This window comes from Microbacterium sp. Root1433D1 (genome assembly GCF_001426835.1).
Lineage (GTDB): Bacteria > Actinomycetota > Actinomycetes > Actinomycetales > Microbacteriaceae > Microbacterium > Microbacterium maritypicum.
The window spans coordinates 58478-173239 of sequence record NZ_LMFN01000002.1 but is presented as its reverse complement, the minus strand read 5'-3'; the positions used below and the strand labels follow the sequence as shown (position 1 = coordinate 173239).

104 protein-coding genes, 1 tRNA gene, 3 rRNA genes and 5 pseudogenes (1 of these 113 running past the window's edge) are annotated in these 114762 nt (G+C 67.4%); 37 read left to right on the top strand and 76 right to left on the bottom strand.

Annotated elements, in window-relative coordinates; translation table 11 throughout:
- The 17 genes from ASD13_RS06705 to ASD13_RS06625 all read right to left on the bottom strand — a co-directional run.
- On the bottom strand, positions 1-436 hold the 5' portion of the coding sequence (locus ASD13_RS06705) for a DivIVA domain-containing protein (protein WP_055867351.1). Its footprint begins 161 nt before the window's first position; the window shows 436 of its 597 coding nt (coding positions 1-436); the start codon lies at positions 434-436; its stop codon lies off the left edge, out of view.
- A gap of 181 nt (positions 437-617) precedes the next feature.
- A complete protein-coding gene (locus ASD13_RS06700) occupies positions 618-917 on the bottom strand; it encodes a YggT family protein (RefSeq protein WP_017830234.1) in 300 nt (99 codons plus the stop codon).
- 3 nt (positions 918-920) lie between these two features.
- Entirely contained in the window at positions 921-1394 is a 474-nt protein-coding gene (locus ASD13_RS06695; RefSeq protein WP_055867349.1) for a cell division protein SepF, read from the bottom strand.
- A 43-nt stretch (positions 1395-1437) separates the two neighbouring features.
- Positions 1438-2145 carry a YggS family pyridoxal phosphate-dependent enzyme gene (locus ASD13_RS06690; protein WP_055867344.1) on the bottom strand — a complete coding sequence of 236 codons (708 nt, stop codon included), beginning with the start codon at positions 2143-2145 and terminating at the stop codon, positions 1438-1440.
- A complete protein-coding gene (gene ftsZ / locus ASD13_RS06685) occupies positions 2142-3284 on the bottom strand; it encodes a cell division protein FtsZ (RefSeq protein WP_017830231.1) in 1143 nt (380 codons plus the stop codon). The genes ASD13_RS06690 and ftsZ overlap by 4 nt, the downstream gene beginning before the upstream one ends.
- A gap of 165 nt (positions 3285-3449) precedes the next feature.
- Positions 3450-4382, bottom strand: coding sequence for an FtsQ-type POTRA domain-containing protein (locus tag ASD13_RS06680; RefSeq protein WP_055867341.1), 933 nt, complete (start codon positions 4380-4382; stop codon positions 3450-3452).
- A gap of 3 nt (positions 4383-4385) precedes the next feature.
- Positions 4386-5786 carry a UDP-N-acetylmuramate--L-alanine ligase gene (gene murC, locus ASD13_RS06675; protein ID WP_055867338.1) on the bottom strand — a complete coding sequence of 467 codons (1401 nt, stop codon included), beginning with the start codon at positions 5784-5786 and terminating at the stop codon, positions 4386-4388.
- Between the two features lie 40 nt (positions 5787-5826).
- Complete coding sequence (locus tag ASD13_RS06670) at positions 5827-6903, bottom strand: UDP-N-acetylglucosamine--N-acetylmuramyl-(pentapeptide) pyrophosphoryl-undecaprenol N-acetylglucosamine transferase (protein WP_017830228.1); 1077 nt, start codon at positions 6901-6903, stop codon at positions 5827-5829.
- The gene (gene ftsW / locus ASD13_RS06665) at positions 6900-8105 is read right to left on the bottom strand and encodes a putative lipid II flippase FtsW (RefSeq protein WP_055867335.1); all 1206 of its coding nucleotides are present in this window, start codon (positions 8103-8105) and stop codon (positions 6900-6902) included. The genes ASD13_RS06670 and ftsW overlap by 4 nt, the downstream gene beginning before the upstream one ends.
- The gene (murD, locus tag ASD13_RS06660; protein WP_055867332.1) at positions 8074-9609 is read right to left on the bottom strand and encodes a UDP-N-acetylmuramoyl-L-alanine--D-glutamate ligase; all 1536 of its coding nucleotides are present in this window, start codon (positions 9607-9609) and stop codon (positions 8074-8076) included. Before murD ends, ftsW begins: the two co-directional genes overlap by 32 nt.
- Positions 9599-10705 (bottom strand): phospho-N-acetylmuramoyl-pentapeptide-transferase, encoded by a 1107-nt coding sequence (gene mraY / locus ASD13_RS06655; protein ID WP_017830225.1) that lies wholly within the window; start codon positions 10703-10705, stop codon positions 9599-9601. The genes murD and mraY overlap by 11 nt, the downstream gene beginning before the upstream one ends.
- Positions 10702-12114: a UDP-N-acetylmuramoyl-tripeptide--D-alanyl-D-alanine ligase gene (locus ASD13_RS06650; RefSeq protein WP_055867329.1), complete on the bottom strand. Its 1413-nt coding sequence runs from the start codon at positions 12112-12114 to the stop codon at positions 10702-10704. The genes mraY and ASD13_RS06650 overlap by 4 nt, the downstream gene beginning before the upstream one ends.
- A 27-nt stretch (positions 12115-12141) precedes the next feature.
- A complete protein-coding gene (locus ASD13_RS06645; protein WP_055867326.1) occupies positions 12142-13911 on the bottom strand; it encodes a peptidoglycan D,D-transpeptidase FtsI family protein in 1770 nt (589 codons plus the stop codon).
- A gap of 25 nt (positions 13912-13936) precedes the next feature.
- The gene (locus tag ASD13_RS06640; RefSeq protein ID WP_055867324.1) at positions 13937-14506 is read right to left on the bottom strand and encodes a hypothetical protein; all 570 of its coding nucleotides are present in this window, start codon (positions 14504-14506) and stop codon (positions 13937-13939) included.
- Positions 14503-15441, bottom strand: a complete 939-nt coding sequence (rsmH, locus tag ASD13_RS06635; RefSeq protein ID WP_017830221.1) for a 16S rRNA (cytosine(1402)-N(4))-methyltransferase RsmH — start codon at positions 15439-15441, stop codon at positions 14503-14505. Before rsmH ends, ASD13_RS06640 begins: the two co-directional genes overlap by 4 nt.
- A gap of 102 nt (positions 15442-15543) precedes the next feature.
- Entirely contained in the window at positions 15544-15975 is a 432-nt protein-coding gene (mraZ, locus tag ASD13_RS06630) for a division/cell wall cluster transcriptional repressor MraZ (RefSeq protein ID WP_017830220.1), read from the bottom strand.
- Positions 15976-16241: 266 nt separating this feature from the next.
- A complete protein-coding gene (locus ASD13_RS06625; protein ID WP_017830219.1) occupies positions 16242-16616 on the bottom strand; it encodes a DUF3040 domain-containing protein in 375 nt (124 codons plus the stop codon).
- 97 nt (positions 16617-16713) lie between these two features.
- Here ASD13_RS06625 and ASD13_RS06620 point away from each other — a divergent pair, with 97 nt between their 5' ends.
- A complete protein-coding gene (locus tag ASD13_RS06620; RefSeq protein ID WP_200942464.1) occupies positions 16714-17802 on the top strand; it encodes a polyprenyl synthetase family protein in 1089 nt (362 codons plus the stop codon).
- Between the two features lie 12 nt (positions 17803-17814).
- Here the strand turns inward: ASD13_RS06620 and ASD13_RS06615 are convergent, their stop codons facing one another.
- Complete coding sequence (locus ASD13_RS06615) at positions 17815-18183, bottom strand: Rv2175c family DNA-binding protein (RefSeq protein WP_327037748.1); 369 nt, start codon at positions 18181-18183, stop codon at positions 17815-17817.
- Between the two features lie 121 nt (positions 18184-18304).
- Here ASD13_RS06615 and ASD13_RS06610 point away from each other — a divergent pair, with 121 nt between their 5' ends.
- Both ASD13_RS06610 and pknB read left to right on the top strand, forming a co-directional pair.
- On the top strand, positions 18305-19486 hold the full coding sequence (locus ASD13_RS06610; protein WP_055867315.1) for a muramidase family protein: 1182 nt from the start codon (positions 18305-18307) through the stop codon (positions 19484-19486).
- Positions 19487-19564: 78 nt separating this feature from the next.
- Positions 19565-21511 carry a Stk1 family PASTA domain-containing Ser/Thr kinase gene (gene pknB / locus ASD13_RS06605; RefSeq protein WP_055867312.1) on the top strand — a complete coding sequence of 649 codons (1947 nt, stop codon included), beginning with the start codon at positions 19565-19567 and terminating at the stop codon, positions 21509-21511.
- Positions 21512-21617: 106 nt separating this feature from the next.
- Here pknB and ASD13_RS06600 read toward each other — a convergent pair whose 3' ends face one another.
- Positions 21618-22958 carry a class II 3-deoxy-7-phosphoheptulonate synthase gene (locus ASD13_RS06600; RefSeq protein ID WP_055867309.1) on the bottom strand — a complete coding sequence of 447 codons (1341 nt, stop codon included), beginning with the start codon at positions 22956-22958 and terminating at the stop codon, positions 21618-21620.
- Positions 22959-23005: 47 nt separating this feature from the next.
- The gene (locus ASD13_RS06595) at positions 23006-23695 is read right to left on the bottom strand and encodes a lysophospholipid acyltransferase family protein (protein WP_017830213.1); all 690 of its coding nucleotides are present in this window, start codon (positions 23693-23695) and stop codon (positions 23006-23008) included.
- A 152-nt stretch (positions 23696-23847) separates the two neighbouring features.
- Here ASD13_RS06595 and ASD13_RS06590 point away from each other — a divergent pair, with 152 nt between their 5' ends.
- Positions 23848-25680, top strand: a complete 1833-nt coding sequence (locus tag ASD13_RS06590; protein WP_055867306.1) for an AMP-dependent synthetase/ligase — start codon at positions 23848-23850, stop codon at positions 25678-25680.
- 58 nt (positions 25681-25738) lie between these two features.
- Here ASD13_RS06590 and def read toward each other — a convergent pair whose 3' ends face one another.
- The 3 genes from def to ASD13_RS06575 all read right to left on the bottom strand — a co-directional run bounded on the left by def (position 25739) and on the right by ASD13_RS06575 (position 31400).
- Positions 25739-26230 carry a peptide deformylase gene (gene def / locus ASD13_RS06585; RefSeq protein ID WP_017830211.1) on the bottom strand — a complete coding sequence of 164 codons (492 nt, stop codon included), beginning with the start codon at positions 26228-26230 and terminating at the stop codon, positions 25739-25741.
- Complete coding sequence (locus ASD13_RS06580) at positions 26230-27927, bottom strand: MinD/ParA family ATP-binding protein (RefSeq protein ID WP_055867304.1); 1698 nt, start codon at positions 27925-27927, stop codon at positions 26230-26232. The genes def and ASD13_RS06580 overlap by 1 nt, the downstream gene beginning before the upstream one ends.
- A 65-nt stretch (positions 27928-27992) precedes the next feature.
- The gene (locus tag ASD13_RS06575) at positions 27993-31400 is read right to left on the bottom strand and encodes a pyruvate carboxylase (RefSeq protein WP_055867301.1); all 3408 of its coding nucleotides are present in this window, start codon (positions 31398-31400) and stop codon (positions 27993-27995) included.
- A 93-nt stretch (positions 31401-31493) separates the two neighbouring features.
- Here ASD13_RS06575 and ASD13_RS06570 point away from each other — a divergent pair, with 93 nt between their 5' ends.
- Positions 31494-32306, top strand: a complete 813-nt coding sequence (locus ASD13_RS06570; protein WP_028501500.1) for a ParA family protein — start codon at positions 31494-31496, stop codon at positions 32304-32306.
- Between the two features lie 70 nt (positions 32307-32376).
- Here the strand turns inward: ASD13_RS06570 and ASD13_RS06565 are convergent, their stop codons facing one another.
- From ASD13_RS06565 to ASD13_RS06555, 3 genes are all read right to left on the bottom strand, one after another.
- Positions 32377-32922 carry a MerR family transcriptional regulator gene (locus ASD13_RS06565; protein ID WP_055867298.1) on the bottom strand — a complete coding sequence of 182 codons (546 nt, stop codon included), beginning with the start codon at positions 32920-32922 and terminating at the stop codon, positions 32377-32379.
- A gap of 100 nt (positions 32923-33022) precedes the next feature.
- Positions 33023-33709, bottom strand: coding sequence for a transcriptional regulator FtsR (gene ftsR / locus ASD13_RS06560; RefSeq protein ID WP_055867295.1), 687 nt, complete (start codon positions 33707-33709; stop codon positions 33023-33025).
- Positions 33709-34194, bottom strand: a complete 486-nt coding sequence (locus ASD13_RS06555; protein ID WP_017830205.1) for an FHA domain-containing protein — start codon at positions 34192-34194, stop codon at positions 33709-33711. The genes ftsR and ASD13_RS06555 overlap by 1 nt, the downstream gene beginning before the upstream one ends.
- 100 nt (positions 34195-34294) lie before the next feature.
- Here ASD13_RS06555 and ASD13_RS06550 point away from each other — a divergent pair, with 100 nt between their 5' ends.
- Positions 34295-34942 (top strand): copper resistance CopC family protein, encoded by a 648-nt coding sequence (locus ASD13_RS06550; RefSeq protein WP_055867292.1) that lies wholly within the window; start codon positions 34295-34297, stop codon positions 34940-34942.
- Between the two features lie 9 nt (positions 34943-34951).
- The gene (lpdA, locus tag ASD13_RS06545) at positions 34952-36349 is read left to right on the top strand and encodes a dihydrolipoyl dehydrogenase (protein ID WP_017830203.1); all 1398 of its coding nucleotides are present in this window, start codon (positions 34952-34954) and stop codon (positions 36347-36349) included.
- A gap of 66 nt (positions 36350-36415) precedes the next feature.
- On the opposite strand, the gene ASD13_RS06540 is transcribed toward lpdA, so the two are convergent.
- From ASD13_RS06540 to ASD13_RS06515, 6 genes are all read right to left on the bottom strand, one after another.
- On the bottom strand, positions 36416-37537 hold the full coding sequence (locus tag ASD13_RS06540) for an FAD-dependent oxidoreductase (RefSeq protein WP_055867288.1): 1122 nt from the start codon (positions 37535-37537) through the stop codon (positions 36416-36418).
- Complete coding sequence (locus ASD13_RS06535) at positions 37524-38249, bottom strand: methyltransferase domain-containing protein (RefSeq protein ID WP_055867285.1); 726 nt, start codon at positions 38247-38249, stop codon at positions 37524-37526. Before ASD13_RS06535 ends, ASD13_RS06540 begins: the two co-directional genes overlap by 14 nt.
- Entirely contained in the window at positions 38246-39406 is a 1161-nt protein-coding gene (locus ASD13_RS06530) for a type III polyketide synthase (protein WP_235562484.1), read from the bottom strand. The genes ASD13_RS06535 and ASD13_RS06530 overlap by 4 nt, the downstream gene beginning before the upstream one ends.
- 62 nt (positions 39407-39468) lie before the next feature.
- Complete coding sequence (locus ASD13_RS06525; protein ID WP_055867277.1) at positions 39469-40083, bottom strand: CYTH domain-containing protein; 615 nt, start codon at positions 40081-40083, stop codon at positions 39469-39471.
- Entirely contained in the window at positions 40076-40288 is a 213-nt protein-coding gene (locus ASD13_RS06520) for a hypothetical protein (RefSeq protein ID WP_017830198.1), read from the bottom strand. The genes ASD13_RS06525 and ASD13_RS06520 overlap by 8 nt, the downstream gene beginning before the upstream one ends.
- Before the next feature lie 49 nt (positions 40289-40337).
- Complete coding sequence (locus ASD13_RS06515; protein ID WP_055867274.1) at positions 40338-40808, bottom strand: prepilin peptidase; 471 nt, start codon at positions 40806-40808, stop codon at positions 40338-40340.
- A 126-nt stretch (positions 40809-40934) separates the two neighbouring features.
- Here ASD13_RS06515 and ASD13_RS06510 point away from each other — a divergent pair, with 126 nt between their 5' ends.
- From ASD13_RS06510 to ASD13_RS06500, 3 genes are read left to right on the top strand one after another with little or no spacing between them, the layout of a single operon-like run.
- Positions 40935-41723 (top strand): hypothetical protein, encoded by a 789-nt coding sequence (locus ASD13_RS06510; RefSeq protein WP_055867270.1) that lies wholly within the window; start codon positions 40935-40937, stop codon positions 41721-41723.
- Positions 41720-43258, top strand: a complete 1539-nt coding sequence (locus ASD13_RS06505; RefSeq protein WP_055867266.1) for a DNA polymerase Y family protein — start codon at positions 41720-41722, stop codon at positions 43256-43258. Before ASD13_RS06510 ends, ASD13_RS06505 begins: the two co-directional genes overlap by 4 nt.
- Complete coding sequence (locus tag ASD13_RS06500) at positions 43258-46725, top strand: error-prone DNA polymerase (protein WP_055867263.1); 3468 nt, start codon at positions 43258-43260, stop codon at positions 46723-46725. Before ASD13_RS06505 ends, ASD13_RS06500 begins: the two co-directional genes overlap by 1 nt.
- 14 nt (positions 46726-46739) lie before the next feature.
- Here the strand turns inward: ASD13_RS06500 and ASD13_RS06495 are convergent, their stop codons facing one another.
- From ASD13_RS06495 to ASD13_RS17485, 3 genes are all read right to left on the bottom strand, one after another.
- Positions 46740-47123 carry a hypothetical protein gene (locus ASD13_RS06495; protein ID WP_055867259.1) on the bottom strand — a complete coding sequence of 128 codons (384 nt, stop codon included), beginning with the start codon at positions 47121-47123 and terminating at the stop codon, positions 46740-46742.
- 318 nt (positions 47124-47441) lie between these two features.
- The gene (locus ASD13_RS06490) at positions 47442-47816 is read right to left on the bottom strand and encodes a DUF2255 family protein (RefSeq protein WP_055867256.1); all 375 of its coding nucleotides are present in this window, start codon (positions 47814-47816) and stop codon (positions 47442-47444) included.
- A 33-nt stretch (positions 47817-47849) separates the two neighbouring features.
- Positions 47850-48494: a TetR/AcrR family transcriptional regulator C-terminal domain-containing protein gene (locus ASD13_RS17485; protein WP_055867253.1), complete on the bottom strand. Its 645-nt coding sequence runs from the start codon at positions 48492-48494 to the stop codon at positions 47850-47852.
- Between the two features lie 186 nt (positions 48495-48680).
- Between ASD13_RS17485 and ASD13_RS06480 the strand changes: the two genes are divergently transcribed.
- Positions 48681-49916 carry a hypothetical protein gene (locus tag ASD13_RS06480; RefSeq protein ID WP_055867250.1) on the top strand — a complete coding sequence of 412 codons (1236 nt, stop codon included), beginning with the start codon at positions 48681-48683 and terminating at the stop codon, positions 49914-49916.
- A complete protein-coding gene (locus ASD13_RS06475) occupies positions 49913-51502 on the top strand; it encodes an amidohydrolase (RefSeq protein WP_055867247.1) in 1590 nt (529 codons plus the stop codon). The genes ASD13_RS06480 and ASD13_RS06475 overlap by 4 nt, the downstream gene beginning before the upstream one ends.
- Before the next feature lie 32 nt (positions 51503-51534).
- Here ASD13_RS06475 and ASD13_RS06470 read toward each other — a convergent pair whose 3' ends face one another.
- Positions 51535-52203 (bottom strand): FadR/GntR family transcriptional regulator, encoded by a 669-nt coding sequence (locus ASD13_RS06470; protein ID WP_055867242.1) that lies wholly within the window; start codon positions 52201-52203, stop codon positions 51535-51537.
- A gap of 200 nt (positions 52204-52403) precedes the next feature.
- Between ASD13_RS06470 and ASD13_RS06465 the strand changes: the two genes are divergently transcribed.
- A complete protein-coding gene (locus ASD13_RS06465; protein WP_055867239.1) occupies positions 52404-54188 on the top strand; it encodes a 2-isopropylmalate synthase in 1785 nt (594 codons plus the stop codon).
- Positions 54189-54203: 15 nt separating this feature from the next.
- Here the strand turns inward: ASD13_RS06465 and ASD13_RS06460 are convergent, their stop codons facing one another.
- Both ASD13_RS06460 and ASD13_RS06455 read right to left on the bottom strand, forming a co-directional pair.
- Positions 54204-54749 (bottom strand): hypothetical protein, encoded by a 546-nt coding sequence (locus ASD13_RS06460; protein WP_127482181.1) that lies wholly within the window; start codon positions 54747-54749, stop codon positions 54204-54206.
- 46 nt (positions 54750-54795) lie between these two features.
- Positions 54796-55887 (bottom strand): ATP-binding protein, encoded by a 1092-nt coding sequence (locus ASD13_RS06455; protein WP_055867232.1) that lies wholly within the window; start codon positions 55885-55887, stop codon positions 54796-54798.
- 182 nt (positions 55888-56069) lie between these two features.
- On the opposite strand from ASD13_RS06455, the gene ASD13_RS06450 reads away from it, so the two are divergent.
- The 9 genes and pseudogenes from ASD13_RS06450 (at position 56070) to ASD13_RS17800 (ending at position 63782) form a co-directional block, all read left to right on the top strand.
- Entirely contained in the window at positions 56070-56747 is a 678-nt protein-coding gene (locus ASD13_RS06450) for a response regulator (RefSeq protein ID WP_200935120.1), read from the top strand.
- A complete protein-coding gene (locus ASD13_RS06445; protein WP_055867229.1) occupies positions 56744-58486 on the top strand; it encodes a hypothetical protein in 1743 nt (580 codons plus the stop codon). Before ASD13_RS06450 ends, ASD13_RS06445 begins: the two co-directional genes overlap by 4 nt.
- 50 nt (positions 58487-58536) lie before the next feature.
- Positions 58537-59211: a GAP family protein gene (locus ASD13_RS06440; RefSeq protein WP_055867226.1), complete on the top strand. Its 675-nt coding sequence runs from the start codon at positions 58537-58539 to the stop codon at positions 59209-59211.
- A 27-nt stretch (positions 59212-59238) separates the two neighbouring features.
- Complete coding sequence (locus ASD13_RS06435; protein WP_055867223.1) at positions 59239-60828, top strand: carboxylesterase/lipase family protein; 1590 nt, start codon at positions 59239-59241, stop codon at positions 60826-60828.
- Between the two features lie 385 nt (positions 60829-61213).
- A pseudogene (locus ASD13_RS17820) lies at positions 61214-62632 on the top strand (DUF7507 domain-containing protein); the annotation flags it as partial.
- 1 nt (position 62633) lies between these two features.
- Positions 62634-62709 (top strand): annotated as a pseudogene (locus tag ASD13_RS17815) (hypothetical protein); the annotation flags it as partial.
- Positions 62710-62712: 3 nt separating this feature from the next.
- A pseudogene (locus tag ASD13_RS17810) lies at positions 62713-62976 on the top strand (DUF7507 domain-containing protein); the annotation flags it as partial.
- A 46-nt stretch (positions 62977-63022) separates the two neighbouring features.
- A pseudogene (locus ASD13_RS17805) lies at positions 63023-63186 on the top strand (DUF7507 domain-containing protein); the annotation flags it as partial.
- A 17-nt stretch (positions 63187-63203) separates the two neighbouring features.
- Positions 63204-63782 carry a DUF7507 domain-containing protein gene (locus ASD13_RS17800; protein ID WP_157535601.1) on the top strand — a complete coding sequence of 193 codons (579 nt, stop codon included), beginning with the start codon at positions 63204-63206 and terminating at the stop codon, positions 63780-63782.
- Positions 63783-64004: 222 nt separating this feature from the next.
- Here ASD13_RS17800 and ASD13_RS06420 read toward each other — a convergent pair whose 3' ends face one another.
- From ASD13_RS06420 to ASD13_RS06400, 5 genes are all read right to left on the bottom strand, one after another.
- On the bottom strand, positions 64005-64778 hold the full coding sequence (locus tag ASD13_RS06420) for an anti-sigma factor (RefSeq protein WP_055867211.1): 774 nt from the start codon (positions 64776-64778) through the stop codon (positions 64005-64007).
- Complete coding sequence (locus tag ASD13_RS06415) at positions 64765-65322, bottom strand: RNA polymerase sigma factor (protein ID WP_017830174.1); 558 nt, start codon at positions 65320-65322, stop codon at positions 64765-64767. The genes ASD13_RS06420 and ASD13_RS06415 overlap by 14 nt, the downstream gene beginning before the upstream one ends.
- Before the next feature lie 33 nt (positions 65323-65355).
- A complete protein-coding gene (locus ASD13_RS06410; RefSeq protein WP_235562483.1) occupies positions 65356-65835 on the bottom strand; it encodes a class F sortase in 480 nt (159 codons plus the stop codon).
- Between the two features lie 185 nt (positions 65836-66020).
- Positions 66021-66848, bottom strand: a complete 828-nt coding sequence (locus ASD13_RS06405; protein ID WP_055867203.1) for a DUF4397 domain-containing protein — start codon at positions 66846-66848, stop codon at positions 66021-66023.
- 598 nt (positions 66849-67446) lie between these two features.
- Complete coding sequence (locus tag ASD13_RS06400; RefSeq protein ID WP_055867192.1) at positions 67447-68529, bottom strand: ATP-binding protein; 1083 nt, start codon at positions 68527-68529, stop codon at positions 67447-67449.
- Between the two features lie 161 nt (positions 68530-68690).
- On the opposite strand from ASD13_RS06400, the gene ASD13_RS06395 reads away from it, so the two are divergent.
- The 6 genes from ASD13_RS06395 to ASD13_RS06370 are packed head-to-tail and all read left to right on the top strand — an operon-like array spanning position 68691 to position 72979.
- Positions 68691-69647 (top strand): DUF1214 domain-containing protein, encoded by a 957-nt coding sequence (locus ASD13_RS06395; protein ID WP_235562482.1) that lies wholly within the window; start codon positions 68691-68693, stop codon positions 69645-69647.
- On the top strand, positions 69644-70102 hold the full coding sequence (locus tag ASD13_RS06390; protein ID WP_055867189.1) for a DUF6325 family protein: 459 nt from the start codon (positions 69644-69646) through the stop codon (positions 70100-70102). Before ASD13_RS06395 ends, ASD13_RS06390 begins: the two co-directional genes overlap by 4 nt.
- A 2-nt stretch (positions 70103-70104) precedes the next feature.
- On the top strand, positions 70105-70425 hold the full coding sequence (locus ASD13_RS06385) for an SHOCT domain-containing protein (RefSeq protein WP_082531431.1): 321 nt from the start codon (positions 70105-70107) through the stop codon (positions 70423-70425).
- On the top strand, positions 70418-71794 hold the full coding sequence (locus tag ASD13_RS06380; protein WP_157535600.1) for a hypothetical protein: 1377 nt from the start codon (positions 70418-70420) through the stop codon (positions 71792-71794). Before ASD13_RS06385 ends, ASD13_RS06380 begins: the two co-directional genes overlap by 8 nt.
- On the top strand, positions 71787-72461 hold the full coding sequence (locus ASD13_RS06375) for a GAP family protein (protein WP_055867183.1): 675 nt from the start codon (positions 71787-71789) through the stop codon (positions 72459-72461). Before ASD13_RS06380 ends, ASD13_RS06375 begins: the two co-directional genes overlap by 8 nt.
- Positions 72458-72979 (top strand): hypothetical protein, encoded by a 522-nt coding sequence (locus ASD13_RS06370; protein WP_235562481.1) that lies wholly within the window; start codon positions 72458-72460, stop codon positions 72977-72979. Before ASD13_RS06375 ends, ASD13_RS06370 begins: the two co-directional genes overlap by 4 nt.
- Positions 72980-73054: 75 nt before the next feature.
- Here ASD13_RS06370 and ASD13_RS06365 read toward each other — a convergent pair whose 3' ends face one another.
- On the bottom strand, positions 73055-73486 hold the full coding sequence (locus ASD13_RS06365) for a hypothetical protein (RefSeq protein ID WP_157535599.1): 432 nt from the start codon (positions 73484-73486) through the stop codon (positions 73055-73057).
- A gap of 94 nt (positions 73487-73580) precedes the next feature.
- Between ASD13_RS06365 and ASD13_RS17795 the strand changes: the two genes are divergently transcribed.
- A complete protein-coding gene (locus ASD13_RS17795) occupies positions 73581-73796 on the top strand; it encodes a GAP family protein (RefSeq protein ID WP_082531430.1) in 216 nt (71 codons plus the stop codon).
- Between the two features lie 112 nt (positions 73797-73908).
- Positions 73909-76140 carry a helix-turn-helix transcriptional regulator gene (locus ASD13_RS06360; RefSeq protein WP_157535598.1) on the top strand — a complete coding sequence of 744 codons (2232 nt, stop codon included), beginning with the start codon at positions 73909-73911 and terminating at the stop codon, positions 76138-76140.
- 81 nt (positions 76141-76221) lie between these two features.
- Here ASD13_RS06360 and ASD13_RS06355 read toward each other — a convergent pair whose 3' ends face one another.
- The 5 genes and pseudogenes from ASD13_RS06355 to ASD13_RS17635 form a co-directional block, all read right to left on the bottom strand.
- Positions 76222-76632: an SHOCT domain-containing protein gene (locus tag ASD13_RS06355; RefSeq protein WP_442922321.1), complete on the bottom strand. Its 411-nt coding sequence runs from the start codon at positions 76630-76632 to the stop codon at positions 76222-76224.
- A 115-nt stretch (positions 76633-76747) separates the two neighbouring features.
- A complete protein-coding gene (locus ASD13_RS06350) occupies positions 76748-78466 on the bottom strand; it encodes a SulP family inorganic anion transporter (RefSeq protein ID WP_082531429.1) in 1719 nt (572 codons plus the stop codon).
- Positions 78457-78729, bottom strand: coding sequence for a hypothetical protein (locus ASD13_RS06345; protein ID WP_055867175.1), 273 nt, complete (start codon positions 78727-78729; stop codon positions 78457-78459). The genes ASD13_RS06350 and ASD13_RS06345 overlap by 10 nt, the downstream gene beginning before the upstream one ends.
- The gene (locus ASD13_RS06340; RefSeq protein ID WP_055867172.1) at positions 78726-80396 is read right to left on the bottom strand and encodes a SulP family inorganic anion transporter; all 1671 of its coding nucleotides are present in this window, start codon (positions 80394-80396) and stop codon (positions 78726-78728) included. The genes ASD13_RS06345 and ASD13_RS06340 overlap by 4 nt, the downstream gene beginning before the upstream one ends.
- 197 nt (positions 80397-80593) lie before the next feature.
- Positions 80594-81038 (bottom strand): annotated as a pseudogene (locus ASD13_RS17635) (IS3 family transposase); the annotation flags it as partial.
- Positions 81039-81280: 242 nt separating this feature from the next.
- Between ASD13_RS17635 and ASD13_RS06330 the strand changes: the two are divergent.
- Positions 81281-82186, top strand: a complete 906-nt coding sequence (locus ASD13_RS06330; RefSeq protein WP_055867169.1) for a tyrosine-type recombinase/integrase — start codon at positions 81281-81283, stop codon at positions 82184-82186.
- Here ASD13_RS06330 and ASD13_RS06325 read toward each other — a convergent pair.
- The 3 genes from ASD13_RS06325 to ASD13_RS06315 form a co-directional block, all read right to left on the bottom strand.
- Positions 82183-82842 (bottom strand): hypothetical protein, encoded by a 660-nt coding sequence (locus tag ASD13_RS06325; RefSeq protein WP_055867165.1) that lies wholly within the window; start codon positions 82840-82842, stop codon positions 82183-82185. The genes ASD13_RS06330 and ASD13_RS06325 overlap by 4 nt on opposite strands.
- A gap of 40 nt (positions 82843-82882) precedes the next feature.
- Entirely contained in the window at positions 82883-83428 is a 546-nt protein-coding gene (locus ASD13_RS17355) for a hypothetical protein (RefSeq protein ID WP_157535597.1), read from the bottom strand.
- Between the two features lie 130 nt (positions 83429-83558).
- Positions 83559-83632: transfer RNA gene (locus ASD13_RS06315), tRNA-Pro, on the bottom strand.
- Between the two features lie 106 nt (positions 83633-83738).
- Between ASD13_RS06315 and ASD13_RS17350 the strand changes: the two genes are divergently transcribed.
- From ASD13_RS17350 to ASD13_RS06295, 5 genes are all read left to right on the top strand, one after another.
- The gene (locus ASD13_RS17350; RefSeq protein WP_157535596.1) at positions 83739-83909 is read left to right on the top strand and encodes a hypothetical protein; all 171 of its coding nucleotides are present in this window, start codon (positions 83739-83741) and stop codon (positions 83907-83909) included.
- Between the two features lie 33 nt (positions 83910-83942).
- Complete coding sequence (locus ASD13_RS06310; protein ID WP_055867160.1) at positions 83943-84398, top strand: hypothetical protein; 456 nt, start codon at positions 83943-83945, stop codon at positions 84396-84398.
- Between the two features lie 50 nt (positions 84399-84448).
- Positions 84449-85117: a lysoplasmalogenase family protein gene (locus ASD13_RS06305; protein ID WP_055867157.1), complete on the top strand. Its 669-nt coding sequence runs from the start codon at positions 84449-84451 to the stop codon at positions 85115-85117.
- Entirely contained in the window at positions 85117-85488 is a 372-nt protein-coding gene (locus tag ASD13_RS06300) for an RNA-binding S4 domain-containing protein (protein ID WP_200935119.1), read from the top strand. Before ASD13_RS06305 ends, ASD13_RS06300 begins: the two co-directional genes overlap by 1 nt.
- A 63-nt stretch (positions 85489-85551) precedes the next feature.
- The gene (locus ASD13_RS06295; RefSeq protein WP_055867155.1) at positions 85552-86970 is read left to right on the top strand and encodes an HNH endonuclease signature motif containing protein; all 1419 of its coding nucleotides are present in this window, start codon (positions 85552-85554) and stop codon (positions 86968-86970) included.
- Positions 86971-87000: 30 nt separating this feature from the next.
- On the opposite strand, the gene ASD13_RS06290 is transcribed toward ASD13_RS06295, so the two are convergent.
- The 21 genes from ASD13_RS06290 to ASD13_RS06195 form a co-directional block, all read right to left on the bottom strand.
- The gene (locus ASD13_RS06290) at positions 87001-87906 is read right to left on the bottom strand and encodes an NUDIX domain-containing protein (RefSeq protein WP_055867152.1); all 906 of its coding nucleotides are present in this window, start codon (positions 87904-87906) and stop codon (positions 87001-87003) included.
- A gap of 61 nt (positions 87907-87967) precedes the next feature.
- Positions 87968-89440: a ribosome biogenesis GTPase Der gene (gene der / locus ASD13_RS06285; RefSeq protein WP_235562539.1), complete on the bottom strand. Its 1473-nt coding sequence runs from the start codon at positions 89438-89440 to the stop codon at positions 87968-87970.
- Positions 89441-89480: 40 nt separating this feature from the next.
- Positions 89481-90200, bottom strand: a complete 720-nt coding sequence (gene cmk / locus ASD13_RS06280) for a (d)CMP kinase (protein WP_157535595.1) — start codon at positions 90198-90200, stop codon at positions 89481-89483.
- Positions 90193-91329 (bottom strand): prephenate dehydrogenase, encoded by a 1137-nt coding sequence (locus ASD13_RS06275; RefSeq protein ID WP_055867150.1) that lies wholly within the window; start codon positions 91327-91329, stop codon positions 90193-90195. Before ASD13_RS06275 ends, cmk begins: the two co-directional genes overlap by 8 nt.
- Positions 91326-92132, bottom strand: a complete 807-nt coding sequence (locus tag ASD13_RS06270; RefSeq protein ID WP_055867147.1) for a pseudouridine synthase — start codon at positions 92130-92132, stop codon at positions 91326-91328. The genes ASD13_RS06275 and ASD13_RS06270 overlap by 4 nt, the downstream gene beginning before the upstream one ends.
- On the bottom strand, positions 92129-92743 hold the full coding sequence (gene scpB / locus ASD13_RS06265; protein WP_055867144.1) for an SMC-Scp complex subunit ScpB: 615 nt from the start codon (positions 92741-92743) through the stop codon (positions 92129-92131). Before scpB ends, ASD13_RS06270 begins: the two co-directional genes overlap by 4 nt.
- Entirely contained in the window at positions 92733-93590 is an 858-nt protein-coding gene (locus ASD13_RS06260) for a segregation and condensation protein A (RefSeq protein WP_017830142.1), read from the bottom strand. Before ASD13_RS06260 ends, scpB begins: the two co-directional genes overlap by 11 nt.
- Entirely contained in the window at positions 93574-94407 is an 834-nt protein-coding gene (locus tag ASD13_RS06255) for a ParA family protein (RefSeq protein ID WP_174799605.1), read from the bottom strand. Before ASD13_RS06255 ends, ASD13_RS06260 begins: the two co-directional genes overlap by 17 nt.
- A 108-nt stretch (positions 94408-94515) precedes the next feature.
- Positions 94516-95853: an ABC transporter permease gene (locus ASD13_RS06250; protein ID WP_082531428.1), complete on the bottom strand. Its 1338-nt coding sequence runs from the start codon at positions 95851-95853 to the stop codon at positions 94516-94518.
- Positions 95850-96530, bottom strand: a complete 681-nt coding sequence (locus ASD13_RS06245) for an ABC transporter ATP-binding protein (protein WP_017830139.1) — start codon at positions 96528-96530, stop codon at positions 95850-95852. Before ASD13_RS06245 ends, ASD13_RS06250 begins: the two co-directional genes overlap by 4 nt.
- Positions 96527-98170 carry a hypothetical protein gene (locus ASD13_RS06240; protein ID WP_055867141.1) on the bottom strand — a complete coding sequence of 548 codons (1644 nt, stop codon included), beginning with the start codon at positions 98168-98170 and terminating at the stop codon, positions 96527-96529. Before ASD13_RS06240 ends, ASD13_RS06245 begins: the two co-directional genes overlap by 4 nt.
- Positions 98170-99186: a hypothetical protein gene (locus tag ASD13_RS06235; protein WP_055867139.1), complete on the bottom strand. Its 1017-nt coding sequence runs from the start codon at positions 99184-99186 to the stop codon at positions 98170-98172. The genes ASD13_RS06240 and ASD13_RS06235 overlap by 1 nt, the downstream gene beginning before the upstream one ends.
- Before the next feature lie 152 nt (positions 99187-99338).
- Positions 99339-100241 (bottom strand): site-specific tyrosine recombinase XerD, encoded by a 903-nt coding sequence (xerD, locus tag ASD13_RS06230; RefSeq protein WP_055867136.1) that lies wholly within the window; start codon positions 100239-100241, stop codon positions 99339-99341.
- A gap of 2 nt (positions 100242-100243) precedes the next feature.
- Complete coding sequence (locus ASD13_RS06225; protein WP_055867133.1) at positions 100244-100825, bottom strand: NUDIX domain-containing protein; 582 nt, start codon at positions 100823-100825, stop codon at positions 100244-100246.
- Positions 100818-102512 (bottom strand): CTP synthase, encoded by a 1695-nt coding sequence (locus tag ASD13_RS06220; RefSeq protein WP_017830134.1) that lies wholly within the window; start codon positions 102510-102512, stop codon positions 100818-100820. Before ASD13_RS06220 ends, ASD13_RS06225 begins: the two co-directional genes overlap by 8 nt.
- Before the next feature lie 17 nt (positions 102513-102529).
- Positions 102530-104221, bottom strand: coding sequence for a DNA repair protein RecN (gene recN / locus ASD13_RS06215; protein WP_055867130.1), 1692 nt, complete (start codon positions 104219-104221; stop codon positions 102530-102532).
- Positions 104222-104234: 13 nt separating this feature from the next.
- The gene (locus ASD13_RS06210; RefSeq protein ID WP_055867128.1) at positions 104235-105155 is read right to left on the bottom strand and encodes an NAD kinase; all 921 of its coding nucleotides are present in this window, start codon (positions 105153-105155) and stop codon (positions 104235-104237) included.
- The gene (locus ASD13_RS06205; protein WP_055867122.1) at positions 105152-105949 is read right to left on the bottom strand and encodes a TlyA family RNA methyltransferase; all 798 of its coding nucleotides are present in this window, start codon (positions 105947-105949) and stop codon (positions 105152-105154) included. Before ASD13_RS06205 ends, ASD13_RS06210 begins: the two co-directional genes overlap by 4 nt.
- Positions 105946-106122, bottom strand: coding sequence for a hypothetical protein (locus ASD13_RS17555; RefSeq protein ID WP_200942461.1), 177 nt, complete (start codon positions 106120-106122; stop codon positions 105946-105948). The genes ASD13_RS06205 and ASD13_RS17555 overlap by 4 nt, the downstream gene beginning before the upstream one ends.
- Before the next feature lie 52 nt (positions 106123-106174).
- Positions 106175-107212 carry an HAD-IIA family hydrolase gene (locus ASD13_RS06200; protein ID WP_055867119.1) on the bottom strand — a complete coding sequence of 346 codons (1038 nt, stop codon included), beginning with the start codon at positions 107210-107212 and terminating at the stop codon, positions 106175-106177.
- On the bottom strand, positions 107212-107991 hold the full coding sequence (locus ASD13_RS06195; RefSeq protein WP_055867116.1) for a hypothetical protein: 780 nt from the start codon (positions 107989-107991) through the stop codon (positions 107212-107214). The genes ASD13_RS06200 and ASD13_RS06195 overlap by 1 nt, the downstream gene beginning before the upstream one ends.
- A gap of 6 nt (positions 107992-107997) precedes the next feature.
- Between ASD13_RS06195 and ASD13_RS17345 the strand changes: the two genes are divergently transcribed.
- The gene (locus ASD13_RS17345) at positions 107998-109242 is read left to right on the top strand and encodes a hypothetical protein (RefSeq protein WP_157535594.1); all 1245 of its coding nucleotides are present in this window, start codon (positions 107998-108000) and stop codon (positions 109240-109242) included.
- 161 nt (positions 109243-109403) lie between these two features.
- On the opposite strand, the gene rrf is transcribed toward ASD13_RS17345, so the two are convergent.
- From rrf to ASD13_RS06175, 3 genes are all read right to left on the bottom strand, one after another.
- Positions 109404-109520, bottom strand: a 5S ribosomal RNA gene (rrf, locus tag ASD13_RS06185).
- 108 nt (positions 109521-109628) lie between these two features.
- Positions 109629-112733 (bottom strand): 23S ribosomal RNA (locus ASD13_RS06180).
- A gap of 422 nt (positions 112734-113155) precedes the next feature.
- Positions 113156-114679, bottom strand: a 16S ribosomal RNA gene (locus ASD13_RS06175).
- The 16S, 23S and 5S rRNA genes sit together here, the layout of an rRNA operon.
- Positions 114680-114762 lie beyond the last annotated feature (83 nt).

Here is a 114762-nt window from a genome sequence, read left to right as displayed (position 1 = left end):
CGAGTCGGGCCGACTCCTCGCGCTGCTTGGCCTCGGCCTCGGTGCGGATGCGGGCGACCTCGGTCTCGGCCTCGGCGATGAGCGCGTTGCGCTTCGCCTCACCCTCGGCGACGTGCTCGTCGTGCAGACGCTGTGCGAGTTCGATGATGCCGGCGGTCGCGGTGGCGGAGCCGGTCGGAGCGGGCTCCGCAGGAACCTCGGCGACAGGGGCGGCGGCGGCCGGAGCCTCGGCGGCAGCGGGAGCGGCGGCTTCAGGAGCAGCACCGGACTCGTATGCGGCCAGCTTGGCCTTCAGCTCGACGTTCTCCTCGAGGGCCTTGCGCCACTCGATGACGATCTCGTCGAGGAAGTCGTCGACCTCGTCCGGGTCGAAGCCGTCCTTGAAGCGGACGTGCTGGAACTGCTTGGTGACGACGTCATCCGGGGTAAGTGCCATGGGTGGCTCCTCTTTCGATGAGTTCGATTGCCAGTATCGATGTATGGCGTGGTCGTGATGTGGCGCGAACCCGGGGCGCGCACCTGGGTGCCAGCATAGCCCCCGCGCATTGGCGCCGCGATGTCACGACACCCAGAGTGGGCGAAGTGGTCGAGGTCCGATCGGGAGACACGCCTGGATTTCAGCGGATGAACAGCCCGACGACGTTCATCAGAATCAGAACGATGAGAAGGGTGAGCGTGAACCCGAAATCAAGAGAGAGCGAACCGATCCGCAGCGGCGGGATGATCCGCCGGAAGAACCGGATGGGCGGATCGGTGAGCGTGTAGACCGCCTCGGCAGCCACCAATCCGAAACCCTTGGGACGCCACTCCCGATTGAACATCGGGATGTAGTCCAGGATCAGGCGCGCGAAAAGCACGAAGACGTACAGGAGGAGCACCAGATGGACGATGCTCGCGAGAACGGAGACCAGCTGCACGGGCTACGACTGGTCGAAGCCCGCAGACTCGGCGTCTGCGTGTGCGATGCCCCCGTGACCCGAGACGGCGATGTTCTCCGGCGACAGCAGGAACACCTTCGAGGTCACGCGCTCGATACGGCCGTAGAGACCGAGAGAGAGCCCGCTCGCGAAATCGATGAGGCGACGCGCGTCGGCGTCGCTCATCTGGGAGAGGTTGATGATGACCGGGACGCCCTCGCGGAAGCTCTCCGCGATCAGCTGGGCGTCGCGGTACTGCTTCGGGTGGACGGTGAGAATCTCGTTCACGGCTCCTGCAGACGGCTGGCGGACGGCGACGGGGCGACGAAGCGCCGTGACGGGGGCCGGTGCCGGCTCCTCGCGGTCACGGTCACGTTCGCGGTGAGCGCGGGCGGGTGCCTGCGTCTCCTCCTCGTAGACCTCTTCTTCATCGGCGAGGCCGAGATACACCATGGTCTTCTTCAGCGGGTTACCCATCGTGTCCTCCGGTTCGAACGTGTCGGGCTGGTCTTTTCACAGGTTAACCCCGGTCTGGTCGGGGGCCGGTGATTGCGGAGCCGATCCGCAGGTGTGTCGCGCCGGCGGCGATCGCCTCGACGAAGTCTCCGGTCATCCCGGCAGAGATCCAGGAAGCGGAAGGTTCCACTGCGCGGACGCCGTCGGCGACATCGCGCAGACGGGCGAAGGCCGATGCGGGCTCCTCGTCGAGGGGCGCCACGGCCATGACGCCGCGCAGACGCAACGACGGCAACGCCAGGACGTGCTCGGCGAGTGCGACCGCCTGAGCGGGCGTGGCTCCCCCGCGACCGGGATCATCGGTGAGGTTGATCTGCACGAGCACGTCGAGCCGATCGTCGCCGTCCGCCGCCCGGTGGAGGGCATCGGCGAATCGATCGCGATCGACCGAATGCACGACGCCCGCACTCCTGCGGATCGCGGCAGCCTTGTTCGTCTGCCCCTGCCCGATGAAATGCCAGCGCAGATCCAGAGCCGCGAGTTCGCCCTGCTTGGCCGACAGCTCCTGCTGGCGGTTCTCGCCGACGTCGTGCACACCGAGCTCGTACAGGTCGCGCACCAGGGATGCCGGGTGGAACTTCGTCACCACGATGCGGGTGATCTCCTCGGCGCTGCGCCCTGCAGCGTGCGCGGCCACGGCGATCTTCTCGTCGATCGCCGACAGCCGCGCCGCCAGGAGGGACGACCCCGAGGCGTCGACCGGCGGGGTCACTTCAGGAATTCGGGGATGTCGATGTCGTCATCCGCGAAGGCCGGCTCGATGCTGGTCGCCGGCACACGCTGCTGCACGGGCTCGGGCTTGACCGTCTCGGTCTTGCTCTCGGTCTCTTCGGTGAGCGCGACCTCGGGAAGCGTCGTCGCGGCCGGCCGAGACACGACCATCGGGTCCAGACGCAGAGAGGGCTCGCCGCCGTCGAAGCCTGCCGCGATGACCGTCACCCGCACCTCGTCGCCGAGCGTGTCGTCGATAACCGTACCGAAGATGATGTTCGCCTCCGGGTGAGCGGCTTCCTTGACGAGGTCGGCCGCATCGTGGATCTCGAAGATGCCGAGGTTCGAGCCACCCTGGATCGAGAGGAGCACGCCGTGCGCGCCCTCGATGCTCGCTTCCAGGAGCGGAGACTCCACGGCCAGCTCGGCGGCCTTGATCGCACGGTCGGCGCCGCGTGCGGATCCGATGCCCATGAGCGCGGATCCCGCGCCCTGCATGACCGACTTCACGTCGGCGAAGTCGAGGTTGATGAGACCCGGGGTCGTGATGAGGTCGGTGATTCCCTGCACACCGGCGAGGAGAACCTGGTCAGCGGTGGCGAAGGCCTCGATCATCGAGATGCCGCGGTCGCTGATCTCGAGGAGACGATCGTTCGGCACCACGATGAGGGTGTCGACCTCTTCCTTGAGCTTGGACACGCCGGCCTCGGCCTGGCTCTGGCGACGACGACCCTCGAACGAGAACGGCTTGGTCACGACACCGATGGTGAGGGCACCGATGGACTTCGCGATGCGAGCCACGACGGGCGCGCCACCGGTTCCGGTGCCACCGCCCTCGCCGGCCGTGACGAAGACCATGTCGGCACCGGTCAGCGCCTGCTCGATCTCCTCGGCGTGGTCCTCGGCGGCACGACGACCCACCTCGGGGTCGGCACCGGCACCGAGGCCGCGGGTGAGTTCGCGCCCCACGTCGAGCTTGACGTCGGCGTCGCTCATCAGCAGCGCCTGGGCGTCGGTGTTCACGGCGATGAACTCGACTCCGCGGAGGCCGAGATCGATCATGCGGTTGACGGCGTTGACGCCGCCACCGCCGACGCCGACGACCTTGATCACGGCGAGGTAGTTCTGGTTCTGGCTCATGGCCGGCCTCCGATTATTCGAGCCTGGAAGTGGGTGAACCTTAAACCTCAAGTAGAGGTGTAAAGTATTTCCCGGTATTGCGTTCTCTTTGATCGAAGGTAAGCGCCGCCCGGCCGCGTGCGCGCGAAGACACGGGCGTGTCGCGCCATTGCCCCGCGAAAGCGATCAGCCCGCGACCGCGACCTCGGGAGAAGTGACATCGATCGAGGCGGCATCCGGCTTCGCCGCCATGGTCTTCGAGAGGACGATGGCCTTCAGCGCGGACTTCTCGGCGCTCCCCCAGACGACCGTCAGCCCGCTGCTGAGGGTCAGGGTCACGTCATCGGCCGTCGTGGCCCTGATGCCGGTCAAGGCGGCGCGCACGTCGGAAGGCAGAGAGCGGACGACGAGACCGGCGCTGCGGAACGCCGCGGAATCCACACCACCCGCCACATCGATCACCGGCTGCCCCGCCGGCTGATCCGACGTGGTGGAGAGGGCGACACCGGCGGCATCCACCAGCGTGTAGCCGGCCTCCGAACGGATGACGCCCACCGGGGTGCGTTCCACGATGCGCACCGTGAGGTCGTGCGGCGGGCGCGCTTCGAGGGCATACGTCTCGATGAGCGGGAAGGCGAGCAGCGCCGCTTTCACCTTGCTCGAATCGACGAGCGCGAGGGGGGTTCCGAGCTGGTCGCCGAGGGCGGCCTCGATCGCTGCGGGGTCGAGGCTGGTGGCACCGTCGACGGTGATCTTCTGCACGGCGAAGAGCGGACTGTAGGCCGCCGCGACGCTGCCTCCGACGAGCAGGAGCGCGGCGCCGATGCTGCTCAACCAGATGATCCTGCGCCGTCGGGATCGCTGGGTGAAGCGTCGGATCTCGGCGCGAAGGGCCTTGCGTCGCGCACGCGCCGCACGCCAGACATCTCGCGTCGACGTCGGCTGCGGGTCATCGCCCGAGTCGTCGTCCGCGCTGTCGTCGGGAGTCACCGCGTCGATCGAGGCGAGCTCTTCCTCCACTCCGGCGTCGCGACGTCGTCGGCGAGGCGTCGCCGGCGGCGCGGCGGCCTCCTCCCCCGGGCGCCCCGGGGTGGTCGGAAGCGGTGCGGGCCGACGCATCGACTACGCCTCGTCGGTCCGACGCAGCGAATCCAGGACCTGCGGGATGATCTGGTAGACGTTTCCGCAGCCGAGCGTGACGACGAAGTCGCCGTCTCGTGCGACCGTCGCCGTGTAGTCGGCCGCCTGCTGCCAGTCCGCGACGTAGTGCACGTGCGACGGGTCGCGGAAGGCTCCGCTCACCAGCTCACCGGTTACTCCGGGCACAGGGTCTTCCCTGGCTCCGTACACGTCGAGCATCACCGTGTGATCGGCGAACTCCTCGAGCACGTCGGCGAACTCCTGGTACATGTGCTGCGTGCGGGAGTACGTGTGGGGCTGCTGGATCGCGATGATCCGCCCCTGCCCGGCGATGCTGCGCATCGCCTCGAGAGCCGCGCGGACCTCGGTGGGGTGGTGCGAGTAGTCGTCGTACACCGTGACGCCGCGCTCGACGCCGTGCTGCTCCAGACGACGCACGGTGCCCGCGAACCCCTCGACGGCGCGAACGGCGTCGGCGAGCGGGTAACCGAGCGCGCGCAGAACCGTGACCGCTCCCGCCGCGTTGATGGCGTTGTGCACACCGGGAACGGCGAGCTGCATGCGCGCCTGCTCCTCGCCATGCGTCAGCGTCGCAGCGACGGGGCCTGCGGCGACGATGTCGGTGACCCGCACATTCGCGCCCTCGGCCTGACCGAAGGTGAGGATGTTCGGATGCGAGAGCCCGGCGCCGACCCGCAGCGCCCCGGCGTCGTCGCTGGAGATCACGACAGCCTCGGTGGCGGCGTCAGCGAACTGCACGAACGCCTGGTGGAACGCCTCGTCCGAGCCGTAGTGATCCAGGTGGTCGGGATCCACGTTGGTGATCAGCGCGACCGCGGTGTCGTACAGCAGGAACGTGCCATCGGATTCGTCGGCCTCGATGACGAAGAGGTCGCCGGAACCCGTCGCGCTCGACGCACCGAGCTGCTCGATCACACCGCCGTTGACGAAGTGCGGGTCGGCGCCGAGCTCACGCAGCGCCGTGACGATCATGCCCGTCGACGTCGTCTTTCCGTGCGCACCTGCGACCGAGACGAGGCGACGGGAGCCGATCAGCCAGTGCAGTGCCTGCGAACGATGGATCACGTGGAGTCCGCGGGCCTTCGCCGTCACGAACTCGGGATTCTCGGGCCAGATCGCGCCCGTGTGCACGACCGTGTCGGCGTCGCCGAGATGGGCGGCGTCGTGACCGACGTGAACAGTCGCTCCCGCGGCGGCCAGTGCCCGCAGGTTGTCGCTGTCGGCACGGTCGCTGCCGGAGACCCGGATACCAGCGTCGAGGAACATCTTCGCGAGACCGCTCATGCCGGAACCGCCGATGCCGATGAAGTGCGCGGCGGTGATCGTGTCGGGAATGGGGAGGGAGAGGTCGGGTCTGATCATGTCCGCTTCAGTCTACTTTTCTTCGGTCTCACCGACCGCGTCAGGCGGCGACGAGTGCGCGATCGATGAGAGTGATGACGTTCTCGGTGCCCGTGCGGGTGCCGGCCGACTCCGCGGCCGCCGCCATCCGCGCGATCCGCGCCGAGTCTCCGAGCAGCGGGACCACGATGCGCCGAACCGCGTCACCGTCGAACGTGGCATCGTCGAGGAGTTCGGCGGCCCCGGCCGCGACAGCGGAGGCGGCGTTCAGACGCTGCTCGCCGTTGCCCACGGAATAGGGCACGTAGAGTGCGGGGATACCCAGGGCGCTGATCTCGCTCACGGTCGCCGCGCCGGACCGGGAGACGATCAGATCGGCCAGCGCGAAGGCGAGATCCATGCGGTCGACGTAACGGCGCAGGGCGTAGCCGGTGACGCCGGGGTCGGGGAGGTCGCTGCGCTCTCCCGTGACGTGCAGCAGCTGCCACCCGGTGTCCAGGATGTCGCGCCACGAGTCCTCGAGCGCCTCGTTGAGACGCTGGGCACCCAGCGACCCCCCGAAGACGAGGAGCACGGGCCGCTCGACGTCGAGGCCGAAGTACTCCGCGGCCTCCGCGCGGGAAGCCGCGCGGTCGAGGGCGATCACTTCCTGGCGTAGCGGCATGCCGACGACCTCGCCGCCGCGCAGCGGGGTGCCTTCGAAGGCGACGCCCACTGCGGCCGCGCGGCGGGCACCGAGCACGTTCGCCAGCCCCGGCTTGGCATTGGCCTCGTGCACCACGAAGGGCACACCCTCCCGACGGGCGGCGACGTACGCCGGGGCTGAGGCGTACCCGCCGAAGCCGACCACTACGTCGATGCCGTGCCGACGGATGTGGGCGCGCACCTGGGCGATGGCCCGGCGGAAGCGCCCGGGGAAGGACAGGGCCTGCCGGTTGGGGCGCCGGGGGAACGGGACCTTGTCGACGATCAGGAGCTCGTAGCCGCGGGCGGGGACGAGACGGGACTCCAGCCCCTCGGCCGTGCCGAGCACGAGGACGGACGCGTCGGCATCGCGCGCGCGAAGACCATCCGCGACCGCGAGCAGGGGATTGACATGACCGGCGGTGCCACCGCCGGCGAGGAGATACGAAGTCACCTGGTGACCCTACCCCGCTCGGCTGACTGCTTCTCGGTCACGGGGATCGTGCGTGCGAACGCGAGCAGCACACCGCACGCGATCAGCACCGCGAGCAGGGCCGTGCCGCCCTGGGACATGAACGGAAGTGGGACGCCCATCACCGGGAAGACGCCGATGACGACACCGACGTTCATGACGGCCTGGCCGACGATCCACACCGTGATGCCGCCGGCCGCCACCCGGATGAACGGGTCCGGGGTCTTGCGGATGATGTGGAAGGCGCCGATCGTGAAGAACGTGAACAGGGCGAGCACGACGATGCAGCCGATCAGGCCGAGCTCCTCACCGACGATAGCGAAGATGAAGTCGTTGCCCGCGGCCGGGAGCCACCCGTACTTCTCCTGCGAGTTCCCGAGTCCGAGACCGAAGATGCCGCCGGTGGCCATCCCCCAGATCCCATGGATCGACTGGTAGCAGTCCGTGTAGTAGAGCGCCATGTTGTCGCAGGTCGCCGTGATGCGCCGCATGCGGTCTTCGCTCGACAGCGCGTAGGCGAGCACGGCGATGATGCCGAGGATCAGCGGAATGATGAACAGCCGGAGCTTGACCCCGGAGAAGAAGAGGCACCCGAGCAGGATGAGCACCAGCACCATGGCGGTACCGAGGTCCTTACCCGCGAGCACCGTGCCGATCGCGAGTGCACCGACCGGGATCACCGGGATGAACACGTGATGCCAGGTGCCGAGCATCGTGCGTTTACGCAGGAGGACGGCCGCGATCCACAGGACCAGGGCGAGTTTGAGGAACTCGGAGGGCTGCAGCGTGAAGCCCGCGATCTTCACCCAGTTCCGGTTTCCACCGTCTTCGATGCCCAGCGGCGTGAACACGAGCATCTGAAGCGCCACGGCGCCGAACAGCGCCGGCCATGCCATCCTCTTGAGGAAGTCGACGGGCAGGCGACTGATCAGGAACATCAGCGGAATGCCGAGGAGCGCGAACACTCCCTGGCGCAGCACGCCGTCCATGGGGTTGACACCCTTGGAGACGGCGGTCGCACTCGTCGCCGAGAGCACCATGACGAGACCGAAGAGCGTGAGGAGAAGTGCGGTCGAAGCGATGAGCAGGAACTCGGTGGACACCGGGGTGAACCGGCGTCCGAGCGACACCCGGGCTGCGAGTCCGCCCGACTCAGAGCGCGGAGGGCGAGATACCTGTGTCATCGGCGCTCCCCCGGTCGATCCAGTCCCGCACCGCCTCGGCGAAGCGATGGCCTCGTTCCGCGTAGCCGGAGAACTGATCGAAGGATGCCGCCGCCGGGGCCAGCAGGACTGTTCCCTCGTCGTCGACGATTCCCGCGGCGATCTCCACGACACGGTTCATGACCTGTCCAGTCTCGCCAGCATCCACCTCGAACACCGGCACCCCGGGCGCGTGTCGCCGGAATGCCGTGACCACGGCGGAGCGCTCGACCCCGATCACGACGGCAGCACGTGCCGTCGCTCCGACCTCGGAGACGAGGTCGGAGATGTCGACGCCCTTCAGATCTCCGCCGAGCACCCACACAGATCCGGGGTACGCGCGCAGCGACGACGCCGCGGCGTGCGGGTTCGTCGCCTTGGAGTCATCGATCCAGGTGATGCCACGGTGCCGGGCGATCACCTGGATGCGGTGCGCATCGAGCCGGAAGGACTGAAGCGCGGTGTGGATGGCCTCCGGCTCGACGCCGAGTGAACGCGCCAGGGCGCTCGCGGCGAGGATGTTCTGCACGACGTGGGGGGCGGCGAGACCCGCGGCGTCGAGATCGGCGACGGTCGTCAGCTCGAGGGCGCTGCGCGAGCGATCGTCCAGGAACGCTCTGTCGACGAGCAGTCCCTCCACCACGCCGAGATCGCTCGGTCCGGGGATGCCCAGATCGAAACCGATCGCCCGAGCGCCTTCCACGACCTCCGCCTCCTCGACCATCCGCCGGGTGGCCTCGTCGGCCTTGTTGTAGACGCACGCGATCCTGGTGTTGCGATACACCACAGCTTTCGCGTCGCGGTAGGCCTCTGCGCTCCCGTGCCAGACGAGGTGGTCGTCTGCGAGGTTGAGGCACACCGATGCGTAGGGGAACAGCTCTCCCTCGGGACTCGACTGCCCCAGATACCAGAGCTGGTGGCTGGAGAGCTCGACCACGAGCACGTCGAAGCCGGCAGGGTCGCGCACGGCGTCGAGCACCGGTACGCCGATGTTGCCGCACGGAGCCGCTCGCAGCCCGCCCGCGACGAGCAGCGTGGCCGTCAGCTGGGTCGTCGTCGTCTTGCCGTTGGTCCCGGTGATGAGCACCCAGTCCGCCGGTGTGCCGTCGGGTCGGACGACCTTGTCCCGCACGCGCCAGGCGAGTTCGACGTCACCCCAGATCGCGATGCCGGATTCCTGCGCCCAACGGATGAGCGGGTGAGCGGGAGAGAAGCCGGGCGACGCGATGATCACCTCGGGGGCGAAGTCGATGAGGACGCTGGGAACCTCATCGAGCGGACCCAGCTCGAGCCTCGCGCCGATGACCGGGAGCAGACGCTCGTACTCCTCCTCGGCGGACTCGCTCAGCACGAGCACGTCGGCGCCGAGCTCGGCCAGCGTGTCCGCCACCGAGAAGCCCGTCATCGAGAGACCGAGCACGGCGACGCGCAGACCGCGCCAGTCGGCGTTCCAGCTCGTCAGCCCTGCCAGACGGTCAGTCGACACGCGTCAGCCATTCGACATAGAAGAGTCCGACGGCCGAGACGGCGAGCAGCCCGGCGATGATCCACATCCGCACCACGATCGTGACCTCGGACCACCCGCGCATCTCGAGGTGGTGATGGAACGGACTCATCAGGAAGAGGCGCTTGCCGCGCGTGAGCTTGAAGTACGTGCGCTGCAGGATCACGGACCCGGAGGACAGGACGAAGACGCCGGCGATCACGAGCAGGAGGAGCTCGGTGCGGGTCAGGATCGCCATCGCGGTGATGACGCCGCCGATCGCCATCGAGCCGACGTCGCCCATGAAGACCTTCGCCTTGGGCGCGTTCCACCAGAGGAATCCGATGAGGCTCGCGGCGAACGAGGCGGCGATGATCGCCAGGTTGAACGGGTCGCGCACCTCGTAGCACCCGCCGAGGGCATCGGGATCGCCGCCGATGCAGGGCTGCTTGAACTGCCAGAAGGCGATGACGCTGTAGGCGCCGACGACGATGACGCCGGCGCCTGCGGCGAGCCCGTCGAGACCGTCCGTCAGGTTCACGCTGTTCGAGGTCGCGACGCCGATGATCGAGATCCACACGAGGTAGAGGATCCAGCCGAGCACCACGCCGAACGCGAAGAGGTTGAGCCAGGTGATGTCGCGGAACAGCGAGATGGCAGAGCTCGCCGGTGTCTGACCCCACTTGTTCGGGAAGTTCAGCGCGACGATGCCGAAGGGGATGATGACCAGCAGCTGGCCGATCACCTTGCGCCAGCCCGAGAGCCCGAGACTGCGCTGGCTGCGCACCTTCATGTAGTCGTCGATGAATCCGACGGCACCGAATCCGACCATCAGCCAGATCACCAGCAGCGCGGAGAGGGCGGGGACTTCACCGCTCACCAGCACGCCGGTGAAGTAGCCGACCATCGAGCCGACGATGAAGATGACACCGCCCATCGTGGGGGTGCCGCGCTTGGCCTCATGGCTGGGGTTGTGGACGGACTCCGGGGTACGGATGACCTGCCCCCAGCCCCACTTCCGGAAGAGCCGGAGGAAGACGGGAGTCAAGAACAGGGTGAAGGCGAGCGAGATCGCCGCCGACATGATGAGAGACCTCACGAGAACAATTCTCCCAGACGATCGCCGAGATGCCGGAGGCCCACGGAGTTGGATGACTTCACGAGCACGCGGTCGCCGTCGCGGAGCTCGGTGCGGAGGTATTCGAACGCCGCGTCCTGGTCGGGCAGATGCACGGCCTCGCTGTCCCAGGAACCCTCACCGACCGCGGCGAGGTACAGCCGCCGCGCCTCGGGTCCGACGACCACGATCCGGCGGATGTTGAGGCGCACCGCGAGCAGCCCGATGCGGTCGTGCTCCTCCCCTGCGCTCTCGCCGAGCTCGCTCATGGCACCGAGCACCGCGACCGTGCGCTCCTCGGGGCCGGTGATCTGCGCGAGTGTGCGCAGGGCGGCCGCCATGGAGTCGGGGCTGGCGTTGTAGGCATCGTTGATGATCCGCACCCGGTCGCTGCCCAGGGGCTGCATGCGCCACCGCTCGGCGATCTCGACCGTCTCGAGGCGGGCGACCGCGTCGGCGGGGGCGACACCGAGCACGTGCGCGGCGGCGATCGCGGCCAGGGCGTTGGAGACGTGATGCGCACCGAGCACGCGGAGCCGCAGGGGCAGTCGGTCGCCGTCGACCTCGACGACGCATGCGGTCCCGGCGGCAGACACCTGGATGTCGTGCGCGCGCACGTCGGCTGCGGGCCCCTGGCCGAAGCCGACCGTGCGCAGCCCGCGGGAGTCCGCGAGGTCGCGCATGGCGGCGACCCTGGCGTCGTCGACGTTGAGCACTGCGGTTCCGGGCACGCGGGCGGCGGCGACCAGTTCGGCCTTCGCCTTCGCCGTCGCCTCGATCCCGCCGAATCCCCCGGCATGCGCCATACCGACCATCAGCACGACGGCGACATCGGGCTCCACGAGGCCTGCGAGGTGAGCGATGCTCCCGGGTGCCGCCGCTCCGAACTCGCTCACGAGGAAGCGGGTGCTCTCGGTGACCCGGAGCATGGTGACGGGAGCGCCGACCTCATTGTTGAACGACTTCACGGGGGCGACGGTCTCGCCCTCGGCTTCGAGGATGCGCGCGAGGAAGTTCTTGGTGGTGGTCTTGCCGTTCGATCCGGTGATGCCGACGATGCGAAGGTCTCCGCCGGCACGGACGCGCGCGACGACCTCCTTCGCGAGCGCACCGAGAGCTGCGACCGCATCCGGTACGACGATCTGACTGACGGCGACGTCGACGGGGTGCTCGACGATCGCCAGCACGGCGCCTGCCTCGGCGGCGGCACCGACGAAGCGGTGGCCGTCGGTCTCGGCTCCGGGCTTGGCCACGAAGATCGACCCGGGGCCCATCGTGCGTGAATCGGTGTCGACGAGTCCGTCGACCACGGTCTCGGTCGTGTCTTCTCCGGCCACGCGCAGATCACCGCCGACAGCGGCGGTGATCTCAGCGAGCGTCAGGGCGATCATGTCATCTCCATGCGCGGCTCTCGCCGACTATCCGAACTTGGGAAGGAGCTCGTCCATCGGGACAGAGGACGGCATCACGCGATAGGTCTTCATCACCTGCGTCATCGCCTTCTGGAAGGCGGATGCGGTGGCCGCGGACGATACAACCTTAGTCGGCTCGTCCAGGGTGACCACGACGACGTACTGCGGATCGTCGACCGGCGCGAAGCCCACCATGCTGGTGTAGTAGACCCCGGCCTTGTAGCCGCCGTTCCCGTCGGAGACCTGCGCGGTACCGGTCTTGCTGGTCACACGGTAGCCGGGAACCTGGATGCGCTCGGCGTTGCCGCCCTGCACCGCGACGTTCTCGAGCATCCGGGTGAGCTCGGCGGCCGTCTGCTCCTGGATGATCTGCTCGTGCTTCGGATCCGCCGCCTCGGTGACGGTGCCGTCGGCTCCAGTGCACGACTCGACGAGCGAGAGATCGATCTTCTCGCCGCCGTTCGCGATCGCCTGGTAGGCGCCGGCGAGCTGGGCGGCCGTCACGGTGAAGTACTGCCCGAATGTCGTCGTGTAGAGCGACTGGTTGTCCCAGTCGCTGACCGGGTGCAGGATCCCCCCGACCTCGGACGGGAAGTCGAGCGTCTTCTCGCCCACGCCGAACCGCTCGAGGTAGTCGTACCGCACCTCGGGGCTCACCATGGTGCCGAACTTCGACAGCGCGACGTTCGACGAGTCGATGAGTCCACCGGCGAGGGTGTAGTTGTAGGCGGGGTGGCTGAACGCGTCGTTGACGACGGCGCCGTTCGGGAACTTCTCGCGAGAGGAAGCGCTCACCGTGCTGAGGGGCGTCAGTCCAGCGCCCTCGATGGCTGCAGCCGCGGTGACGGCCTTGAAGGTCGATCCGGGCTCGAAGTCGCGGTGGAAGATCTGACTCGCCCTGGTCGCCGGTGTCGAGGCGTCGAGGTCGTTCGGGTCCAGCGCCGGCCACTCGGCCGCAGCGCGGATCTTGCCCGTCTTCACCTCGACGACCGTCACCGTGCCGCCCTTGGCGCCCTGGGTCTGGGCCTCTTCGGCGATCATCTGCTGCAGGTACCAGTTGAGGTCGCTGTTGATGGTCAGTTGCACGGAACCGCCGTTCACGGCGTCGATGGTGCGCTCGCTCCCGGGGATCACGACGCCGTCCTTGCCCTTGCGGTACGTCTCCTCCCCGTCGATGGGAGCCAGGCACGAGTCGTCCAGCTTCTCGACGCCGGCCTGCGCTTCGCCCGAGTTGTCGAGGAAGCCGAGGAGGTTGCCGGCGACCGCGCCGTTCGGGTAAACCCGCGTCTCGCGTGACGGCATGCTCAAGTAGGAGGAGATGCCCAGCGCCTTGAGTTTCATGAACTGGTCGGTGTTGAGTCCGCGCTTGAGGGCCACGTACTGGCTGTTGGGGTTCTCGGCGAGAGCGTTCGACACCAACGCGCGAACCTCCTCGCCGGTCTGTCCGGTGATGGCCGCGATCTTGTCCGAGGCCTCGGCCCAGGGCAGCTTCGGGTCCTTCTCCTCCACCAGCATGATGACCTGCGGGCTGAGCTGCGCGTCGTAGACCATCACGCTCGACGCCAGGACCGTGCCGTCGGCGTCGAGGATCGAACCGCGCTGCCCGGGGATGGCCGAGCTCGCGCCCAGATGCTCGAGCGACTCGGAGACGTGCTCGTCGGCGCTGACCACCTGGATATCGACCAGCCGCACCACGAAGGCGACCAGCACCGAGAGGATCACGGCGAGGGCGACGACGGTGCGTCGCCGCGGTCCGCGGGTGGCTCGTGTCGTCATGGGATCTCTCCGTCGATCGTGGGTGTCAGTGCGTCGTGGGGCTGGGGAGGCCGTCGGTGATCGACGGCGGGAGTTCCTGCGCCGGCTGCTCGGTCGTGGCCGTCCCGTCCTCAGCCTCCGCAGGAGGAGGAGGAGGCGGCTCCACGATGAGCGAGTTGCTCACGGCTCCGACGCCGGCGGGGTTGACCGTGGATGTCCAGTCGGCGCCGACCCCGGTGCCGAAGACGGCTCCGTCGCTGAGGCGCAGGTAGGACGGCGAGCCCGCCACGACCATGCCGAGTCCGGCGGCATTGCCCGCCAGTACCTGCGGCGAGCTGACGCCGGTGAGCTCCTCCTGGAGCGCCTGGGTCTTGAGGTTCAATTCGCGCTGCTGCGACGAGAGGCTGGCAAGGGTGAACGAGTCCTGGGTGATGGCGAGCGACAGTGCGATCTGCGCGGCACCGATCGCGAGCGCTCCACCGAGTGCGACGAGGGCGTAGGCGAGCTTCGGCTTGCGACGGACGGCCGGCCGGGTGACCGGCTGCAGCTTCCGCTGCGGGGTCCGCTCCGGTGCGACCGGCTGCACCGGTTTGCGGACGACGGCATTCAGGCTCATACGCTCTCCCGCAGCTTCTCGGCGGCGCGCAGGCGCACCGGGATCGCCCGCGGGTTGCGCGCGCGCTCGTCATCGTCTGCGAGTTCTGCGCCCTTGGTCAGGATGCGGAAGCGCGGAGCATGTTCGGGGAGCTCGACCGGGAGCCCGGCGGGTGCGGTCGAGGAGGAAGCGGCGGCGAACGCCTGCTTCACGAGGCGATCTTCGAGCGACTGGTACGACATCACGACGATGCGTCCTCCGACGCCGAGCGCGTCCATGGCCGACGGAATCGCGTCTGCGAGCACGTTGAGCTCCGCATTCACCTCGATGCGCAGCGCCTGGAACACGCGCTTGGCCGGGTGACCGGCGCGTTGCGCCGCTGCGGGTGTCGCCGCGATCAGGATCTCCACGAGCTCGCCGGAGCGCGTGATCGGCTGCTTCTGACGCGCGTCGATGATGAAGCGGGCGTAGCGGCCGGCGAGCTTCTCCTCGCCGTAGCGTTCGAAGATGCGGCGGAGGTTGCCCTCGCTGTAGGTGGCGATCACGTCAGCGGCGGTGACACCCTTCGTCTGATCCATCCGCATGTCGAGCGGGGCGTCCTTCGAATACGCGAACCCGCGCTCGGCCTCGTCGAGTTGCAGGGACGAGACGCCGAGATCGAACAGGATCCCCGAAGCTCCCTGCGCGTGGAGCCCGATCTCGTCGTACACCGTGTGCACGAGAGTGACGCGATCACGGAAGCGAGCGAGCCTCTCCCCCGCGATGCGCAGCGCGTCGGTGTCGCGGTCGAGTCCGACCAGACGGATGTTCGGGAAGCGTTCGAGCAGTGCCTCGGAGTGGCCTCCCATGCCGAGCGTGGCATCGACGAGCACCGCTCCGTCCGCCTGGAGGGCGGGAGCGAGCAGCTCGACACAGCGGTCGAGCAGGACGGGGGTGTGTATGTCTCGGAGGTTCATGATCTTTCTCGGGGTGACCTTCGGCTCTGATCCCCCTCCGCTTCTCGACCCGGCACCGGGGAAGTGTGTCGGGGCGGGAGCGGCGGGGCATCACAGCCGTGGTCAGAAGAGTCCCGGAATCACCTCCTGCTCGAGGTCGGAGTAGGTCTCCTCGCCGGCGGCGAGGTAGGCGTTCCAGCTCTCGGCATCCCAGATCTCGGCGTGGGCGCCGACTCCGGTGACGATGAGTTCCTTCTGCAGGCCTGCGTACTGACGCAGGTGCGCCGGGATGGTGATGCGGTTCTGGCTGTCTGGCATCTCCGCGCTGGCTCCGGAGAGGAACAGTCGCATGAAGTCACGCGCCTGCTTGTTGGCGAGCGGGGCCTGACGGATCCGCTCGTGCATCGCCTCGAACTCGGCCGTGCTGAACACGTAGAGGCACCGCTCCTGGCCTCGGGTGACGACGATGCCGCCGCCGAGGTCTTCGCGGAACTTCGCAGGAAGGATGACCCGTCCTTTGTCGTCCAGCTTCGGTGAGTGCGTACCCAGCAACATCGGCCATCACCCCCTCTGCGTCCGGCCAACTCGAGGTGCGCCCCACTTTACTCCACTTTCCTCCACATACCTACGACCAATCCGCAGGCAAAGCATGCCGACGACGATCGGCGCGCCGAAGAGCCGCGGAATTACGCGGTGGAGGAAGGTGGAGGGCTAGTGGAGGGATTTCCCACCCATCGAGATGGCCCGTTCCCCGCGGGGAGTTAACGGCAGAAGCCCGGATGCTCAGCATCCGGGCTTCTGTCGTGAAGTATCGAGGTCGGTCAGTGACCGTCCTGGCGGCGATCCCACCGGTCATTCATTCGATCCATGAACGAGGCGGATTCCTGCCGCTTGGGAGCGGAACGCTCTCGGGGTTCAGCCGCGCTCGTTCGCCTCACGGGAGTGACGGCGACCATGACGCCGGCGAGCATCGCGGCGAAACCGACGACGCCGACGACGATGCCCCAGACGCCGCTGAGGATGACTCCGGCGACCAGACCGCCGACGCCGGCGAGCAGGAGGAGTGCACCGTAGACGAGATTTCGGTAGCTCAATGCTCGATCGCCGGACGGCGCGGTCACCACGTCGGCATCGTTGTGAAGGAGATGGCGTTCCATCTCGTCGAGCAGACGCTGCTCCTGTTCGGAGAGTGGCATTTCGTCCCCCTCGGGTATCGTGCCTTCTATTCTACGCGCGACGAGGCGTCCGGGGCTAGCAGTTCGGCGTCCCCTTGCTTTACGTATGCTGGGAGTCGTGTCGTACTCCTCCCCTGTACCCGACGCCGTCGCCGCACATCTCGATCGCTTCCTCGCGCGGATGCGCGACGAATCGATGGAGTACGGCCCCGATGCGTCATCCTTCCTCTCCGCCGCCGCCGCCACGCTGGACGGAGGCAAGCGGCTTCGTGCGCGGTTCTGCCATGCAGGTTGGCGCGCCGTGGCCAGGTTCCACGACCGTGATGCGACGGAGTCCGATGCTCTGTGGGACATCTGCACAGCACTGGAGATCTTCCAGTCGGCCGCGCTCGTGCACGACGACCTGATCGACAACTCCGACACCCGCCGTGGTCGCCCCGCAGCGCACCGTGCGCTCGAGGCATCGCACCGCGCCGCCGGATGGTCGGGAGATGCGGAGGCGTTCGGTCGGGCATCCGCCATCCTCCTGGGAGATCTCTTGGTCGCGTGGAGCGATGACCTGCTGGAGTCGGCGCTGGAGGGGCAGCCTCAGGCACTCACCGTGCGTTCCGAGTACGCCAGGATGCGAAGAGACGTCACCACCGGTCAGTTCCTCGACATCGCCGAGGAATCGGCGTGGAGCGTCAACGACGGCGGCCTCCATGCGGAACGGGCTCTGCGTGTGGCATCACTCAAGTCCGCCAGGTACAGCATCGAGCAGCCGCTGGTCCTCGGAGGAGCCTTCGGCGGAGCCGACGCGGATCAGATGGCGGCGCTACGCCGCTTCGGTCACCCGGTCGGCATGGCCTTCCAGCTCCGGGACGACGTGCTCGGCGTGTTCGGCGACGCATCCGTCACGGGGAAACCGGCCGGAGACGATCTGCGCGAGGGCAAGCGCACAGTGCTGATCGCCCTCACTCGGCAAACCCTCGACGCTTCCGCGCGCAATCTGCTGGACGAGATGCTCGGAGACACGGAACTGACGCCGCAGCAGGTGTCGTTCCTGCAGGCGACCATCACCGATTCCGGCGCGCTGGAACAGGTCGAGGCGATGATCGCCGACTATGCGCGCGAGGCTGATCGCGCACTATCGGGCGCCCGGCTCGACAACGCGGCCGTCGGCGAACTGCGCGAGCTCGCGCGGGCGGCGACGGTGCGTTCCTCCTGAGCGATCCTGCGGTCAGGCGAGGGTACGAGCGAGGCGTCGGACCGCGCTCTTGTGCCCGGCCAGCAGGGCGTCGATCGGCGAGCGACCGAGGCTCTCCTCGTCGGCGAGGAGCCAGTCGATCAGCTCGTCGTCCGTGAAGCCGGCATCCTGCAGGACGATCACCGTTCCGCGCAGAGAACTCAGCGGGTGTCCATCGACGATGAACACCGACGGCACCGCGAAGACTCCGCTGCGAGTGGATCCGACCAGGTAGTGCTCGTCGATCAGACGGCGCACACGGCCGAGGGGCTCGTCGAGCACCTCGACGAGGTCGGGCATCGTCAACCACTCGATGGCGGCAGCGGCAGGGGTTCCAGCAACGTTCTCAGACACGTTGCCCACTATCTCACCTCTGCGTGACCGTCGCATGTCGACCCTCCAGTCACATCCTTCACTTGCGTCACTTCAGTTGACTTCTGTTTACATCCGTGTCAGCGTGAAAAACTCGAAAAGGGGGCAAGCCTTGACATTCAAGACCGCCACGCGTCGAACGCGACATCTGCAGATCGGAGTGCCTGCGGCCGTGCTCGGCGCCCTCGCGACCACGCTCACCGCCGCACCGGCCAGCGCGGCTTCCCCCGTGGGCACCGCCACCGTCGAACGCGAGCGCCTCCTCCCCGTACGGGTGGCTCCCACCGAAGCGGCACCACCGAGCTACGTCGTCCAGCCAGGTGACACGGTCTCGGCGATCGCGACGCGCTTCGGGCTGCGCACCGTCGACGTCCTGACCTGGAACGGCCTCTCCTGGCGCTCCGTGATCCACCCCGGCCAGAGTCTGACACTCCACCCCGGAGCGGTCGCAGCCCCCGCCGCCGCTCCAGCACCCGCCGCCGCGGCCACGCACCAGGTCGTCGCCGGCGACACCGTGTACGCCATCGCTCAGAGATACGGCACGACCGTCGACGCCGTGCTCTCGGCGAACGGCCTCGACCGCGCGTCGATCATCTTCCCCGGTCAGAGCCTCGTCGTCTCCGGGAGCAGTGCGGCGGCCGCACCGGCAGTTGCTCCGGCTCAGATCCCCGCTCCGGCATCCGCCGCCACGCACACCGTCGCCGCAGGAGACACCCTGTTCGGCATCGCGCAGAGATACGGCACGACGACCCAGACGCTGTATGCCGCCAACGGGCTCGGCCCCTCGTCGATCATCTATCCCGGCCAGACCCTGTCCCTGCAGGGGGCGCCGACCCCCGCCCCCGCGACGACTGCTCCCGCCTCCACGGGCGGACAGCAGGCGACGACGCTCTCCGCGGAGCAAGCGGCCAACGCGGCGCTCATCATCCGCATCGGTCGCGAGATCGGCGTCAACGACCGGGCCATCGCCATCGCCCTCGCGACCGGGATGGTCGAGTCGGGGCTGCGCAACCTCGACTGGGGCGACCGCGATTCGCTCGGCATCTTCCAGCAGCGTCCGAGCACAGGGTGGGGAACCCCGGCGCAGATCATGGACGCGGACCGGAGCACACGCGTGTTCTACGGCGGTCAGAGCGACCCGAACGGACAGGCGACCCGCGGGCTCCTGGACATCCCCGGCTGGGACAGCATGCCCTTCACAGCGGCGGCGCAGGCGGTGCAGATCTCGGCGTATCCGGACAGGTACGGCCAGTGGGAGGCCCAAGCATATGCCTGGCTCGCTCTCTACAGCTGACGACATCCGGGAAAACCCGCAGGCCCGAGGGGTGAGGCGCTCCCCTGTCTTTCAGGCAGTTCTCCATAGAATTCTGACGTGACGACCAATCAGCAAGCCGACCCCCTCATCGGGCGGCTTGTCGACGGCCGCTATCGTGTGCGCGCCCGCATCGCCCGCGGAGGCATGGCGACGGTCTATGTCGCGACCGACCTCCGTCTCGAACGGCGCATCGCCCTCAAGGTGATGCACGCGCACCTCAGCGACGACTCGGCCTTCCAGAGCCGCTTCATCCAGGAGGCGAGGGCCGCGGCCCGCCTGGCGGATCCGCACGTCGTCAACGTGTTCGACCAGGGGCAGGACGGCGAGCTGGCGTACCTCGTCATGGAGTACCTGCCCGGAATCACGCTGCGCGAGCTCCTCCGAGAGCAGAAGCGCCTCACGCTCCCGCAGACCATCACGATCATGGACGCGATCCTGGCCGGTCTCTCGGCCGCACACCGCGCCGGAATCGTGCATCGCGACGTGAAGCCGGAGAACGTCCTCCTCGCGGAGGACGGCCGCATCAAGATCGGCGACTTCGGACTCGCACGAGCGACGACCGCGAACACCGCGACCGGACAGCAGCTGCTGGGGACGATCGCCTACCTCGCCCCCGAACTCGTCACCCGAGGCACCGCCGACGCCCGCAGCGACATCTACGCGCTCGGCATCATGCTGTACGAGATGCTGGTCGGCGAGCAGCCCTACAAGGGCGAGCAGCCGATGCAGATCGCCTTCCAGCACGCCACGGAGTCTGTCCCGCGCCCGAGCGTTCGCAACCCCGCCGTGCCGGAGCAGCTCGACGAGCTCGTGCTCTGGGCCACGGAGAAGTCCCCGGACGACCGACCGGACGACGCTCAGCAGATGCTCGAGCGCCTGCGGGAGATCGAACGCGACCTCGGCGTCACCCCGACGGCGGCCAGAGCCACGGCTGCGCAGCACAGCCACGGCGACTCCGGCGACCTCACCAAGGTGATGCCGGGAACCATGGTGATCGCCGACCCCACGGCTCCCGTCCCCGCCGCGCTCGACAATGCGACCCTCCTGCGGCGACGCGCGTCCAAGCGCCGCGCGCGCGGAGCGTTCCTCCTCACTCTCGTGCTCCTGCTGGCGGTGCTCGCCGGTGGTGTGGGCTGGTGGTTCGGTTCCGGCCCCGGCTCGCTGATCGCGGTGCCTGCCGTTGCAGGAGGCACCTACGACGCGGCCGCCTCCACGCTGACCGAGGCCGGCTTCGTCCCCGCGCGGAAGGACGAGTTCTCCATCGACATCCCCGCCGGGACCGTGATCGAGACCGACCCTGCCGAGGGTTCGCGACTCGACAAGGGCGCCTCGGTCACGGTGATCGTCTCTGCAGGACCCGCCGCGCACACTCTCGACCCCCTGAACGGACGCGCCGAGCAAGACGCCCGCGACTACCTCGACGGCCTCAACGTCAACGTCACGGACACGTCGCTGATGCTGTTCTCCGACGCCGACGCCGGCATCGTCATCAACGCCTATGTCACCCCGAGAGCCGGCGGAGAGGCATACATCTGCGGCGACGGCTGCGAGGTCTTCGAAGACGACACGGTGGAGCTGTACGTCTCGTCCGGCGAGTTCCCCGATGTCGCGGGCATGTCGATCGGCGAGGCGACCTCCACCCTCTCGGACAAGGGCCTCAGCGTCACCGCCGAGCCGCAGTACACGTTCAGCGACAGCGTCGCCAAGGATGTCGTCATCGGTGTGGCCGACCGCGCGGAGGAGGGCAACTGGCGGCCCGGCGACAACGTGCAGCTCATCGTCTCGAAGGGGCCGGAGCTGTTCCCCGTGCCCGACGTCTCGGGGAAGACCCTGAACGAGGCCAAGAAGATCCTCGCCGACAAGGGGTTCAAATCGACCTACGCCGCCTGGGGCGATCTGCCGGGCTTCGCCGAGATGGCGAGAGTCACCGGCCAGGATCCTGGTACGGACAAGTCCCTCCCCCGCGGCGGCACCGTGAACCTCTCGATCCAGCTGAGCGGCTGAGCGCTCCCGCGTCGGTTGCTGCAAGAGCACGAACCCACCGACGAAGGAAGCCGCCCTCCCCGATGATTCCGGGAGGGCGGCTTCTTTCGTCTTCGCGACGGGAGCGTCAGCGCTTCTCGAGCTCCTCAGCGACGAGGAAGGCGAGCTCCAGAGACTGCATGTGGTTCAGTCGCGGGTCGCACAGGCTCTCGTAGCGCGTGGCCAGGGCCGCTTCGTCGATCCGCTCCGACCCACCGAGGCACTCGGTGACATCGTCACCGGTGAGCTCGACGTGGATGCCGCCGGGGAACGTACCCACGGCACGGTGCGCTTCGAAGAAGCCTCGCACCTCGTCGACCACGTCGTCGAAGCGACGAGTCTTGTAGCCGGTCGGCGTGGTGATGCCGTTGCCGTGCATCGGGTCGGTGACCCACAGGGGCTGCGCGCCGGAGTCGCGAACTGCTTCGAGCAGGGGCGGAAGAGCATCGCGGATCTTGCCCGCTCCCATGCGGGTGATGAACGTCAGTCGGCCGGGCTCGCGCTCGGGATCCAGCTTGTCGATCAGAGCGAGGGCGGTGTCCGGCGACGTGGTCGGTCCGAGCTTCACGCCGATGGGATTGCGGATCTTGGAGAAGTAGTCGACGTGCGCGCCGTCGAGCTCGCGCGTGCGCTCTCCGATCCAGAGGAAGTGCGCAGACGTGTTGTACGGGGTGTCCGTACGCGAGTCGATACGCGTCATCGGGCGCTCGTAGTCCATGAGCAGGCCCTCGTGCCCGGTGAAGAACTCGACGCGCTTCAGCTCGTCGAAGTCCGCGCCCGCGGCCTCCATGAACTTGATCGCGCGGTCGATCTCGGCGGCCATGCGCTCGTAGCGCTGATTGGCCGGGTTCTGCGCGAAGCCCTTGTTCCACGAGTGCACCTCGCGGAGGTCGGCGAAACCACCCTGCGTGAACGCGCGGATCAGGTTCAGCGTGGACGCCGCCGTGTGGTAGCCCTGGAGCAGGCGACCGGGGTCGGCCGTGCGGGACCCCTCGGTGAAGTCGTAGCCGTTCACGATGTCGCCGCGGTAAGCCGGCAGCGTGACATCGCCACGGGTCTCGGAGTCGCTCGAACGCGGCTTCGCGAACTGTCCCGCCATGCGGCCCATCTTGACGATGGGCATCGAGGCGCCGTAGGTCAGCACGACGGCCATCTGCAGCACCGTCTTGATGCGGTTGCGGATCTGTTCGGCGGTCGCCCCTGCGAAGGTCTCGGCACAGTCGCCACCCTGGAGCAGGAATGCCTGACCGGATGCGGCGCGCGCGAGCCGGTCGCGAAGGTTGTCGACCTCGCCGGCGAAGACCAGAGGCGGAAGGGTCGCGATCTGCTGGGAGACGTCGGCGACGCGGTCCGCGTCGGGCCACTGCGGCTGCTGCTTGATGGGAAGCGAGCGCCATGCATCAAGGGCTTCGATGTGGTGCGGGAGCATGCGTTCCAGCCTAGTGGTCGCTGGTGCCGCCCAGATCCGCGCGAGGCCTATGTGACGCGACTCGGGAGCCGCTCCTTGACCGTCGAGGCGTAGACGTCTTCGTACTTCTGCTCACCGAGCCTCTGCAGGGCCACCATGATCTCATCGGTGACCGATCGCAGGATGTAGCGATCGTTCTCCATCCCCGCGTAACGGGAGAAGTCGAGAGGCTCCCCGATCACGATGCCGACGCGCACGATGCGCGGCAGCCGCCGACCGATGGGCATCGCCGTGTCGGTGTCGACCATGATCACCGGCACGACAGGGACCTTCGCCTCGAGCGCCATCCTGGCGATGCCGGTGCGCCCTCGGTAGAGCTTGCCGTCCGGGCTGCGCGTGCCCTCGGGGTAGATCCCGAGCAGGTCGCCTCCGCCGAGAACCTGGAGCCCCGTGTTCAGCGAGGCCTCGGAGGCCTTGCCACCCGATCTGTCGATGGGGATCTGCCCTGTGGCCTTCATGAAGAACTTCGTCGCCCAGCCTTTGATGCCGCGGCCGGTGAAGTAGTCGCTCTTCGCGAGGAAGGACATCGACCGGTCGATCACCAGGGGAAGGAAGATCGAATCGGCGAAGGAGAGGTGATTGCTCGCGAGGATCGCCGCGCCGTTCGCGGGCACGTTGTTCCGCCCCACGATCCAGGGGCGGAATACCGCCTTGACCACGGGGCCGATCACCACGTACTTCATCAGCCAGTAGAACATCGTGGTGAAGTCTAGCGCCGCGCCCGGCGTCTGTCGGAAGCCTCTTCCGGCGTCGAGCCCGCGAGCGACCCAGTTTCACCCAAGGCGCGACTCGGTTCCATGCCCTAGACTCGTAGCCAAGTCCGTGCCCGACCGGTACCGAAGGAGCTGCCGTGGTCCAGTTTGAAGTCCCTGCGATCGTCCCCGCCGATCCCGACGCGAACGTCGCCGACCTTCTGGTGAAGCGTGTCGAAGCCACCCCTGATCGTGCGCTGTTCTCGGTCCCCGAGGGAGACGGCTGGCGCGACATCTCCGCCGCGGACTTCCAGACGGCCGTGATCGCGCTCGCGAAGGGCTTCGCCGCTGCGGGCATCCGGCCGGGCGAGAAGGTCGGCTTCCTCGCACGCACCACGTACGAATGGACGCTCGTCGACTTCGCGCTCTTCTACGCCGGTGCCGTGATGGTGCCGATCTACGAGACCAGTTCGCCCTCGCAGATCCAGTGGATCCTCGAGGATTCCGGAGCGATCGCGCTCATGGTGGAGTCGCCGGAGCATTTCGCCCGTGTCGACGAGGTCCGCGGCGACCTTCCCCTGATCCGTGAGGTGTGGCAGCTGCACCTCGGAGCCATCGACACCCTGACCGCACAGGGCGCCTCGGTGACCGACGCCGAGATCGAGCGCCGGCGCAGTCTGGCGGTCGGATCCGACATCGCGACCCTCATCTACACGTCGGGCTCCACCGGGCGCCCGAAGGGATGCGTGCTCACGCACAGCAACTTCGTCGAGTTGTCCCGCAACTCGGCCAAGGCCCTTGATGAGGTCGTCCAGACACCCGGAGCATCCACTCTCCTCTTCATCACGACCGCGCACGTGTTCGCCCGGTTCATCTCGATCCTCGACGTCCACGCGGGAGTGCGCACGGGCCACCAGCCCGACACCCGCCAGCTCCTGCCGGCACTCGGATCGTTCAAGCCCACCTTCCTCCTCGCGGTCCCCCGCGTGTTCGAGAAGGTCTACAACTCCGCGGAGCAGAAGGCCGAGGCCGGCGGCAAGGGCAAGATCTTCCGCGCCGCGGCCGATGTCGCCATCGAGCATTCCAAGCTGCTCGAGGCGGGCAAGCCGATCCCCTTCGGGATGAAGCTCAAGTTCGCCCTGTTCAACAAGCTCGTCTACAGCAAGCTCCGCGAGGCCATGGGCGGCAACGTCGTCTACGCCGTCTCGGGCTCCGCTCCCCTCGGCTCGCGGCTCGGGCACTTCTTCCACAGCCTCGGCGTGGTGATCCTCGAGGGCTACGGCCTGACCGAGACCACCGCTCCCGCCACCGTGAACCTGGCCGACAAGTCGAAGATCGGCACCGTCGGTCCCGCGCTCCCCGGCGTCGGCGTGCGTCTCGCAGACGATGGCGAGATCGAGGTCCGCGGCATCAACGTGTTCAAGGAGTACTGGAACAACCCCGAGGCGACAGCTGAGGCCTTCAGCGAAGGCGGCTGGTTCCACACCGGCGACATCGGCAGCTTCGACTCCGAGGGCTTCCTGACGATCACGGGGCGCAAGAAGGAGATCATCGTCACGGCCGGCGGCAAGAACGTCGCCCCCGCGGCGCTCGAGGACCCGATCCGCGCGAACCCGATCATCGGCCAGGTGGTCGTCGTCGGCGATCAGCGTCCGTTCATCTCGGCGCTCGTGACGCTCGACCCCGAGATGCTCCCGACGTGGCTGGCGAACAACGGCCTCGACGCGAAGATGTCGCTCGTCGACGCCTCCAAGAACGAGGGTGTGCGCGCCGAAGTGCAGCGTGCCGTCGATGCCGCGAATGCTCGCGTCTCGCGTGCGGAGTCGATCCGCAAGTTCACGATCCTCGACTCCGAATGGACAGAGGCCTCCGGACATCTGACCCCGAAGCTCTCGATCAAGCGGAACATCATCATGAACGACTTCGCCGACGAGATCGCCGCGATCTACGACGAGCCCGTCGCGACGACGAACGTCCCGATCGGCGGCTGACGCGCCGAGATCGAAGAAGGGCCCCGCAGCTGCGGGGCCCTTCTTCATGCGCTGAGGATCAGAACCAGGCGCTTTCGCGCACCTCACGCATGGCGACCTTGCGCGTCTGCGGATCGAGACGGGTCAGGAAGAGCTTGCCGTCGAGGTGATCGGTCTCGTGCTGCAGCGCCTGTGCGAGCAGGCCGTCGCCCTCGAGGACGACGGGGTTGCCATCGAGGTCGATCCCCTCGACACGAGCCCAGGGATGACGCTGCGCGTCGTGCCAGAGTCCGGGGACTGAGAGGCAGCCCTCCCCCGTCGGCTCGGGCTCTCCGCGCACCTCGGTCAGGACCGGGTTGATCACGTAGCCGATGTCGCCGTCGATGTTGTAGCTGAAGGCGCGCAGAGCGACACCGATCTGGGGCGCAGCGACTCCGGCGCGACCGGGCAGCTCTACGGTGTCGACCAGGTCTGCCACCAGCGCACGCACTCCGTCATCGATCTCCTCGACCGGCGCACAGACCGCCCGCAGGACGGGGTCTCCGAAGATGCGGATCTCGCGGACGGCCATCAGGCGGCCTTGGCCCGCAGGCCCTCGACGAGCAGCGCGGCGAGTTCACGGGCTGCGATCCGCGTCTCCGGCAGGAGATTCGCGAACACGATGGTCCCTCCCCCGGCGATCTGCGGGTCATAGGGCACGCGGACGACGCTCCGCGCCCGAGTGGCGAAGTGCGCCTGCAACTCGTTCAGGCGCACGAGCGGCGTCCCCGGCGTCGACTGGTTGAGGACGACGATCGCCTCGCGCGCCTGCTCCTCATACCCGTTGGTCTCCAACCACGTGAGCGTCTCGGAGGCGAGCCGGGCTTCGTCGACGCTGAGACCGGAGACGATGACGATCTGATCGGCGAGATCGAGAGTCGCCGACATCACCGAGTGCACGATGCCCGTGCCCGTGTCGGTGAGGACGAGCGAGTAGTAGTGTGCGGCGACGCCGGCCACATCCCGGTAGTCGCTGTCGCTGAAGGCCTCTGCAATGCGAGGGTCGGCATCGGAGGCGAGGACGTCGAGGCGGGTCGCATCCCTCGCCACGATCGCGGAGATGTCGTGATATCCCTTGACGTCGTCGTGGATCCGGACGAGATCGCGCACGGACTTGCTGTGGTGCGGGCGCACGATGCGCTCCGCGAGCGTTCCGCGGTCGGGGTTGGCGTCGACCGCGATCACACGATCCTCGCGGGCGTCGGCGAGAGCCATGCCCAGCAGCGCGGTGATCGTCGTCTTGCCCACCCCGCCCTTGCGGGACAGCACGGGGACGAACCGCGCTCCCCCGGCCAGTGGCGCCGCGATCCTCGCCGAGAGCGCCTTCCGCTCCCGCGCACGGCGACCGTCGCCGATGTTGATGCGCCGACCGGAGACGGCGTAGAGGAAATGACTCCATGCCCCCTCGGGCTCCGGCTTCGTGATGCGGTGCGGGTCGAGCAGCCGGTCGGCGGTGAGCAGATCGGCGGACTCGCGCGAGGACTCGCCCAGATCGTCCAGGCGCTTCGAGGTCAGCGTCACATCCGCTCGCGCTGCCGCCCGAGCGGGCTGCGGTACGACGGACCTCTCTTCAGGAGTGGACACGGTGGTCTCCTTCTCGGTGGCCGCCTGCACGGCGGATGCCGGTGCCGGCGGAGCCGTCTCGATCTCGGACCGAGCTTTGGCGAGGAACTGGGCGGCGGCGACTTCCTCCGCTGCGTGCTGGTCGGCGGTGTCTCGATCGTCGGCGATCGTCTCGGACACCTGGTCATCGACGACGACCGCATCGACGACGGCATCCGCGACGGGGGCCGATTCGAGTGCCGTCACCTCGATCACGATCGGTTCGATGACGAGCGGCTCGTCGATCACGCCCGTGACGACAGCCGGTTCCGCAGGAGGCTCGACCTCTGACGCCGCCTCGACGACCTGCGCTTCGTCCGGCTCCGCATCCTGCGCGACGGCGGCTGCGGCTGCGGGCACGGGGTCGGGACGGGGTGCTTTCGGAAGCGACTTCGTCTTCGTCGTCGATCCCACGGCGGGGGGCGGATCGATCACGAGGTCGCCGATGACCTCGCCGTCGACCACGCCGTCGTCGGCGAGGTCATCGTCGTCGTCGCTCCTGGGCAGGGTCACGCTGACCTGGGCCGTCCCGCCGAGGATGCCGATCACTGCCGTGTCGAGAGACGCGGCTTCGTCGAGCACCCCCAGCGAGTTCTCCTCGGGGTCAGTGGTGTTCTTCGGTGTCACGATGTCGCTCCAAGCCTGCGCGGGCCTCGGGTGCACACGAATGCGCGGCCCTCGCCCGCACAAGATTAGTGCGCCGGGCGGATCACGACCAAAAGATCTCCTGCATCCACCTGCTGGGTCTCGGCGATCGCGTGCCGCTCGATGACGCCGTCGACGGGGGCGGTGATGGCCGCCTCCATCTTCATCGCCTCGATGGATGCGACGGGTTCGCCGGCCCGGACAGTGGCCCCGACCTCGGCCTTCAGAGTGACGACACCGGAGAACGGAGCGGCCACCTGACCCGGAACGGAGGTGTCGGCCTTCTCGACCTCGAGAGCGTCGACCTTGATCGAACGGTCGCGGACGAACACCGGACGCAGCTGCCCGTTCAGAGTCGTCATGACGGTGCGCATACCCTTGTCGTCGGCATCGCCGATGGCTTCGAGCCCGACGTACAGGCGCACACCGCGATCGATCTCGATCTGGTGTTCCTGTCCCGCGACGAGACCGTAGAGGTAGTCACTGGTGTCGAGCACCGAGAGGTCGCCGAACAGTTCCCGACGCTCGGCGAACTCCGCGGTGGGCGCGGGGAACAGCAGCGTGTTGAGGCGTGTCCGCCGCTCGGCGCTGGTTCCGGCGAGTGCTGCTTCGTCGTCTGCCGTGATCGCGGTGAGGCCGGTGCGCACGGAGCGCCCGGCGAGGACCTTGGTGCGGAAAGGCTCCGGCCATCCCCCGGGCAGGTCGCCGAGCTCGCCCGCCATGAAGCCGACGACGGAGTCCGGAACGTCGTACTTCTCGGGGTTCGCCTCGAAGTCGGCAGGGTCGGCCTTCACGGCCGCGAGGTGGAGGGCGAGATCGCCGACGACCTTCGAAGACGGCGTCACCTTGGGCACGCGACCGAGGATGCGGTCGGCCGCGGCGTACATGTCCTCGATGAGTTCGAAGTCGTCGGCGAGGCCGAGCGCCTTCGCCTGCTGCCGCAGGTTCGACAGCTGGCCGCCGGGGATCTCGTGGTGGTAGACGCGCCCGGTGGGGCCGGGAAGACCCGACTCGAACGGCGCGTACTGGCGACGGACCGCCTCCCAGTAGGGCTCGAGATCCGAGACGGCGTCGAGCGAGATCCCGCTGTCGCGCTCGGTGTGCGCGAGCGCGGCGACGAGAGACGACAGCGACGGCTGGCTCGTGGTTCCCGAGAGCGGCGCAGACGCGGCGTCCACGGCATCGACGCCGGCGGCACTGGCCGCGAGGAGCGTCGCGAGCTGACCGCCGGGGGTGTCATGCGTGTGCAGATGGACAGGAAGGTCGAATCGCTCGCGCAGTGCCGTGACCAGCTTGGCGGCGGCGGCCGGACGCAGCAGACCCGCCATGTCCTTGATCGCGATGATGTGCGCGCCCGCGTCGACGATCTGGTCCGCGAGGCCCAGGTAGTAGTCGAGGGTGTAGAGGTCTTCCGCCGGATCCAGCAGATCGCCGGTGTAGCAGAGCGCCACTTCGGCGACGGCGGTCCCCGTGTTGCGGACCGCCTCGATCGCTGGACGCATCTGCTCCACGTCGTTGAGCGCGTCGAAGATGCGGAAGATGTCGACGCCACTGGCAGCGGCCTCCGCGACGAATGCCTCGGTCACGGCCGTGGGGTACGGCGTGTAGCCGACCGTGTTGCGACCGCGCAGCAGCATCTGGATCGCCACGTTGGGCAGCGCCGCACGGAGTTTGTCGAGGCGCTCCCAGGGGTCCTCGCCGAGGAAGCGCAGCGCGACGTCGTAGGTGGCACCGCCCCATGCCTCGACCGAGAGCAGACCGGGAGTGAGCCTCGCCAGGTACGGCGCCGCGGCGACCAGGTCCTTGGTGCGCACACGTGTGGCCAGGAGCGACTGGTGCGCGTCGCGGAACGTGGTGTCGGTCACCGCCAGGGCCGTCTGCGCACGGAGGCTGCGGGCGAAGCCCTCAGGTCCCAGTTCGAGCAGGCGCTGGCGCGAACCCGGGGCCGGCTCGGAAGTCAGGTCGACGGCAGGCAGCTTGGTGACCGCGTCGACGACGCCGGGGTGGACGCCATGCGGCTTGTTCACCGTGACGTCGACCAGCCAGTTGAGGAGCTTCGTCCCGCGGTCCTTGGAGACACGGCCGCGCAGCAGCTCGGGGCGTTCGTCGATGAACGACGTGCTGACATCGCCCGCGATGAAGGCCTCATCTTCCAGGAGCGCCTGCAGGAACGGGATGTTGGTCGAGACGCCGCGGATGCGGAACTCCGCGAGAGCACGACGTGCGCGGGCGACCGCGGCGGGGAAGTCGCGCCCACGGCAGGTGAGCTTGGCCAGCATGGAGTCGAAGTGGGGACTGATCTGGGCCCCCTGGTGGACCGTGCCGCCGTCGAGGCGGATGCCGGCACCGCCGGGGGAACGGTACGTGGTGATCTTGCCGGTGTCGGGGCGGAATCCCTGCGTCGGGTCCTCCGTGGTGATGCGGCACTGCAGTGCGGCGCCGCGCAGATGCAGGTTCTCCTGCTGCAGGCCGAGGTCGGCGAGGCTCTGGCCGGAGGCGATCCGCATCTGGCTCTGCACCAGGTCGACATCGGTCACCTCTTCCGTGACCGTGTGCTCGACCTGGATGCGCGGATTCATCTCGATGAAGACGACCTCGCCGGTGCGCTCCCCCGCCGTCTCGAGCAGGAACTCGACCGTTCCGGCGTTCTCGTAGCCGATGGAGCGGGCGAAGGCGACGGCGTACCCGTGCAGGGCAGTGCGCACGCTGTCGTCGAGGTTCGGCGCCGGAGCGATCTCGACCACCTTCTGGTGGCGTCGCTGCACCGAGCAGTCACGCTCGAAGAGGTGCACGGTCTCGCCGGTCTTGTCGGCGAGGATCTGCACCTCGATGTGCCGAGGGCGAACGACCGCCTGCTCGAGGAACATCCGTGCGTCGCCGAAGGCGCTCGCGGCTTCCCGCATCGCCTCTGCGAGAGCGGGAGCGAGGTCGCCTGCGGTCTCGACCCGACGCATCCCGCGCCCTCCGCCGCCGGCCACGGCCTTGGCGAACAGCGGGAATCCGATGTCCTCGGCCTGCGCCACCAGAGCCTCGACGTCGTCCGATGCCTCGGTGGAGCGGAGGACGGGGACCCCGGCCTCGATCGCGTGACGCTTCGCCTCGACCTTGTTGCCGGCCATCTCGAGAACGTGGGCAGGAGGTCCGATGAACACGATGCCGTTCGCCGCGGCCTTCTCCGCGAGCTCCGGGTTCTCGGAGAGGAACCCGTAACCGGGGTAGATCGCGTCCGCACCGGACTCGAGCGCGACGCGGATGATCTCGTCGACGTTCAGGTATGCGCGCACAGGATGCCCGCGCTCGCCGATCTCGTAGGCCTCATCGGCCTTGAGCCGGTGCACGGAGCCGCGGTCTTCATGCGGGAACACCGCGACAGTGCGCGCCCCCACCTCGACCGCCGCACGGAAGGCACGGATCGCGATCTCGCCGCGATTCGCCACAAGGATCTTCTGGAACATGCACACCTCTGGGAGCTCGATGCGCAGCGTTTTCGATGCGCATGGGGCGGGGCTGAGTGTTCCCCCAGCCTAGGGGAAGGTAACGTGGTGTCCGTGCACGTACTCAGCGTCAGCTCTCTCAAGGGAGGCGTCGGCAAGACGACCGTGACACTCGGGCTGGCCTCAGCGGCTTTCGCCCGAGGAGTCCGGACTCTCGTCGTCGACCTCGACCCGCAGTCCGACGTCTCCACCGGGATGGACATCCAGGTGGCCGGACGTCTCAACATCGCCGACGTCCTGGCGAACCCGAAGGAGAAGGTCGTCCGGCAGGCGATCACCTCCAGCGGCTGGGCGAAGGTGCACCCAGGAACGATCGATGTCCTCATCGGCAGCCCCTCCGCAATCAACTTCGACGGTCCGCACCCGAGCGTGCGCGACGTGTGGAAGCTCGAAGAGGCGCTCGCATCCGTCGAGGCCGACTACGACCTCGTGCTCGTCGACTGCGCACCGTCTCTGAACGCGTTGACCCGCACGGCATGGGCGGCGAGTGACCGCGTCATGGTCGTCACCGAGCCCGGCCTGTTCTCCGTCGCCGCGGCCGACCGTGCCCTTCGCGCGATCGAGGAGATCCGCCGCGGCCTCTCCCCTCGTCTGCAGCCTCTCGGCATCGTCGTGAACCGCGTGCGCCCCCAGTCCATCGAGCACCAGTTCCGCATCAAGGAGCTGCGCGACATGTTCGGGCCCCTCGTGCTCTCCCCGCAGCTGCCGGAGCGCACCTCGCTGCAGCAGGCGCAGGGTGCCGCCAAGCCGCTGCACATCTGGCCGGGAGATTCCGCGCAGGAGCTCGCGGCCGACTTCGACCAGCTGCTCGACCGGATCATCCGCACCGGACGCATCGCCGTCCCCGAGAGCGGTCAGCAGAGCTGACCCTCTCGGACGCACACAGCGAAACGGCCATCCTCTTCGAGGACGGCCGTTTTCTGTATGACGCGAGAGGTCAGGCGGTGCGCTTGGTGCGACGCGCCGACAGTTCGTCGACGGGGTCGGGAGCGGTCGCATCGAAGGCGACGAGCGTCGACTCGACCTCGCGGAGCACCTTGCCGACGGCGATGCCGAACACTCCCTGACCACGGCTGACGAGGTCGATGACCTCGTCGTTCGAGGTGCACAGGTAGACCGAGGCTCCATCGCTCATGAGCGTGGTGCCTGCGAGGTCACGGATGCCGGCGCGGCGGAGCTCGTCCACGGCCGTGCGTATCTGCTGCAGCGAGATGCCGGTGTCGAGAAGGCTCTTCACGAGCTTGAGGACGAGGATGTCCCGGAAGCCGTAGAGCCGCTGCGAACCGGAACCGCTCGCTCCGCGGACCGTGGGCTCCACCAGCTCGGTGCGTGCCCAGTAGTCCAGCTGTCGGTAGGTGATGCCGGCGGCACGAGCAGCGACAGCGCCGCGGTATCCGACCTCATCATCCATCGCGGGAAGACCGTCGGTGAAGAGGAGTTCGGGTACGAACCGCGGGTCGCCTGTGAGCTCATCCGCATTCATCTGAAATCCTCCCTGGAACGGTTATCTTCCACGGTAGAGCAGTGCCTGGGCACCGGCAATCACATCCGTGGGACGGCGAAGGTGTGTCGCAATCAGTTCGTTACGAAAGCACTCGCGAGAGCGCGTCCTTGACGAAGAGCGAGCGCACTTCATCGATGCGCGAGGCGAGCTCGGGGGCGAGCTCGCTGGCCTTCGCACGGGAGGCGGCGTCGGTCCTGCGCAGCAGCGCGGACATGGCCGATTCGATGAGGGCGACCTCGCGTTCGGCGCCCTGGCGCAGCGAGCGGAGGTGCCGCGGCTCGATGCCGTGACGATCCAGTCCGACGAGACCGCGCAGCAGCGTGACCGTCGCCTCGGGGTAGCTCTCCTGAGCGGTGATGACGCCGGTGCTGATCGCGTCGTTGAGAAGCTGGGGCCCGGCTCCGGCAGCAGCCAGGAGCTCGTCGCGGCGATAGCGGCGCGGGGTCGGAGCGATGGACGGCGGCGGCACGAGCGCGGTCGCATCCCCGCCGGCGTCGGCTTCATCGAGCTGTTCGCGGATCACGCTCAGCGGCAGGTAGTGGTCGCGCTGCAGCGTGAGCCCGAGACGCAGCCGCTCGATGTCGGAGGCCGAGAACTTGCGGTAGCCGGACTCCGTGCGAGACGGGGTGACGATCCCCTGCACCTCGAGGAAGCGCAGCTTGCTGGAGGTCAGGTCGGGAAACTCCGGGGTGAGCCGTGCGAGCACCTGGCCGATACTCAGCAGGCCCGCGGACGCAGAGCGTTCGCGGGCGGGAGAGGCCGCCATCAGGCGTTCGCCGCCAGGCGGTCGTGCGGAGAGGCGAAGAAGTTCAGTCGGAACTTGCCGACACGGAGTTCGGAACCGTCCACCAGCGCGCTGCGGTCGACGCGCTCACCGTTGACGTACGTGCCGTTGAGCGAACGCTGATCGATGATCTCGAACGTCGACCCGGTGCGAGTGATCTCCGCGTGACGACGCGAGACCGTCACATCGTCGAAGAAGATGTCGGCCTCGGGGTGACGGCCGACGGTCGTCACGTCGGTGTCGAGAAGGTATCGCGCTCCGGCGAGAGCGCCGGAACGGACCAGCAGAAGCGCCGATCCCGCGGGCAGAGCGGCGATCGCCGTCTGCTCGACGTCGGTGAGTTCCACTCCGAACGGCACGAACGACAGATCGGAATCATGTCCGAACGTCTGCGTAACGTCGTGTCTCTGCTCACCGGAACGGTGGATCGCGGCTTCTCCGGCCGGTCGGCTGTCGCTGTCAGTCACTGTGCCCTCCTGATTGTCCAGACTAACGGATGCCGAGCCGCTCGCGGGAGGCCGCTTTCACACTCAGCGGTCCCATACCGAGGATTCATAGGCTGTACTCGTGAAGACCAAAGCTCTGAGCCGCTCGGCTGCCCCGATCGCCCTCGCCGCGACACTGCTCGCCGCCTTTCTCGTTCTCCTCTCCCCGGTTTCGGCTTCGGCGCACGACGCGCTCGTCTCGTCGTCGCCGGCGGCTGATGAGTCGGTCGACGTCGTGCCCGCCACGCTGACGCTCACCTTCAGCGCGAAGCTGATCGGCGGCGAAGGCTCCACCGAGGTGGTCGTGACCGACCCCGACGGCAACCAGGTCACCGACGGCCCGGCGGCCGTCGACGGCGCGATCGTCACCCAGCCGCTGAAGGGATCGGGACCGGCCGGCGCCTACCACGTGATCTGGAAGGTCGTCTCCAGCGACGGGCACCCCACGTCGGGCGAGTACTTCTTCACGGTGACGGTCGGCGACGCAGCGACCACGGATGAACCCACCGCGGCACCGACGACGGCCGCGCCCACCGCGGAGCAGACCGCCGCTCCCGAGGTCACCAGCGCGCCGAGCACGGACGCAGACGACTCCGCCGGCACCTCCGCGGCGATCTGGATCGTCTCGATCGTCGCCGTCCTTGTCGTCGCCGGCGTGGTCGTCTGGATCGTCATGAGCCGCCGTCGCGGCACGACTCCGACCGATTCCGACCCGTCCTCCGAGCGATAGGCTTAAGGCATGCCACACTACGACGTCGTCATCCTTGGTGCAGGTCCTGGCGGATACGTCGCTGCGGTTCGCAGCGCGCAGCTCGGTCTCTCCACCGCCATCATCGAGGAGAAGTACTGGGGCGGTGTCTGCCTCAACGTCGGCTGCATCCCCTCCAAGGCGCTCCTGAAGAACGCGGAGCTCGCACACACCCTGAACCACAAGGCGGAGTTCTTCGGTATCTCCGGCGAGTTCACGATCGACTTCGGCAAGGCCTTCGACCGCAGCCGTGAGGTCGCAGAGGGCCGTGTCAAGGGCATCCACTTCCTGATGAAGAAGAACAAGGTGACCGAGTACAACGGTCGCGGCACCTTCACCGGTCCCAAGGCGATCTCGGTCGCCAAGGCCGACGGCCAGGTCGAAGAGGTCACCTTCGACAACGTCATCATCGCCACCGGCTCCAAGGTCCGTCTGCTGCCGGGTGTCACGCTCAGCGAGAACGTCGTGACGTACGAAGAGCAGATCATGACCCGTGAGCTGCCCGAGTCGATCGTCATCGTCGGCGCCGGCGCCATCGGCATGGAGTTCGCCTACGTCCTGACGAACTACGGCGTCAAGGTCACGATCATCGAGTTCCTCGACCGTGCGCTGCCCAACGAGGACGCCGATGTGTCGAAGGAGATCACGAAGCAGTACAAGAACTACGGCGTCGACATCCTCACGTCGACCAAGGTCGAGTCGGTCGTCGACAACGGCTCCTCCGTCACCGTCACCTACACCGGCAAGGACGGGCAGCAGAGCTCGATCGAGGCCGGCAAGGTGCTCATGTCGGTCGGATTCGCCCCGAACATCGAGGGCTTCGGCCTCGAGAACACCGGAGTGAAGCTGACCGAGCGCGGCGCCATCGACATCGACGACCACATGCGCACCAATGTCGAGGGCATCTACGCCATCGGCGACGTGACCGCCAAGCTGCAGCTCGCCCACGTGGCCGAGGCTCAGGGCGTCGTCGCTGCCGAGACGATCGGCGGCGCGGAGACCCAGACGCTGGGCGACTACCGCATGATGCCGCGTGCGACGTTCTGCTCTCCGCAGGTCGCGTCGTTCGGTCTCACCGAGCAGCAGGCCAAGGACGAGGGGCGCGAGATCAAGGTCGCCACCTTCCCGTTCATGGCGAACGGCAAGGCGCACGGCCTCGGCGAGCCGGTCGGCTTCGTCAAGCTGATCGCCGACGCAGAGCACCTCGAGCTCATCGGCGCCCACATGATCGGCCCGGACGTGTCGGAGCTCCTGCCCGAGCTGACGCTGGCTCAGAAGTGGGATCTGACGGCACTGGAGCTGGCCCGCAACGTGCACACGCACCCGACGCTGTCGGAGGCGCTGCAGGAGGGCTTCCACGGCCTCGCCGGCCACATGATCAACTTCTGATCTCTTCCTCCCGAAGGCCCGGTCCGCGATACGCGGACCGGGCCTTCGTGCGTCCCTGAGCGTGGGTCAGAGACCGCGCATCGTGAGCAGCCCCGCCGTCCACCCGCGCAGCGGCGCGGATCCGAGCGCCCGCATCAGCAGTTCCCTGCCGCGCACGATCGTGGCGGATGCCGGAGCACCCATCGACATGTAGAACGACGAGCGGCGCTGCGCCCGCGCCACCGATCGGTGCGCCTCTCGCGCGAACGCCGAGAAGTCGGGGGTCCGGCTCGGCAGCACCCGTGCGAGCTCTGCGGCGAGACGGACGGCATCCATCCATCCGAGGTTCATCCCCTGCCCGCCGATCGGGCTGACCTCGTGCGCGGCGTCGCCGAGGAGCACGATCCTCCCCCGATGCAGCCTCGTCGCCGTGTGCTGCGCGGCGACGAACGACGCGGGTTTCAGGTCGGGCGCGAGTTCGAGGTCGATTCCCGTGCGCATCTGGATCGCCGCCCGGAAGTCCTCGATGCTGCCGAGGACACCGCTCCCCGTATCCCGCACCACCCATCGCCGGCGCCCGCCCGGGAGGGGGAACGACTCGACGAGACCCTCCGGTTCGCAGTGCAGCACGGCACGTGCGTCCGGTGTCGCATCGACCGCGTCTGCCATGGCATAGGAGGCGCGTCCCGCGCGGGGGCGCCACCCGGCACCCACCTCGTCGCGGAATCGACTGCGCACGCCGTCCGCGACGACGACGACGCTGGCCGAGAGCTCGTGCGGCCCCTCGGCGGAGTCGGCCGTGACCCGCACGGCATCCGCGCTCTGGCAGATGCTGCGCACGGTGCATCCGCAGATCAATGCGTCCGCGGAGAGCGAGTGCAGCCGGGCGCGCAGCAGGGCGTCCGTTCGCGGCTGCGGAAGGATCAGGACCGGGCGATCAGGGGCGAAGGTCAGCGACGCCAGACTCCGTCGACGGCTGCGCACCTCGCCGCCCTCGAGCCGCAGCGCCTCCGCCCGCACCGCGGTGCCGATGCCTGCGGTATCCAACGCTTCGAGCCCCGGGCGGTGGATGCCGATGGCCCTGGTCCGATCGTCGGCGTGCGTCCGGCGTTCGCAGACCTCGACCCGCATCCCGTCCTGCACCAGCAGACAGGCCAGCAGCAGGCCGACCGGCCCCGCGCCGACGATCAGCACGTCATGGTCGGGCATGATCACCCTCCCACCGCAGTTCCAGGCGAGAGGGCACACCCCCGCGGACGGTCCACCCGGCAGGGGCGATCGCGGCGAGCTCGGCGGCTGTGTACGAGCGGCGGATGCTGAGGAGGCCGTCCTCGCGGATGAACGAGTCCGCCAGCAGCGTGGTCGAGATGGTCCAGGTGGCCGCGGCGAACAGCGCGTAGGCGGTGCGGCTGCGTGCGATGTCATGATGCGACACCAACCCGCCCGGAGCGACGAGCTGCACGGAATCGCTGAGCACGGTCGTGAGTTCGGCGTCATCGAGATGGTGCAGCACGTGATTGGACAGCACCACGTCGTAGGTCTCGCCCGCGGCCACGAGTTCGGTCGTCAGGGCGCGGCGATACCGGATGCCCGCGCCGCCGTCGTGCGCCGACGCCCAGCGGATCGCCCGCTCGTCCGCGTCGAGAGCGGTGATCTCCGCGTCGAGACCGTCCTGACGCAACCGCCAGGCGAGCAGCCGGCAGAGGTCTCCCCCGCCCGCCCCGACGTCGAGGATCCGCAACGGCCGGGAGCGCTGCGCGCGCGGTCGGATGTCGCGTCGGTACAGGGCCCCCGGCCGGGAGACCAGGGCGTTCACGAACCCGAACCGTCCGTAGGTCCGCGCCAGCATCCGTGCGTCGGCGTGCGGATCGTCCATCAGCTCGCGAGCCTCGGCGTCCCGCGTCGTGAGGTCCGGCCTCATGACCCGGGCGAGGCGACGACGGTCATCAGCGCGCTCTCCGCCGTCAGACCGGGACCGAACGCCATCGCGGAGACCCGGTCGCCGTCGCTCGCCCCCTCCACCTCCAGGATGCGCTTGAGGACGAACAGCACGGTCGCACTGGACATGTTGCCGTTCTCCCGCAGCACGTCCCTGGCCGGGTGCAGCTGCGCATCGCTGAGGCGTAGTCGCTCCTGCACCTTGTCGAGGATGCTCCGCCCGCCGGGATGGATGGCCCAGTGCTGGACCGCATCCCCCACGCTTCCGGCCTCGAAGGCCTCGCCGAGACCCTCCTCGGCGCCGTACAACGGCCGGAGCGCACCGATGATCGTCTCTCCGATGATCTGCGGGACGGCCGTGGAGAGGATCATCTCGAAACCGGTGTCGCCGATCGTCCAGGCCATGTCCTTCTCCCCCTCCGGCGCGATGGCGGTGTGGAAGCGGTCAAGGCGCAACCCGGTCGACGCGGACGGGAGATCGCGCGCGGTGACGATCCCGGCGGCCGCACCGTCGGCGAACAGGGACGACGCGACGATCGTGTCGGGATTCTCCGAGGAACGCAGGTGCAGAGTGCACAGCTCGACGCTCACGACCAGGACCACGGCGTTCTCATCCGCGGCGCAGAACTGACTCGCCGCCCGGAGCGCAGGCATCGAGGCGTAGCAACCCATGAAGCCGAGGTGGAAACGCTGCACCGCGTCGGACAGCCCGAGCGCACGCACGATCTCGTACTCCGGCCCCGGGGCATGGAACCCGGTGCAGGAGACCGTGATGACGTGGGTCACATCGGCCGGCTCGAGGTCAGGGTCGGAGTCGATCGCCCGCCGGGCGGCCTCGACGAAGAGCTTCGTGGCCTCTCGGGCGTAGAAGTCGTTGCGCGCCTTGGTGCCGGGGGCGAGCAGCATCCCCGATCCGCGGTCGAAGAACACGGGGTCTGTCGCTTCGGAATCCAGCGACAGCTCGTCGATCACGGTGTGCCGGGTGTCGATGCCCGAGACGTTGAACGACGTCGTGACGATGCGCTGCGCCAGCCGCCCGAGGCCGGGCTGCTGCGCGAAGACGTCACGCACCTGATCCTGGACGAGAACGGTATCGGGGACGATCGTCTGCAGCGATCGAAGCACAGGCGGTCGGCTCATGGTGCCACTCAAGCACTGCGCACCGCCCGGGGGGAAGGGGTTGCGCGCGACCGCGGTCTGCCCTAGAAGCCGAGCGCCCTGGCGAGCTTGGAGTCGGATGCCGCTTCGCGGCCTCCGGCAGCCAGCACCGCCTGCTCCACCGCCGCGAAGAACGCGGTGCGTCCCGCCTCATCAGCCGGCGCCGCGGGCCCCAGCTCCATCTCCCACTCACGCCATTCGCGTTTCACGTTCTGGCGCAGGTCGCTCGCTCGCACCCGGTCGTCGACGAACTCGGCGACGACGCCGTCCGGGCCGGTGAGCAGATAGGCGGTGCGGTCGTTCTCGATGCGGGCGAGTGGGGTGAGCGGTGCGCTCGTCCACTCCGACACGGTCGTGGCGACCGCAGAGGGGAGCGCGTCGCCCTCCCCTAGAGGCCAGCCGAGCTCGAGTCGACCGTCTCCCTGTCGGGGACCTTTCACATGCCAGCCCTCGTCGGGCCCGCCGGTGCGACGACGCAATGCCACGCCGGCGCGCGAGAGCGTGCCGTCAGCGGTGTCGAAGTACTGGGCGTCCAGCGTGCGCAGCACACCGGGGCTGACCGTGTCGACGCCCGGGAGCGCCTCCCATCGCGGCAACGGGGTCTCCGGATCGACGTCGTACTTGCGCTCGACCTCGACCGTGCGGGAGGGCTCAGTCATCGTCGAGCGTGAGGTCCTCGAGAGACTCTTCAAACCAGTAGTCGATCTCCGTGGGGCCGTCGGCGGGGCCGGTGTTCTGCGGCTCGCCGCGGCGGTTGTACACCACCTGCGTCTCGCTGTAGGGAACGATCAGCTTGTCGTCCGCGTCGCCGAGGGGGATGATCTGCCCGTCGAGCGGGCCGCCGTGAAGTCGTGCGAGTGCCATGTGCTCAGGGTAGCGCCGTCGTCGCGGTATCGGTGCGAGGCAGACGGAATCAACCGAGGACGACACCGAGAAGGGCGCCGGCGATCATCCAGGGACCGAAGGCGATGCGGGTGGAGCCGTTCGCTCTCCGCAGCAGGATGAGCACGAGCGCGTAGAGCGCTCCCAGCACGAAGGCCGCGGCCGCCCCGATCGCGAGTGCCTGCCAGCCGTGCCAGGCCAGCACCAGCCCGATGACGGCGGCGAGCTTCACGTCTCCGCCTCCCATCCCTGCACGGCTGAGCGCCCGCAGCACCGCATAGAAGCTCCCGAGGATCACCATTCCCAGCAGGGCACGAACGAGCGGTGCCCCCTGCCCCGTGGCCAGGGCGTCGACGGCGACGAGCGCGAGCAGGCAGCCGAGCGTCGGCAGCACGATCCTGTTCGGGAGGCGATGCGTGCGGGCGTCGATCACGATGAGCCACGCGCCGACGCCGATCAGTGCGGCGTGCACGAGGGCGATGAGGGCGAGCCGGATGTCCATCCCCGCAGGTTAGGAGATCGGCGGACCTCGCTCCGACTCCCTGTGGAGAACCCCTGGCCGATGTCCGATGTACGAACTATCGTCATTCACACGGGTTGTTATATTAGAATATATCTTCGAGAAAGGATGCAGGTGATCGGGCTCGATGCAATCGCCTCGCTCTCTCCGGCGGGCGACTCCCGCGCGGGAGAAGTGCTGCGCCTGCGTCGCGAGATCAACCGGATGCAACGACGGCGCAGCGAACATGCGCTGCTCCCCCTCGACCCCGCCTTCGCCGCGCTCCTTCCGGAGGAGGGACTGCAGACCGGCACCTCCTACACCGTCTCCCCCTCGCCGAGCCTCGTCCTCGCACTGCTCAGCGCCGCATCGCAGAAGGGGCTGTGGTGCGCCGTGGTGGGCATGCCGACCCTCGGCGTCGAAGCCGCCGCCGCTTTCGGCATCGACCTCGCACGCCTGATCCTCGTCCCCACCCCCGGAGACCGCTGGTTGGCGGCGACCTCCGCCCTGGCCGAGGTCGTGCCCCTGATCGTCGTGGCCCCCGGCGCCCGCGCGCGAGACGCGGATGTCGCTCGGCTGAGCGCGCGCCTGCGCGACCGCGGGTGCACGCTCCTGGTCACCGAGTCTCCCGTCACCGAACGCTGGCCGCAGAGCGAGGGGACGATACGCCTGCACGATCCGCACTGGCACGGCCTCGGCGCCGGCTGGGGGCTGCTCTCCGACTGCACGGTGACGGTGACGGCGCAGACGCGGCACAGCCCCCGCCCGTCGAGCGTGCGGGTGCAGCTGCCGGGAGGACACGGGGCCGTCGAGGCCATCGGGGTCGAGCTCGCTGCACTGCCCGCACGACCGGCGGAGTCCGTCGCCTCACGCGAATCCGCACCACCGGAGCTCCTGCGATGGGCGGAAGCCGGATGAGCAGCCCGCTCCGCGTGCTCGTGCTGTGGTTCCCGGATTGGCCGATGCGGGCCGTCCTCGGCAGCGCGCCCCCGCATCCGCCCACCGCCCTGGTGCAGGCCAACACGATCGTCGCCTGCACCGCCTCCGCCAGAGAGCATGGTGTGCGCACCGGTCAGCGCCGCCGGGTCGCGCAGGGCCACCTCTCCTCGCTGCGTGTGCTCTCCCACGACCCCGATCGAGACGAACGCGCCTTCCTGCCGGTGCTGCACCTGATCGAGAAGCACGCCCCCGGGGTCACGCTGCTGCGCCCCGGGCTCGCGATCCTCCGCGCCAGGGGCATCTCCCGCTATCACGGAGGAGAGGCGGAGGCCGCGGAAGCACTCACCGCCGTCCTGACGGAGGCCGGCTTCCCCGAGGTGCGCGTGGGTGTGGCCGATGGCCCGTTCACGGCCGAGATCGCCGCACGGGGCCCCGTGCCCTGCACGGTCGTGCCGCCAGGGGGCTCACGGGAGTTCCTGGCGCCGTACCCCGTGCAGGTGCTGCGCGACGAGCAGGTCACCGGCCTCCTCGTGCGGCTCGGAGTGCGCACTCTCGGCGAGTTCACCGCCCTCGCACCACTCGATGTGCGCGATCGTTTCGGCGAGCACGGTGCGCGCCTGCAGGCACTCGCCGCCGGCGCCGACTCCCGGCCGCTGACACCGCGCCCTCCCGACCCTGAGCTGGTGCGCAGCATCGAGTTCGACTCCCCGCTGGGCGGAACCGATCAGGTGGCGTTCGCTGTGCGTCAGACGGCGGATGCGGTGCTGCTCGCTCTCGGTGACGCCTCGCTCGTCTGCACAGAGGTGCGGATCGACCTGACCGACGACAACGGGGCGGTCTTCTCGCGGTCCTGGCTGCATCCGACCTGCTTCGACGCCTCCGACCTCGTCGACCGGGTGCGCTGGCAGTTGGAGGCGCTGGCCGCGCAGTCCGCGAAGGATCCGGTCGACGAGGCACGAGCGTTCGGCGGCATCGTGGCGGTGCGCATCGTCCCGGCCGCCGTCGACGATGCCGCGCACCACCAGCCCGGCCTCTTCGGATCCGGCACCGATGAACGCCTGCACCATGCGGTCTCGCGCGTGCAGACCATGCTCGGTCACCAGGGCGTGGTCACAGCCGCTGTGGCGGGCGGCCGCTGGCTCGCCGATCGCCAGGTGCTCACGCCCTGGGGAGAGCGCACGGTACCCCCGCGCGACCCCGGATCCCCATGGCCGGGGAGCCTTCCCGACCCGCTGCCCGCCGAGGTGTTCCTGCCCCCGCGCCCCATCGGGGTGCTCGCCGCGGATGAGAGCACCATCAGCGTCGATGAGCGCGGGGCTCTCTCGGGCGAGCCCGCCCGCATCGACGGGGCCGCCGTACAGGCCTGGGCCGGACCCTGGCCGGTGCATGAGAGGCGCTGGACCTCCGGCGGCGGGAAGCGAGGGCATCGCCTCCAGATCATCGACGCCCACGACCGCGCGTGGCTGGTCTTCCACACCGGCGAGCGCTGGTGGGCCGAGGGGAGGTATCGCTGATGGGCTGGCACAATCCGCCCCTGTCCTGGAACGACCTGGAGCGCACCCTCAGTGGCGAGGAGTCACCCCCGTCGCCTCCTCCTGCCGCCGAGCCCCGGGGGCAGCGGACGGATGCAGGGCCGGTAAGCCATCGCCGCAAGCGCACCCCTCCCGTCGCCATCCCCCGTCCCGAGAGCGCGGTCCCCTATGCCGAGCTGCACGCTCATTCGTCGTACTCGTTCCTCGACGGTGCCTCCTCCCCCGAAGACCTCCTCGCCGAGGCCGATCGCCTCGGGCTGACCGCTCTCGCCCTCACCGATCACGACGGCTTCTACGGCGCCGCGCGCTTCGCCGAGGTGGCTGATCTCATGGAGAGCCCGCTGCAGACGGTGTTCGGGGCAGAGCTGTCGCTCGATCTGCCCGCGCCGCAACGAGGCTCCGCCGACCCCGCCGGCGAGCATCTGCTGGTCCTCGCCCGAGGCATGGAGGGCTATCACCGGCTCTCGGGGGCCATCACCGCGGCACAGCTGCGCGGCGGTGAGAAGGGACGCCCGGTGTACGACCTCGACGATCTCGCCGCGCGTGCAGACGGGCACTGGACGATCCTGACCGGATGCCGCAAAGGTGCCGTGCGCCGCGGGCTCGAGGCGGGAGACGCGCGCGCCCCGTTGCGGTCGCTCGTCGATCTGTTCGGGAGCGACCACGTCGTCGTCGAGCTCTTCGACCATGGTGATCCCCTGGACACCCGTCGCAACGACGCCCTCGCCGAGCTCGCCGGTCGGATGCGACTGCCGATGGTCGCGACCAACAACGTCCATTACGCCACCCCTGCGCAGGCGTCGCTCGCCGAAGCCGTGGCCGCGGTCCGCGCGGTGCGCAGCATGGACGAGCTCGACGGCTGGCTGCCTGCGCACGGGGGCGCGCATCTGCGCAGCGGTGCCGAGATGTCGGCGCGCTTCTCACGCCACCCCGGAGCGATCTCGTACGGGCTCGAGCTGGCCGCGGCATCCGCCTTCCCCTTGCGCCTGGCGCGACCGGCACTGCCTCAGCAGAAGGTGCCGGCGGGGCACACACCGATGACGTGGCTGCGCCACCTGGTCTGGGAGGCCGTGCCGTCGAAGTACCCGCGAATGGACGACGACGGTCGCCACCGGATCGCCCGCGAGCTCGACGTGATCGAGGAGAAGGACTTCCCCGGGTACTTCCTCATCGTGCACGGCATCGTCACCGAGGCGCGCAGACGCGGCATCCTCTGCCAGGGGCGGGGGTCGGCTGCGGCGAGCGCGGTCTGCTACCTGCTGGGGATCACCGCGGTCGACCCGATCCTCTACCGCCTGCCGTTCGAGAGGTTCCTCGCGACCACGCGGACCGAGGAGCCCGACATCGACGTCGACTTCGACTCCGATCGCCGCGAGGAGATCATCCAGTGGGTGTATGCCGAGTACGGCAGGGAACGTGCGGCCCAGGTGGCCAACGTCATCCAGTACCGCCCGAAGAACGCGGTGCGCGACATGGCAAGAGCGCTCGGCCACTCCCCCGGTCAGCAGGACGCCTGGTCCCGTCAGGTCGATGGCTGGGGCGCCGGACTGGAACCCGTCGAGGGGCACGACATCCCCGAGAAGGTGCTCGCCTATGCCGGTGAGCTGTTGAAGGCCCCCCGGCATCTCGGCATCCACTCCGGCGGCATGGTGCTCACCGCCCGTCCCGTCGGCGAGGTCGTGCCTGTGGAGCACGCCCGTATGGAGAACCGCACGGTCATCCAATGGGACAAGGACGACTCGGCCTTCATGGGCCTGGTGAAGTTCGATCTGCTGGGGCTCGGGATGCTCGCCGCCCTTCAGCACTGCTTCGATCTGATCCGGGAGAGCACGGGCGAGGAGTGGACGCTCGAGACCATCCCCAAGGAGGAGCCCGCGGTCTACGACATGCTCTGCCGTGCGGATTCGATCGGGGTGTTCCAGGTGGAGTCGCGCGCGCAGATCGGGCTGCTCCCCCGCTTGCAGCCCCGGGCCTTCTACGACCTCGCCATCCAGATCGCCCTCATCCGCCCCGGCCCCATCCAGGGCGGCGCGGTGCATCCGTTCGTGCGGCGGAAGATGGCCAAGGACCGCATCGACGAGGAGAACCGGGAACGGGCGACTCGCGGCGAGGCGCCGGTGGAGTTCGCGATCCCCTACCCGCACAGCGATCTGGAGGACATCCTCAAGCGCACGCTGGGCATTCCGATCTTCCAGGAGCAGCTCATCCAGATGGCGACGGCGATCGGCGATTGCACGGCCGATGAGGCCGACCTGCTGCGTCGTGCCATGGGATCCAAACGCGGCCTGGAGAAGATCGAGAAGGTCAGGGACAAGCTGTACGCGGGGATGGCCAGGCGGGGCCTGGTGGATGAGGCCGCCGATCGCATCTACGCGCAGATCCAGGCATTCTCCAATTTCGGATTCGCCGAATCGCACTCCCTGTCGTTCGCTCTCCTCGTCTACGCCAGCTCCTGGGTGAAGCTGCACTACCCCGCAGCGTTCCTCGCCGGCCTCCTGCGCTCACAACCGATGGGCTTCTATTCCGCAGCGACCCTCACCGCGGATGCGCGGCGGCATGGGGTCGAGGTCCGACGTCCCGATCTGCACGTCTCGGGGGCGACGGAGACCCTGGAGCCGCTCGTCGACGGCGCCCCGCGAAGGCCGACGGGTCGGGACGGGTGCACCGCCGACCTGCAGCCGCCCGCGCTCCGCTTCGATCGGGATTCGCCGGACGAATCGGCCGCGCACCGCAGGGACGGGAACTCCGCGGTACGGCTGGGGCTCAGCGGCATCCGTGGGATCGGTGTGCCGATGGCGGAGAGGATCGTCGCCGAACGCGACGCGAACGGCCGGTACCGGGATCTGAACGACCTGGTGCGGCGAACGGATGCCACCGCCGCACACGTGGAGGCTCTGGCCACCGCCGGCGCTTTCGAGTGTCTGGGCCTGGAGCGTCGCGAGGCCATCTGGCTGGCCGGCGCGGCGGCAGACGACCGCTCCCGGTTCCTGCCGGGGACGACGGTCGCCGTGCAGCCTCCGCTGTTCGCCGACCAGACCAGCTACGAGCGCCTCTCCGCCGACCTGTGGGCGACCGGTGTGTCGACCGACGATCATCCGATGGCGCACTTCCGCGAACAGCTGCGCGCCCGCGGCGTGCTGACGGCAGTCGACCTGCGCGGGCACGAGGTGGGTCGACGCATCGAGGTCGCCGGTCTCGTCACCCATCGTCAGCGACCGGCGACGGCCGCCGGGATCACCTTCGTGAACCTCGAGGACGAGAGCGGCCTGGTGAACATCGTCTGCTCCGCCGGGGTGTGGAACCGCTACCGCCGCGTCGCCAGGGATTCACCGGCGCTCATCATCCGCGGCATCCTGGAGCGATCCGCCGAGGGCGTGATCAATGTGCTCGCCGATGGCTTCGAAGACCTGCGCACTGGTCTCACGCACCGCTCCAGGGACTTCCGTTGAGGAGGACCCACGACTCACCAGAAGCGCTCTGACTCCTCCATCGGAGGACGGTCGACTCCACCCCATCTGTCGGCTTCGGCCTTCGCAGCATCGGCAGCCGCGTCGGCTTCGCGCAGAGCGACCTTGGCGCCGGTCGGGCCGGGCCCGAGGGGATCGACGAGCAGCGTGGTGTGCGCGCCTGCGTCCCCCATCGTCACGGTGCACCGCAGGACTCGCCCGATCCAGCGGGAGAAGTCGCCGCTCGGGTCTTCTGCACGTCGGTAGCGGATCCCCGTGTCGAGGTCGACGAGGGTGAGGACCACCGGTTCATCGGTGAGCGGATCGGCCTGCTCCGTCACCTCGATGCGGTGGCCGTGAGCGATGGCGACCTGAGCGGAGAGCACGAGCAGTCTGTCCATGAGTCCACCCTAGGCACGCCCGCCAGGAAGACAACAGGGCGTCCACGCGAGTAACATTCGTAGATTTCTTTGTCCCCCAAATGGCGGACAAGAGGATTAAGCGATATTCTGCTCGGGTAGCGGGGGCTACGAGGCTGATGGACTGGGGAATCAGCCGTGAGCGCAGCGAGATCTTCGCCGCCTCCCCTACCGTCCGGGAAGGGCGGTGAGCCCTCTCGACGGCACCGTCTGGGGCGGGTCATCGAGAGGGCCATTCTCCCCGGTGGGCCTGTCGGGCCACGACCCGCCGAGCAGAGCCCTGTCGAGCAGAGTTCCGATTCAGTCGAGCGGGATGACCTCGAGCGTGTTGGACCGCACCGGCTCCTGACCCATCTCGGGAGCGTACGGGCTGGGCGTGTACTTGCGGAGATACTCGGCATCGATCGCGGAGTTGATCGCCTCGTCGGTGATCCGTTCGAAGCGGACGTCCTTGGTGACGCCGCCCGCCGAGACGCGGCCTCGCAGACTGGCGAGAGCCGGGGCATACCACTTTCCCTCGAGCCCCGTGTAGGAGCGGACGAAGAGTCGCCCGTCGACGGCGACCGCCCAGATCCCCACCGTCTTCGGCGTCGTCCCGTCTTCGAGCTGCGCGGAGAGATCGAACATCTCCGGCTCGGCGATGCGCGCGAGCTCCTCAGTGTTCCAGGTCGTCATGAGTCCTCCTCTGTCGATACGGCAGAGTGCATGCTACGTCAGATCGCGCCCGGCCTCACGATCGACCGCGGGTGGGGCATCGACGAGACGCATGCGCAGCGAATCGAGGAGAAGACCGACGCCGAGTTCGAACGTGCGATCCGACCGGGCGGTCCCCCGTTCCGCGCCGTCGATGAGGCGACCGAGCGTGCGGGTCGGCCCGCCGGGCTGCCAGACCTCGTCGGGAGATGCAAGATCGAGACCGAATCCGATCGCGAAGGCGTCGATCACCGCGATGACCGAGAGCACCTCGTCATCGGGGAATCCTCCGTCGACGAGCACGGAGGCGAGGTCGTCGTATGCGGCGATGACCGCCGGGTGCGTGATCGTCTTGCCCACGAGCAGCGGCACGAGCTGCGGATGATCCGCGTACATCCGACGCTGGGTGCGCAGCACGGTGAGCACGAACTCCTCCCAGCGCTCCCCCTGCCATTGGATGCGGTAGCCCTCCATGAGCTGTCCGCGCATGAGTTCGAGGATCCCCTCCATGCCGTCGACATGGTTGTAGAGCGACGACGGCCGCACCCCGAGCTCGCGAGCGATGGCGTTGACCCCGAACGGCTCGCCTGCTCTGGCCAGCGCGAGGCCCGCGGAGCCGATGATCTCCGGGGATAGAAGCGGTGAGGAGGGCCTCGGCATCGGAAGCTCGCTTTCTCCGGATGACCGGATCGTGAAATTCGGGGTTCCGCGGAAACCCTCTCCTGTGCATAATAATGAACACCATTCGTTTACGAACACCATTCGTTTACGACGTCGTGCCCCATCCGATGCACGTCCGCCGACTTCCCCTCCGCGCACAATGCCGTGCCGACTCCCTGGAGCCCCATGACAACTCTCGATCTCCGCACGCGAATCCCCCTCCGATTCCCGACAGCGACGGCGACCTTCGCCGTCGGAATCGCGGGATACCTCGGCGTCAACCTGTCGCCCTACATGATCACCGCCGCGCAGACGGGGCTGGGCCTCGACATCCTCGCCGCCAGCTGGCTCGTCACTGCGACGCTCCTGCTCACGGCGGTGACGGGCCTGGCGATCGCCCCCCTGTGCGCCGGCGTGCATCGCCGGGCCGTCGCACGCGCGGGCCTCGGTCTCGCCGTGGTGGGTTTCACGATCGCGGCCCTCGCGCCCGCCGCCATGCTTCCGGGACTCCTCCTCGGCGGGGCCGGAGCCGGTGGCGCGGTCGCCGCGTCCGGCGCGGCGCTCGCCGCCTTCCGCAACCCGGACAGGGTCGCCGGCTTCAACGGGCTCGCGAACCGCGGCATCATCACGGTGGTACTCGCCGTGATCCCCCTGATCGGCCTCGCTCCGATCGATGTCTTCGGCGCCCTCGCGCTGTTCAACCTGATCGGACTCGTCGCCTCGGCGTGGCTCCCCGCCGCGCCGGTCGTCGCTCCACAGGCGGGAGCGGCCGTCGCCGAGGCGATGCCGATCGAGATCCCCCCGACCGGGACGATCCGCACCTCTCCCGCCCGTTCGCGCACCGTCACCCTCGCCGGCTTCGGGCTCCTTCTCGTGTTCGCGCTCTGGGCGGCCAGCGAGGATTCGCTCTGGGCGATGGCAGGCATCATGGGCGCGGAGCAGGCCGGTTTGACACCCGAGGGACTCGGCATCGCGCTCAGCGGCGCCACGGCCGGCGGACTGCTCGGCTCACTGCTGCTGATGATCGTCGGAGCGCGCTTCGGGCGTGCCGTCCCCCTCGTGATCCTGCTGATCGCCGGCGGCGCACTCAAGATCGTGGAAGGGTTCGTGACCGACCCCACCACCTTCATCGTGGTGTTCATCATCTGGAACTCCGTGTACGCGATCGCGTTCATGTACTTCGTGTCGACATCGGCGGCGCTCGACGCCGACGGCCGCTGGTCGGGCCCTCTGCTCGCCGTCTACCTCGTCGGTTCGGCACTCACTCCCGTCATCGGCGCCGCGCTCGTCGGCGCTCTCGGATACCAGGGCTTCGCGATCGCTCTCGGCGTCGCGAGTTTCGTCCTGGCCGTGCCCGCCGGGGCGATCGCCCTCGTATCGACGCGTCTGGAACGCATGACCGCACAGGAGATCGACGCATGACCCGCACCCTTTACCGCAACGGCCGCATCTTCACCGGCGACGAGTCGCGCTGGGCGGACTCCCTCGTCGTCGACGGCGAGGAGTTCATCCACGTCGGCACCGAGGACTCCGCGCCGCCCGCCGACGCCGCGATCGACCTGGGAGGTCGCATCGTCCTTCCCGGCTTCACCGACGCGCACACCCACCTGCTCATGATGGGCGAGGCGCTCGGACAGGTCGGACTCACCGATGCGCACTCGCTCGAAGAGATCCAGCGCCGACTGCTCGCCGCGCGACGCACAGCGCCCGGCGTGCTGCGCGGACGCGGCTGGCTGTTCGACGCGATCCCCGGCGGTGAGCCCACCGCGGCCATGATCGATGAGGTCGTCGCCGACGTTCCGGTCTACCTCGATGCGAACGACTACCACTCCTGCTGGGTGAACACGGCGGCCCTCGCCGAGCTGGGGATCACACGCGACACCCCCGACCCGATCGGTGGACGCATCGCGCGCGACGCGCTCGGCGAGCCGACGGGGATGCTGTACGAGACGGCAGCGCAGCTGTACGCGTGGGCTCATCGTGACGCGACCACGACCGATGCCCAGCGGGACGCGGCGGTCGAGCGGGTCGTGTCCGCCTATCTCGCCGCCGGTGTGACCGGCGCTGTGGACATGGCCTTCGACGAGTTCGGGCTCGCCGCGCTCGGTCGAGCGGCCGAGCGCGATCGGCTCCCGCTGCGCATCGCCGCGCACTGGTTCGTCGCGAACACCGGAGACGACGCCGCGAACCTCGCACAGGTCAGACAGGCATCAACCCACGCTTCGGGAATGACGGCGGGGGTACGGGTGCTCGGGATCAAGCTCGTGCTCGACGGCACGATCGACGCGTGCACGGCGGCCATGGGCGCCCCCTATGCCGATGGCACCAACGCCGAGCCGATCTGGCCTGCCGAACGACTGCTGCCGGTCGTCGCGGCGGCCGATGCCGCGGGACTGCAGATCGCGATGCACGCGATCGGCGACGCGGCGAGCGCGCTCGCCCTCGATGCGATCGAGCATGCCATCTCCGTGAACGGCGAGCGCGCGCGCCGTCACCGGATCGAGCACCTCGAGTTCGCGGCGGCAGGGACGGCGGAGCGGATGGCGCGGCTGGGGGTGACGGCATCCATGCAACCCGTGCACGCCGACCCCGCGATCTTCGCCAACTGGGCGGCACAGGTCGGCGACGAGCGCGCTGACCGCGCCTTCGCCTGGTCGGAATACGAGGAGGCCGGTGCGCTTCTCGCCTTCTCGACCGATGCACCGACAGCGCCGCACGAGGCCCTCGCCAACCTGTACGTCGCGGCCACCCGCGCCTCGGCTCTGACTCCGGGCACACCGGCGGTTCACCCGGAACAGGCCCTCCCACTCGAGCGAGCCATCGCGCACGCCACTCGGGATGCGGCGGCGTCGATCGGCGATGGGAGCTGGCGCGGTCGCATCGCGGTCGGCCACGCGGCAGACTTCGCCGTTCTCGACGTCGACCCGTTCGCGGCGGAACCGGCGACCCTGCTCACGACCCGAGTGGTCCGGACCGTGATCGCGGGCCGTACGGTGCACGAGGCCTAGCGCTCGGCAGCCCCTCACACTCCGGCGGCGCGTTACGCCAGTGCGTCACGCAGGGCAAGGAGATGAGCGCGGCTGCGCGCTGATGCAGCTGATTCATCACGGTCGGCGATCGCTTCCACCTGCTCGGCATGGGCGTCGTGGTCGGCATCGTCGCCGAACTCGCGACGGAGGCGGAGCATCTCGATCATGGACTCGCGCAGCCGGGGGGTGAAGCTGTCGAACAGATCGAGGAGTACCGGGTTGTGCGAGGCGGCGACGATCGTCCGATGAAACGCGGTGTCGGCATCGACATGGCTTTCGATGTCGGACCGCTGCGCTCCACGATCGGCGAGGGCGCGACGGATGCTGCGCAGGTCTGCAGGGGTACGTCGCACGGCGGCGAGCGCCGCGGCTTCGGTCTCGATCGCGATACGCGCCTCGATCACCGCGGCGATGCCGGCCTTGCGCAGGACTGCGTCCCAGTCTTCCGGGGAGTCGAGCGCCGTCACGAACACGCCAGCGCCCTGTCGCGAGGCCAGCACCCCGCGCCCGGCGAGCTGGCGGATCGCCTCGCGCACGGTGGAGCGGCCGACGCCGAGCTGCGGGGCGAGCGTCGTCTCGCCAGGGAGCTTCTCCCCCAGTGCCCATTCCCCGGCGCGGACGCGCTCCAGCAGAAGCTCCGCAGCCTGGTCCGCCAAGGGTGCACGTCTGACCTGTGCCATGCGTCGACTCCGCTCTCTCCACCTGAGATCATCTCATCCGGCTAAATTTGTCTACTTGTCTGAGGAGTTGTGTTACAGTCTAGCCATGTTCTCGTCAGAGCACCTTCTTCGCCGCCACGGCGGGGCGTAGCCGGACCGGCTCCCCGTCGTGGGGTCGAACGTGTGCCGGTCGCAACTCCCGACGAAGGACCCGCACCGCCATGACCACGACATCGTTCCCCCGCATCTGCACCCCCACCGGCCCCGTGCCCCTCCAGGCTCCCTCCTGGAACCGGCAACGACACTCCTCGATGCCGTCGCACCGCTATCGCGACGTCCACTCCCGGGTGGAGGTGCCCCAGACCGAGCGGGACTGGCCCGCGAATCGGCTGACCGCAGCCCCGCTGTGGGTGCCGGTCGATCTGCGCGACGGCAACCAGGCGCTCGCCGAGCCGATGGACTCTGCACGCAAGCGTCGCTTCTTCGAGCTGATGGTGACGATGGGCTACAAGGAGATCGAAGTCGGATACCCCTCGGCATCGCAGACCGACTACGACTTCGTCCGGCTGATCGCCGAGGGCGACATCGCCCCCGATGACGTCACGGTCGTGGTGTTCACTCCCGCGCGCCGGGACCTCATCGAACGCACCGTCGCGTCCATCCAGGGCATCGCCAATCCCGTCGTGATCCACATGTACACCGCGACCGCACCGACCTGGCGCAGCGTAGTGCTCGGCCGCGAGCGCGAAGACCTGAAGCAGCTGATCCTGGCAGGCGGACGCGATGTGTGGGAGCTCGCCGGAGACATGCCGAACGTGCGATTCGAGTTCTCCCCCGAGGTGTTCAACCTGACCGAGCCCGACTACGTGATCGAGATCTGCGACGCGATGACCGACCTCTGGCACGCCACGCCGGAGCGTCCGGTGATCCTCAACCTCCCGGCGACGGTCGAGGTCGCCACCCCGAATGTGTACGCCGACCAGATCGAGTACATGCACAAGAACCTCGCGCGCCGCGATGCCGTGATCCTCTCGGTGCACCCCCACAACGACCGCGGCACCGGCATCGCGTGCGCCGAGCTCGCGGTGCTGGCCGGAGCACAGCGGGTCGAAGGCTGCATCTTCGGCAACGGCGAGCGCACCGGCAACGTCGACATCGCCACTCTGGCCCTGAACCTGCATGCGCAGGGTGTGGATCCGATGATCGACTTCTCCGACATCGACGAGATCCGCCGCACGGTGGAGCACTGCAACCGGATCGAGGTGCATGCCCGTCACCCGTACGTCGGCGATCTGGTGCACACGGCGTTCAGCGGCACTCACCAGGACGCGATCAAGAAGGGCTTCGCCGAACACCGCGCCCGCGCGGCAGCCGAGGGACGCGAGGAGAGCGAGATCGAGTGGCGGGTCCCCTACCTGCCGATCGACCCCGCCGACATCGGCCGTGACTACGACGCGGTGATCCGCGTGAACTCGCAGTCGGGCAAGGGCGGCATCGCCTACCTGTTGGAGACCGAGTTCGGGATCGAACTGCCTCGTCGGCTGCAGATCGACTTCGCCCGACATGTGCAGCAGCACACGGACACGACCGGCACGGAGGTCACGGCGACAGAACTGTGGAGAGTGTTCGAAGAGGCCTACCTCCGCGCTGATGTCGACGCCTGCATCGCGATCACCTCGTACGATACCGCCGAGGCCGACGGGGATTCCCGCACGCGGATCACCCTGCGCATCGACGGGCGCGAGCACACGACCACTCATCGGGGCGGCGGTCCGGTCGAGGCGCTCACCGCGGCGCTCGACGCTCAGAGCATCCGGATCGACGTCGTCAGCCTGCACCAGACCAGCGTGGGATCCGGCGCCGACAGCGAGGCGCTGACCCTCCTCGAACACCGCACTTCCGACGGTGGCACCTGGTCGGCGGGGCGGGACCGGTCGGTCCTCGCCTCGACTTTGTCCGCGGTGATCGCGGCCGCCAACCGCATCAGGGCGGACCAGACGGCCTGACGCGTCGCGCCCGACTCAGTGCACGAGGGCCTTGAGGACCACGAACACGAGCCCGAAAGACGCCGTGCCCAGCGCGCCGAGAATGCGCGTGAGGAAGGGGCTGCCCCGACGGAGGAAGGCCACGTAGCCGAGGAAGGCGAGGATGACGACGCCCGACCAGAGGGCGAGATCGTTCGCGAGCCCGTCGGGCATGGCGCGGGTCGTGCCGGCCAGGAGGAACACCGCCGGCACCGTGGCGGAGCTGAGCATGCCCAGGGAGTGCTTCACCGAGGCCGCGAACGCCGCGCGCACGCCCACGGTCTCGCCCTGTTCGCGCTCGTCCCGATCGCTGACCCTGGCCACGGTGCCGGCATAGACATGTGCGCCCCAGAACACCAGCACGGTGACGGCGACGGTCACGAGCACCACCAGTGATGTCTCCCCATGCGCCGAGGACACCGCCACCAGACCGCTCACGAGAATCGTGCCGTAGACGGCCGCCTCCGTGCCGAATCCCGACCGCAGCGCCTGATGCACCCGGAGGATCCCGTCGTCCGCAGCCGTTCTCCGCCTGTCCGTCACCGCCGTCCCTCCCGATCCTCGGCGCCGTCGCCGCATCCGAGTCCCCTCATCCCTCGACGCGCAGCGGGACCTTCACGTCGCCTCCTGCCTCCTCGGTGATCCGCTCCCCCATCTGCACGAAGGTCGGGGCCGCGATGAAGCCCCCGGCGAACAGGGCCTGCCCCTGCACGAAGTCCGCCGACCTGCGGATGGCGTCCTCAGAGGCGAAGCCGAAGACCTCGGCCAGCTCGGCGAGGTCCCGCGGTGCGTTGACGCGCATCAGCGCGAGGTTGTCGCACTGCGAGAGCACATTGGGGTGGATCTTCGTCGGTCGCTGCGTGGAGAGCAGCAACCAGAGCCCGAACTTGCGTCCCTCGGCGGCGATCTGCACGAGTTGCTCGGTGAGAGCGCGCTCGACCGCCGTCTCCGGGTTCGGCGAGCACAGATTGTGAGCCTCATCGATGACGATCAGGACGGGTCGACGCTCCTCACGGTGCGCCCAGAGGTGCTCGAGCACGGCGAGGGCGGCGACTTTCGGCTCCGCGGGGTGTTCGAATCCGCCGAGATCGAGCACGGTCGCCCGCGGGCGCTCTTCGATCACGTCGACGACCGATCCTGCACCGCGCGACCACAGTGCCCACTCCAGCACCTGCAGGTTCTCCATCCGGTTCGCCAGCCGCACCCGTGCGGGGTCTCCCGATGCGCGCAGCCCCGGGAGCATGTTCCGTCCGTCGAAGGTACGAGCGTCTCGCTCCTCGTGCAGAAGGGCGTTGTACTCCTCCGCATCCGCGATCGGGTCCATCTGCAGAACGGCCGCTTTCGACGCCGGGGCGAGATCGACGTAGCGCACGTGCAGACGCTCGCCCTCGCCGGCACCGGAGCGAAAGACGCGGATGTCGAGTTCCGCCATCCGGTCCGCATCCACCACGCCTGCAGAAGCACGCGTCTCCGGCAGGCGTGTGAAGTCGCCGTTCGGGTCGAGGATGAGCATCGGCAGCTCGGTGTGCAGCAGGAGCTGCTCGAGCACGACACCGAGCGCATAGGTCTTGCCGCTGCCGCTCTGCCCGACCCAGAAGGTGTGCCGGTTGAAGCGTCGCGCATCGAGGTCGACCGACGCGTCGGGGTCCTCGAGCGCCGCTCCGATGGTGAGGTTCGTCATCACTCCGATAGGCCTTTCACTGTCGTCATCGTTCTGCCCGGCCGAGGCGCCTCCTCCTCCGAGGCCGGTGGACGACATCATCCTCGGTCGCGCTCGTGCGCACCAGTGCGAACATGCGATGCCGCGGATTCCCGCAGGGCGGCCGCACGCCCGGAAACCGACCGGTTTCTCGCATTTCGACCATGATCGGCGCGCCCGCGCTCCACTACAGTGACAACGTGGGCGCGGAGTGGAGACGACGGGTGCTCGTCGTCGAGGATCAGGGCGCCCTGCGCATGCTGGTGTGCGACCTGCTCGAGCGCCACGGCTTCCAGACCGCCGCAGCCTCCGATGCCGCAGAGGCGACACGGCTGTTCACCGAATTCGACCCGGACGCGCTGCTGACCGACATCGACCTGGGCTCCCGCCCGTCCGGAGCCGACCTGGCCGCCATGCTGGTCGAGCTCGCACCGCACATCGCGGTCGTCTTCCTCAGCAGCTACCCTCGCGCCGCCGCGGGGGCCACGGCGATGGGCATCGAGCATGCCGTGTTCGTCGCGAAGCAGGACCTCGACTCACCAGAGACTCTCCTCTCCGCGCTGGAGCGCGCCCTGTCGACGCATCCGACGCCGGCACCTCCCGAAGCAGACTCGGTCGACGCCCTCGGCGCCCTCACTCGGCATCAGCTGGAGATCCTCGCGATGATCGCCCGCGGATGGTCGAATGAGCGCATCGCCGTCGAGACCGGCGGCACGGTGCGTGCGGTCGAACGGTCCATCAGCCGACTGTTCGCGCGGCTCGAGGTGACACGCGACCCGACCGTGAACGCGCGCGTGGCGGCGGCGGGGCTGTATCTCGCCGCATTCGGTCCCGCTCGATGAGGAATCTCCTCCGCGCCGCCGGTCGCGCGGTCGGCAGCGGCCGCTTCCTCACCCCCTGGTCGATCGCCGCCTCGCTCCCGCTCTCGTTGACCGTCATGGCCCCGACAGGAGACGGCGTCGATCCGCTGAACGCGCTCGCGGCGACGGGCGCGACCTGGCTCTGCTTCGGCGCCGCACTCGCCGTCGTCGCCGCGCTGGAACGGTGGAGCCGCACGAGGCGGGCGCGCACCGCCATCGTGATCGCCGGGATCATCATCTGCGCGACACTGCGTCCTGTGGTGCAGGACGGCTGGCTCCACCTCAGCGGCCTTCCCACTCCGCCTACGGATCAGCTGCCGTTCCGCATCGCGACGAACATCGTCGTCTGGGCGGTCGTGCTGAGCATCCTCGCCGTGCTCGAATCCTCGCTCCGATCGCTGCGTCGAGCGAACGCCCTGCTGCGATCCGTCGCCCAGGAGCTCGCTCGGGCGAAAGACGACGCGCAGGTGTTCGCCACTGACGCCGGCCACCTCGTCGACCGGGCGCGAGCGACTCTCGATGCGGCGATCGTCGATCTGGAACCGACATCCGCAGGCGTCCGCCGTCTCGGCGGCGAGCAGATCCGCGAATGGAGCCACCGCCTCGCCGAGCTCTCCGCGGCGAAGGGTACGGCAGGCCCGCGCAGCGCCGACGACGCTCTCTCCGACGACGGTGTCCCCCTCGCCCGACCCGCACGGCGACGCCTCCCGTTCCGTGTGCCGCCACCGGGCATGGTCACCCTCGTCTACGCGGCGTGCCTGTTCCCTTATGCGGCGCGGACGCAGACACCGCTCGACCTGCTCATCGGGGTCGCCGCGCTCGCCGCGGGAGGCGTGCTGGCCGATCTGCTGCCCCGTCGCCGCACGATCACCCGAATCCCTCACGGAGCCTCCTGGCTCTTCGCGCTCCTCTCCCTCGCCGTCGGCGTCGCGCTCGCGGCCCTCGCGGTCGCGCAAGGGGTGACACCGCTCCTGGCTGCCGTGTCCGCGATCGCGTACGTCGGTTTCGCGCTCGCCGCCGCGTCGTGCGCCGGCGTCCTGCACAGCCTCCGCCGTGAGCAGCACCGACTCTCCAGCGCTGTCTCCGCCGCCCAGGACCTCGCCCGTGCCGGTACACGCCCCACTCGCGAAGGCCTCCGCGCCGCTGCCGACCTTCTGCACGCCGAGGCCCAGGGAGCCTGCATCGTGTTCGCGCTCGCTCACCCGACACCCACCCTGGACGAGGTGCAGCTCCTGCAGGGCGACCTCGCCGCGGTGGTGGGACGCCTGCCCGATGCCTTCACCGCGGCACCCGGTCCCTCAGCCCACGTCTCTCTGACCGCGCTGTTCGACACCTGGGCGCACGTCATCGACCTTCGCATCGACATCGACGAGGCCGCCCGCTCGGCGCTGCAGGATGCGCCGTGGGTGGCGAGAGACTGCTACGACGTCATCGCCGAGGGGCTCCTGAACTCCGCCAAACACGCGAGCGAGCGACGGGCGGCGGTGTCGCTCCACCGCGTGACGACCGGCGCCGGGCCCCGGCTTCGTGTTCGCGTCTCCTCGGCCGGTGCGGCAGCTCCCGGGGCACGACTTCGAGCCTCTTCCCGGATGCAGGAACTCGGCGCCCGCCTCATCCGCATCCCCGACGGGGTCACCCTCGAGGCCTCCTTCGCCCTCTCCTCCGTTCCGGCTGTCGTGTCAGCCGAACATCGCGTTCAGACGCGCACCCCGCAGCCGTAACGTCGTCTTCGCCCCGCTCCGCAGGGCACACGAAGACGAACGGACGCGAAGTGAACCAGCTGCACGATCTCCTCCCACTGGCGGTGGGCATGCTCATCTCGCCGCTGCCCATCGTGGCCATCGTGGCGATCATCCTCGCTCCGCGCGGACGCACGGCGGCACCCGCCTATGCGTCGGTGTTCATCGGCGTCTCCCTCGTGTTCATCGTCGTCGGTGCCCTCACCTCCGCCGGCTCCTCCTCGGCCTCCCCGTCCGATACCGCGAAGACCGTGTCGTTCATCCTCGCGATCGTGCTCACGCTCGGTTTCGCGGCCCTCGCCATCGCGAGCTGGCTCTCGCGTCCGCGCCACGGGCAACCGCCGAAGGCGCCGGCCTGGCTCGCGGCGCTCGACTCCGTCACCCCGGCCAAGGCAGCGGCTCTGGGCCTGATCATGGCGGTCACCAACACGAAGAACATCCCGCTCGCGCTGAAGGGCGGTGCCTTGATCGGTGAAGCGCATCTCCCCCTGCTCGCGGCAGGAGGGCTGTGCCTCGCACTGGTCGTCGTCGGTTCGCTGCCGCTCATCGTCGCGGCCAGCGTCGCGACCAGCGGTTCAGCAGCCGTCACGAAGGCACTCGAGCGGGTGAAGACCGAGATGATCGCCCACAACGCCATCATCATGACGGTGCTGTTCGCGATCCTCGCCGCGAACGAAGCCGCCCAGGTCATCCGTCATCTGATCTGAACCACGACCATGTCAGGAGCAGCGCACATGTCAGACGAGTCCCGCCCCCTCGACGGCACGCAGGTGGTCACGGCTCCGGCCGGAGCCTTCCGCGGCACGGCAACCGGCGCCGTGCGCTCGTGGCGCGGAATCCGCTACGCTCAAGCGCCCGTCGGCCGGCTGCGCTGGCGTGATCCCGTCGCTGCGCCGGCTGCCGCGGGCGAGGTCGATGCCACCGCGTACGGCAACGTGTGCCCGCAGAAGCCCAACCCCGCAGTGCCCCTGGGTGATGATGCGGTGATGGACGAGGACTGCCTCGTGCTGAACGTATGGGCGCCGTCGGAGCCACGCGAGACCCCGCTGCCGGTGATGGTGTGGCTGCACGGAGGTGCCTACACCTTCGGATCGTCGAGCCAGCCGTTGTTCGATGCGACCTCGTTCGTGACGCGCGGCGAAGTCGTGGTCGTGACGGTCAACTACCGACTCGGCGCTTTCGGTTTTCTGGATCTCGCCGGGCTCCTGCCCGAAGGGGGTTTCGATCGCAACCTGGCCGTGAAGGACGCGCTGCTCGCGTTGCGCTGGGTGCAGGCGAACATCTCCGCGTTCGGGGGCGACGCAGGCAGGGTCACGGTGTTCGGGGAGTCCGCGGGAGGGGGGCTCGTGACGACGCTGCTGGCGACGCCTTCTGCTGAAGGCCTGTTCACGCGCGCGATCGCGCAGTCCTCCCCCGCCTCGAGCATGTACGGCACCGAGCGAGCGCGTGACGTCGCCGCCCGGTTCGTGCATGAGTTGGGCATCGATTCGACGGATGCTGCGGCAGTCGCGGGGGCACTGCGCGCGGCATCCGTCGATGACATCGTGGCGGCGAGCATGAGCGTGTACGCGGCCGTGCCGGACGAGGCCCCGGGAACCCTCGCCTTCGCGCCCGTCATCGACGGCGAGCTGATTCCGGAGGCGCCGGTCACGGTCCTGCGCGAGGGACGCGGGATCCAGGTTCCTCTCCTGATCGGGACGAACAAGGACGAGGCGTCGCTGTTCAAGTTCATGAAGTCGCCTCTCATCCCGATCACCGACGATCGCATCAGGCAGATGTTCACCGACATGGCCGAGAACAATCCGACGATCACCCTCCCCGCCGTCGCCCAGGTGCAGACGGCGTATGAGAACGTGCGGCAGCGCGCCGTGGGGCTCGGCATCGCCCGCGACATAGGCTTCCGCATGCCCACCCTGTGGATCGCGGAAGGACACAGCACGGTCGCCGATGTGTGGTTGTACCGGTTCGATCACGCCGCACCCTTCCTGCGGTTGCTCGGCCTCGGGGCGACGCACGCGACCGAGCTGCCGTACCTGTGGGGCAACCTGTCGAGCGGACCGAAGGATCCGACGTTCCGGTTGGGCGGTCGACGAGCCGCCGAGGAGATCTCGGTGCGGATGCAGGAGCGCTGGACGGCCTTCGCTCACGGACGCAGCCCTGATTCCCCGATGGCGAAGGACGCGCCTGCGTGGGCACCCTATTCCGCAGACGAAACGGACAGCAGCCGACAGACTCTCGTGATCGAGCGGCAGGACACCCTCGTCGCCGACCTCGATGCACCGCTGCGAGCAGCCTGGGGCGACGAGGTGCTCGACTTCCGCTGAGCGCGCTCAGGACACGAGCCGTGGCAGCAGTCCTCTTTCTTTCTTCACCGCGCGTCAGTATGGTGGCCGCATAGCCGTTGAGTCATCGCGGCCAACGGGCCTGCGGAGTCCCCCAACTTAGCGGGCCCGGGCGGTCCCTCGAGGTCTCCCCAGGGCCAGAGAGGGACCGCCGCCGCCTCGTTCTCGCGCAGCGGACCTGCCTGGCTGAACGCGGACCACGGCAGCGCGTCGAAAGCTCCACGCCTGTGGTCCAGGTGCGACAATCGGCCCTTGCCGCGCCAAAGTCGATCGATATACTGGCGCGAACGGGTGTCGGATCATCTGGCGCCCGCGACAGGGGGATCGGCGGCGGAGCTGAGGTTCCGCCCCGGCCAGGGGAGGAAAAATGAACAACGATCGTCGCGCCCTCGCTGCGCACACCGGCGAGTCTCCAGGAAAGCGCCGAGCGGCCGTCATCGCTGTGCTCGCGATGATTTTCGCGATGCTGACCACGATCAACGTCATCGGGTCCCCGCAGACCGCGCAGGCCGCGGCGGTATGCACGCCAGGGAACATCTACGCCAACACCGGTGGCGCCGTCAACGAGCTCAACAAGTACTCGACGACTGGTGACCTCGTGTCGAGCGTCCCGCTTGCGCGCTCCTACACAGACATCGCGTTCCTGGGCGATGGTGTCACGCTTTACGGCATCGCTCCGGGAACCCCGACGGTCCTGTACACGATCAATCCCGACACCGGAGCCGAGATCGCATCGGTTCCCGTCACCGGCTTGCCCGCCACTGCCTACTTCGCGAATGCCTTGAGTGCGCTGCCGGACGGGTCTCTTCTCGTCGGTGCCGCACCGAATGGGGAAACCGGCCGCATGATCTTCGAGATCAACCCGACGACGGGTGTCGCCACACCGTTCCAGGCCATGTTCCCGACGGGCTTCGGTTCAGCCGGCGACTTCCTCTCCCTCGCGGATGGAGACATCCTCGCTGTCGGTTCCACGGGGTCCGGAGGTTCGCTGTTCCGCATCGCCCCCGACTTCTCGGTGACTCAGGTCGGCACCGTGCCGCAGTCCTTCGGCGCCGCTCAGAGCGGCGGAAAGATCTATCTCGCCGGGTCCAACGGTGACCTGTACGAGATTGCGACCGTACCCGTCGTGCCCTCCACCTCGCCTGTGCCGCTCACCACGATCGCCGCGACGGGACTGCCGTTCTTCGGTGCGACCTCACCCCAGGACAGCGGATTGTGCTCGGAGCTCACGCTGGTGAAGTCGGTCGACCCGGCGGATGCAGCAACCTATGAGGTCGGCCAGGAGCTGACGTACTCGTTCGTCGTGACCAACACGGGAAACACGACGCTCACGAACATCTCGGTCACGGAAGGCGCGTTCACGGGCTCGGGTCAGCTGGGACCGATCACGCCGGCATCCGTCCCCTCGCTGGCGCCCGGAGCGGTGACCACGTTCACCGCGACCTACACGCTGACCCAGGCGGATGTCGACCGCGGAACCACGAGCAACACCGCGACCGCGACCGGTGTCCCACCCACGGGCCCCCCGATCGAGTCCCCGCCCTCCACGGTCGAGGTCCCCTCGATCCCCGCGCCGGGACTGTCCCTGGTGAAGTCTGCTGACCGCAACAGCGTCTCGGCGGCCGGTCAGACACTGACGTATTCCTTCTTGGTGACGAACACGGGCAACAGAACCCTGACCGACGTGACCGTCGAAGAAGGCGCGTTCACCGGTTCCGGCACCCTCGGGGCGATCACCCCGGCGTCCGTCGCCACTCTCGCACCGGGAGCATCCACGACGTTCACCNGCTCACCCAGGCCGACATCGACCGCGGAACCACCAGCAACACCGCCACCGCGACCGGCGTCCCGCCCACGGGCCCCCCGATCGAGTCCCCGCCCTCCACRGTCGAGGTCCCCTCGATCCCCGCCCCCGGACTCTCCCTCGTGAAGTCCGTGACCCCGTCGGATGAGGCCTCCTACGAAGTCGGTCAGGAACTGACCTACTCGTTCCTGGTCACCAACACCGGAAACACCACCCTCACCGACGTCACCGTCGAAGAAGGCGCGTTCACCGGTTCCGGCACCCTCGGGGCGATCACCCCGGCGTCCGTCGCCACTCTCGCACCGGGAGCATCCACGACGTTCACCNACCGTCGAAGAAGGCGCGTTCACCGGTTCCGGCACCCTCGGGGCGATCACCCCGGCGTCCGTCGCCACTCTCGCACCGGGAGCATCCACGACGTTCACCGCGACCTACACGCTCACCCAGGCCGACATCGACCGCGGAACCACCAGCAACACCGCCACCGCGACCGGCGTCCCGCCCACGGGCCCCCCGATCGAGTCCCCGCCCTCCACNGCTCACCCAGGCCGACATCGACCGCGGAACCACCAGCAACACCGCCACCGCGACCGGCGTCCCGCCCACGGGCCCCCCGATCGAGTCCCCGCCCTCCACAGTCGAGGTCCCCTCGATCCCCGCCCCCGGACTCTCCCTCGTGAAGTCCGTCGACCGCCCCAGCGTGTCCACTGTCGGTCAGACAATCACCTATTCGTTCTTGGTGACCAACACCGGCAACACGACGCTCACCGGCGTCACGGTCAAGGAAGGCTCGTTCACCGGTTCCGGTCAGCTGGGACCGATCACGCCGGCGTCCGTAGCCACTCTGGCCCCGGGATCGTCGACCACGTTCACCGCGACCTACGTCGTCACGCGCGCTGATCTGCAGTCCGGAAGCCTGTCGAACACGGCGACCGCCACCGGCGTCCCGCCCACGGGCCCGCCGATCGAATCGCCGCCCTCCACGGTCAAGGTTCCCGCGGTTCCCCCGTTCTCCGGGCTGGCGACCACGGGATCGGAGCCCCTGTGGGCTGCGCTTCTTGCAGCCGCCTTCCTCCTCGTGCTCGGAGGAGCGCTCAAGGTGAGGTCGGGATCGAGATTCTCCCGATCGTGAGTGAGGGCAGGATCCTCTAGCAGAAGGGAGGGAGTGGGAGTCGATCCCACTCCCTCCCTTCTTTGCTGTTCATGAGAGGTCGCAGCTGCGAATCGGCGTCGTCTGCCGCCGCTCCCCCGCACCCCCAGCGACCGGACGACCTCTGGGCCGTCGGAAGAGGCGTGCACAACGCATCTACACGCCCGGTCAGCCCATGGTTTCGGGCAGATGACCCAGCAGCGCTCAGGCGAAGTCGAGCTCGCCGCGCACGATCGAATCACCGGAGTGCGCCGGATCACCGTCAACCGGCTCGAACGAGATGTCGACGACGCGGTACTCGTCGAGGTCGACGCCGTCCGGCACGAGGAATGTCCCTGACGCGTTCTCGAGCACACCGAGACTGATCAGGGCCTCACCGTCGGCACGGATCAACCACACCTCGCGGTAGTCGCCGTCGAGTCCCTCGTCTCCTTCGAGAGTCACGGTGAGGGTGCGTCGTCCGTCGCCGTCGTCGTCGACTTCGGCTTGCCCTGTCGCCTGCGGGTGGTCGGGGAAGGCTGCGAGCTCGGCGGACGCGATCACCGCAGACGACGGCGTGAGCGTGCGCGTGATCCAGATGCCGGCACCGATCGCGGCGACGAGTGTCATCGAAGCCGCGAGCACCCAGATGGTCGACCGCGAGCGACGCGTACGTCCGGCACGCGGTGGTGTCGGCGCAGCGACACGCATCGGCTGCTCATGCGCCTCGGAGACTTCGAGTGCGCCCGAAGACGCCGGATCCGAAGCCAGCGCTGGACTCAGACGGAGCTCCTCGTGAATCCTCGACCACACATCCGTGGAGGGACTCTCCAGCTCCCCCTCTACGACGCTGGATCGAGCCACGAGTGCCACGCGCGACATCTCGGCCACCTCAGCGGCACAGGCATCGCATTCGGCCAGGTGCTGCGTGTCTGCGTCAGAGTCGACCGGTTCACCCATCGCGATCAGAGCGATCGTCTCGTCATCAAGATGCGACATGGTTCACCTCCAATCGATCACGCATTCGGGCAAGACTTCGGCGGATGTGACTCTTCACTGTGCCGAGCGGCATCCCCATTCTCCGGGAGATCTCGTCATGGGTGAGGTCATCGTAGAAGGCCAATCGCATCACGGCCTGAGCGTCCGGTGCGAGCTGCTGCAGCTCGCTCGAGAGCAGAAGCGTCTCCGAGAGATCGATGGCATCCGAGACGAGTGCGTCCGGCGGGGTGAGGCGCTCCATCTCGGCCTGCAGCTGCTGCACCTTGGCCCTCGCCTCGAAGGTGTCGGCGATGCGCCGTCGGGCGATCGTGATCAACCAGGTCGAGAGGCGCGCCTTCGACGAGTCATAACCCGCGCGCGAGTTCCACGCCGAGACGAAAGTGCGCTGCGTCACGTCCTCCGCATCGCCTCGATCGCCGAGCGATCGCAGCGCGAGCGTGAAGACGACCGGAGACCATCGCCGGTACAGCTCAGCGAGGGCTTGTTCATCGCCCGCGACGAAGCGTCGATCGAGCGCCGCTTCGGCTTCGGTGGTCTCATCCACCCGGAGTCTCCTCTCCATGGTGATCACCCCGACTCACTGCGGGACGGCCACGGCCACCACGTTATCGCGGTAATGGCCGGTGGTGCTGTCGAAAGGGCCGCCGCAGGTGACGATCACCAGGGCGGACGATCCACCTCGGGCGAACAGCTCATCGGAGGGCAATGCGGACTTCTCGTAGTAGGTCAGCGACTGGATCAGGAAGTCGCGAGTCGTCCCGTCCGCCGCGGTGACGCTGACGGTCTCGCCTGCGGGCACGTCCCGCAGGCGAGCGAGCGGTCCGATCGGATAGTCGATCGCGTCGACGTGCGCTGCGATCAGGATCCGGCCGCTCGTGCTCGTGGCATCCGCCCCGTATCGGTACCACCCGGCCACGGCCGGGTCGACGGGAAGCTCCATCTGTCCCGACTCCTCCACCCCGACATCCGTCACCGGCATGTCGACGTCGAGAGATGGGATGGCAAGACGCGTGGGGGCGACGGATGCGACCGGGGCGGGGAGGGAGCCCGGTCGCACCTCCACGTCTCGCGTGGGTGTGGGAGGGACGGGGGTCGGAGTCGTGGGGGTCGGCTCCGACGACGGAGGGGAGCCATCACCCGCCCCTCCCGGTGTGCATGCCACGAGGCACGCCGCAGCGACCACTGCACCCAACGCCGCGATGGCGCGGTGCCGACCGGGGATCCGCGACGTGCCTGCGGGCATCAGCGCACCGACTGGCGCCGACGCACGACCAGGCCTGCGCCCACCGCGGCCGCGATGGCCATCGCGATGACGCCGACCGAGAGGATCGTCGTCACCGACGCGTCCTGCAGTGCGAGATAGCCGGCGGTACCCGAGGGCACACCGTCGGGGTTCGTGTGCAGCCCGCCGATCGTCTGCGCCGCGATGGCGAGGTTTCCGTCTTCGGCGCTGCCCCAGGCGTACAGGATCGTGTTGACGCCCTCCTGGATGGCGACGTCGGTCGGTCCGATGACAGGGTCGGTCGTTCCGGCCAGAGCCACGGCCGCCGACACCGTTCCCGCGGCGAGGTCGAGCTTCGCCTCATCGGGGTTGGCGAGGTTCTGGATGACGGGCGATCCGCCCGCCAGGATGTCGACCGCGGGTGCCGCGGCCGTGTGACGGACAGTGAGCCGTCCCTGACCCGGTGCCGTCTGAGAGATGTCGTTCGTGAACAGGTTGAGGCCCGGATCTCCCGCCGCCGTCAGGTGTGCGACGGCCGTGTAGTTCGCACCGCCCTCGAGGGTGAGAGTGGCCGGACCGAGGATCGGGGCGCTCGCGTCGGCGGCATCAGGAGCGGTGAGGGCGACCTCGTAGTCACCGGCGGGCAATGCGAGAGGGCCTGCCAGGTCTCCCGGGGCGAAGTTGTCGAGGGTCAGCTCGCCGTTCACATACACGTCGACCGGCGTGTCAGGGATCGCGTGGAGCACGGAAAGCTGAGCCTCCTGGGCCGTAGCGGCGCCGGCCGGCAATGCCAGGCCGAGAGCGGTGATCATTCCGACGGCGAGGCCGGCGGCGACTGTCTTGCGCATCTGTTCCTCCTGAACGCGGACCGCCCTGCGCGGCCCTTCATAGGAGTTGTTCTCCGAGAAGTCGGAGTTTGGATGCACTGGATCTGAAATTCGTCGCGACGGAGTCGCTCGACCGTTCTGCCACGGCACCGCGGTGGATACGACAGAGGCTCGGAACCTCGCGACTTCCGCGTGATTCCGAGCCTCAATGTGGTGGGCTGTTGGCACAACCTGCGATGACCACCATCCCGGGGCGAGCGTCCTCCCACGTTTCCTGAAGCCAGCCCTCGATTTTCCTGTAAAGGCGCAGATGACTAGCGATTGACGTCAGCTAGCGCGCGGGAGCTACGCGGACACCAGGGCCGAAGTGCTGCTGAGCGCCGATGTCCCCCTGCGCGCCGTTCGGGTCATCCGCTTCCTTGTTGTCGCCAGGCAACAGCTCCTCTGGCTTTCGGTTTCGAGGCACACAGAGGGTTCGACGCGGGTATCCGCCCGGGCGAACGTTCGCGCAGTATGCTCGGGCGTTTCCTATCCCTGTTCGGGGCGTGTAGCCAAGCCTGCATCGCCGGTGGCCAGACCGTGGCGGGACGAGTTGGCGAGCGACCGTGGCGACTTACTGTCAAACGGCGCGCATCGGCACTCGCACATCACCGCCGGCTTCCTCGGTGAGGCGCTCACCCATCTGGACGAACGTGGGCTCGGCGATAAACCCTCCGGCGAACAACGCCTGGCCTTGTCGGAAGCTCTTCGCTCGGCGGATCGCTTCTTCGGGCGCGAACCCGAACACCTCAGCGAGTTCGGCAAGGTCCCGGGGTGCGTTGACCCGCATTAGGCCGAGGTTGTCGCACTGCGACAGCACGTTCGGGTGAATCTTCGTCGGCCGTTGGGTCGACAGGAACAGCCAGAGGCCGAACTTCCGCCCTTCCGCCGCGATCTGAACGAGCTGCGCGGTGAGCGCCCGCTCCACTTCTGTGCTCGGATCGGGCGAACACAGGTTGTGCGCTTCGTCGATGACGATGAGGACGGGGCGGCGCTCTTGCCGGCGCGCCCACAGGTGCTCGAGCACGGCAAGAGCTGCGACCTTCGGTTCCGCGGGATGATCGAACCCACCGAGGTCCAGGACGGTTGCTCGGGGACGCTCGTCGATGGCATCGACGACGGAACTCGTACCTCGCGACCACAAGTCCCAGTTGAGCACCTGGAGGTTCTCCATCCGATTGGCCAATCGCACTCGTGCAGGTTCGCCACTGGCACGAAAGGCCTTCACAAGTTCCGCAGCGTCGAACTGCTTCGCGTCCGCCTCACTGTGCAGGAGAACGTTGTACTCCTCGGCATCGCGGATCGGGTCCATCTGCAGCACTGCGGCCTTCGTCGCCGGAGACAGGTCGACGTAGCGGACGTGGAGTGGATCGTCCCTGCCCGGACCTGAACGGAACACCCGCGTGTCGAGACCGGCGATCCTCTCGGCCGACGTCATCGCAGCGGAGTCACGGGTCTCCTGCAACCGCACGAAGTCCGCGTTCGGATCGAGGATCAGCAACGGCAACTCGGTATGAAGGAGGAGCTGTTCGAGGACGACGCCCAGTGCGTACGTTTTCCCGCTGCCGCTCTGCCCGCACCAGAAGGTGTGCCGATTGAATCGACGAGCGTCCAGTTCCACGGCCGCTGTCGGGCTATCGAGCGCGGTTCCGATCTGCAACATGGTTATGGCATCCTCCGGATCAGTTGTGGCACCAGAATGCCGCATCCGACACCGTGCGGCACCTGATCTCGCCGCCACGACGAAGAGTTCATGCGTTGCGGATGATGCGCGCGGTGGTCGGCACGCGCGACGATTGCCTCGCACGCCACAACCTGAGAGGCATGACCATGACCGACTCCTCCCCCGTCGTCACGTATGCGAACTTCGCGCGCATCGAGACGTTGCGGATGTTCGCCGCGATCAGCGCGAACGCCGGCGGTGCGAACCGGTGGAACCACTACCGCGTCCCCACCCCCATCGACCAGCAGACCATCATCCGGATGAACCGCGACACGCTCTACAGCGCGGCGATCATCGACGTCTCCGAGGGCACGACGATCACGATCCCGGAGACGGGCGGACGCTACGTCTCCGTCATGCTCGTCAGCGAAGATCACTTCATCAATCGCGTCATTCATGACGCAGGCGAACACCATCTGACTGCTGCGGAGCTCGGGTCGGAGTTCGTCCTCGCCGCGGCACGCATCCTCGTGGACTCGGACGACCCCGATGACGTCGCAACGGTCGATGCTCTCCAGGACCAGTTCTCGCTGACATCCACAGGAGGTCGCGAGCTCCCGGCGCTCGACTACGACGCCGACTCGTTCGCCCAGACCCGCGACGCCGTTCTCACCCTCGCGAAGGGACTCACCAACTTCGAGCATGCGTTCGGACCGGCGGACCAGGTCGATCCCGTCCGTCATCTTCTGGGAACCGCCTCCGGATGGGGCGGCTTGCCCGATCAGGAGGCCTTCTACGTCAACGTTGAGCCCGGACTTCCGGTCGGCGAGTACAAGCTCACAGTCGGAGAGGTGCCCGTCGACGGCTTCTGGTCGATCTCGATGTACAACGCCGAAGGGTACTTCGAGGCCAACGACGCCGACCGCTACAGCGTGAACAACGTCACCGGAGTTCGCGATGCCGATGGCAGCATCACCGTACGGTTCGGCGGCGATCCGTCCGTGCCGAACGCGCTTCCGCTCACAGAGGGGTGGAACTATCTCGTGAGGCTCTACCGTCCCCGCCCCGAAGTCCTCGACGGCTCGTGGACCTTCCCGTCGATTGAGGGTGCACGATGACCGCTACCGGACCGACCGAGACGATGTTCGGCCCTCTCGAGCTCTTCGTCGTCACGTTCGACGGCGTCAGTCCAGACGCAGGCGTCCTCTCGGCGCTCAACAGTCTCGGTGACGGCACATCGGTCCGCCTCGTCGACCTGGTCATCGCGGTTCGCCTCGCCGACGGCACCGTCAATGTCAGCGAGTTGACGGACCTGCCCGTCGATCTTTCCGGAGCGGTCGATCTCGTTGCAGAGGGCCTCATCGGAGAAGAGGACATCGAGGATGCCGTCGAGGCGGTGCCCCCGGGATCAGGCATCGCATTGGCCGCGATGGAGATGCGCTGGGCAGCGAATCTGTCGTCGACGTTGGCCGCGGCGGGAGGGCACGTCGCCCACATCGCCCTCATCCCCGGGCCCGTGGTGAACGAGCTCGTCAGCGGAGGCCTGCTGGCCTCGTCGAACGGAGAGAACTGATCATGGCCTTCATTGCACGACGAGGACGCCCTGGTCTGCTCGGCATGGCAGCTCGAACTGCTGTCGTCGCAGGAACGGCAACCGCAGTCAGCGGCGCTGTCGCTCGGAACCAGCAGCGACGAGCCGCTGAGCAGCAGGCACGAGTCCAGCAGACGCCGGTTCCGCCAGCTTCCATGCCGGTCGTCACCCCGCCCGCTGCGGCGCCTGTCGCCGCGGGCGAGGACTTTTTCGCTCAAGTGGAGAAGCTCGCGACGCTGCATCAGCAGGGTATCCTCACCGACGAGGAGTTCGCTCTCGCGAAGCAGCGGCTGCTCAATGGCTGACCGTAGTAGTCGCAGCGCCTCCACGGATTCCGTGGAGGCGCTGCGATTGCGGGTCGCCACCCTCGAACGGGAGAACGAAGAACTCCGGGCCCCCGCAGCCGCACTCCGGAGCGCAGGGCGCAGAACCGGACGGTCGATCCTCTCGTTCGTTCTCATCGCTCTCGGCATCGTCGTCGGGGGCGCTGGGCTGGTCAGTTCGTACGCGAAACAGCAGCTCCTCGATACGACGAACTTCGTCTCCACCTTCGCGCCCCTGGCCACGGACAGTGCCGTTCAGGACGTGGCCGGCGACGCGATTCTCTCCGCCATCGATGACGCCGTCGACATCCCTGCCCTCACCGCTGACGTCATCACCGGTATTCGGGAGCTCGATCTTCCCCCGCGAGCTGACCTCGCGCTCCAGCTGCTGGAGGCTCCTGCCGCACAGGGCCTGCAGGGCCTCATCGATTCCAGTGTCGCCGCGATTGTCGCGTCAGATACGTTCTCGGCAGCCTGGGAACAGATGCTGCGCATCTCGCACACGCAGATGATGGCAACCGTCCGCGGCGATGACGCTGCGGCCGTCACGCTCTCGGATGGCGCACTCCAGCTGCAGATCGGCCCGCTCGTAGCCGAGGTGAAGGAGCGCTTGCTGGCCCGCGGCTTCACGCTGGCGGAGTCGATTCCCGCAGTCGACCGCAGCATCGACCTCGTCGAGGGAGAGTCATTCGAGCAGATCCGTGCCGTAGTCAATGCGGTTGATGTGGCGGGAAGCTGGCTGCCTTGGGCATCCCTGGTCCTCATCGTGGCAGGCGTCCTCACCGCTCGGCACCGGCAGCGGGCACTGATCGGTGCATCGTTCACGACTGCGGTGCTGATGACCTCGGTCGCCATCGCTCTCACGGTTGCGGGAGGGATCTTCGTCCGCGTCGCGAGTCGCAGCCCTGGCGTCATCACAGGCATCGCTGCGCAACATGTCTATGACGCAGCGACAAGGATGATGTCTCAGATGAGCGTCGCCATTGCGACGCTCGCCGTCGCAGTCGCGGTCGTTGCATGGTTGTCGGGGCCATCCGCGGCCGCTGTGGCAGTTCGCACGGGCATCACCTCCGCCGGTCGGAGCGTCCAGCAGCGCGCGGAGAAGCGAGGGCTCAGCTCTGGACGTCTCGGACTGTGGCTCGACGGCAATCACCGCATCGCGCTCGTGGCGGTCGGCGTCGCAGCCGCCGCCGTCATCCTGCTGTTGCGTCCGTTGTCCCCCGCGGTGATCATCTGCACCGCTGTGGTGAGCATGGTCGCTGTGCTCGCCATCCAATTCGTCCGCCGTCCGGTGGAATCGCTTCCCGACTCCACCGCCCTCTCCACACTCGAAAGTACCCTCGATGCTTGACGTCATCAGCAGCACCCTCACCAGCGCGGTCGCCATCGCCATCAGTCCGATCCCCATCATCGCGGTGATCCTGATGCTCATGACCCCGCGCGCGACACGACTCGGGGTGTCGTTCCTGGTGGCATGGTTCCTCGGCATCGTCGTCGCGACGACAGTCGCGGCGCTCTTGTCCGGTGTGCTGCCGGAACCATCGATGAATGAGTCACAGCCCGTTCTCGGCGCGATCATGCTGGTGATCGGTGCGGGGCTTCTGTTCCTGGGTTGGCGGCAATGGCGGTCCCGCCCGGGGCCGTCCGAGACAGCTGAGCTGCCGGCGTGGATGACTAAGATCGATGGCCTGCGCACTCCGGCAGCCTTCGGCCTAGGGTTCGCGCTCGCAGCCGTCAATCCGAAGAACCTCCTCGTCGCGGCATCGGCGGGCGCCGTCATCGGCCGCAGCGACCTCCCCGAAGGCGAGTTCATCGCCGTGGTGGCGGTGTTCTCCGGCGTTGCGGCGCTGAGCGTGCTGCTCCCTGTGCTCACGATGCTGATCGTCCCTCGCGTCGCCGCGAGTGCCCTCGACACGATCCGGAGCTGGCTGACCGACAACAACGCGACCATCATGACGGTCCTTCTCACGGTGATCGGGATCAACGTCATCGGCAAGGGGATCGGGTTGTTCGCGTGACGGCCGCTGACCAGCATCCGATCCTCCGCACGCATCGAGCGCTCCGACCAGGATTCGGTACCGAAGCCGCGGTGTACGGAACGATCCTCGTGAGCGGCCTCATCGCGGTGTCCTCCGCCCACGGCGAGACATCCGTGGTCGTGCTGATCACGGTGGGGGTGACGGTAATGGTCTTCTGGGCGGCACACGTCTACGCCGGCGCAGTCGCCCGTCTCGGGGATGAAGGAGCGGAGCACATCGGCGTGCGCACGGCGATCCGGCGTTCGGTGCGTCATTCGCTGGGGATGCTCAGTTCTGCGGGAGTCCCTGCATTGATCCTGCTCGCGGGAACCACTCGTCTGATCCCGGACGATGCCGCGAACGAGGTGGCGCTGTGGTCGGGTACGGTGATCCTTGCTTTCCTCGGATACGTGGCGTTCCTTCGCCGTGGAAGCGGAATGTGGACAAGAATCCTCGGCGCGGTGGGAACGGCGTCCTTCGGCGTCGTCTTCGTGATCCTGAAAGCGTTCGTGCACTGACCTCGCGGGAACGCATGGCGATGAAATGGGCTGGTCCGCAGGTAGAGCGGACCAGCCCATCTCTCTCGTAGGTGACTACTCGCACTCCAGGTCGGTCGCCGTGTCCTGCCTGGTCTGGGCGACATCGCGCGCCTCCTCTACGAGAGAGTCCCTCGCATCGGCGAGTGACGTATCGCTATCGATGGCAGTCGCTGAGTCGAGGAACTTCTCCCAGCTGTCCGTCAGAGCCTGCGCGCGATCAGCTGCCACCGCGTCCAGCGCGCTGTCCGCCTCGTCGTACGCAGCCGCCACACTCTCGCGGATCGTCCGCAGGTCTCCGACGGTCTCCGCCTCTCCGAGATCGGATTCGGCCGTGGTCAGTGCCGCCGCGAGGTCATCGAGCGCGACGCATGCCGCAGTCACGTTGTCTTCTTCGGTGGCCGCAGGTGCTGTGCACCCTGCGAGAGTCATAATGCTCAACGCGCTGAAAGTCACGACGACTCCCGCATGTCTCAGGTTCTTCTTCATTGTCGCCTCTTCTTCTGCTTGACCCTGGGTGGTCACTTTCACTGTGCTGGGGATGAAGCGGGCGATCCAGAGATGACCGCGTGATTCATGCGCAATGCATGAAACACGGGCTTATGCCATCGTGTTCACCGTCGCGGCAAGCTCCACTGTGCTTCTTCCCTTACTACTGACCCTGTGGCTGCCGCGGACCGCCTCACGGGGGCTCATACGACTACGGCGATGGCTGACAGCTCGCAACGCTGTCATCACCGCAGTGGTGCTGGGTGTGTTGGGCATCGCGGTCATCACCAGCGGCATCAGCCTGCTGTGATCCTCGCAGCGAGGCAGCGATTGTTGGGCAGCTCGGCGTCGCCTTGCTGCGAGAACGACGCCGTCGGTCACATCGTTTGAGGGCCGAGTGTTACTTGGCGTACGATCCGAGTGTGACTGTTGCGGATACCGCTAGCCCGCATCCGCTACCGGAGATCGAGCAAATCCTTCTCGAAAGCAAGACAACGATCACTGCTTCTCCGCAAGGGTTGGTCAGCCGTCGTGCTCTCATCCAAAGAACACGAGGCGGCCCGCACCGAGTCGTGGCGATCACGGCTCCCGCCGGCTACGGCAAGTCGACGTTGCTCGCCGAGTGGGCTGCCGCTGAACAACGCGTTACGTGCTGGGCGACAGTGGACCGTTTCGACAACGACCCCGGCGCCCTGCTCACTCTCCTGGCAACCGCGACTCAGGACGTAACCCCGGGTGGCGCGAATCTCGCTTCCAAGATGAGGGGCACGAGCACAACCCTCCTCGCACGCTCCGCGCCGCTCCTCGCCCGCACCTGGAGCTCGGCGCCCGAACCGTTCGCTCTCTTCATCGACGACTTTCATCTCGCGTCTTCTCCCGATTGCCTCGATGCGTTCATGGTCGCTCTGCAGGGCATCCCGGAAGGCTCGCTCGTCGTCATCGCCAGCCGCGAGACCCAGCCGCACCTCGCACGCATGCGCGTGAGCGGCGCCGTCGCCGACGTGGATGCGTCCGACCTCCGCATGGATCAGGGTGAAGCGGAGAAGGTCTTCGTTGCGGTGACCAAGACCGCTCCTGCCGACGTCGTCGCTGCCGCTGTCGAGCGGAGCGAAGGATGGCCAGCGGGGATCTTCATGTCAGCGCTGACGTTCAACGACGGCGGGACGGTGGCGATGTCCGGAGACAGCGGCCCTATCGCCGACTATCTCTATCGCGAGTGCCTTGCGGGCCTACGCCCCGAGCTGCGAGATTTCCTCCTCGACACTGCCATTCTGCACGAGCTCACTCCGGAGCTCTGCGACCACATTCGAGAAACGAACACCTCGCACGACCTGTTGCACAGCGCGCTGTCACTCGGTCTGTTCCTGTCCCGGATAGGACATCACGACGACTGGTACAGGTACCATGCTCTCTTCCGCGAGTTCCTCGTTCGGGAGGGCGAACGACTCGACCACCGCCGCATGCGTGCCCTCCACGTCCGAGCCGGCAACTGGTACGAGGCTCATGGTGTCGCGCCGCAATCCATCGAGCATCTGATCGCAGGCGGCGAGGACGCTCGAGCGGTGAACAGCGCCGCGCGGATCTCGTTGGCGATGTTCCAACGGGGTGAGGTCTCGACGCTCGACCGTTGGCGGAACACGCTCGGCGATGCTGTGGTCCGCTCCTGCCCACCGATGGTGGTGATGTCTGCATGGAAGTCGGCGATGTTCGGCGAGAGCCCGCGTGCGGAGGACGATGTCGCAGCGCTCGAACGCATCGACTCCACTCTGCTCACTCAACCGATGAGAGCGTCCTTCGAGGCAGGACGTGCGCTGGTCCGTGCATCCCTGTGCGCAAACGGGCCGGAGGATATGCTGCGCAACACCGATTTCGCCGTGCAGCAGGCTCCCGAGGGGACTCCATGGAACGGCCCTGCACTGTACTTGCGCGGAGAAGCGCGCCTGCTCAACGGCGATCTGCCGAGTGCTGAGCGAGACTTTTTCATGGCCTACGATGCCTCAGCTGCGCACGGGAATTCCACGGCGTTGCTGCTCTCCGTCGCGAACCTGACCGTCCTCGCCGCTGACCGCGAGGAATGGGACCGTGCGGCCGAACTCGCGTCGGACACCCTGCGCATCCTCGACGAGTGGGCGTTCGAGGGCTACCCGACGATTGTGCTCGCGCTCGCCGCTGCGGCCCGGGTTGCAGCACAGAGCGCCGACGACCAGGCACGACTGCTCGTGTCTCGCGCAATGCGCGCGCGGGTGCAGTCCAGGCACACATTCCCCCACGTCGCGATTCGCGCGCGTCTTCAGCTCGCGGCAGCGTTCAGGCTCCTGGGCGAAGAGGACGCGGCGATCCAGTTAGCTCGCGAAGGCGTCTTCCTGATGCGGCGTCGGCCGCGCATGGGTGCCCTCGGCCGGCAGCTGGAGGAGTTCCTGGTGGGTCGCACATCGGCGGACCAGGCGGCGACGCCGACGGTCGTTCTGACGCCGGCGGAGATGCGGCTACTGCCCTACCTTCAAACGCATCTCACGCTCCAGGAGATCGGTGAGCGCCTGTTCCTGTCGCGTGCGACGATCAGTTCGCAAGCTTCCTCCATCTACAGGAAGCTGGGCGCTGAGCGCCGAGGATCTGCGGTTGCTGCGGCACAAGGGCTGGGGCTGCTGTCCTGACGGCATCCGTCGCGGCATGACGTTACCCGCCGAACGCGGGCGTGAGGACGCAACGGTCGTTGCGCCCTCACACGGGGAGATTCAGACTGCGGCTACCGCCTCGCCGGAGATCGCGCGCGCCTTCATCGCCGCGAACTCGTCCGGCGTAATGGTTCCCGCGTCAAGAAGTGCCTTGGCCTTGGCGACCTCATCCGCGGGGCTGGAGCCGGCCACATCGCGAATGTACGCGTCGGTGGCGTCGCGCGCTTCACGTGCCTGCTCGTTGATGCGGTCCGGCATGCTGCCGCCGCGAGCGATCAGGTAGACGAGCGACGTCAGCAACGGGACGAAGACGAGGAACACAATCCACGCGGCCTTCGCCCAGCCGTTGAGCGCGCGATCACGGAAGAGGTCCGAGAGCACCATCACGACGGCGATCAGCGAACCCAGGAGGACGAAAGCGAAGAAGAAGAGGACCAGAACGTCCCACAGGGATTCCAGAATGTTCAACACAGCACCTTTCACAGGCTCGGCGTCTCCGAGCGTTCACGTCCGACTCGCTTTCGACCGGACGCAGCGAGCCTATTGTCGGCGGGCCACGGCACCGGAGGGCGACCGGGGATTTCGTTCACTGTGTATGAGGGCCTCCTTCGCGCCATCGATCCGCAGCGTCGAGCGCCTCCCGGATCGAGTCGCCGACGCGCGGATGTTCCGGGAACACACGGCCTTCTCCGAGCCGGTCCAGCGCTCCAGTGGCGCGAAGCTGTTGGAGAACGGAGGGGCTGACCCCCGCGACCATGATGGTTCCGCCGGCTGCCGTGACACGAACCGAGTATCCTTCCAACACCTTGAGGAACGTGCTACCGATCTCGGCCTTGCCTCGCAGGCGGATGATGACGACGACTCCGGCCGCGCTCGGAGGAACCGCCGGCAATTGGCTCTCCATCACGGGGGCCGCTGCGAAGAAGAGGCTCCCGTACGGGACGAGAACGCACGTCTGTCCGCCCTCTAGGACTTCGGGTGCGGCTATCTCCCGCGGCATCTGCTCGCCGTCGTCGAAGACCCACTGCTTCACCATGACCCGATTCGACTGTCTGATCACGTACAGGATGACGGCCAGCCCGACGCCTGACAGGGCCGCATACTGCAGCGGGACGACAAGGGTCAGCAGAAAGGTCACGGACAGCACCGTCGCCTGCACCGGCCCGGTGCGCCACACCAAGAGGATCTGGTGGATCTTGAAGGTGCGGATGCCGACGAGGATCAAGAGCCCTGCCAGAGAGGGCATAGCGACGTATTCGAAGACCGGACCGGCGGCGAAGATCGCCAGGGCCATCACGACGGCGGCGCTGAGGTTCGCGAGCGCGGATCGAGCGCCCGCGGTGCGCACGAGCGCCGTGGCGGACATCGAACCACCGACGGGCATGCCCTGGAAGAAGCCCGCCGCGATGTTCGCGATGCCCTGCCCGCGGAAGTCCGCCGATGCGTCGGCGAACTTCCCATCGGGGTTCGGGATCGAGCCGCTGATGGCGGCCCCCTGGACGAGGCCGACAAGCGCCAACGAGCATGCAGGCACGACGAGGGCGGCGATCAGCGACAGATCGGGGATCTCCATACCGGGCATGGCACGCGGCACGTCTGTGAGGTCACCGATGGTCGCCACGGACCCGGTGCTCAGGGCGTTGATCCACCATGCCGCGGCAGACCCGATCACGACGGCAACGACCATCCCCAATGTTCCGATGCGGGTCCGCTCGAGCACGAGGATCAGCGCAACCGTGAGCAACGTGACGAGAACCGTCGGCAGATTCCACTGCAGGACATGGACGACGGAGTCCACCGCGCGAAGCACCCGGTTGTCCCCCTCGGCGACTCTGCCCGTGGCATTGTCCAACTGCCCGAGCATGATATTCACCGCGACGGCATTGATGAAGCCCACCAGCACCGCCGTCGGAATGAAGCGAACGAGCGTTCCGAGCCGCGCGATTCCCAGGACGAGCATCACCGCCCCTGCAAGCAGCACGAGCATCGCCAACCCGGACGTCGAGAGTCCCGTAGGCATCCCTGCGTCGACATCGGAGACGACGACGGCCATCGCGCCGGTGGCTTGGACGGACATGAACACCGAGCCAGTGGCCAAAGCCCCCGCGAACGTGCCGAAGAGATAGGCATACAGACCATGTAGGGGATTGAGACCGGCCAGCATGCCCGCTGCGAGTCCGTCGGGGACGCTTTCCACGCCCAGCACGATGCCGGCCCTGACGTCGGTTCCGACGGTGCTCCGCGTACCGAAGCGGCGCATGTAGCGACGGAGAAACGCGCGGGCTTCTCCGATGGTCAACCCCATGCCTGGATCGCCTTCTCAACTGGGATGATCCCGACCAGGGGCGAAGTCGCCCGGTCGACATGTTCGGCACGGAAGGCACAATCGTCCGGGCCGAACACCACGGCGACGGTAGTCCCGACCGCGCCGATCCGGCCGAAGAGGAAGCTGACCGCGTTCTCTCGTGCTCGGCGCGAGAGGAGGGTTGCGATCAGGGCCGTGATCGCAAGAGGGCTGGCGACGATGCCGAGGAGCGCCGGGATCGATTCCCACCCGAGCTCGATCATGCGTGGCCTCCTCGGCGCGGCTCACTGGACGATTTGCTGCTCGACGGGCCGGCAAGCGCCTTCACTGCATCCCTGTTGGTGGTGAACTGCCCGATCCCTTCGAGCAGTCCGAAAGTCTCGAGTCGTTCACGCAGCCGAGGTCGGACTCTGGCGAAGACCACGCGTATCCCTCTGCCTTCGAGCGCATCCAGGAGGCGCCGCAGGTCACCTGCCCCCGTCGCATCGACGTCGCTGATGCCCTCGGCGTCGAGGACCAGCCCCGTCGTCTCAGGTCCGGCCGCGTCGACGAGGGCCGTCACCTGCTCTGAGATGGCGGGAGCATTGGCGAAGAAGACCTGGCCTGCCAGGCGGATGACCAGGAGCTCCCCTGGTTCAGGCGTTTCGATGATCTCGGTGAATGCGTCCGCGTCACCGGAGGCGAGGGCATCGACCTGCGGAGTCGCAGCGCGTCTGGCGAGATTTACCAGCGACAGGATGAATGCGATGGCGAGTCCTTGGAGCGGTCCGAGGATGAGGACGCCGAGGAGACAGACGGCCCCGATCCCGAACTCGTACGGCGATGTCCGCGCGAGCTGAATGAAGTCGCGCATGCCGAGGAGGTTGAAGACTGCTACCGCGACCACAGCTCCGATCACCGGTGTGGGGATCTGAGCGAGGACGTCGGTGCCGAACAAAAGCAGCAGGACAGCGCCCGCGGCCATGATGAGGCTCGGAAGTTGCGTGCGTGAACCGAGCTGATCCGTCGCGGCGGTCCGTGATGTCGATGACCCCACCGCGAACGACATCGACAGGCCGGCGGCGACGTTCGCCGCGCCGAAGGCGAGGAGGTCTTGGTCGCTGTCGGTGCGGTAGCCGCGCTGTTCCCCGTACGACCGGGAGAGCAACACTCCCTCCGCCATCGTGATGAGGGCAAGAGCGAGAGCGGACGGGATCAGCGACGCCCATTGGCTGAAGCTCAGTGTGGGGAACGCGAACTGCGGAGGCCCTGCTTCCACCTCGCCCAGAACCGCCACCCCCACCTGATCGAGGTGGAATCCGGCGGTGATGAAGGTGGCGAGAATGAGCACGAGCAATGCCCACGGGGCTTTCGGGAGCAGGCGTCGCCCGCCGACGAGGATGACGAGTGCACATACGCTGAGAAGGACGGATGGGGCGGATGCCTCAGGGATGCGGGTGATGAGTTCGACGACCTCGCGGAAGAAGCCGTCGGCGTGCCCGGAGGCAACCCCCAGCATCTTCCTCACCTGGCTGACGAGCACCTCGAGTGCGAGGCCCGCGACGAATCCGATGAGGATCGGGTGCGAGAGGAAGTTCGCCAGGAAGCCCCATCGCAGCACTGCAGCGATGAGCAGGGCCAACCCGCACAGAATCGCTTGGGCCGCTGCCATCTCGGCGAAGTCGTCTTCGCCCACGCCGAGACCGACCAGAGACGAGAAGACGAGCGCTGCTGCGGCCGCGTCGGGAGAGGCGACCACTTGGCGGGAGGAGACGAGAATGACGTAGACGAGTGCGGGAACGATGAGCGCGTACAGACCTGCGGTGACGGGCAGACCGGCGATCTGCGCGTATCCGATGTTCAACGGCACCGCGATGGCGAGCAGCGTAAGGCCGGCAAGCGACTCACGGAATACGCTCGCGTGGCGCAGCCCCTGCAATGGCCGTTGCATTCGGCTCTCCCCTCTGACGCTTCGTGTTCGAAGCCGACGACATCGTCCCGCGGTCGATCCGGGCGGATGAGGCCGTAGGGCGGATTTCATTCGGATCGGATGAGTGCAGCACATGCAGCATGTCCGCCGTGCCCGTGAGGGGATCATCGGCGGCGAGAGTTCGCCGTTGCACTCAGAGGCGGACGATGGGGGCTGCCGACGGTTTGGTTGACGTTGGTGAGGTGAGCGTTGTCCCAGTCCCGCTGCGAGACGGGGTTCGCGCGCCACTGGAAGAACGCTTTCTTGCTGAAACCCAGCACCCGGCAGGTCACCGCGACCGGAATCCGATCAGCGGCCAACTCGCGGACCAGCGGGAACATCATTTGGGGAGTGACGCCTGCGACAGATACGCGGCCGCTCGGCGGAGGATCTCGTTCTCCTGCTCGAGCAACCGAATGCGCTTCTTCGCCGCGCGCAGTTCGGCCGCGTCGGCTTGGGTCACGCCGGGCTTGATGCCGTCTTCGACGTCCGCGATCTTGAGCCACCGTTGCAGACACGACTCCGAGACGCTGAAGTCCTTCGCGATCCGGCTGATCGGGCTTCGCCCCGACGTGCGACCGCGATGACGTCGTTCCGGAACTCTTCGAGGAGAGCTTTCGGCACGTTGACCATCCTTCCGTGAGAACCGAAATCCTCACAGCGTTGGAGTCAACCGAAGCATCAGCAGTCCCAAGCGCCACCTCGCCAAGATCGAGCACGAGCTTGCAGACGGCAACTCGACTGCGCACCTATCTGGTAGGTCGACGACATTCCGGCAAGCGGCGGAAGCGATGATGGAAGCGATGATCGCTGCGAGCGCTCACCTCAAGCAGAAGACTCTCGACGGGTAGGAGATCGCACTGCGCGTGCATGCCTATCCCGCCTTCGGTAACCGGCGCATCTCGACTCTCAAGGCCGCGGACATCGACGACTGGCTCGCGGGTGTCCGTGCCAAGCCGAAGGCAAACGGCGTGCAGCGCACCGAGACAAGCGTTCTCGGAACGTACAAGGTGGTGCAGAAGGTGTTCTCCGACGCCTACGCGCACCGGCTTATCCCGTTCAACCCCTCCATCGCTGTGACGAAGCCGAAGGCCGACACCGCTGAGGCGCGCTTCCTGTCAGTGGAAGAGGTGAACCGGCTGGCTGCCGAGATGACGGTCCAGCCGCCGTACGATCTGTTGGTACGATTCGGCGCTCTGACCGGGCTGCGCATTGGCGAGGTAGCTGCGCTGCGTATCCGCGATGTCGATCTGCGCCGTGGCGAGGTGCAGGTGCGTCGGAACATGACGCACACCAGCAAGGGCAATGTCCTCGGCACCCCGAAGACGGCGCGGGCGGTTCGCGATGTGCCGACTCTGGACGACGGGCTTTTCCGCGACCTCGGCGTCTACCTGCGCCAGCACCCGCACCGCGACAACTTGGAGGCGGGGCTGTGCCCGGGGAAGGTACCGGGGCACAATAAGCTCAGCTACGAGCACACCTTCGACCCCAAGGGCTTCTATCGCTACACGTTCAAGCCTGCCGCCGCACGGGCTGGACTTGACGGGCTGCACTTCCACGAGCTGCGCCACACGTTCGCCACGCTGGCACTTGAGTCTCGCGCGCTCGACATGCACGAGCTATCCCGAGCGATGGGCCACGCGAGCTACGCCATCACCGACGAGATTTACGCGCACGTCCGGCCTCGCGACTTCAGCGCGCACCGCGCGGCATTCTCTGCGCACATCTCGGCTGTGAGCGCGCCGGTCGCTCCCGTGCGCCAGATCTCCTAGCGCTTCAGATTCGCGTCCATCCAGTCCGCGCTCGCGGCGGTCATGCCTCGCGACAGCGCCGCGAGCCCTGTCGCGAGGTCGACGGAATACGAGACGATCAAGCTGTTTAGAATCGAGCCCCCGGTCTTCTGCGCGGCACTCCGCGACAGCGCCCACTTCGCGGAGTTCTCCACTCCCGACGACTTGCTGACGAAGTGAGCTACGACCTCGTTGCGAATCAGAATTAACTCGCCGTAGAAGGGCTTGTCGGTGCGCATCTCTTTGAGCTTCGATGTCATCGCACTCATGGCCTCGCCCCACTTCGCCGGGTCTAGGAATCCAGCAAGCCGACCATGCTGCTTGCCTGCTTCAACGGCAAGTTCCCGCATCATGATTCCGACTCCCTTTTCAGCTTCGATCAGGGCAAGCGCAAGGTATTTCTCCGCAGTGATGCGCGACGACTCGTCAGCGAGCAGAAGCCTCAGATTCATGCGGATGTCCAGATCTACCTGAGTGATGAAGAACTGAAGGTTGGCATACGCCCTGAGGACTGCGGTATCGCCAGTCTCGGCGGAGAACGTCGCGACGTTCTTCGCCGCCATGACGACCGTTCTGGCCGCGTCCGGGATCGTGACATCTAGGTTGGCGATGAACTCATCATTCGAGGGCGTCGGCATGCGCTCATCCTGGCAGAGCCTGCGGGCAGCTGGAGGAGACTCATCCGAACGTCACGACCTCATCAAGGCTCGCGAACGCGTCACCCGTGATGTCGTCGACGGACACGAGCGGTCCTGTCAGCTTCTCGCCCGCCGCGCCGAGGCAGTCTTGAACACCTGCGGGCTGATTTCGCGCGATGGGGAGCGTGATCGACATGTCGTACGAGCCCCTGAGCGGTGTTCCCTTGTCTGAGAACGGCCCGAAGGAGACTTTCCCATCCTGCACGGTTCCCTCATCTTGACCGAAGTACCCAACCTCGACGAAGAAACTTGCGTTCATCTCTGCCCCGTCCGGGAGATTAGTCGTCGCGTCGATCACGACACCGCCACCTGGATCGACGGTCAGCTCGTAGTCGATCTTGACCTCGACAGGCGAACTTGGACAGGTCGGAACCGCAACGTCCGGCGTCGGCAGAGGCGTCGCCGTTGCCGTCTCAGCGACGGACGGTCGCGGCGTTTCGGACCGAGGCAGCGTGGCCTCTGGTGCGCAGGCGGACAGCGCGAGGATCAACGCAACCGGAACGGCAAGCTTCGACGCGAGTCTCATATGTAGAGGATGGCACCGGCCCGGTGCAAACCTGAGCGTCTGCGGAAATCGGACCCCTTTTGGAGCCCTCGTCTTCTTCCGCACATGCAGAAGGCCCGGAGACTCTTGCGAGTTTCCGGGCCTTTCTCGGTCGGGCTGACAGGATTTGAACCTGCGACCCCTTGACCCCCAGTCAAGTGCGCTACCAAGCTGCGCCACAGCCCGTTGTTCTGCACTCTCGCGCAGGCAACTCCACTATCTTAGCCGCATCCTCGGCCCCTCCGCGAACCGAGGCGTTGCGAGTGTCGGATGCCCGACTTAGCGTCGCGGCATGGCGACGATCACGACCGCGCGAGGGGATGACGTGCATGCGCTCACCGGCGGCGGCGTGGCCAGTCGCCAATGCCTCTGGCCGGTGCTGAGCGACGGCGGCTGGAACACGACCGCCGGCACAGAGCTGAAGCCGGGTCACACTCTCGTCGTCCTCGGTCTCGCCGCATGATCGTGACCATCGAGAAGCCGCTAGCGTGAAGGCATGAGCGACGAGACTTCGACCATCGACGATCCAGAGCTCGGCACGTTCGCGCGCGCCCGTTCGGAGCTCACGGACGGCACGGTCCTGACGCACGATTGGTTCGTCGGCACGATCTCCGTCGAGGGCACCGAGCTCGAACTCATGCTCGAGGGCACGACGTCCGACGAGGTCGCCCCGCTCCTCCCCCGACTGCGCGACACGGTGAAGCGACTGCCCATCATGAAGCGGATCGCGACCGATGCGGTCGTCACGAACTTCAGCACGGGCGCCCCCGAAGCCCACGAGCTCGACGACGCCGCGTCCGACCTCACCATCGAAGCGATCGAGGCGGCCGCAGACGGCACCGTCGTCCTGCACCTCATCGACAGCTGCGGCGAGCACTTCCCCGAGGGATACTGGCCCGCCGTGCATCTCGGCGTGGACGACGGCGTCGTTCAGGTCACCGTCGAATCGTGAACAGCGCGGCCCCCGAGAGCCCGTCACGGGCGTCATCCTACGATGGGGGGATGCAGCGTCGCGCCACGTCCCTCTCACTCACGTGGGCCTTCCTCCCGTTCGTCGTGATCTCGATCGTCCACGTCGTCCTGCTGGCCACGGACAACCCGTTCGCCGCACCCACGAAGCTGCTCCTGATGCCGATGCTCGCCATTCCGGTGCTGGTCGTCGCGCGACATCTCACTCCGCGCATCACGGTGTTCCTGTTGCTCGCGGCATTGCTGTTCTCCTGGCTCGGCGACGGTGCAGGGGCGTTCTTCCCCGCCGGTCCCGAGCTGCCCCTGATGCTGCTGTTCTTCGGCATCGCGCACGTGGCATACATCCTTCTGTTCGCGCGACACTTGTCGACGCGTCGGATGCCCTGGTGGGCTCTCGTATACGCCGCGTGGTGGGTCGCGATGATCGCTGTCCTCGGTCCGCACACCGGCGGCCTGCTCGTGGCGGTCGCCCTCTACGGACTCGTCCTCGGCAGCACCGCAGCCTTCTCGGCGCGCTGCCATCCCCTCGTCGCGGTCGGCGGGGCCTTCTTCCTCGCGAGCGACACGATCCTCGCCTTCCGCCTTTTCCTCCCCGATTCCCTGCCATCGTGGAGCAGCCCCGCGGTGATGCTCACCTACGTGATCGGCCAGGGCCTGATCATCGCGGGCGCACTCGTATCCCTGCGGAGGACGAGTTCCTGATGGATGCCGCACGTGTGGACAGCTGGCTCTGGGCGATCCGTGTCTACAAGACACGCTCGGCCGCGACGACAGCATGCCGCGCAGGGCATGTAAGGGTGAACGGCGACAAGGTGAAGGCGGCGCAGCAGATTCGTGTGGGCGACGAGTTGCGCATCCGCATCGCGGGATTCGATCGGATCCTCATCGTTCGTCAGCTCCTCGTCAAGCGCGTCGGAGCGCCGGTGGCGGCGCTCGCCTACGAAGACCGCACGCCCGAGCGCGAGCCTCAAGCCGCCCTGGGCCTTCGTGATCGTGGGGCCGGGCGTCCGACGAAGCGAGAGCGTCGCGACATCGACAAGCTTCGTGGACGCAACGACGACCGCCTGACCTGATATCTCGGCATTCATGCCCCCTCTCGCCTTCCTTCATTCGAACCTATGTTCTAAAATGAGGGCATGGCAAACGCGACCGATCTCGACCTCGAACTCGAGGAGCGACGTCGCGTCCTGGATGCCTGGGTCGCGACGAGGCGTCGGATCGCCGCGCTCGAGGCGGAAGCCGCAGAGCTGCTGACCGAGCAGATCACCCTGCACGATGCCGAAGTCACCGCGAGCCCCTTCCATCGAGAGGCGATCTACCGTTCCATGATCGCGGAGTTCTCCGCCGCCGGCCACGTGTCTAAAGGCTCGGTGGAGTTCGCCTTCGCCGATGCCCAGGCGCTGCGCACCTCTCTCCCCGCCGTCCGCGCCGCGTTCTCGAAGGGCGCCGTGAGCGCCGGGCACGTGCGCGAGATCGCCAGGGCGAGCGCGATCGTCGCCGAAGCCGTCCGCAACAAGAAGGTCGATTCAGCGGTCATGAGCCTGTTCGAGACGGCGGTGCTCGTGGTCGCGGAACAAGACACGGCAGCGCGCACGAAGGCTCATGCGCGCCAGGTCGCGGCCGCGCTCGTCGGCGAGACCGTCGTGCAGAGGCACCGACGCGCCGCGGAAGAACGCTGCGTCACGGTGAAGTCCCTCGACGACGGGCTGGCCCTGCTCACGGCGGTGCTGCCCGAGTGGATCGCCACCGCGATCTCCGACAGGCTGAACCGCATGGCGCGCGAAGTAGTGCGCGCTCGGAACGACCGCGATATCGTGCCGCTACCCTGGTGGTTCGAGGAAGTCGACGGCATCAGCCCCGAAGATCTCTCGCTCGACGACCCCGCGTTCGACCTGCTCGACGACGGGGTGATCCCGAGCACCGGGGGCGACACGTTCGCCACCGACCCCGAGGTCGAGCACTTCCCCACCGACACTCGAACCTGGGCGCAGACGGAAGCCGACCTCTTCACGGATCTCCTCCTCACCGCAGACCCCAGCGTCGCGCACGGCGACGGCCTCGACGGCATCCAGGCCCGAATCCAGGTCACAGTCGCGGCGACCACGCTCGCCGGCGCCGACGACAAGATTGCGGAACTCGACGGACACGGCCCACTTCACCCCGACATCGCCCGCGATCTCGCGGGTCGCAACACCGGCTGGAGCCGCCTGTTCCTCGACCCGACCGGCATGGTGGTCGAGACCGACACCTACACGCCGACCGAGGGGATGCGACGGTTCCTCCGTGCGCGCGACCAGCATTGCCGGTTCCCCGGGTGCCGCATGCCGGTGCACCGCTGCGAGATCGACCACAATCACGATCACGCGAAGGGCGGGAAGACCAGAATCGACAACCTCGGTCACTTCTGCCGTGGCCACCACACGCTCAAGCATCCGCACATGCCCGACCCGCATCGTTGGACGGCCCAGCAGGAGAAAGACGGCAGCGTCACGTGGCACAGCCCCCTGGGTCGCGACTACGTCGACCCGCCACCCCGACGCGTGATGTTCGTCTGAATCATGATGTCCGCAGAGCGGGAGACGACGTCAGCCGTGCGCCGCGAGGATTTCGAGAAGCCATCCTGCGGATCGGACCTGACCGGCACCGGCGCGCTCCACTCGTTCGCGGAGTTCCCGGTCGCTGGTCACTGCGACTACCGTCTCCGCACCGGCGACGCGGCGCTCGACCTCGGCGACGATCGCGTCGTCGCCCGCGGCCTCCGCCCGGATGATGGCGACTGCGCTCGCATCGTCATCGATTCCTCGGGCCTGCCCTTCGACCACCATCGACACCTCGGGGAACCACGCGTCGCCCCCGAGCTCCAGGTCGCCCGCAGAGACCGCCAGTCCCTCCAGCCGAGCCCTCAGACGAGCCGCCGCCCCTGCGCGATCCTTCCACCAGCCGTCCGGAACAGATCCGACGACGTTCGCGGCATCCACCACGACAGCCGGACGCACGGTGAGCAGCGCCCGCAGCGCCGGCCACGACGCTCCGAAGCCGGGGTGCAACGGTCGAGAATCGACCTGATCGACCGGCACCCATTCCAGGGCGACGCTCTCCGGGTCGCTGATCACCGGCTCGAAAGGAACCCGCACATCGGCGACGACGGTCGTGTACGCCCAGATTCCCAGGTCGAGAACGCTCGTGAACCGGGCTCGCACCGCCCCGTCCGGGACGCCTGCCTCTTCCTGAGCTTCGCGGATGGCTCCGGCGATCGCGCTCTCCCCCTCGTGCAGCGCGCCTCCTGGCAGCCCCCAGGTGCCCCCGAAGTGGCTCCACGAGACGCGATGCTGCAGCAGTATCCCCCGGGCAGGGTCGTAGGCGAGAAGACCGGCAGCGCCGAAGCGGCCCCAGTACTTCTCCCCCGACTCCGCGATCACCCAGGCATCGCCGGGATTCCGCGGCCCCTCAGGGCGACGCGGTTCACCGGAGGCAGGAGGTACGACAGTCACCCCCTCAGCCTTTCACAGCATCGGGGTCACGGCACCACGGCGCGACACGCGCCGGAACAGATCAGCGCTGACGCTTCTCGCGCACCCGCATGTTGATCACGATCGGCGTGCCCTCGAACGAATAGAGCTCACGCAGACGCCGCTGGATGAATCGGCGGTATCCCGGGTCGAGGAACCCTGTCGTGAACAGCACGAACGTCGGCGGACGCGTCGACGCCTGGGTGCCGAACAGGATGCGCGGCTGCTTTCCACCACGCAGCGGGTGCGGGTGCTCGGCCACGAGTTCCGCCAGGAAGGCGTTGAACTTGCCCGTGGGGATACGACGATCCCAGTTCTCCAGCGCCGTCTCCAGCGCCGGCACGAGCTTGTCGAGGTGACGCCCGGTCTTCGCCGAGATGTTCACGCGCGGGGCCCAGGCGACGTGCGCCAGGTCCTGCTCGATCTCGCGCTCGAGGTAGCGGCGGCGGTCGGCGTTCTCGAGGTCGTCGTCGTTCAGACGATCCCACTTGTTGAACGCGAGCACGAGCGCGCGGCCCGACTCGAGCACGAGGTCGATGATGCGCACATCCTGCTCGCTGATCGACTCGGAGACGTCGAGCACGACGACCGCGACCTCGGCCTTCTCCAGCGCGGCAGAAGTGCGCAGCGAGGCGTAGAAGTCCGCACCCTGGGCCATGTGCACGCGGCGGCGGATGCCGGCGGTGTCGACCAGTCGCCACATCTTCCCGCCGAGCTCCACGACCTCATCCACAGGGTCGCGGGTGGTGCCGGCCAGGTCGTTCACGACCACGCGCTCCTCGCCGGCTGCCTTGTTCAGCAGCGACGACTTGCCCACGTTCGGGCGACCGAGGATCGCCACTCGACGCGGGCCCCCGATCTCCTGCTTCGCGACGGCCGAGACCTCGGGAAGCTTCTTCAGCACGGCATCCAGCAGGTCGGCGACACCACGTCCGTGGATGGCGGACACGGGGTGGGGTTCACCGAGACCCAGGCTCCATAGGGCCGCGGTCTCCGGCTCCTGGCGGGCATCGTCGATCTTGTTGGCGACGAGGAACACCGGCTTGCCGCTCTTACGCAGCAGCTTCACGACGTGCTCGTCTGTCGACGTCGCACCCACCATCGCGTCGACCACGAACAGCACCATGTCGGCGAGGTCGATCGCGACCTCGGCCTGCATCGCGACCGACCGGTCGATGCCGCGGGCGTCAGGCTCCCATCCGCCGGTGTCGACGAGCGAGAAGCGACGATCGGCCCACTCGGCCTTGTACGTCACGCGGTCGCGGGTCACGCCCGGGGTGTCCTCGACGACGGCCTCGCGGCGGCCGAGGATGCGGTTCACGAGCGCGGACTTGCCCACGTTCGGTCGTCCGACGATCGCCACCACGGGCAGCGCCGGGCTGTAATGGATGCCGTCCTCGCCGAGCGTGATGCCCGCGAGGAGTTCCGCATCCTCGTCGTCCAGCTCGTAGTCGGAGAGTCCGGCGCGCAGTGTCTCCGCACGCTGCTCGGCGAGATGCTCGTCGAGCTGGTCCATCTTCTCGGCGAGCTGGTCGGGGCCGCCTTCGTATTCGTCGTCAGCCACGGTGTGCTCCTTGGATTCGTTCGATCACCGTGAGGACGGCATCGATGGTCTGGGGGAAATCGAGTTCCGTCGAATCGACGACCTCGACGCCTTCTGCGGCGTTGAGGAAGTCGACGACGGCGCTGTCTGAGGCATCGCGCTTGTGCAGCGCCGCGGCGACAGCAGCCGCGTTCTCGCCGGCGAGTTCGCCGGCACGTCGGGCGGCCCGTACCTCGGGGGCCGCGGTGAGAAGGATCCGCACCGGGGCGTCGGGGGCGACAACGGTCGTGATGTCCCGCCCTTCGACCACGACGGCGGGGTACGACGACTCGGCGACGAGTCGCCGGAACATCTCGTTGACTTGTGCCCGCACCTCGGGCACGCGCGCCACGCCGCTCACGGCCCCGGAGACCCGCGGGTCGCGGATCGCCTCGGTGACATCGACGTCGCCGACGAGCACCGTCCGCTCGTCGGGGTCGAGCCCGAGCGTGAGCGGGAACGCGGATGCCGCGGCGCGAACAGTCTCGGGATCCTCGGTGTCGGCACCCTGATCGAGTACATGCCAGGCCAGCGCACGGTAGGCGGAGCCGGTGTCGAGGTAGCCGAAGCCGAGGGTGCGGGCGACGGCCTTCGACACACTGGACTTGCCGGAGCCGGCCGGGCCGTCGATCGCGATGAATTTGTGGGCGTCGGTCACGTGCTTCTCCGCGGCAGAGGTCGAGATGTCAGTCATTGGTGCTCCCTGCGATGCGCCAGCCGCGCTCCTGCAGTCCGGTGATCGCACCGTGCAGCGCTGCCGGATCGACGCTGATCTCAGCGAGACCGAACTGCGCGCCGGGAGAGTGCTCGAGGCGGAGATCCTCGACGTTGACGCCGAGCTCGCCGAGCTCGCCGAACAGCCTTCCGAGCTGCCCGGCGGTGTCGTCGACCATGACGACGAGCGATTCGAAGCGCTGGTTCTGTCCGTGCTTGCCGGGAAGGCGCTCGACGCCGTCGTTGCCCTGACGGATCGTCTCGGCCACGATGCGGCGGGCGCCGGGAGCCCCGGGCTGGCGAAGGGCGTCGGAGATCTCCCCGAGGTCGGACGCGAGCGCGTCGAGGATCTCGACCACGGGTGCGGCGTTCGCCCCGAGGATCTGCACCCAGAGCTCAGGGGCGGATGCCGCGATCCGCGTCGTGTCGCGGACGCCCTGGCCCGCGAGACGGAGCGCCCCCTCCTCTGCTTCGGCGAGGCGACCCGCGAGCAGACTCGCCACGACCTGGGGCACGTGCGAGGTCAGTGCGACCGAACGGTCATGCTCCTCCGGAGTCATCTCGAGCGGCATCGCTCCCACATCGAGCGCCAGAGCCTCGACGAGGGCGAGATCGGAAGCCTTGGTCTCCTCGTCACGGCACACCACCCACGGCCGACCGATGAAGAGGTCTGCGCGGGCCGAGATCGCCCCACCGCGCTCACGACCGGCGAGCGGGTGCGAGCCGATGTAGCGGGCGAGGTCGACGCCGCGGGCCCGGAGCGTGCGAAACGGCTCGAGCTTCACGCTGGCGACGTCGGTGACGACGGCGTGCGGGAACCGTTCGAGCTCTACCTGGATCACGTCGGCCGTGACATCGGGCGGGACGGCGACCACGATCAGAGATGGTGAGTCGTCCTCCGCAGGGAGGCGGCCTGCACCGTAGTCGACGGCGAGGCGGAGCTGTGCGGGCGAGGCATCGGTCAGCACGACGTCGACGCCCTTCGTGCGGAGCGCATGCCCGATGCTCGCGCCGAGGAGTCCGGCGCCGACGATGCGGACGGTGCCGGAGAGGCGCGGCGCGACAAAGCCCGCTCTCCGCCCCGTGGGCGCACTCGTCGTATCGGTCATTCGTTCTCCTGCTCGCCTGGCGCCTCGGCGACACCGGAATCACGGCGCGACAGGGTCAAAAGCGCGCCGAGTTCGATTTTACTCAGTTCCCGCGTCTTCCCGGCCGGGAGGGTTCCCAGGTGGAGCGGACCGAACTGGCGACGCACGAGCTCTGTGACGGGGTGGCCGACCGCGGCGAGCATCCGACGCACGATCCGGTTGCGACCGGAATGCAGCGTCAGCTCCACCAGGCTCGACCCGCGAGACGTGTCCAGCAGCCGCGCCTTGTCCGCCGCGATCGGACCGTCTTCGAGCTCGATGCCCTTGGTGAGCTTCGAGATCGTCTGAGGCAGCACGGTGCCCTCGACCTTCGCGATGTACACCTTGGTCACGCCGAAGGAGGGGTGCGCCAGCACGTGCGCGAGGGCGCCGTCATTGGTGAGGATCAGCAGTCCGCTGGTCTCGGCATCGAGGCGGCCGACGTTGTACAGACGCTCCTCGTAGTCGGCGGTGAAGCGACGGAGGTCGGGACGGCCGCTCTCGTCCTTCATGCTACTGACGACGCCGGTGGGCTTGTTGAGCATGACGTAGCGCTTCGAGACGTCGAGCTGCACGGCGGTGCCGTCGACATCGACGAGGTCGTTCTCCGGGTCGATCCGCCTGCCGAGCTCGGAGACGACGATGCCGTTGACGCGGATGCGCCCCTCGGTGATGTACTGCTCGACCACGCGTCGCGAGGCCACCCCCGCGCCGGCGAGGACCTTCTGCAGGCGCACGCCCTCGGGTGCGGTCTCGGAGTCTGTCGAGGCGTCGAAGCCGGTCATCGGATGGTCCCTTCGTCGAATCCGTCTGCCCCGTCATCGAGCAGCGGGGAGATCGGGGGCAGCTCGTCGAGCGAGTTGATGCCCAGGTGCTGGAGGAGCGCGTCGGTCGTGCCGTAGTTGAGCGCGCCCGTCTCGGAGTCTGCGAACAGCTCGGTGATCAGGCCTCGGGCGAGGAGGGTGCGGACGACCGAGTCGACGTTCACCGCGCGGATGGAGGCGACCTGGCTGCGCGTCACCGGCTGCTTGTAGGCGATCACGGCCAGAGTCTCGAGAGCGGCCTGCGAAAGACGAGCGGGGGCCTGTCCGCCGACGAACTCGGCCACCACGGCGTCGAGGTCCTCACGCACGTACAGTCGCCACCCGCCGCCGACCTCCCGCAGCTCGAAGCCGCGTCGAGGACCAGTGCCCGCACCGTCGTAGTCCTCGACGAGCGCCTCGAGCGTCTGACGCACGGCGGGCACGGGCGATCCCACGGCGGCGGCCAGTGCGACGAGACCGATCGGCTCGTCCACGATGAACAGGATCGCCTCGATCCGCTCGGAGAGGGGGATCTCCGGCGCCGCGTCCGTGCTTTCCGGTGTCAGGCTCTCGTCGGTCACGTCATCGGTCATAGTCGGCTCCCAGGGTCGCCAGCGTCTCATCCGACCAGGAGTCGGCTGCCCAGCGCAGCGTCAGCTCGCCGAGCGGTTCCAGTTGTTCGAAGGACAGTGCCGCATGCCGGTACAGCTCCAGCACCGAGATGAAGCGCGCGACGACGATACCCGGCTCAGTCACGCCGGCGACGAGCTCGCGGAAGCTCAGCGACTCGGCGCCGCGCAGCAGCGTCACCACGATCGCCGCCTGTTCGCGGATGCTGACCAGCGGCGCGTGCAGATGGTCGAGCCCGACGTGCGGGATCTCTTTCGGCGCGAAGGCCAGCAGCGCGAGCGCGGCGAAGTCGTCGGCGGTCAGCGACCAGACGAGCTCCGGTGTCTGGCGGCGGTGCTTCTCCTCGAGGCGGACGGCACGCACATGACGACGGTCTTCGCGCTGCAGACAGCGGGCGAACCACGTCGAGACCTCCTTGAAGGCCCGGTACTGCAGCAACCGGGCGAACAGCAGATCGCGCGCCTCAAGAAGAGCCACGGCCTCGGCATCCACCAGCTCGCCCTGCGGCAGAAGCCCTGCCACCTTCATGTCGAGCAGTGTCGCAGCCACGACCAGGAACTCGGAAGCCTGATCGAGATCGTCGTCGTCGTCGAGCGCGCCCAAGTACGCGATGAACTCGTTGGTGACCGCGCTCAGAGACACCTCGGTGATGTCCATCTCGTGCTTCGAGATGAGGTTCAGCAGCAGGTCGAAAGGACCGTCGAAGTTCGACAGCGAGACCCGGAAGCCTGCGGTGTCGGCAGACGCGGAATCGCCTGCGCCCTCCTCGGGCGACGCGTCGACAGGTCTTTCGCTAGGCGACGGCGCCACGGGCGACCAGCTCCCGCGCCAGCCGCAGGTAGGCCTGAGCGGCGGCGTGCTCGGGGGCGAACTCGGTGATGGGCACACCCGAGACCGAGGCATCCGGGAACTTCACGGTGCGGCCGATCACGGTCTCCAGCACGTCGTCGCCGAACGCTTCGACGACGCGCTCGAGCACCTCGCGAGAGTGCAGCGTGCGCGGGTCGTACATCGTCGCCAGCAGGCCGTCCATCGTGATCGACGGGTTCAACCGATCGCGCACCTTGTCGATGGTCTCGATCAGCAGCGCCACACCGCGCAGCGCGAAGAACTCGCACTCGAGCGGGATGATCACGCCGTGAGCGGCCGTCAGCGCGTTGACGGTGAGGATGCCGAGCGAGGGCTGGCAGTCGATGAGGATGACGTCGTACTCCCCCGCCACCTGGCGGAGGACACGGGCGAGGATCGTCTCACGTGCCACCTCGTTGACGAGGTGCACCTCGGCGGCGGAGAGATCGATGTTGGCCGGCATGACGTCGAGACCCTCGACGCTCGAGTGCACGATCGCGTCGTGCGCGTCGCGCTTGGTGTCCAGCAGCAGGTCGTAGATCGTCGGCACATCGTGCGTCGGGATGCCGAGGCCGGCCGAGAGCGCACCCTGCGGGTCGAAGTCGACGGCGAGGACCTTCCGGCCGTACTCGGCGAGAGCCGCGGCCAGGTTGATCGAGGTCGTCGTCTTGCCGACGCCGCCCTTCTGGTTGCACAGCGCGATGATGCGCGCAGGACCGTGCGACTTCAACGGCCCGGGGATCGGGAACCCGTGATACGGGCGGCCGGTGGGTCCCATGGGGGTCTCGTCGGCCTTCTGCGCCTTCGCCCTGGACTTCGCCACTTTCTCAGCCACCCGTTCTCCTGCTCCTTCGTGCTTGGTCGATTGTACCGGCCGGGCCCCCTCTCACACGCCGCGCAACGCGGCGACCGGCTCGATGCGGGCTGCACGACGTGCCGGGTACCATCCGGATGCCCATCCGACCAGCGCCCCCAGGAGTGTCCCGGCGACGGCCACCAGAGGATCGGTCACGGGCGACCACCCCTGCACCGCCGCGACGGCGATCACCGCGAGCACGCCGAGCGCCGACCCGATGATGCCGCCGATGAACCCGATGACGATGGACTCCACCATGAACTGCGCGCCGATCTGTCGCCGGGTCGCGCCGAGCGCCCGCCGCAGGCCGATCTCGCCGATGCGCTCCATCACAGACAGCAGGGTGACGTTGGCGATGCCGAGACCACCGGCGAGCAGAGCGATGACGCCCAGGATGAGGAACACGACGTTGACGTCGGCCTGCACGTTCTGGCTGAGGTCGGACGATGCCGCCGGTGACCGCGCCTCGAGCGAGTCGGGGTCGTCGGGCTGGAGGGCCAGCACCGCCTGCTCCGCGACCTGCGGCCCCGCCCCGAGCGCGATGTGGATCGTCAGCTCGGAGGGCGCGGTGAGTCCGAAGTCGGCGCGGGCGGACCCCTGAGGGATGATGACCCCGTCCACGAACTCGGAACGGCGATCCATGCCCTCGATGATGCCGATGACGGAATACGAGACACCGGCGATGAAGATCGAGGGCTGCGAATCGACGCGGTTGATCCCCATCCGCTCGGCCGCGCGCTGTCCCAGAACCGCGACGCGGTCGCCACGGGCGTCATGTCCGTCATCGAAGAAGCGACCGGTCACGAGGTCGCCGTCCACCGTCTCCGGAAGGTCCTGCGTGGTGGCGAAGAGCTTGGGCGATGCCGTGATCGGCGCCGACGGATCGTTCACCGGCACGGCCGTGATCGTCTCGCCGTCCGCGAGCTCGACCGGGGCGATCAGTGCGGCACTGTCCACACCGGCCAACAGCTTCACGCGCTCGGGAGAGTCCCACGGCAGCCGCCCGGTCGCGACCGTCGTGTTCCCCTTGCCGGACTGCGCCTTGGCCGGGGTGACGACCACCTGCGTCGCAGCGACGCCGTCGAACTGTCTCGCGATCTGCGCGGCAGCGGTCTGCGCGAAGCCGAGCGTCGCGACCAGCGAAGCGATACCGAGGACCGTGCCGAGGATGGTCATGACGAGCCGTGCCGGTCGTGAGCCGATGTCGGCCGTGGCCTCGGCCACGAGGTCCTCGAACGTGAACCGATCGGCATGCTTCACCGCCGGGAGCAGCGCGGCCGCCGAGTTCTTCGGCTCCACGATCTCATCGCCGGAGTTCTCGGCGCTGGTTTCCTCGATGTTCCTGCGACGCCGCAGCACGCGTTTCACAGTTCCGTCAATCGGCCGTCGGCGATGCGTATGCTGCGGCCGGCACGCCGGGCCACCGCATCGTCGTGGGTGATGACGATGAGGGTGAGCCCCTCGGCGTTCAGCTCCTCGAACAGCTCCATCACCTCGCCCGAGGTGCGCTGGTCGAGGTTTCCCGTCGGCTCGTCCGCGAGAAGCAGCTGCGGGCTGCTGACGACCGCCCGCGCCACCGCGACGCGCTGGCGCTCACCACCCGAGAGCGAGTTGGGGAAGAAGTCGATGCGGTGTCCGAGGCCCACGCGCGTCAACGCCGCCCGTGCACGGGCCTCGCGCTCCTGTCTGGGCACGCCGCTGTACAGCATGGGCATCAGCACGTTGTCGAGCACGCTGCGCCGCGGGAGCAGGTGGAACGACTGGAAGACGAAGCCGATGAACCGCGCGCGCACCGCCGCCCGCTCGTCCTCGGTGAGGTCACCGGTGAGCGAACCCGCAAGCCGGTACTCCCCCACACTCGGACGATCGAGCAGCCCGAGAAGGTTGAGCATGGTCGATTTGCCCGATCCACTGGGTCCGACGATGGAGATGTAGTCTCCCGCTTCCACGGTGAGCGTCGCGGCCTTGAGCGCCTGCACCTCGGGAGGGCCGGGGAACGAGCGCGTGACATCGCGGAACTCGACGAGCGGAGGTGCAGGCGTCACCGCCCGACCACCACCAGGTCGTTCTCCTCGAGCCCGCCATCGACGGCCGTCACCTCGACAGCGCCCTTCGCGGCGAGTCCTGTCTCGACGACGACGAGCCTCGTCTTCGCATCCTTGCCCTCACGGGGATCGGACTCGACGACCTCCACACGGGATTCGCCGCCCGGCCCGGCAGTGAGTGCGGCGAGAGGAACGGAGAGCACGTCTCCGTCTGTCGCGCCGATCGCGAGCTTCACCCGCACGTTCTTCCCCTGCAGCTGCGTGATCTGCTCGGGCGTGAGCGGATCGGGATCGAGGAGCACCTCCCATCGCGCCTTATTGTCCTTGCCCGCTTTCAGCTCCGTGATCACGGCACGATGCGCCGTCCCGTCTGGGAGTTCGAACGACCCTTCCGCTCCCGCGCTGAGAAGGGCGGCGTCCGCCTCGGCTGCGGCACCGGTCAGACGCACCGTCGCTCCCGAGACGGTCATGGCCGAGCCCGACAGCACCGATCCGCGCTCGACGCCGACCGCGTCCACCCGGCGCGGGAGTTCAGTGAGGTAGAGCACCTCGCTCGCCGGCAGGTAGGGAAGCGCCTTCTGACGAGCCTCTTCGAGAGCCTGATTGGCAGAGGTCACCTGAGCGCGAGCCGAGTCGAGTGCCGAGCGCTGGGCGCTGGTGTCCCTGCCCTTGCGGAGCTCGTCCCGTTCGAGCTGGGCGGTCTGCAGATCCCATTGCGCCTGCTGCACGTCTCCATCGCCGCCCTGTGCCTTGGCGAGAGCCTGCTGGGCCGCGGCGACCTTCACATCGGCCTGCCAGGTCTCGACGGCGCTGGGTCCGGCTCCTGCCTCGTTCAGCGCCTTCTGGGCCTCCGTGACTCCGGTCTGCGCCGCGCGGACCCCCTCCTCGGCGGCCCGCACGCCGTCGGACGCGCCGTCCTCGGGCGAGGGCACGGGATATCCCGCCTGCGCGTACAGCTGGGCGACCGCATCAGCCGTGGCCCGATCGAACACGTTCGAGTTCACGTCGCCGACCCCGATCCCGACGCTCGTGAGTGCCTGCTTCAGCTGGAGCACGTCCGGGCCGGAGACCCCGAACCGCAGCGTGCGGTACGAGGGGAGCTCACCCGGAAGCACGATGACCGGCCTCCCGACCACCTCGAGGGCGATCGAGAGCGGGGTGAGAGTGGCTCCGACCTCAGGGACCTGACCCGTGACCACCGCCGCGCCGGAGAACGCCGACGTGTCGAGCTTCACCTCGACCGCGTCCGCGTATCCGACATCCGCACGCAGCGTCACGTCGTTGCTGAGCGGGCCGAAATCGACCGGCGCCGTGACGAGGCCGGGTTCGGGTGCATCGGCACTGGAGGCGTCCGGCGACATCAGGAAGCGGCCGACGAGCAGCCCCGCGACCAGGCACACCACGGCGATGAGCGCCACGATCCAGAGTGCACGATTCCCCCGCAGCACCCGGCCCCACCCGCTCACGCGAGAGGTGTCCGCCTCCGTCGCCTTCTCCTCGGCATCGGGATCAGGCTCGGTGCCGTCGATGAGTTCGGAGAACGCCGTCGTCTCCGCCGTGGATGCGGCCGTGGATTCGGGTTCGGATTCAGGCGTGGAATCGGTGGGGAACTTCGTGGTCGGGGTATCGTCCTCGCGCATCACTTGCTCTGCTCTGCAGCGGCCTTGAACGCCTCGAGCTCCGTCTTGTTCTCGGCGATGAACTTCTCCTCGAGCGCGAACTGGATCTCCAGGGACTTCGTCGCGAAGGAAGTCTTCTCACGGCAGTCGAGATCGATGAGGGCCAGCTTCAGCTCCCGCTCCCCGAGCGCCTTCATCTCCGGGCTCTTGCTCGGGTCCTCGAAATCGGCGGCTTCGGTGTCGACAGGCTCCGAGCCGTCGCCGTAGGCCGTCTCATAGATCTTGTTCTGCTCCTCCATGATCGACTCCGCCGCCTCGGCCTGCTTCGTGAAGCCGGGCTCACCCTTGTCTGCCATGCACGACGCCCACTCCGCGTTGAGGTCGGCCAGCTCCGGGGACTCCTGCGACGCCGTCGTCAGCTCCTCCATCTTCGTGCGCAGGGCACCGAACTCCTCGGACTGCGTGATGTCGTCGCCCTGGACCTCATGCTGCGCCCAGCCCTGGCAGCCGGCGTCCTCCCAGCTGTACTCGTAGCTGCCGTCCTCGGCCATCTCGTCCTCCGCCGGGCTCGGGCCGTAGAGCGTCTCGTAGAACGCGGTCTGCTCCGACTCCGAGAGCGAGGAGACGTAGTCGGCGTTGGGGTCGGAGTTCTCCTCCTCGGATGGGTTCTCCTCGACCTGCTCCGCGAACGGGCTGTTGACGTACCCGTAGCCGTACTTCTCGACCCACTCCCGCTTCTCGGGCTCCCACTCGCCGCCATCCGAGATGACGGTGCCGTTGCTGGCGTTCGGTGTGTACTCGAACCCTTCGTCGGCCATGCACTGCGCGACCAGTTCCTCGACCTGGGCCTGCTCCTTCTCCATCTTCTTCTGCTGCTCCTCCTGCGAGAGGTCTCCGCCCCACGCCGCAGAGAGGTACTGGCTCAGCGGCGAGTCCTCGTAGCTGAGCTTGTCGTCGGAGGACGCGCCTCCGCAGCCCGTGAGGATGAACACCATGGCGGACGCCGCGAGCGCGGCGAGAGGAACGGTGGAACGCATGCGAAAGACTCCTTTGTACGACCGAAGATGGCCGGAGCCCTCCACGCTAAATCGTCAGACGCGGGCCCCGCATCCACCTGAGGGATGATAAATCACGCGTCGTGAAGAATCCGGGCGATGCCCCTGGCGCGTCCGATAACGGACCTCTCCCCTCAGCGCGCGCGGGGATGCGAGGTCGCGTAGATGTCGCGGAGGGCGTCGACCGAGACGTGCGTGTAGATCTGCGTGGTCGCGACGGAGGAATGGCCGAGCAGCTCCTGCACCACGCGCACGTCGGCACCTCCCTGCAGGAGGTGCGTCGCGAACGAATGCCGCAGGGTGTGCGGCGAGACGTCGGTGGTGATCTGGGCGCGCTCGGCGGCGGCCCGGATGACCAGCCACGCGCTCTGGCGGGAAAGCGGGGCTCCACGAGCACCGAGGAAGAGTCGGGCCGATGCCCGTCCCTTCATGGCGAGCCCCGGGCGCACGCGCGTCAGATAGGCGTCCACGGCGGTGCGCGCGTAAGACCCCAGGGGCACGATGCGCTCCTTCGACCCTTTGCCCCTCAGCCGCAGGACGTCGCCGTGAGCCAGATCGTCCACATCGAGGTCGATCGCCTCCGACACGCGCGCGCCGGTCGCGTAGAGGAGTTCGAGCAGAGCACGATCACGGATGCCGAGAGGTTCTTCGCCTAAGGGCGCCGAGAGCAGGCGCTCGACCTGTTCTATGGTCAGCGCCTTGGGAAGCCGTTGCGGCGCCTTCGGCGGACGGAGACGGGCGCTCGGGTCATCGACCTCGATGCCCTCCCGCGCCAGGAAGCGATGCCACCCTCGCACCGAGGACTGCAGTCTGGCCAGGCTCGTCGAGGCCGGGGGCGGCTCCGCCGAGGCCCGCTCACCGATGAACCGATCGATCACCGCGGGTGTCACCTCCGCGGTGTCGCCGATCCCCTCGGCGACCAGCCACTCACGGTATGTCCCGAGGTCACGTCGGTACGCCGCGATCGTGTGCGCGCTCAGTCCGCGCTCGACCGTGACATGACGCAGGTAGGCGTCGAGGGCGCGCTCGAGCAGCATCGTCAGCTCCGGTCGCGGAGCCTCTGTGCGGCTGCGAGCACACCGATCGCGAGGATGCCGTTGCGCATCCGCCCCTCGAGCACGGCGGAGACGGCCTCGGCCAGCGGCACCCACTCCACACGGATGTCCGCTTCCTCGTCTTCGCGATCGTGTGGCGATCCGGCCGATGCGACCCCGGTCGCGAGGAACAGGTGGATGATCTCGTCATTCCCGCCGGGAGTCGTCCATGAGGAGACCAGCGGCTCCCAGTGCGCGGCGACCAGGTCGGCCTCCTCGGCGAGCTCGCGTCGGGCGGCAGCGAGAGGCTCCTCCCCCTCCACGTCGAGCAGCCCGGCTGGAAGCTCCCAGTCACGGTGCCGGATCGGATGGCGATACTGCTGGATCAGCAGCACGCGCCCCTCGTCGTCGAGCGCGACGATCGCCACCGCGCCGGTGTGATCGACGTACTGCCGAACGATCTCGCCCTCGCCGTAGCGCACGCGGTCGGAGCGCACGTCCCAGACGCTGCCCCGGTAGACGAGATCGCTGTGGAGAACCTCCGGCTCGAAGGGCTCGTCCCGGAGGTTCTCCGTCGACTCAGTCATCCGCGCTGACGTCGAACAGCTCGCTTGCACGGTGCCGCTCGATCGCCGCGCCGACCAGGCCGCGGAACAGCGGGTGCGGGGCAGTCGGACGCGAACGCAGCTCGGGGTGCGCCTGGGTGGCGATGTAGTACGGGTGCACGTCGCGCGGCAGCTCGACGTACTCGACCAGGTCGAGTTCAGGGTTGAGGCCTGAGAACACCAGTCCTGCTGCCGAGAGACGGTCGCGGTAGGCGTTGTTCACCTCGTAGCGGTGACGGTGGCGCTCGGATGCCTCGGGCGCGCCGTAGAGGTCACGGGCGAGCGATCCCTCGGCGAGTGCGGCCTGGTACAGACCGAGGCGCATGGTGCCACCCAGGTCGCCGCCGTCGAGGATGTCGACCTGCTCGGCCATCGTCGCGATGACGGGCTCTGCGGTGTCCGGGTCGAACTCGCTCGATGAGGCACCGACGATTCCGGCCACGTCGCGGGCGTACTCGATGACCATGCACTGCAGTCCGAGGCAGAGGCCGAGCGTCGGGATGCCCTGCTCGCGCGCGAACTTCAGCGCGCCGAGCTTGCCTTCGATGCCGCGGATACCGAATCCGCCGGGCACGCAGATGCCGTCGAGCTCGGCCAGCTGCTCCTGGGCGCCTTCCGGCGTCTCGCAGAGGTCGGAGGGAATCCAGCGGATGTTGACCTTGGTCTCCTGCGCGAAGCCGCCGGCCTTGAGCGCCTCGGTCACCGAGAGGTAGGCGTCCGGCAGGTCGATGTACTTGCCGACCAGACCGATCGTCACCTCGTGCTTGGGGTTGTGCACCGCGTGCAGCACCTTGTTCCAGCGGGTCCAGTCGACGTCGGCCGCCTTCTGGTCCAGGCCCAGGCGGCGCACGATGTACGAGTCGAGACCCTGGTCGTTCAGCGTCGAGGGGATGTCGTAGATGCTCGGCAGATCGACGGTGTTGATGACACCCTCGACGTCGACGTCGCACATCAGCGCGATCTTGTTGCGGTTGCTCGCGCTCACCGGACGGTCGCTGCGCAGCACCAGCGCATCCGGCTGGATGCCGACCTGGCGGAGGGCTGCGACCGAGTGCTGGGTCGGCTTGGTCTTCTGCTCCCCCGACGCGCCCATGAACGGCACGAGCGACACGTGCACGAAGAAGACGCTGTCGCGTCCGAGCTCGTGGCGCAGCTGGCGGGCGGACTCGAGGAACGGCTGGGACTCGATGTCGCCGACGGTGCCGCCGACCTCGGTGATGATCACGTCGGGGCGCGGCTCCTCAGAGGCCTGCAGCCGCATGCGGCGCTTGATCTCGTCGGTGATGTGCGGGATGACCTGCACGGTGTCGCCGAGGTACTCGCCGCGGCGCTCGCGCGCGATGACCTGCGAGTAGATCTGACCGGTGGTGACGTTGGCCGCCTCGGACAGGTTGATGTCGAGGAAGCGCTCGTAGTGTCCGATGTCGAGATCGGTCTCTGCCCCGTCATCCGTCACGAAAACCTCGCCGTGCTGGAAGGGGTTCATCGTGCCCGGATCGACGTTCAGGTACGGGTCGAGCTTCTGCATCACGACGCGCAGACCGCGAGCAGTGAGGAGGTTGCCGAGGCTGGCAGCCGTCAGTCCCTTACCCAAAGACGAAACGACACCACCAGTCACGAAGATGTGCTTGGTCGTGTCGTTCTTGGGTCCCGCAGAAGAAGAGTTCATCACGGGCTTCGATCCTATCAGGCAGTGGGGACGCGGAGGCTGAGAAGTTCGCGGGCATGGGTCAGAGCGGCATCGGAATCGGCGAGTCCCGACAGCAGACGCGCCATCTCGGCTTCCCGCTCCTCCCCCTCCAGACGCCGCACACTGGAGGCCGTGACCGCGCCGTCATTGGCTTTGACGACCGAGAGATGGTTGTTCGCGAAGGCAGCGACCTGTGCGAGATGCGTCACCGCGATGACCTGCGACTTCTCGGCGAGCCGGGCGAGTCGCCGCCCGACTTCGATAGCCGCCGCTCCGCCGATGCCCGCATCGACCTCGTCGAAGACGAAGGTCGGAACCGGATCCGTCGCGGCGATCACCACTTCGATGGCGAGCATCACGCGCGAGAGCTCGCCACCGGACGCACCTTTCGAGACGGAGCGCGGCTCCGCACCGGGGTGAGGAGCGAGGAGGATCGCGACATCGTCGCGACCGTGCGCGCTCTCCGCTCCTTCGGAGACCACGACCTCCAGGCGCGCGTCCGGCATCGCGAGTGCGTGCAGCTCTTCGGTCACGGCCGCACCGAGCCGGGACGCGGCCTCGGTGCGCGCTGCCGTCAGGGCGTCGGCGTGTGCGTCGAGCTCGCTCCGCGCCGCATCCCGCTCGGCGATGAGGCGTTCGATGCGATCTCCGTCGTCATCGAGCTCGGCCAATCGAGCGGATCCGGTCTGCCAGAGGGCCAGGGCTTCGTCGAGAGATCCGTGCGCACGGATCAGGGTGCCGAGGGCGGCACGGCGTTCCTCGACGGCGGCGAGCTCATGCGGACCGGTCTCATCGAGGTCTGCGAGATAGGCGGAGAGGAGGCCGGCGGTGTCGGCGATCCGGTAGCCGATGTCGGCGAGGTTCTCCCCGATCGCGGTCAGCTGGGCATCGGACGCCCTCTCCAGCACGCGACGCGCCTCGGCGACGAGGGCCGAGGCATCGGGCTCGCCCTCTTCGTTCGAGAGCGCGCCGTGGGCGAGGGAGGCCGCGAGACGCAGCTCTTCGGCATTGGCGAGACGCTCCGCGCGCGCAGTGAGCTCCTCGTCCTCCCCCGGCTCGGGCGCCGTCGCCTCGATGAGGGCGATGGCCTCCCGAAGACGCGCGGCCTCTTCGGCTCGACGGACCCGGTTCTCGGTGATCTCCGTGATCTCGCTGTCGAGGGTCCGCCAGCGTGCGAAGGCCTGGGCGTAACGGTCCACGGCGTCCGTGATCGGAGAGCCGCCGAAGCGGTCGAGGGCATCGCGTTGAGCCGCGGCCGAGCGCAGACGCAGCTGCTCGGACTGGCCATGGACGACGACGAGCTCTTCCGCGAGCGACGAGAGCACACCGGCGGGCGCGGCGCGTCCCCCCACGCTCGCACGGCTGCGGCCCTCCGCGCTCAGCGTGCGCGACACGTAGAGCTCTGCGCTCCCGGCTCCGACGGGCTCGAGCTCGCCACCGGCATCGGCGACGATCTCCGCGACGCTGCCGGCGGCGGGGACGATCCAGACGCCGGCCACCGATGCCTGTGCGGCGCCGGCACGCACCGCTCCGGAATCGGCACGCTGACCCAGCAGCAGTCCGAGGCCGGTGACGACCATGGTCTTGCCCGCACCCGTCTCGCCGGTGATCGCGGTGAATCCGGGGCCGAGCGGCAACACGGCATCGGCGATGACACCGAGTCCCTGCATCCGCATCTCCTCGATCATGACGTCTCCTCGATCACGACGATGCCCCCGGGGCTTGGCCACGCCATCCTTCTACGGGCAACTGGAACTTGCGCACGAGGCGATCGGTGAACGCCGTCGGATGCAGACGCGCGAGCCTCACCGGACGCGACGACCGACGCACCACGACGCGAGCGCCCGGCGGCAGATCGTGCGAGCGCCGGCCGTCGCACCACAGAATGCCCGAGCCGTCGGTGCGCTCGAGCATCTCGATCGCGACGGAGGCATCGGGGCTGACGACGAGCGGCTTGGCGAACAGAGCGTGGGCGGACAACGGCACCACGGCGATCGCCTCGACGCTGGGCCAGATGACCGGGCCCCCGGCCGAGAAGTTGTAGGCGGTCGAGCCCGTGGGGGTGGACACGACCATGCCGTCGCAGCCGAAGCTCGACAGCGGTCGGCCGTCGATCTCGAGGACGACCTCGATCATCCGCTCTCGGCTCGCCTTCTCGACGGTGGCCTCGTTGAGGGCCCAGGTCTCGTAGACCACGGTGCCGTCGGCATCCTTCACACGCACCGACAGCGCCAGTCGCTCCTCGACCTCGTAGTCACGGTCGATGACACGACGCACGGCTTTGTCCATGTCGTCACGATCGATCTCGGCGAGGAAGCCGACGTGCCCCATGTTGATGCCGAGCACCGGCGCACCGCTGTCTCGCACGAGTTCCGCCGCACGCAGGATCGTCCCGTCACCGCCCAGCACGATGGCCAGTTCGAGGTCGGACGGGTCGACGGAGACGCCGAGCACCTCGGTCTCGGCGAAGAACGGGTCGACGGCGACGAGGGCCTCGTGATCATCGGCGGCGAGGACGGGCCGTGCGTCCGCGTCTCTCAGCGCATCGATCACCCGGCGGGCGGCCTCGACGGTGTCCACACGGCCCGCGTGGGCGACGACCAGGATGCTGCGCTCGTTCATCGTCCTCCTGCCAGTCGGTTGATGCTGTCCAGCCATTCTGTCGGATTGCTTCCCCGGCCCGGCGCGAGATGCACGAGATACTCGGCGTTGCCGTGCGTTCCGAGGATCGGGGAGGGAAGGATGCCGAGCATTCCGAGCCCTGCGTCCCAGGCGCTCCAGACTGTTCGCGACACCGCATCCGCGCGCGTGGCGGGATCCGTGACCAGTCCCCCGCGGACGGCGGTGCGCCCGACCTCGAACTGGGGCTTCACGAGCAGCAGGATGTCGGATTCCGCTGTGCCCACGGCGGCGACGGCGGGGAGGACGAGTTCGAGGGAGATGAACGAGAGGTCTCCGACGATGAGGTCGGGCGCCTCAGCCTCACCCGTGGCAGCAGTAAGGTTCTCGCGAGTCATGTGGCGCACGTTGTAGCCCTCGACGGCCACCACTCCCGGGTCGGCGGCGATGGTCGGGGCGAGCTGCCCGTGCCCGACGTCGACGGCCAGCACTCTGCGTGCTCCGCGTTCCCGCAGCACCTGGGTGAAGCCCCCGGTGGATGCGCCCATGTCGAGCGCGAGACGCCCCTGGACCGGGATCGCGAAGCCGTCGAGACCGGCGATGAGCTTGTGGGCGGCGCGCCCGACGTAGTGGTCGGCCCCGGCGATCGTGATCTCCGCCGCGTCGTCGACAGCGGTGGACGCCTTCACGACGGGGCGGCCGTCCACGCTCACGAGCCCCTCGGAGATGAGGGTGGCCGCGTGGCTGCGCGAACGGGCGAGTCCTCGGGCGGCGAGGGCGGCGTCGAGTCGCGTCATCGGGATCCCGAAGTCTCCCGCTGCTCGAGCTTCGCGCCGCTGTCGAGGCGACGTGAAAGCTCGTCGTGGAGGGCTGAGTACGCATCGGCTCGCGCCGGAAGCGGCTGGCCCTCGATCAGGCGCAGTCGACTCCACAGACCATCGGTCGGCGTGCTCGTCGTCTCATCGCTCACGGTTCTACTGTACGCGGCGCCTCCGACGCCGGAGGGAGCCACGCGAGCCGCCTCAGGGGCGATGGAAGGGATCGTCGTACAGACGCTCGGGTACCCGCAGCACGAACACCGGGGTCCCGGATGCCCAGATGGCGGCGGCACCCGCGCGCAGCAGATCGATCTGCTCGCCCGACTCCGCGACGATCTCGACATCCGCTCCCGAGACGCGCACGGCGGCACCGTTCACGTGGAACACACCGCCCTGCTCGATCACCTCGGGGTACGGGGCATGGAGCTCACGGAGGTCGCCGAGGATGTAGGTGGGACGCGAACCCTCCGGTGCAGCCAGCACATGCTTCGGACGATCGATGCCCGTGAGCACCAGCACCGAGTCGATACCGACACGACTCGCTCCCATGATGTCGGTGTCGAGGCGGTCCCCGATGAAGAGCGCCTTCTTCGCGCCGAAGCGCGCGAGGGCCTCACGGAAGATCGGCTCCTCCGGCTTCCCCGCGACCGTCGCGAGCCTGCCGATGGCCGTGTGCACGGCCGAGACGAGCGTCCCGTTGCCCGGCGCGACGCCGCGTTCGCGCGGAATCGTCCAGTCCGTGTTGGTGGCGATCCACGGGATGCCGCCTTCGTCCTCGGGAAGCTTGAGCGCGTATGCCGCCTCGGCGAGATCCGTCCATGCCACCTCGGGAGCGAACCCCTGCACGACAGCGCTCGGCGAGTCCTCGGCGCTTCGCGTGACCGTGTAGCCGGCCTTCTGCACCTCGTCGACCAGGCCGTCGCCGCCGATGACGAGGATCGTCGCCGGCGCGGGGACGATCTGCGCCATCAGTCGCATCGCGGCCTGCGGGCTGGTGACGACATCGGATGCCTGGACACGCAGCCCGAGACTGCTCAGGTGCGCTGCGACCGAGGCGTCCGTGCGTGCCGCGTTGTTCGTGATGTAGCCGAGCCGGGCCGACTTCGCCGCCTCGTTGAGGCTGTCCACCGCGAACGGCAGCGCGCCAGGCCCTGCGTACACCACACCATCGAGATCAGCGAGAACCGTGTCGACCCCGTCGAGCGGAGTGCGCGGGGATCGCTTCCGAGAGAACAGCGCCACTACGCCTCCGGGTCCGAGTCTTCGTCCTCGTCTTCGCCGAGAAGCTCGCGCACCTCGTCTTCGACCGTCGGGTCCGCTTCCGCAGACGCGTCGTCGTCGTCGTCAGAGGCGCTCTCCTCTTCGACATCCGACTCTTCCTCAGCACCATCAGGAGCGAGATCGTCAGAGGTCGCCGCGGCGACGCCCTGTGCGCCGTCCTCGTCGTCCGGGAACTCGCCTTCGATGAGGCTGTCTTCGATGAAGATCTCCTCGTCGCCGGCTTCATCGACGCCCAGCGCCTCGGCGGCCACCTCGGCGCGATGAGCCCAGAACTCCGCCTCGTCCGTGCGTCCGAGATCTTCGAGGACAGCGGCACGAGCGGCGAACAGAGCCGGGCTCCATTCGAATGCGCGATCGGGGTCGAGCTCGGGGATCTCGAGCTCGCCGAGTGCGAGTTCGAGATCGCCCTGGTCGAGGCGAGCGCCCGACATCGCGATCGCCAGCGCGACGCGGACCGGCGTGTCGAGCGCGGAGCGATCGACGGCTCGTCCGGTCTCGAGAGCACGGTCGGAACGACCGATGCCGCGCTCGCTGTCGACCATCAGAGCGATCTGATCGTCCTTGCCCGAGATGCGGCGGTAGGTGCGCAGCTCGCGCAGAGCGAGGGCGAAGTCCTCCGTGGCATACGCGGTGATGCCGAGAGTCTCCCGGACGATCGCGATGCGGCCGGCACGTCGCGACGCAGCCAGCGCATGCTCGTGAGCCAGTGCGGGATCCTCGTCGATGAGGCGGGAGGCCATCGCCAGATGACGGGCGACGTGCTCGGCGTTCTCCTTGCTCAGAGTCTTGAGCTCGTTGCGAGCTGCCCCATTGAGATCACGCGCCGTGACCTCATCGGGGATCTGCGGCTCATCGAACCGCGGACGCTCGTTCGCCGCCTGAGCCGGACGCTCCCTGCCCGCTCCCCCACGCTGCGGGAAAGACCGAGACTTGTCGCGGTCGCCGCCTTCGCGGCGCGGGGCACCACCATCACGGTTGTACCCGCCCTCGCGACGCGGAGCTGCACCATCACGGTTGTAGCCACCTTCGCGGCGGGGAGCTGCACCATCACGGTTGTAGCCGCCCTCGCGACGCGGAGCTGCACCATCACGGTTGTAACCGCCCTCGCGACGGGGAGCTGCACCATCACGGTTGTAGCCACCTTCGCGGCGGGGAGCTGCACCATCACGGTTGTAGCCGCCCTCGCGACGGGGAGCTGCACCGTCCCGGTTGTAACCGCCCTCGCGGCGCGGAGCTGCACCATCACGGTTGTAGCCACCTTCGCGGCGGGGAGCTGCACCATCACGGTTGTAACCGCCCTCGCGGCGCGGAGCTGCACCATCACGGTTGTAACCGCCCTCGCGGCGGGGAGCTGCACCATCACGGTTGTAGCCGCCCTCGCGACGCGGAGCTGCACCGTCACGGTTGTACCCGCCTTCGCGGCGCGGGGCACCACCATCACGGTTGTAGCCGCCCTCGCGGCGGGGAGCTGCACCGTCACGGTTGTAGCCACCTTCGCGGCGCGGGGCACCACCATCACGGTTATAGCCACCCTCGCGGCGCGGGGCACCACCATCACGGTTGTACCCGCCACCCTCGCGACGGGGAGCCGCGCCGTCACGGTTGTAGCCACCCTCACGACGGGGAGCTGCACCATCACGGTTGTAGCCACCCTCGCGGCGGGGAGCACCACCGTCACGGTTGTAGCCACCTTCACGACGGGGAGCTGCACCGTCCCGGTTGTAGCCACCCTCGCGGCGCGGAGCTGCACCGTCACGGTTGTAGCCACCTTCGCGGCGCGGGGCACCACCATCACGGTTGTACCCGCCACCCTCACGGCGCGGAGCTGCGGCGTCTCGGCTGTTGCCGGAGCGTCCGCCAGAAGCCCGGTTCCCGCGCGATCCACTGTCGTCGTTGCGACGCGGACGGCGCTCTTCCTCTTCTGGCATGATGCTCCCTGTTCTCTTCGTGTAAACGCAAAATGGCCACCCAACGATGGGTGGCCATTTTGACTAAAAGGAGTCCGGCGGTGTCCTACTCTCCCACAGGGTCCCCCCTGCAGTACNGACCGCGCGGACGGTGAGGCTTCCTCTTCTGGCATGATGCTCCCTGTTCTCTTCGTGTAAACGCAAAATGGCCACCCAACGATGGGTGGCCATTTTGACTAAAAGGAGTCCGGCGGTGTCCTACTCTCCCACAGGGTCCCCCCTGCAGTACCATCGGCGCTGTGAGGCTTAGCTTCCGGGTTCGGAATGTAACCGGGCGTTTCCCTCACGCTATGGCCGCCGAAACACTATTGATGTTTCAATCAAACACATAACAAAGTCATTGTTGTTATGCGGTTCTCGACCGTACATCGAGAACCACTCAGTGGACGCGTAGCACCAACAAACGGTGTGTTATCAAGTCATCGGCTTATTAGTACCAGTCAGCTGCATGCATTACTGCACTTCCACATCTGGCCTATCAACCCAGTAGTCTGGCTGGGAGCCTCTCACCCGAAGGTATGGAAATCTCATCTTGAGGCCGGCTTCCCGCTTAGATGCTTTCAGCGGTTATCCATCCCGAACGTAGCTAATCAGCGGTGCTCCTGGCGGAACAACTGACACACCAGAGGTTCGTCCAACCCGGTCCTCTCGTACTAGGGTCAGATCCTCTCAAATTTCCTACGCGCGCAGCGGATAGGGACCGAACTGTCTCACGACGTTCTAAACCCAGCTCGCGTACCGCTTTAATGGGCGAACAGCCCAACCCTTGGGACCTACTCCAGCCCCAGGATGCGACGAGCCGACATCGAGGTGCCAAACCATGCCGTCGATATGGACTCTTGGGCAAGATCAGCCTGTTATCCCCGAGGTACCTTTTATCCGTTGAGCGACAGCGCTTCCACAAGCCACTGCCGGATCACTAGTCCCGACTTTCGTCCCTGCTCGACCTGTCAGTCTCACAGTCAAGCTCCCTTGTGCACTTACACTCGACACCTGATTGCCAACCAGGTTGAGGGAACCTTTGGGCGCCTCCGTTACTTTTTGGGAGGCAACCGCCCCAGTTAAACTACCCACCAGGCACTGTCCCTGAACCGGATTACGGTTCGAAGTTAGATATCCAGAGTGACCAGAGTGGTATTTCAACAATGACTCCACACGAACTAGCGTCCATGCTTCAAAGTCTCCCACCTATCCTACACAAGCCACACCGAACACCAATACCAAGCTGTAGTAAAGGTCACGGGGTCTTTCCGTCCTGCTGCGCGTAACGAGCATCTTTACTCGTAATGCAATTTCGCCGAGTTCGCGGTTGAGACAGTTGGGAAGTCGTTACGCCATTCGTGCAGGTCGGAACTTACCCGACAAGGAATTTCGCTACCTTAGGATGGTTATAGTTACCACCGCCGTTTACTGGGGCTTAAATTCTCAGCTTCGCCTTGCGGCTAACCGGTCCTCTTAACCTTCCAGCACCGGGCAGGCGTCAGTCCGTATACATCGTCTTGCGACTTGGCACGGACCTGTGTTTTTAGTAAACAGTCGCTACCCACTAGTCTCTGCGGCCTCCAAACGCTTTCGGGAGTAAATCCCTATACGCCGAAGGCCCCCCTTCTCCCGAAGTTACGGGGGCATTTTGCCGAGTTCCTTAACCACGATTCTCTCGATCTCCTTGGTATTCTCTACCTGACCACCTGAGTCGGTTTGGGGTACGGGCGGCTAGAACCTCGCGTCGATGCTTTTCTTGGCAGCATAGGATCACCCACTTTTTATCCGCATCGTGTCTCAGCCTATGTGAATCGCGGATTTGCCTACGACTCGGCCTACGCACTTGCACCAGGACAACCATCGCCTGGCTTGGGCTACCTTCCTGCGTCACACCTGTTAATACGCTAACCGCACCAGAATGGGGTCGTGCGCTAGGCCCAGAGCGTCACCCCGAAGGGATCAGTCACTGGGATTCAGACACTTAGCACTACTGGATTAGCTTGGGCGGTTCTTCGCCGGTACGGGAATATCAACCCGTTGTCCATCGACTACGCCTGTCGGCCTCGCCTTAGGTCCCGACTTACCCAGGGAAGATTAGCTTGACCCTGGAACCCTTGGTCTTTCGGAGGACGTGTTTCTCACACGTCATTCGCTACTCATGCCTGCATTCTCACTCGTGTAGCCTCCACGGCTGGTTTACACCGCCGCTTCGCTGGCCACACGACGCTCTCCTACCCATCAACACGGCTGGACCACGAAGGCCTACCAATAATGTCAATGCCACAACTTCGGTGGCGTGCTTGAGCCCCGTTACATTGTCGGCGCGGAATCACTTGACCAGTGAGCTATTACGCACTCTTTCAAGGGTGGCTGCTTCTAAGCCAACCTCCTGGTTGTCAAGGCAACTCCACATCCTTTCCCACTTAGCACGCGCTTTGGGACCTTAGTTGGTGGTCTGGGTTGTTTCCCTCTCGACTATGAAGCTTATCCCCCACAGTCTCACTGCTGCGCTCTCACTTACCGGCATTCGGAGTTTGGCTGACGTCAGTAACCTTGTAGGGCCCATCGGCCATCCAGTAGCTCTACCTCCGGCAAGAAACACGCAACGCTGCACCTAAATGCATTTCGGAGAGAACCAGCTATCACGAAGTTTGATTGGCCTTTCACCCCTATCCACAGCTCATCCCCTCAGTTTTCAACCTAAGTGGGTTCGGTCCTCCACGACGTCTTACCGTCGCTTCAACCTGGCCATGGATAGATCACTTCGCTTCGGGTCTAGGACATGCGACTGAATCGCCCTATTCAGACTCGCTTTCGCTACGGCTACCCCACACGGGTTAACCTCGCCACATATCGCTAACTCGCAGGCTCATTCTTCAAAAGGCACGCTGTCACCCCTACTAAGGAGGCTCCAACGGTTTGTAAGCAAACGGTTTCAGGTACTATTTCACTCCCCTCCCGGGGTACTTTTCACCTTTCCCTCACGGTACTTGTCCGCTATCGGTCATCTGGGAGTATTTAGGCTTATCAGGTGGTCCTGACAGATTCACACGGGATTTCACGGGCCCCGTGCTACTTGGGATACTCTTCGCGCCAAGAGAGGCATTTCGACTACGGGGTTGGCACCCTCTATGACCGGCCTTTCAAGACCGTTCGTCTATACCTTCTTGTAACGCCGCCATCTCGGCAGAGATGACTGAAAAGTCCCACAACCCCCAACGTGCAACGCCTGCCGGCTATCACACACGCTAGGTTTAGCCTGTTCCGGTTTCGCTCGCCACTACTAACGGAATCGCGGTTGCTTTCTCTTCCTGTGGGTACTGAGATGTTTCACTTCCCCACGTTCCCTCTACCCGCCCTATATATTCAGGCGGGAGTCACTAGGTCGGCACGCCGCCCAGCGGGGTTTCCCCATTCGGACACCCTCGGATCAAAACTTGCTTATCAGTTCCCCGAGGCTTATCGCAGATTGCTACGTCCTTCTTCGGCTCCAGATRCCAAGGCATCCACCGTTTGCTCTTAAAGACTTGAAATCACATGAGTTTGAATCAGAATCGACTCCAGACTCGAAAGCCTGGAATGAAATTGACTAATGATCTTTAAGATCATCTTGTGCAACCGATCCGAAGATCAGCTGCAAGATGCTCGCGTCCACTGTGTAGTTCTCAAAGTACGGGCGGTGCCCCTATCCACAACCCCGCAAACGGGGAAACAGAAAGAGGCCCAGAGTAACCAAATGCTTCCAACCCGAAGGTCAAAGCGCATCCGGTCCCTCAGGACCCAACAGCGTGCAGGTGCGACATCCGCCACCCTCCCCGTTCCAACCACCGAAGTGGCGTACTGGAGAAGAACAACATCCTTCGCACCATGTCAAATGTTCCACCCATGAGCTCCCAGCGAAGAACGTATGCCTTCGATCTGGGTTCTGGACTCCGAAGAGTCAGATGCTCCTTAGAAAGGAGGTGATCCAGCCGCACCTTCCGGTACGGCTACCTTGTTACGACTTAGTCCTAATTACCGATCCCACCTTCGACGGCTCCCTCCACAAGGGTTAGGCCACCGGCTTCAGGTGTTACCGACTTTCATGACTTGACGGGCGGTGTGTACAAGACCCGGGAACGTATTCACCGCAGCGTTGCTGATCTGCGATTACTAGCGACTCCGACTTCATGAGGTCGAGTTGCAGACCTCAATCCGAACTGGGACCGGCTTTTTGGGATTCGCTCCACCTCGCGGTATTGCAGCCCTTTGTACCGGCCATTGTAGCATGCGTGAAGCCCAAGACATAAGGGGCATGATGATTTGACGTCATCCCCACCTTCCTCCGAGTTGACCCCGGCAGTATCCCATGAGTTCCCACCATTACGTGCTGGCAACATAGAACGAGGGTTGCGCTCGTTGCGGGACTTAACCCAACATCTCACGACACGAGCTGACGACAACCATGCACCACCTGTTTACGAGTGTCCAAAGAGTTGACCATTTCTGGCCCGTTCTCGTATATGTCAAGCCTTGGTAAGGTTCTTCGCGTTGCATCGAATTAATCCGCATGCTCCGCCGCTTGTGCGGGTCCCCGTCAATTCCTTTGAGTTTTAGCCTTGCGGCCGTACTCCCCAGGCGGGGAACTTAATGCGTTAGCTGCGTCACGGAATCCGTGGAATGGACCCCACAACTAGTTCCCAACGTTTACGGGGTGGACTACCAGGGTATCTAAGCCTGTTTGCTCCCCACCCTTTCGCTCCTCAGCGTCAGTTACGGCCCAGAGATCTGCCTTCGCCATCGGTGTTCCTCCTGATATCTGCGCATTCCACCGCTACACCAGGAATTCCAATCTCCCCTACCGCACTCTAGTCTGCCCGTACCCACTGCAGGCCGGAGGTTGAGCCTCCGGATTTCACAGCAGACGCGACAAACCGCCTACGAGCTCTTTACGCCCAATAATTCCGGATAACGCTTGCGCCCTACGTATTACCGCGGCTGCTGGCACGTAGTTAGCCGGCGCTTTTTCTGCAGGTACCGTCACTTTCGCTTCTTCCCTGCTAAAAGAGGTTTACAACCCGAAGGCCGTCGTCCCTCACGCGGCGTTGCTGCATCAGGCTTGCGCCCATTGTGCAATATTCCCCACTGCTGCCTCCCGTAGGAGTCTGGGCCGTGTCTCAGTCCCAGTGTGGCCGGTCACCCTCTCAGGCCGGCTACCCGTCGACGCCTTGGTGAGCCATTACCTCACCAACAAGCTGATAGGCCGCGAGCCCATCCCCAACCGAAATTCTTTCCAGACGCAGACCATGCGGTCACGTCACATATCCAGTATTAGACGCCGTTTCCAGCGCTTATCCCAGAGTCAGGGGCAGGTTGCTCACGTGTTACTCACCCGTTCGCCACTGATCCCACAGAGCAAGCTCCGTGTTCACCGTTCGACTTGCATGTGTTAAGCACGCCGCCAGCGTTCATCCTGAGCCAGGATCAAACTCTCCGTAAAAAAGAAATGCATACCCCACCGGGAAAACGGTGACGCAGCGAGTTTGATGCTGACCAAAGAGACAAATTCATTGCTGACTTCAT

Bases quoted from the DNA above. Each gene is read 5' to 3' on its own strand.
- ASD13_RS06695 (WP_055867349.1), bottom strand. From the start codon at position 1,394: ATGGGTAACCCGCTGAAGAAGACCATGGTGTATCTCGGCCTCGCCGAT.
- ftsZ (WP_017830231.1), bottom strand. From the start codon at position 3,284: ATGAGCCAGAACCAGAACTACCTCGCCGTGATCAAGGTCGTCGGCGTC.
- ASD13_RS06680 (WP_055867341.1), bottom strand. From the start codon at position 4,382: ATGCGTCGGCCCGCACCGCTTCCGACCACCCCGGGGCGCCCGGGGGAG.
- murC (WP_055867338.1), bottom strand. From the start codon at position 5,786: ATGATCAGACCCGACCTCTCCCTCCCCATTCCCGACACGATCACCGCC.
- ftsW (WP_055867335.1), bottom strand. From the start codon at position 8,105: ATGACACAGGTATCTCGCCCTCCGCGCTCTGAGTCGGGCGGACTCGCA.
- ASD13_RS06650 (WP_055867329.1), bottom strand. From the start codon at position 12,114: ATGATCGCCCTGACGCTCGCTGAGATCACCGCCGCTGTCGGCGGTGAT.
- ASD13_RS06645 (WP_055867326.1), bottom strand. From the start codon at position 13,911: ATGACGACACGAGCCACCCGCGGACCGCGGCGACGCACCGTCGTCGCC.
- ASD13_RS06640 (WP_055867324.1), bottom strand. From the start codon at position 14,506: ATGAGCCTGAATGCCGTCGTCCGCAAACCGGTGCAGCCGGTCGCACCG.
- rsmH (WP_017830221.1), bottom strand. From the start codon at position 15,441: ATGAACCTCCGAGACATACACACCCCCGTCCTGCTCGACCGCTGTGTC.
- mraZ (WP_017830220.1), bottom strand. From the start codon at position 15,975: ATGTTGCTGGGTACGCACTCACCGAAGCTGGACGACAAAGGACGGGTC.
- ASD13_RS06625 (WP_017830219.1), bottom strand. From the start codon at position 16,616: ATGCCACTCTCCGAACAGGAGCAGCGTCTGCTCGACGAGATGGAACGC.
- ASD13_RS06600 (WP_055867309.1), bottom strand. From the start codon at position 22,958: ATGCTCCCGCACCACATCGAAGCCCTTGATGCATGGCGCTCGCTTCCC.
- ASD13_RS06595 (WP_017830213.1), bottom strand. From the start codon at position 23,695: ATGTTCTACTGGCTGATGAAGTACGTGGTGATCGGCCCCGTGGTCAAG.
- def (WP_017830211.1), bottom strand. From the start codon at position 26,230: ATGGCCGTCCGCGAGATCCGCATCTTCGGAGACCCCGTCCTGCGGGCG.
- ASD13_RS06575 (WP_055867301.1), bottom strand. From the start codon at position 31,400: ATGTTCCAGAAGATCCTTGTGGCGAATCGCGGCGAGATCGCGATCCGT.
- ASD13_RS06565 (WP_055867298.1), bottom strand. From the start codon at position 32,922: ATGAATGCGGATGAGCTCACAGGCGACCCGCGGTTCGTACCCGAACTC.
- ftsR (WP_055867295.1), bottom strand. From the start codon at position 33,709: ATGGCGGCCTCTCCCGCCCGCGAACGCTCTGCGTCCGCGGGCCTGCTG.
- lpdA (WP_017830203.1), top strand. From the start codon at position 34,952: ATGCCACACTACGACGTCGTCATCCTTGGTGCAGGTCCTGGCGGATAC.
- ASD13_RS06540 (WP_055867288.1), bottom strand. From the start codon at position 37,537: ATGCCCGACCATGACGTGCTGATCGTCGGCGCGGGGCCGGTCGGCCTG.
- ASD13_RS06535 (WP_055867285.1), bottom strand. From the start codon at position 38,249: ATGAGGCCGGACCTCACGACGCGGGACGCCGAGGCTCGCGAGCTGATG.
- ASD13_RS06530 (WP_235562484.1), bottom strand. From the start codon at position 39,406: ATGAGCCGACCGCCTGTGCTTCGATCGCTGCAGACGATCGTCCCCGAT.
- ASD13_RS06525 (WP_055867277.1), bottom strand. From the start codon at position 40,083: ATGACTGAGCCCTCCCGCACGGTCGAGGTCGAGCGCAAGTACGACGTC.
- ASD13_RS06520 (WP_017830198.1), bottom strand. From the start codon at position 40,288: ATGGCACTCGCACGACTTCACGGCGGCCCGCTCGACGGGCAGATCATC.
- ASD13_RS06515 (WP_055867274.1), bottom strand. From the start codon at position 40,808: ATGGACATCCGGCTCGCCCTCATCGCCCTCGTGCACGCCGCACTGATC.
- ASD13_RS06510 (WP_055867270.1), top strand. From the start codon at position 40,935: ATGCAGGTGATCGGGCTCGATGCAATCGCCTCGCTCTCTCCGGCGGGC.
- ASD13_RS06505 (WP_055867266.1), top strand. From the start codon at position 41,720: ATGAGCAGCCCGCTCCGCGTGCTCGTGCTGTGGTTCCCGGATTGGCCG.
- ASD13_RS06500 (WP_055867263.1), top strand. From the start codon at position 43,258: ATGGGCTGGCACAATCCGCCCCTGTCCTGGAACGACCTGGAGCGCACC.
- ASD13_RS06495 (WP_055867259.1), bottom strand. From the start codon at position 47,123: ATGGACAGACTGCTCGTGCTCTCCGCTCAGGTCGCCATCGCTCACGGC.
- ASD13_RS06490 (WP_055867256.1), bottom strand. From the start codon at position 47,816: ATGACGACCTGGAACACTGAGGAGCTCGCGCGCATCGCCGAGCCGGAG.
- ASD13_RS17485 (WP_055867253.1), bottom strand. From the start codon at position 48,494: ATGCCGAGGCCCTCCTCACCGCTTCTATCCCCGGAGATCATCGGCTCC.
- ASD13_RS06480 (WP_055867250.1), top strand. From the start codon at position 48,681: ATGACAACTCTCGATCTCCGCACGCGAATCCCCCTCCGATTCCCGACA.
- ASD13_RS06475 (WP_055867247.1), top strand. From the start codon at position 49,913: ATGACCCGCACCCTTTACCGCAACGGCCGCATCTTCACCGGCGACGAG.
- ASD13_RS06470 (WP_055867242.1), bottom strand. From the start codon at position 52,203: ATGGCACAGGTCAGACGTGCACCCTTGGCGGACCAGGCTGCGGAGCTT.
- ASD13_RS06465 (WP_055867239.1), top strand. From the start codon at position 52,404: ATGACCACGACATCGTTCCCCCGCATCTGCACCCCCACCGGCCCCGTG.
- ASD13_RS06455 (WP_055867232.1), bottom strand. From the start codon at position 55,887: ATGACGAACCTCACCATCGGAGCGGCGCTCGAGGACCCCGACGCGTCG.
- ASD13_RS06450 (WP_200935120.1), top strand. From the start codon at position 56,070: ATGATCGGCGCGCCCGCGCTCCACTACAGTGACAACGTGGGCGCGGAG.
- ASD13_RS06445 (WP_055867229.1), top strand. From the start codon at position 56,744: ATGAGGAATCTCCTCCGCGCCGCCGGTCGCGCGGTCGGCAGCGGCCGC.
- ASD13_RS06435 (WP_055867223.1), top strand. From the start codon at position 59,239: ATGTCAGACGAGTCCCGCCCCCTCGACGGCACGCAGGTGGTCACGGCT.
- ASD13_RS06420 (WP_055867211.1), bottom strand. From the start codon at position 64,778: ATGTCGCATCTTGATGACGAGACGATCGCTCTGATCGCGATGGGTGAA.
- ASD13_RS06405 (WP_055867203.1), bottom strand. From the start codon at position 66,848: ATGCGCAAGACAGTCGCCGCCGGCCTCGCCGTCGGAATGATCACCGCT.
- ASD13_RS06400 (WP_055867192.1), bottom strand. From the start codon at position 68,529: ATGTTGCAGATCGGAACCGCGCTCGATAGCCCGACAGCGGCCGTGGAA.
- ASD13_RS06395 (WP_235562482.1), top strand. From the start codon at position 68,691: ATGACCATGACCGACTCCTCCCCCGTCGTCACGTATGCGAACTTCGCG.
- ASD13_RS06390 (WP_055867189.1), top strand. From the start codon at position 69,644: ATGACCGCTACCGGACCGACCGAGACGATGTTCGGCCCTCTCGAGCTC.
- ASD13_RS06385 (WP_082531431.1), top strand. From the start codon at position 70,105: ATGGCCTTCATTGCACGACGAGGACGCCCTGGTCTGCTCGGCATGGCA.
- ASD13_RS06380 (WP_157535600.1), top strand. From the start codon at position 70,418: ATGGCTGACCGTAGTAGTCGCAGCGCCTCCACGGATTCCGTGGAGGCG.
- ASD13_RS06375 (WP_055867183.1), top strand. From the start codon at position 71,787: ATGCTTGACGTCATCAGCAGCACCCTCACCAGCGCGGTCGCCATCGCC.
- ASD13_RS06365 (WP_157535599.1), bottom strand. From the start codon at position 73,486: ATGAAGAAGAACCTGAGACATGCGGGAGTCGTCGTGACTTTCAGCGCG.
- ASD13_RS17795 (WP_082531430.1), top strand. From the start codon at position 73,581: ATGCATGAAACACGGGCTTATGCCATCGTGTTCACCGTCGCGGCAAGC.
- ASD13_RS06350 (WP_082531429.1), bottom strand. From the start codon at position 78,466: ATGGGGTTGACCATCGGAGAAGCCCGCGCGTTTCTCCGTCGCTACATG.
- ASD13_RS06345 (WP_055867175.1), bottom strand. From the start codon at position 78,729: ATGATCGAGCTCGGGTGGGAATCGATCCCGGCGCTCCTCGGCATCGTC.
- ASD13_RS06340 (WP_055867172.1), bottom strand. From the start codon at position 80,396: ATGCAACGGCCATTGCAGGGGCTGCGCCACGCGAGCGTATTCCGTGAG.
- ASD13_RS06325 (WP_055867165.1), bottom strand. From the start codon at position 82,842: ATGCCGACGCCCTCGAATGATGAGTTCATCGCCAACCTAGATGTCACG.
- ASD13_RS17355 (WP_157535597.1), bottom strand. From the start codon at position 83,428: ATGAGACTCGCGTCGAAGCTTGCCGTTCCGGTTGCGTTGATCCTCGCG.
- ASD13_RS17350 (WP_157535596.1), top strand. From the start codon at position 83,739: ATGGCGACGATCACGACCGCGCGAGGGGATGACGTGCATGCGCTCACC.
- ASD13_RS06310 (WP_055867160.1), top strand. From the start codon at position 83,943: ATGAGCGACGAGACTTCGACCATCGACGATCCAGAGCTCGGCACGTTC.
- ASD13_RS06305 (WP_055867157.1), top strand. From the start codon at position 84,449: ATGCAGCGTCGCGCCACGTCCCTCTCACTCACGTGGGCCTTCCTCCCG.
- ASD13_RS06300 (WP_200935119.1), top strand. From the start codon at position 85,117: ATGGATGCCGCACGTGTGGACAGCTGGCTCTGGGCGATCCGTGTCTAC.
- ASD13_RS06295 (WP_055867155.1), top strand. From the start codon at position 85,552: ATGGCAAACGCGACCGATCTCGACCTCGAACTCGAGGAGCGACGTCGC.
- der (WP_235562539.1), bottom strand. From the start codon at position 89,440: ATGGACCAGCTCGACGAGCATCTCGCCGAGCAGCGTGCGGAGACACTG.
- cmk (WP_157535595.1), bottom strand. From the start codon at position 90,200: ATGACTGACATCTCGACCTCTGCCGCGGAGAAGCACGTGACCGACGCC.
- ASD13_RS06275 (WP_055867150.1), bottom strand. From the start codon at position 91,329: ATGACCGATACGACGAGTGCGCCCACGGGGCGGAGAGCGGGCTTTGTC.
- ASD13_RS06270 (WP_055867147.1), bottom strand. From the start codon at position 92,132: ATGACCGGCTTCGACGCCTCGACAGACTCCGAGACCGCACCCGAGGGC.
- scpB (WP_055867144.1), bottom strand. From the start codon at position 92,743: ATGACCGATGACGTGACCGACGAGAGCCTGACACCGGAAAGCACGGAC.
- ASD13_RS06255 (WP_174799605.1), bottom strand. From the start codon at position 94,407: ATGGGACCCACCGGCCGCCCGTATCACGGGTTCCCGATCCCCGGGCCG.
- ASD13_RS06240 (WP_055867141.1), bottom strand. From the start codon at position 98,170: ATGCGCGAGGACGATACCCCGACCACGAAGTTCCCCACCGATTCCACG.
- ASD13_RS06235 (WP_055867139.1), bottom strand. From the start codon at position 99,186: ATGCGTTCCACCGTTCCTCTCGCCGCGCTCGCGGCGTCCGCCATGGTG.
- xerD (WP_055867136.1), bottom strand. From the start codon at position 100,241: ATGCTGCTCGAGCGCGCCCTCGACGCCTACCTGCGTCATGTCACGGTC.
- ASD13_RS06225 (WP_055867133.1), bottom strand. From the start codon at position 100,825: ATGACTGAGTCGACGGAGAACCTCCGGGACGAGCCCTTCGAGCCGGAG.
- ASD13_RS06220 (WP_017830134.1), bottom strand. From the start codon at position 102,512: ATGAACTCTTCTTCTGCGGGACCCAAGAACGACACGACCAAGCACATC.
- recN (WP_055867130.1), bottom strand. From the start codon at position 104,221: ATGATCGAGGAGATGCGGATGCAGGGACTCGGTGTCATCGCCGATGCC.
- ASD13_RS06210 (WP_055867128.1), bottom strand. From the start codon at position 105,155: ATGAACGAGCGCAGCATCCTGGTCGTCGCCCACGCGGGCCGTGTGGAC.
- ASD13_RS06205 (WP_055867122.1), bottom strand. From the start codon at position 105,949: ATGACGCGACTCGACGCCGCCCTCGCCGCCCGAGGACTCGCCCGTTCG.
- ASD13_RS06195 (WP_055867116.1), bottom strand. From the start codon at position 107,991: ATGGCCTCCCGCCTCATCGACGAGGATCCCGCACTGGCTCACGAGCAT.
- ASD13_RS17345 (WP_157535594.1), top strand. From the start codon at position 107,998: ATGACGGGCGACGTGCTCGGCGTTCTCCTTGCTCAGAGTCTTGAGCTC.